Genomic DNA, 115,080 nt, shown 5'->3' on the forward strand with positions numbered 1-115,080 from the left:
CGTTTGCTGTATCGTGAAATCCATTGATAAAGTCAAAAGCTAAAGCGCAAATGACTACTAAAACGGTCAGTATCAAGAGTGTATCCATGATCAAACTCCTTACGCGTTCTTCATAATAATTGTTTCTAATACGTTTGCAACGCTTTGACAGCTATCAGCTACTTCTTCAAGCTCTTCGTAAATCTCTTTAAATTGAATAATCTTAATCGGATCTTTTTCACGAGAGAATAAGTGCTTAATCGCATGACGGCGAATATCATCACATTGTGACTCGTAATCCTTAATCTTAATTGCATTTGTGCGAATGTCGACTAATTTTTTGTTAGACAGAAGTTCAACAGAGTTTGCAATTTCGATTGCACATTGATTAATTGCTTCAACAAATTTAATCATGTATTCATCAGCTTCTGTAATAGAATACATTTCGAATAGACCAGCACTGTGATCTAATCCGTCTAATACATCATCCATACTCATTGCAAGTTGTAGGATGTCCTCACGTTCAATAGGAGTAATAAACGCTTTGTTTAGCTCCATAATGATTTCGTGAATAAATGAGTCGCCTTTTGACTCATACTCTTTCATGCGCATAGAAAATTCTTTTAAATCGCTAGCATTTTTAATTTTATACTCCACGAAAAACTGCGCGCCTTCTTTTAAATTTTCGGAAACATTCATTAGCATTTCAGAAAATTTATCTTTTTTTGATTTAAAGACCATTATTGTTACCCCCACAAAAGTAATATATGTAAAATATATTGGCTAGTCAATTCTAACAAAAAACTGTCGTTTTTTAAAACATTTTATCGAAAAGTTTACAAAAACTTAACATAACTCGCGTTGTTCTATTAATAATATTAATAATCAACAAGGAATATCTTACTTGTAGAATGTCCTTTTTGGGCAAAAAGTATGAATGTGAAAGAAAAGCTTTACACTATAGGAACGACTACGTTATTATAATAAATTCAAAAGGAGGTATATTATTCCTTTTGAAAAGAAGAGTGTAAACAAACGAAGGAAGTGAACGAATGAAATTGAAGAACACTCACTTAAAAAAAATGCTTGAGTGGTTCAATAAGAGGAAGAAACTTCGTAATTCATTAATTGTATTGGGGAGTTTGCTCGTTATTCTATTTGTTGCTATAAATATAATAATTTCCATTCAAGACATATCTGAATTAAAACAAGCTGTTCCGCAACCGACTTTAATTTATGATGCAAATAATGAAGTCGCGACTAAATTAGCTTCTTCGAAAACAGAAGGCGTTAAAAGAAAAGATATTCCTGACATTATGGTTCAGGCAATTGTTGCAGTAGAAGATAAGGGGTTTTTTAATCATCATGGCATTTATTATAGTGGAATTATAAGTGCGGTTTTTAAAAATATTACAGCAGGAGAAGTTGTAGCAGGGGGAAGTACAATTACACAACAACTTGCGAAAAATGTATTTTTGACACAAGACCGCACATTCTCTCGTAAAATAAAGGAATACTTTTTAACAAAAAAGATAGAACGTACTTATTCAAAAGATGAAATTATTGAAATGTATATGAATCAAATTTATTTTGGAGAAGGTGCTTGGGGAATAAAAAGGGCAGCTAAATCTTATTTTGATAAAGATGTAAAGGATTTATCAATTTCAGAAGCTGCAACGATTGCAGGCTTGATTAAAGCGCCGTCTGCGTATTCGCCCTATAAAAACTTTAATAAATCAATTGAACGGCGTAATGTCGTATTAAGTTTAATGAAAGAACAAGGATATATTTCTGAAGAACAATACAATAAAGAAAAAGAGGACGGCCTTGTATTAAAACGTGGTGTTGATGATAAATACAAAGGTAAATATTCTCAATATGTAGACTATATTGTTAGAGAAGCAATGGATAAGTACGAATTAACACAAAATGAAATTTTAGCAGGTGGTTATCGTATCTATACAGAACTTGATCCGAAAAAACAACAGGCTGTAGAGGATGTTGTGAATAACGATAGTTATTTCAAAGATAGTGGATCAGACCAACTTATGCAAACTGGTGTCGTCCTTATAAATCCAAAAACAGGTGGTGTTCCAGCTTTAATTGGGGGCAGAGGGCCATATCAGTTTTTACAATTTAACCATGCGACTCAATTAAAAAGACAACCTGGTTCAACGTTAAAGCCTCTTGCTGTATATGTACCAGCGTTAGAACAAGGGTATGAAGTATACGATATATTAAAAGATGAACCATTTAGTATTAAAGAATATGAACCGCAAAATAGTGATCATACCTTTCATGGTAATGTAACAATGTATGAAGCGGTGGCAAAGTCGTATAATGTTTCAGCTGTTTGGCTGTTAGAACAAATAGGATTAGATAAAGGATTGAAATCTTTAGAGCGATTTGGTATTCCGTTAGTGCCGGAAGATCGTACGTATCCAATCGCTTTAGGTGGGATGCATGTAGGTACATCTCCATTTGTAATGGCCCAAGCATATAGTACATTTGCAAATGATGGTGTTCAAGTGGAAGCTCATGCAATTAGAGAAATTCAAAATGCTGAAGGGGAAACAATTGGGAAATGGTATAAGAAAGAGACGCGTGTGACGAGTGAGAAAATTGCTCAAAAGATGACATATTTATTAAAAGGTGTTGTTGAAAAGGGAACGGGTGAAAAAGCGAAGGTTAATCAAGTTGATACAGCAGGAAAGACAGGGACTACTCAACTTGTAAATGGTCCAAGCAATGGTGCAAAGGATTCGTGGTTTGTTGGATACACACCAGATTTAGTAGGTGCGATTTGGGTAGGATATGATAAAACCGATAGTGAGCATTATATCCCAGGGGGTAGTCAAATTACGACGACGATGTTCCGGGATATCATGAAAAAAGCAAATGCAAACCCAGCTCAAAAAGCATTTCAATTATCGCTAATATCTGAGGCTGACTACAAAAAACAATTGAAAACAATTGAAGAAGAAAAACGAAGAAAAGAAGAAGAGAAGAGAAAGAAAGAAGAGGAACAACAAAGAAAAAAAGATCAGCAAGAGTGGTTGGATAAAGTGAAAGAATGGATTCCATCATTTTGGTAAAAGAAAGAGGCGAATAACCAAATTCGCCTCTTTTTTACGTGAAAAATAAAGTGAAACTTTAATCGGGTCCCATCCCTGCTGATTATCAACTCACATCAATTGGGCTTTTATGAGATACCCGCAAGTAGCGGGATAATGATATCATTCGTTAAGTATAAGGTTTGTACTGCCAAAGGATTGAGAATTGTATGTGATACTTATCTTTCCTTTACTAATAGGTTCATACGGCAATTCTTCTTCATAACTACCATTATTTTCATTATGGATAGAAAGCGTAATTTCATCAATTCCTTTATTTGTATACTGATCTTTAATCGCTTCAGCAATTTGAAGTAGAGTTTCGTAACTAGAAGTTTTCGTAATAAGCATTCCTTTTATTACTTTTTTTTCATTATTTGTGGAATTGGAATAAGGGATGTTGTTTTGTTTCGTATACAAAAGTTTATATGGAACTGTTTTTCTCTCTGCTTTTGATATAGTGGAATATTTTAGAGTTAAAAAGAATCCTACACATAAAATAATGCATACCATAAGAGCAATCCAAATACGTATTAGTGACATGACTCTCATTTTCATCCCTCTTTCATGTTATTGGCTTCATTATTTATCATACAAAATGAGGATTAAGATAGAGTAAATTTGAGGTAAAGAAACGTAAAAAAGGAGCATTTATCCTCCCAAATAAGTGCTCCTTTTTATTAAAAGAGAGATTTAATAGACAATCAAGATCATACCTATTATTTATAAATGTGCTTGGTCATTCCAAAATATTATTGAAAATTGTGGTTAGTAAATTCGGAAGACAGAAAGTATAGCGGTTGTTTCGCCTGTGTTAGGAATGGAAATTTTGTTTGCTGTGGGTTGTACGGAAATTGTTGTGCCAGCTGTTAAAGTAATAATTGTTGAGAAAGAAAACGCACTACCGATAACGTTAGTTGAAAAATTAGGACTAGGTGGTTGGCTGTTAAATGAAAGACCGAAACCAAATGGTGAAGAACCTGGGAAGGTTGTAGATGCGGAGAAACTAATATCGTATATACCAGTTTCTAAAACAGTTAGAGTATCAGAAACGTTAAAGGAGATGTTTGTTAATTCGAATGTTTCATTGAATTGTATATTGCTTCCCGGTGATACTGTTTGTGCATTCGTATTTCCTAATGTCACTTTACCTATAAGTTGGCCAGAAAACACTTATTTTTGCAGATAATTGTCTAATTATTCAACAGAATGGGAAGCATAAATTGGCCGTAAGTTAATTATTAATCCATAAGCTGACCGTAAGAGGAGGCATAAAGTTGTAGCCTAATGATTTAAAGACTTAGTTTATTTTAATATCCATAAAATCTACTTAATTAAGAAAAAGGTACATCACACGGGGACTTAAATTTTTAAAAGGGATGGCTGAAAAGAAATGAATCTGTACGATACTACATATATTTCCTTTAACAACTATCCCTATTATATTTAAAATTTACTTATAGATCCTTTTTTGCATATATCTTTAGAGATATAATCATTGAGACAAGACTAATGATTAGTGAAATGAAACAAGGCATCCATTCTTGAATAATTTGTGGAAATGGAAATGTGATTGTAAAATCAATGTGAATCGATTGAACTCCCTTTATAAGAGTAGGAGCGACAAAAGGTATTAAAAAGACAGTGAAAAATGATATAATTTTTGTTTTGTCATAACCGAATTTAAATTGAACAGGAAGTAGAATACCAAATAAAATACTAAAAATTAAAAATGTTATTCCAAGAGCGTTAACGCTGAGTTTTTCTATACCTGATGGTATGATAATTGATGTAATAATACGGATGAGGGAGACACAAATGAAAATTACAAAGAGAAAGAGATACTTTGCTTTTACAAATGCATTTCGTGTGTACGGAGTTGCACAAAGTAAAGCGGCTCCCTTGTACTGATCCTCAAATTTGGATATCGTACCAAACAAAATATGCTCCATCAAAAGCACAGTTAAAAGAAAGCCAACAAGACCGCCATCGTTTAACTGTATTTGTGTAGAAACATAAATAGGAGCGATAGCTGCAAAAACGAGTAGAATTAAGAAATATTTTTTAACTAGCATAAAGTCTTTCATTACAAGGTTAATTAACATGATTATTACCTCCAATATATGAAAGCATAATATTCTCTATAGTTGGTCTTTCCATCAATACATCAGGCATGAGTCGACGCACATCATCTTTTTTATGAGTAATCCCCTCAAATCCGTATTGAGATTGATACAAATTTAAAAAAAGTTTTTTTGTTTGTTCATTAATTAATTGATTGTCTCCTTTTACCAATGCATGTGTGTCCACTAACACATCTTTTTCCTCATTAACTAAAATTTTTCCATCGTCGATTAAAATAAGCATATCCGCAACTTTATCTAAATCAGAGGTAATATGAGTGGAAAAAAAGACACTTTTCCCTGGTTCCTTCATAAAATCCAGAAGAATGTTCATCAATTCACTCCGTACCAATGGATCCAAACCACTTGTTGGTTCATCCATTATTAATAGGTCTGCGTGGTGGGATAGAGCTAATGCAACTGCAAATTTCATCCGCATACCTTTGGATAGGGTAGAAATTTTCTGTTTTAGATTTAATTTAAACTGTTTAATATAAGCTAAGAAAACCGGTTCATCCCAATCAGTATAGGAAAGGGCAATCACATTTTTCATTTCTTTCAATGTTAATTCATCATAGAAATATCCCTCATCCAGCACGATGCCAATTTTATTTTTGAACTTTCTTTCATTTTTATCTATATCTTTTCCTAAAAAATTAATTTTTCCGGAATCTTTTAAGATGAGGCCAAGGATTGCTTTAATTGTAGTGGTTTTCCCCGAGCCATTAGTACCAATAAAACCTGTTATACAGTCTTTGTTAAGTGAAAAAGTAACATCTTTTAATGAAAAATTGTCGTAAGTTTTATTTAGATTATTCACTTCTAATACAGCATTCATTTTTCATTCTCCTCCTCTAAAATTAAGTCCAGTATCGAATGGAGATCATCTGCATGAATTCCTATACTTCGAGCCATTTGACAAACTTCAGCGAGCTTGACTTCCACCATGCGGCGCTTAGATTCTAGTAATAGCTCTAGGTTTGTAGGTGCTACATAGGTACCTTTGCCAATCCTAGTAACAATAAAACCTTCTGCTTCTAGTTCTGCATAGACTCTTTTGGTGGTAAGTACACTTACATGTAAGTCGTTAGCTAATAAGCGGATTGATGGCAATTGTTCTCCTTCTTTCAACTCATTGTTAAATATTGATTCTTTAATCTGTTCCTTTATCTGCTGATATAAAGGCTGATTTGATACATTACTTAAGATTATTTTCATTAAACAACCTCTCAATCGATGAGTGTTATGTTATATGATATACAATATACACACCATACACAGTGAATATTATAAGTTATAAAAAATGGATTAACAAGATATATTGTTACAAAAATCACCTAAATTTTAATTTTAGGGATATCCTTAACGAAGGTTTTATAGGGGGCTCGTCACATGGCTATCAAGCTCAGATAAATTTATATCCATAAAACGAAAAAAACGCTTATTTTTTTACGGGGTTAATGGGTATTTGTATGTGATGAAATCTTTATTAAAAATATCCTGTACTAATTGAATAGTTTCATGGTCATAAAAACTATCATATGTTGGAAGGTGCGGGAATGGAGGGTAGGTAATATCAGCATCTGCATAGTTACCTTTAAAAACGGCTTTGTCTTTTTGATGGGGCCATGATTTAGTCATATGTGTAAAGGGGAGGTTTTTAATTGATATGCTTTTTCGAGATTTTTAATTTCAGTAGAGAAATGTTCAAGAGAAACATTTATATCATTTAAAGAAGCATAGGTTAGAATAAAAAACTGCACACCAAGTGTTATATATTTTGTAACACTTGGTGTGCAGTTCGTGGAACAGTCCATTATTTGTATTGATTCATTCTTTCTTTCATGGTTTTTTGGGGGGGATTGGAATAGAAACAGTGAAAGTTGTACCGTCTTGATTACTAGTCATTTTTAATGTGCCGTTATGATTTTGAATAATTTTCTTCGTTACTGACAAGCCCAGTCCTGTTCCTGAATCTTTTGTTGAGAAGAACGGATCAAAGATATACTCTTGAATAGCTGGAGGAATACCGGTTCCGTTATCCTTGAAAGTAATCCGAACAAAGTTATCTAGGCGATAACTAGTGATTTGAATAGAAAGAGGTTTTTCACCTCGAGCATCGACAGCGTTTTGAAATAAGTTCAAAAAAACTTGTACGAGTTCATGACGATCAATATTGACAAGTACACCTTCTAATTCGGTAGAAAAATTATAATCAATTGAAATGTTATGCAAGAACACTTCACTAGCTAATAACTGTTGAATATACTCACGTAAAAAGGTATTAATGGGAAACGGTTCTCTTGTAAATTCGCGTGTTTTTGAAATAGCTAAAAATTTTGTAATGATACTATTTGCCCGATCTAATTCAGGAATAAGTAAGTTTTTAAATAATTCTTTATTTGACGGTGAGACACTCTCTTGTAAAAATTGTAAGTATCCCCGTACTGTTGTAAGAGGATTTCGTACTTCGTGTGCAATCCCGGCTGCAATTCGTCCTGCTAAAGAAAATTTCTCTGCATCACGTTCTGTGTTTAAATAATGGAAGACACTAATAACTCTAAAAATCTCTCCATTATAATCACGAATAATTCGGTTATTTATAATACCGTAGTTTTTGTCTAAAACTTCTTCATTATATATTTCTGTTCCCGTCTTTAATGTTTCAATAGCTTTAATTTTTTCTTCTGGTAAGTTCAGTAATTGTTGAATCGGTTTTCCGATTAGATCATTTCGTATTACACCAAAATCATCTGCAGCAGCTTGATTACATAAAGTAATATTCCCTTTACTATCAATAAAGGTTACATGATGTGAAAAAGCATCAAAAATATGAACAAAGTGTTTTTCAATTTGTTCAAATAAAAATAATGAATCGCAAGTAAGTTGAAAATCAGCCTCTTTATTCTCTTTTCGTATGTTTTGAATGGAATGGGTTGTTCTTGTCTTCTTTATTTGTAAACCAATATGTGGATTTTTATATGTGAAATGATGTGATAATTGATTCACAAGTTCTTCATAAAAACGTAATTTATTTTCTAGTTCTTCTATTCGTTTTTCATGAGATACAATAACATCGTTTGGAAGCATAAATAAATAACCCCTCAATTTAAAAATTCTTCCATATAGTATATCATATTTTTATACGGATACTCTTAAAGAAAGGGCTACTTAATGAAATTGATTAGCCGAAGTGTTTGGGGAGTAAGTAGAATGAATAAAAGATGAAGTTAGAAAGGGAGGAATATGTTTGCTTTTCATTGGAGTGACAGGGTGGGGAGATCATAATTCTTTATATATAGATCCCTATGAAAATAGAAATAAATTACGAACATATAGTGAATATTTTCCTATTGTGGAAGTGGATAGTTCATTTTATGCGATGCAACCTGCACGAAATTATACAAAATGGGCGATGGAAACACCGACCGATTTTTCTTTTATCGTAAAAGCATATCAAGGAATGACAGGACATATGAAAGGGGAAATTCCTTTTTCTACATTCGATGAGATGTGTGATGTGTATAAACAATCAGTTCTTCCTTTAATAGAAGCGAATAAATTAAAAATGATTTTATTTCAATATCCACCATGGTTTGATTGCAAAAAGAAAAATGTAGATTTCCTTCGATATACGAAAGAAAAGATGGAAGATCTACCGTGTGCAATAGAGTTTCGAAATCAAACATGGTTTTATCCAGAAGTGAGAGATAAGACGCTACAATTTTTAGAACAGGAAAAATGGATTCATACAATTTGTGATGAGCCACAGGCGGGAATAGGCTCAGTACCACTCGTGTTAGAAGGAACGAATTCAGACATGACGTTAATACGTTTTCATGGTCGGAATGTTCATGGGTGGCTGGAAAAAGGAGAAAATTGGAGGGCGGTTCGCTGTTTATATCGCTACAACAATAAAGAATTGGAAGAATGGATAGAACGACTAGAGCAATTAAAAAAGAAGACAAAGGACATATACGTACTATTTAACAATAATTCAGGTGGGGATGCAGCGGATAATGCGAAACAGCTTATGAAAATGATGAACATTACATATGGTGAGCCGAAGCCCGAGCAATTAAATTTATTTGAATGATAAACAAGAAAGGCACTGTACAAACAGGGGGAATGTACAGTGCCTTTCTATATGAAAAAGAGGGGTAACAATGTTACTGAGCGTTTGGTTGATTCATCAATTGTTGGCTTCGTAATAAATGATAATGGTTATCATTATCATTGTCAATGGTTTTTCGAAAAATAAGTAAAAAACTTTTTATATTTTGAGTAGAAATATAAAAAGAACAGCATTAATGCTGTTCTTTTCCGTTGATGAATTGTTGTAAATCAAAAGGAGTTATCGCTTGGATAAATTCTTTTGAGATAAGTGTTTGAACAAGGGTGCTTTCAGAAATGGTAGCACCTGTTTTCTTTTCGTAAGCTTGCTTTAATAAATCAAGTTTTTCAGCCGTTTCTTGTGGTAATTCAATAGTAAGTGTGTTCATAATTTCTCCCCCTTATTATTAGAGTACCACTACAATATAAGAGAGACAAGAAAAGAGAATATGAAACATAAAAAAGGTTACCAAATTTTTTAATGGTAACCTTTTTTATGTATAAGAGGTATTAAGCAATACCGATATACTTTAAAGTTTTTGATGGAGTACTATGATCAAAGAAGTGTTGTAAAAATGCAATATCAACACCTGATTTGTATGCACAATAGCCCCAAGTTTTTCGAAGTGTATGTGAGCTAATCCCTTCTAATCCAACTTCTTTTGCAGCTTTGTTTAAAATGTACCATGCATGTTGTCTCGTAATAGATTTTGTTCCCTTTTGAGACTTTAATAATGGTTCATTACGTTTCCAAGTTTTACGTTCTTTCATGTAGTCTTCGATTGCGTGCTGTAAGTCTTCATTTACAGCAAACCATTTATGTTTCTTTACTTTTTCGTTGTAAAATAAAATGGAATGGCGAACATTTTCATTTTCATCGATTACATCACTAACTTTTAATTGTAAGATTTCACTTACTTTTAAGCCAGAATTTACAGCTAATACGAATAATAAGCCATCACGTTTCGAAGATTCTAAAAGTATATTTTTGATAGTTTCTAATTGTTTTTCATTTTGAATAGGTTGTCCTGCTTGTTTCATTTCACGCACTCTCCTCTTTTATATGTGTAAAGGAAAGGATTAACTTGTTTCTTACTATAAAGGGAGAGTGTGAATTTCATGTGAACTCCTAGTGAAATTAAGACAAATTATTTGACTTCTTTTACTTTTTGTAAATTGAAATAGAATACAACGCTATTAGTCGTATTATATACACCGTACTCGGCATGATGGAGATCTAAAATGTTTTTTACAATAGATAATCCGAGACCGGTACCTCCAGTATGACGACTACGTGATGCATCTAAACGATAGAAGCGATCCCAAATTTTTTCAAGACTTTCTTCTGGGATAGGATTTCCTGTATTCTCGATTTCGACTTTTACTGTATCTTCCGTTTCTACAACAGAGACTTGTATTTTTTCTCCATCTGGCGTATAGCGAATTGCATTGCTCAATAAGTTCACAACTACTTGCTCAATACGACTACGATTCGCTTTAACAAATATAGCAGAGTCTGCATCGACGTCCACTTGTAAATGCTTTTCCTCCATGCTAAATAATAACTTTGTATGGATTTGTTGAATTAATTCACCGATGGAGAATGTCGTCATTTCTAGTTTATACGTACCAGATTCTAGTTTTGCTAATTCTAACATTTCAACAATAAGCCTGTTCATATTTTCTGTTTCTTCTAAAATAACATCTGTATAATACGTTGTATCTTTACTAACACCATCTTGAATTCCTTCTGCAAAACTCCTAATTACACTGAGTGGTGTTTTTAATTCATGGGATACACCAGAAATGAATTCTTTCCTCGTTTTTTCTAATTGACGTTCACGTTCAATATCTTGTTGTAATTTTGTATTGGCAACATTTAATCGATCGATTCGGTCTTTTAAGTTTACAGATAATGTATTAATACTACTGGAAAGTCCGCCAATTTCATCGTCTGCTGCAACAGGTAATTTCTCGCTAAAATCAAAATTAGCCATTTTTTTTGTAACGCGATTAATCTTAATTAATGGTTTCACAATGATCTTTGAGTAGTAGAAGGATAATAAAATAATCACGAGAAACACGATGATTAAGGCATAAACATAATAATCTTTTAAAACGAGCATCGCTTCATTCACAGGCTGTAAAGATGCTATTGCAAAAGCGTATTCTGTAATCTTTCCGTCTTCCATAATAGGTTTTACAAAGACGCTATTTTTTATATTCTCTCCGCCATCTAATATAAAAGAGTTTAATTGCTGCGAGTTAGAAGTGCCATCTCTAATAATATCTGCAAAATATTGAACGGCTTGTAATGTTTCAATATCATTTGCAAGACGAACCTCAGCTTTCGATGGGAGCTGTAACTTAGATATAACACCTGTAAAAACGATCCGAGTTGTAGATTTGTATCGGCTTGTAGGTCTATTTTTAGAAGAGTTACCATTAATTGACTGGAAATCTGAATAGAAATATTCGTTCTGCCATTGATTATAATTCGTTCCTAATTTTTGTGGTGTTATTATATTCCCTTGTACGATTCCATCGACATTGATTATTACATCTTTTTTTAAACCTAAATTTTCGAATTTATTATATTCTTCGGGTGTTAAAATATTATTGAGTGGAATGGAATACGTTTTATTATTGTTAGGATTAATTACATCAATGTAGAAATTGTTTTCACTTTTAATAATGCCATTAGAATCTAAAAATTGCATGTCAGCATTTGTTTTATCATGAAATTCTTGTTTTAGTTTTCTAATTTCCTCATAGCTTTTATCGCTTTTTTCGTAATTATTTACGAATTTTTCAAAAGCAGTTTGAACGGTTTTCACTTTTTTATTAATATAAAACTTCTCTAAAAATAGAGATTGTCCTAGGAAAAAGAGGAGGAATATGATTGTAAATAATGTTGATGTTAATAAAAATAGTTTAAAGACGATACTTCTGTTTTTCATTGCTTCACCTCTTATGAGAAATACTGTAAATGATTTCTTTATTATAACAAACGTTACAAGAAAGTAGAGGGAGAAATCTGTCTCTTTCTAAAGTAGTTTTTTATAAAAAGTCACATAAAAAAAGAACTCGACAGACGTATGACGAGTTCTTTAATGTGTTATTGCTGAATTGCTGCATCTAAAGCGATTTCAATCATCTCGTTAAATGTAGTTTGACGCTCTTCAGATGTTGTTTCTTCGCCAGTGAAGATGTGATCGCTTACTGTTAATACAGATAATGCATTTACACCATATTTTGCTGCTAATGTGTAAAGGGCAGTTGTTTCCATCTCTACTGCTAATACGCCGTAATCTCCAAGTTTTTTAACCATCTCCATGCTTTCACGATAAAATACATCTGCTGTTAAAACGTTACCAACACGAACGTGTAACCCTTTTTCAGTTCCTGCATCGTAAGCTTTCTTTAAAAGGTCAAAGTTTGCAGCTGGTGCAAAATCAAAACCTGGGAATGTTAAACGGTTCATATTAGAATCGGTACAAGCTGTCATTGCAATAATAACGTCACGTACTTTTACGTCTTTTTGAATTGCACCACAAGTTCCAACGCGAATTAAATTTTTAACTCCGTAGCTTTGGATTAATTCGTTTACATAAATAGAAATAGAAGGAACACCCATACCTGTACCTTGAACAGATACACGTTTTCCTTTATAAGTTCCAGTGAACCCTAACATACCACGCACGTTATTATAGCAAGTAACGTCCTCTAGAAATGTTTCAGCGATATATTTTGCACGTAATGGATCACCAGGTAATAGAATAGATTCAGCGATTTCGCCTTGTTTTGCTTCAATATGTACACTCATGAAAAGTCCTCCTTATAATGTATCGATAGAAATCAATATCATTTGAATTATACACTACGAATCCGTTCAATTAAAATCTTTTTATTATTTATAATATGTGTAAAACAGGAGGATTTCATAAATCATAATCTAGAATATATATGTAAGAAGTTTTGTATGAACAGAGACAATAAAAATGGTAGGTGATGTTTTGAAAAATCTTGTCATTGGACTTGTTGCCTTGTTGTTTATTGTGGCGGGAGGATTTTACATAAAAAAATATCAAGAAACCGTAGAGACGGTAGGAGATGTTCAGGAAGTAAAATGGGATGTATCAAATGGAAAGGGAAATGAGAAAGTAGATATTTTGTTTCAACTACTAAATAAAAAGAATAATGAAGTTCGTGGTGTAAATGATCAAATTCGGGCTGTGATTGTAGATGGACAGTTAAAACATGTACAACAAATGAAACCTACATTTGCAGGGAATGGATCATATAAGCTATCTTCCAAAATAGCGAAAGATGAAGGGTATACAATCTTTTTATATGAAGACAAAGATAAGTCAGTGGAATCATTCGCTAAGAAAGATTTTGGGAGAGAAAAAGAAGAGAAAAATAAGAAAAAAGTGAAATTTCCAATTGATAACGTACTTACAAAAAAAATAGGAGAGTATGAAGTTTCTCTCTTATTTGGTGCATTACATCCGAATGAGCCAGCGACTTTAACATTTCAGTTTCAAGCGAAAAAGGGTGAAAAATTGAAATTACATTCAGAGAGAGGAGAAGTGGAAGCTCTCTATATCGTGGATGAAACGAGGGAAAACTTTTTATACGCCATGCCTGTTGATACGGATGAGCAATTACAATATCGTATTACATTTCCTGTCGAAGGTACGTATAAAATGTGGGGAACTTTTTATATAAATGGTAAGAAGTATGAGAAGGAGTTTATCGTACAAGTTCAAAAAAGAAAAAACAGCTAAGAGTTTAGCTGTTTTTTCTTTTTCCTATTAGTTTTGTTACAGAGAGCATTGTTATTGGTAAAGAGTGATTCTTCCTAAATGCTAAATATTTACCGCTCCATGCTGGTTTATATTTTTCTTTAAAATGTCGTAATCCGCTGAAACTATACGTATAACGAACGTTATTAAAGATTGCAGCCGCAACTCGTTCAGACCAGAAAGATTGTGTCGATAAACCTACATTTGAAAGTGGTGCCATACCAATATTAAAGGAGTGGTATTCATTTTCTTTTGCCCATTGGAATAAGTGGATGAAAATTGCGTCCATAATTCCGCTTGGCGCGTCTGGATAATATCGCATTAAATCAACAGACAATGATCCGTTTTGATATACGGGCATAAAGGTTGTGAATGCAATAATTTTTCCATCTGCATCAGATAATGTAGCGATAGGAGCACGGCTAATATACTCACGATCGAAGTATCCGAGTGAAAAACCTTTCTCTTTTTTTCCGCCGAGCCACGCATCGGAAACTTTTCTCAACTCTTCATATAATTCGTCTGAGAACGGTGGCTGGTGAATAGAGAATGTATAGCCTTCTCTTTCAAAACGGTTGAAAGTCGCTCGCATACCAGCGCGTTTCTTTCCTGTTATTGTAAATGTATTTAAATCAACGACAGCTTCTTCACCAAGCTTAAAGAAGTTATAACCAAAATCATGGTATAAACTCATCCACTTACTTTCAATTTGGTAGAATACACAAATATATCCAAATCGATCAGCCTCAGCTAAAAACTCTTGCAACACAGTACGGTAGGAGGAAGGATCACCAATTGGATCACCTAGTACCACAAGACGTTTCCCAGTTATGGAGAAGAGAAGGAGCGCTTTCCCATCACTACTGAAGAAGAATTGTTTATCTCCTAAAAAACCTAAATGACTAAGTACATTTCCGCCGTGTTCATCTAAAAAGTTTTGCAACCTTTTATCATTTGCTGGTTGCCCGGGAAATTCATTTCGATAACGATTGGCAATAAGTGAGCCAATCAGTAAAAAAGTAGGAACGAAAAAGGCAGCTGCTAATGCACTTCGTTCCACTTGTGTAATATTACGAACGACAAAATCTGGTTTAAAAGCTTCTTTTGCACCTGCAAATAAAATACCTAAGTTTTTATATAAATATAACGTTACAAGTAAGAATATAAAAACTTTTACGATATCAGAAAGTGAGACTTCCATTTTCTCGCGTACAAATCTTTTTCGAAGCATATATAATACAGCGAGTACGATTAATAAAATAAATGTTTCTTCGATATCAATTCCTTTTAGCGTATTAAAGATAGCCGCTCCAATTAAAGAAACAATCGTCATATAATAAGAACGTTTTGTTCCGTAATATATCCCCCGTGAAAGAATGAGGAGGAGAATACCGAACGTTAACGATAAGCTAAAAGAGAATTGAATCAGATGCTTTGGAGCTAGAATATGTAAGGCATGTGCCCGGTTTATACTTGTTGGTAGAATGGTCGATAAAATAACCATTAAGCCAGTAAATACTGTTAAAGCAGCAGATGCCCATGAACCTAGCTTTCCTAAAAAATCACGCTGCAAAGTCCATATAACACCAGTTGTTTCTAATGCAGGCGCAATAAAAGGTTTATCTTCAAACTTTTTAATTGCCACTCCTGTCATTTCAAAAGCCGCAAAAATGAGACCAAGGCAGAACGGTAAGATATAATAGACGAGACGATATAATAACATAGCAGGCAGTAATACACCTGTATCGACGCCATATTGTCCTAGCCCAGTTAAGAAGACAAGATCAAATGAACCAAGTCCACCAGGTACAAGACTAACGACGCCAGCTAAAGCAGCAATTACATACACACCTAAAAACTTTTGAAAGTCAATTTCGATTCCAAATAGTATTAAAATGACGTACATAACGATACCGGCAGATACCCATTCAACTAATGAAACTAATGAGTATAAAACAGTTGGATTTTTTTCTTCCTCCTCTTGCCCTTCGATTAGCGTTGTTTTTCTATTTTTAAGTTTAGAAAAGCCAATGTATATAGGGACGAAAAGAGCAAAGAAGATCAGAACAGGCCATAGCCACGGTTTTTCATGTAAAATAAATCTCGTGTCTAATATTCCGATAAGACCAAGGAATGAAAGAATGGCTAATCCGTTAATAAAGGCGGTTGTCATCCAGGCGATACTTTTAATAAGTTTTCCATTTTCTTTTATGTATGGACGATAAAGCATTGTACGTACACCAGCTCCAACGAGACCACCAAATCCAATAAATCCATTTAAAGTATTAGCAATCCATGAAATACGGAAAATCTTTTGGACAGGTATATCAGCTTTTAAGTAACGAAGCATAACATAGTCATAAAAGAACATTGTTGATACAGCAAATGCACCAAGTGTAATTGCTAAAAAGACTCCTCCAGTTGGAATGTTTTTAATTGTATCAATCGCTTCTAAAAAAGAAATGCCTGCTAATTCTTTTTTTGCCTGAAAGAATACAATTGTTAATACAACAAATGGGAAGATGATTTTCCCAATTTGTAAGAAACGTTTCCATGAAAACGACATAAATACAACTCTCCTTGTATAAGAAAACTGAGACAATAATATTATTATGACAAACTTCAAGAAAAATAAAAAGGTAAATTCCTGTATAGGGAAGCTATTTTTTATATAGGTATATTTAAAAGAATATTTTGTTTGTCAGAAAATTAAGTTAAAATAAGGTAGAAGAAGGAAGAGAGGGGAAGTATATGATTATAATAGGTTATGCGGGGTATGAGTTAGAGAAAGCAAAACCTAATACATCAGAAGATTTTTTTAACAGATCTGAAGTGACATATATATTAAATGATAAAGAGAAAACTTTTTCGGTTTTATACGTTCGATATTTTGAAGAAGTTTTACAAGAAGTTCCTCCTTTTGAAGGAAATCCGGTATGTAAAGTAGAAGAACAAGACATATATTTGCGGGATATTGTAGCGATATGTTGTTTAGTGAAAAATAAGGAACTTTGTGCGCGAAAACGTTTGTATCTAAATAATATAGAAGAATTTAAACAATATTTTGATAAGGGAACAGTGTTGAAAGTACAAGAAATAATGGCTGAATTACATAAAAATAAAAGAGTAGAAATAGCGTGAAATGGCAAAGGAGAGAGAAGAAATGTCTAATTTGATGGTTGAAAATCAAACAGAACAAGTTTCTATATTTTTAGAAGGTGCTATTACTTTGATAACCAATTATGTAAATTATCATACGTTGCCTTCTTTATTAGAAGAGACACCAACTGGGAACGAGCAATATTATAAAGGGTTATTAGCATCAATGAGACGTCTTCTCGTTTTTTGCGAAGAAGGACATGATGCATGTTTCGTTTTGTTGAATAGCCAGCCATTTCGAAAAACTGCAGCTGAAAAAATTTTATATAAGATTTATCATCAAGTAATTGCAGAGTTTTTTTCACCGAAAAGTGATCATTGGTATGAAAATAGTCGGTCTGCATATACAGGAAAAAATTCTATCGTTTTTCAACAAACACCACCTGCATCTATAGAGCAAGTGATGAAGAATTTAGAAGGTAAATTTCAAGTGATGCGTGAAGAATTAGAATATTATGAGACAGATTACCAAACGAAGATGTTACACAAATATTGATTGAGGAAAAGAAGCTAAGGGGACTTAGCTTCTTTTCCTTTTGTACAGTTATATAAGGGATTTTCATTGAATATAGTTAAGTGGATAGCATTAGGGAGGTGTAACATGAATCAGCAAGGTGTATTTACAAATTACTTTCATGAAGTAGAAAGTTGGTGTGAAAGTGTTCTTCACGTATTAGATAGTCGCGCAATGGAAGTGTATGATGTCCATATGCTTGCTTATAAAATTCAAACGTTATTAGAGCGTATGAAAGAGCATGAGTACGAAACAGATGCGGAGTTTATGTATGAAATAAGCGATGATGTAGAACATATTCAGCATCATTTACAGGAAGTGTTTATGCAGGAAGAAGAGGAATATGAACTATATGAAAGAGGGGATGGTGAACGAGCAGTTCCAATTGGAGGGCATACACTTCCTCCATTACCTTATCCGTATAATGCGTTAGAACCGTATATTTCTAGAGAAATTATGATGTTACACCATGATAAACATCATCGCAGTTACGTAGAAGGATTAAATAAAGCAGAGAAGATGATGGAAGAAGCGAGAAAAACAAATCAATTTGATTTAATTAAGCATTGGGAAAGAGAAGCGGCTTTTCATGGATCAGGTCATTACTTACACACGATATTTTGGAATAATATGAAAAAAGCTGGTGGTGGAAGTCCAAGAGGTGCTCTTTCACAACGAATCGAACAAGATTTTGGGAGTTTTTTACGTTTTCAAAAACATTTCACAGAAGCAGCTTCTAAAGTGGAAGGTTCAGGCTGGGCGATTCTCGTTTGGGTCCCCCGATCTGGAAGGTTAGAAATTTTACAGAGTACACTTCATCAATTATTTACACAATGGGATACGATACCCCTCCTTGTACTAGATGTATGGGAACATGCGTATTATTTACAATACCAAAATCGAAAAGATGAATATATTAAAAACTGGTGGAATGTTGTAAATTGGCCTGATGTAGAAAAAAGATTTGAAAGTGCGAAACAAATTGAATGGACCCCGTATTAGACGCATATTCTCTGCGTCTTTTTTATTGGAAAGAGAAGGGAGATTTCGTTCATATTTTAAAAGGCCAAGCATACACTTGTACAAAAAGTGCCAAAAGGACGTGGGGAGAAATATGAGACGAATTTGTTTAATCATAACGCTTCTTATTATGTATGCAAGCGTTATGCCGATTCCTACATACGCAAAGATGAGCGGCAATGTCAGTGCTCGAAATGCTGTATTAATGGAGCAACATTCTGGCCGTGTATTATACGGGAAATCAGAACATGAGCCGCAAAAAATTGCTAGTATAACAAAAATTATGACAGCCCTGTTAGCTGCTGAATCAGGAAAAATGAAAGAAATGGTATCGGTTAGTAATGAAGCAGTGAGGGTGGAAGGATCAGCAATTTATTTAAAACCTGGACAAAAAGTGAAGTTAGAGGATTTAGTATATGGACTTATGCTTAGGTCTGGTAATGACGCAGCGCAAGTGATTGCTGAAAATGTGGGAGGGAGTATAGAAGGGTTCGTATATTTAATGAATGAAAAGGCGAAAGAAATTGGAATGAAAGATACTCACTTCTCAAATCCTCATGGCTTGGATGGAGATGGATCACATTATTCGTCGGCTTATGATATGGCACTATTAACGAAATATGCAATGGGGAACGAGACCTTTAAGAAAATTTTTGGGACAAAAACGTATAAATCAGATTCTTGGGATTATCCGTGGAAAAATAAACATAAGTTGGTGACGTCTTATTATGAATTTGCAACAGGAGGAAAAACAGGATTTACGAAAAAAGCAGGACGGACGCTTGTTACAACAGCCTCAAAAGATGGACTAGATTTAATCGTTGTAACTTTGAGTGCTTCTAGTGATTGGGATGATCATATGAATTTGTTTGATAAAGGTTTTGAACGTTTTCAGCAAACAAAAGTTTTAGGACAAGGAGCACTTGCTGAAATAAATGAAAAGAAGTATGCCAATCATGTTTATACGAAAAATAGTTTTTCGGTACCGTTAACTGAAGAGGAAAGAAAGAACGTGGTATTAAAAGTTGAACTCGATAAAAGTGCAAAGCTAACGGACGGAGTTAAAGTGGGGAAGACAGAAGTTTATGTTGGCAATGAGAAAGTTGGAGAACGTAACTTATTTTATAGCAAACGGAAGTTAGTAGCCACAACGGGAATGTACTGGAATAATGTGAAAGAAATTTTTTCCTATATGATAGGTGTTGGGACCGATGGTTAATCTCGTATGGGTAGCGATGGCGGTCATAGGGATTGTGTATGCCATGATAAATGGAACGATGGAAGAAGTAAATAAAGCTGTATTTGAAGGGTCAAAAGATGCGGTAACAATCTGCATTGGGCTTATTAGCGTTTTAGTATTTTGGCTTGGTTTAATGAAAATTGCAGAGGAAGCAGGGTTGTTAAAAAAGCTAGTTTCACTTTTTATGCCAATAGTAAAAAGGTTGTTTCCGGAAATACCAAAGGATCATCCGTCAATGGGATTTATATTATCAAATATGATGGCGAACTTTTTTGGTTTAGGTAATGCAGCAACCCCCCTTGGTATTAAAGCGATGGAACAACTGAAAGAGTTAAATGGAGGGAAGGATTCAGCAAGTCGGTCTATGGTGACGTTTCTGGCATTAAATACATCAGCCATTACATTAATTCCTACTACCGTTATTTCAATTCGAATGACTTATGAATCAGCGAATCCTACAGAAATTGTTGGGGTAACATTCGTTGCACAAGTACTTTCTATGATTGGAGCAATTTGGATTGACCGCTATTTTTACCGGAGAAGGAGTAGAAAGGGGCGGAAAAAATGAGTATTGTAAATACAATTTCATTATGGGTAATCCCTTGTGTAATCGGTTTTATCCTTTTATATGGCACGATAAAGAAAGTTCCGACGTATGAATCGTTCGTTGAAGGAGGAAAAGAAGGGATTCAAATTGCAGTTTCCATTTTACCTTTTATGGTTGGAATGCTTGTATCTATTTCTATATTTCGAGCTTCGGGCGCGTTAGATGCAATGATATCAGTAATGAAGCCGATGTTAGATTTGATTCATGTTCCAGCAGAAATCGTTCCACTAGCACTTATACGCCCGATTTCAGGCTCTGCTGGTTTAAGTATTACGACCGATTTAATTGCTACGTATGGACCAGATTCGTTTATTGGGAGATTGGCTTCTACGATGCAAGGAAGCACAGATACGACTTTTTATATTTTAACAGTATACTTCGGAGCTGTTGGGATTAGAAAAATGGGAGATGCATTAAAAGTAGGACTTTTTGCCGATTTAATCGGGATTATTTGTTCAATTGTGTTTGTTTCTTTAATGTTTAAGTAAGGCTATTCATTTTTTAGGCTATTTCGCTTATAATACGTATACGACCACTATTAAGGTGTAGCTTAATGGTGGTTTTTTTATGTGGTATTTTTGACAAAATGATGAACTTTTATTGTGAGAAATATGAAAAATATGGACAATAATAAAGGAAAAAACATGATTTGACCTTTATATGTTTATTATCATCGCTATGTTGTTTAAGTGAGATGAAGCGAATAGCCGTAAAGCGTATGCGGTTGCCAAGTCTTTCTAATGTAAGGTAAGATAAATTCGAGGTGAAAAAAAGAAATGGAACGATTACAAAAAGTGATTGCGCAAGCAGGTATTGCATCAAGAAGAAAGGCTGAGGAATTAATTCAGCAAGGAAAAGTGAAAGTTAATGGAAAAATAGTGAAGGAGTTAGGAACAAAAGTAACTCCTCAAGATAAAGTAGAAGTAAATAACATCCCTCTTGAAAAAGAAGAACCTGTTTATTTTTTACTATATAAACCAACTGGTGTAATTTCGAGTGTATCAGATGATAAAGGAAGAAGTGTTGTAACAGACTTTTTCCCTGAAATTACACAACGTTTATTCCCAATCGGACGCTTAGATTATGATACATCGGGCGTATTATTAATGACAAACGATGGGGACTTTGCAAATGTATTAATGCATCCGAGATATAAAGTTGAAAAAACATATGTTGCAAAAGTGAAAGGCCCGTTAACAGGTGAAAAAATTCGCATGTTAGAACGAGGTGTTGCACTAGAAGACGGAAAAACAGCACCAGCGCGTGTGAAAATTATTTCTTGGGACAAGCGTAAAGAGATGGCGATTGTACAATTAACAATTCACGAAGGACGTAACCGTCAAGTACGTCGTATGTTTGAAGCGTTAGACTGTAAAGTAGTGAAATTAAAGCGTGAACGTTATGCTTTCTTAGAAGTAGGAAGTTTACGACCTGGTGATGCGAGAGAATTGACACCACATGAGGTGAAACAATTACGCGCGCTTGCTTCTACAAAGCCAAGATAAGCTATAGAGTTAAATTTTCACCAGTGGAGTGCTCTGCTGGTGATTTATTCAATACAACATTTACAGAAGAGAATACATACATTTATCGAGGAGAGGAGAGACAATATGAAAAAAAATCGCTTATTATTTCGCGTTATCATTCTGCTCATTTTAAGCGGTGCTGTAGGATTTACACTCTATCAAGGATTTTTCGCTGATAAAGAGAAAATGCAAATTGGAAAAGCAGCACCTAATTTTGTCGTGACGGATTTGGAAGGAAAGAAAATTGAACTAAAAGACTTAAAGGGAAAAGGTGTATTTTTAAACTTTTGGGGAACTTGGTGTAAACCTTGTGAAAAAGAAATGCCTTATATGAATGAGCTATATCCAAAGTATAAAGAAAAAGGCGTTGAAATTATCGCGTTAGATGCGGATGAGACAGAAATAGCTGTAAAAAACTTTGTGAAGCAATATGATCTTAAGTTCCCAGTCGCAATCGATAAAGATGGAGAAATTATAAAAACGTATGGAGTAGTACCATTACCAACAAGCTTCTTGATTGATAAAGATGGTAAGGTAATTCAAGAGATTAAAGGTGAACAAACGAAGGAACAACTGGAAGAGTACTTAAAGAAAATTACTCCGTAATAAAGAAAGCCTTTACATACGAGGTGCTAACGTGTAGCGCCTTCGGTTTAAAAATTCTGAGTATTGCGGTAACTCTAGGTTGGAAGATACAATAGTACATATAGTTACGAGGCGGTGAGAATGGTGAAAGAAATTAAGTGTGAATGTGGACATGTTAATCCGATAGGAACCGTTTTTTGTGAAGCTTGCGGGAAACCGTTTGAAAGCAATGAAAATGTGAAACTACTAGATATGAGATATGAGGGAAGTGCCCGGAGATCCCTCACACATACAAAAACGATAGTAGATAAAATTTGGAGTTTCTTCTCTTCTGTAAAAGTAGGTGTATGGCTCATTGTAATTACTTTAGCTGCATCGGCAATTGGAACTATTTTTCCGCAGGAGATGTACATAACTCCAGGGATTGCACCAGCTGAATATTATAAGCAGGAGTACGGATTTTTAGGGCAATTATACTATCAATTAGGATTTAATAATTTATATGGTTCATGGTGGTACATGATTTTAATCGCTTCTATCGGTATTTCACTTGTGATATGTAGTTTAGACCGTGTAATTCCGCTTTACAAAGCTTTAAAAAAGCAAGGTGTGAAAAGACACCCTAGCTTTTTAAAGAGACAAAGGTTATACGGTACTGGTACACCACAAGATGGTGACTTGGAAAGAGTGCAAATGAATTTAAAGAAAACGAATTATAATGTGAAAGTGGAAGATGGGAATGTTTTAGCAGAAAAGGGACGTTTTTCACGTTGGGGTCCATATGTAAATCATATCGGTCTTATTATCTTTTTATTCGGTGCAATGCTTCGTTTTTTACCGAGTATGTACGTAGACGAAGCGCTTTGGTTACGTGATGGTGAAACGAAAGAAATACCAGGGACGGATGGGCAATACTACTTAAAAAACGAGAAGTTTATAAAAGAAGTTTATGATAAAAGCAAGGACAAGGAAGTTTTTGATGAAGCGATAGACCGTGTAGGCGATAAAATGATTGCGAAAAATTTCCAAACAAATGCTGTGTTATATAGAGCGGTAGGCGAAAATATAGCAGGGCAAAAACCAAAACTGGAAAAAGTAAAAGAAGCGAAAATTCGAGTGAATGAACCGCTGAAATTTGATCAATTCGCTGTTTATCAAGTCGATTATAAAGAAAGTGAATTTAAAAGCATGTCTTTTAACTTGCAAAATAAAGAAAATAATCAAAAGTGGGGACCAATTAAAGTCGATTTAGCGAATCCTACAGAAAAATACGATTTAGGGAATGGGTATTCTCTAGAACTATTAAGCTATTTCCCTGATTTTTATTTTGATGAGAATGGAAAACCGAATACAAAAACGAAATTACCAAACAATCCTGCATTTGTATTTAAAATGTTTACGCCTGAGACACCAGATGGTGAAGTAAGTTTTGTTGGTATTCAGCAAAATATAGAACCTGATGGGAACAATAAATATAAAATGTCATTTGCAGGTGTGGAAATGCAAAATGCAACAGCACTTACTGTAAGAAAAGACTTAACACTTTGGATTCTCGGTATTGGAGGATTTATATTTATGGTTGGTGTGATTCAAGGTATGTATTGGAATCATCGCCGTATTTGGATACAACGTGTTAATGATGAATGGTGGATTGCAGGACATACGAATAAAAATTGGTTCGGTTTAAAGAAAGATATTGAAAGAGTACTAGAAGGTACAACCATTCCACAACCAAATGATAAAGTGGCTGATAAAAAAACTAGTTAAGGTGGGGAAACGATATGGTGCAAATAAGTAGTAACTTTCTCTTTACCGCATTTATTCTATATTTAATTGCAACTCTATTTTTTGGGGGGGCAATTAAAGAAAAGGGACATAAATGGGCAAATGTAGGAATAACAATCACAATTTTAGGATTTATTGCACAAACAGTATATTTTGTTACAAGATGGATTGCATCAGGTCATGCACCAGTTAGTAACTTTTTTGAATTTGGTACATTTTTCGGCATGATGCTTGTCGGAGCATTTATTGTGATGTATTTTATGTACCGTGTAAGTATAATCGGATTATTTGCGTTACCAGTTGCGCTTTTATTAATTGCTTATGCAAGTATGTTTCCGAGAGAAATATCTCCGCTTATTCCATCTTTAAAAAGTAACTGGTTACATATTCACGTGACGACTGCAGCAGCAGGACAAGCGATTTTAGCAATTAGTTTTATTACGGGTGTTATGTATTTATTGAAAAACGTAGATCAATCAACGAGAAGTAAACGTACATTTTGGTTAGAAACGGTAGTGTTCACACTTGTTTGTACAGTTGGATTTATTGCGGTAACGACGGTATTCTCTAGTATGAAATATGAAGCTAAGTTTCAATGGATTGATAAAAATGAACAACAAGTTGAGATGAAGTACAATCTTCCAGCCTTAGTTGGACCGCATGAAGGGAAGTTACTGACAGAAAATAAATTAGAACCATCAGTTGAAGTTCCAGCGATTGTAAATGCGAAAAAATTAAATACTGTTATTTGGTCAGTGTTAGTCGGAACGGTGCTCTATATCGTATTAAGGCTTACTTTACGTAAACGAGTATCAGCAGCACTTCAGCCGTTAGTAAAGAATACGAATAGTGATTTATTAGATGAAATTGGATACCGGTCTATTGCAATTGGATTCCCAGTTTTCACTTTAGGTGCGTTAATTTTTGCAATGATTTGGGCTCAAATAGCGTGGACGCGCTTTTGGGGATGGGATCCGAAAGAGGTTTGGGCACTTATAACATGGCTCTTTTATGCTGCGGTATTACATTTACGATTATCTAAAGGATGGCATGGAGAGAAATCGGCGTGGCTTGCGGTTATCGGTTTTGCAATTATTATGTTTAATTTTATTGTAGTAAACTTAATTATTGCGGGTTTACATTCATATGCATAGAGAAATAAAATAGGAGAGTGTATGTCACTTTCCTATTTTATTTTTGTCAACTTTTCTTCTTTTTTGAGAAAAACATGACAAAGTAGCGGTTGATTTTGTAAAATGATGTCGAGGACATAATATACTGTTCAAAAAAAATACATAGTTTTGGAAAAAAATTGAACAAACTTTATTATTCTTGTGAAGCATAATAGTGGGAAGTGAAATGTTTAGAGGATTGCTTAAATAAACGAGAATAGCGCAACATAATAGTGTAGAAGGGCAGGTGTGAACCGCTGAGGTGAAAGTACCCAGCGGGTAGAAATGGAAAATGAATCAAGAATTTTAATTGTAGACGATGAGGATCGCATTCGTCGTTTGTTGAAAATGTATTTAGAAAGAGAACAATACACAATTGAAGAAGCAGATAATGGTGATACAGCTTTAGAAATGGCGTTACAAAATGATTATGATTTAATCCTATTAGACATTATGATGCCTGGTAAAGATGGTATTGAAGTGTGTAAAGGAATTCGTGAGAAGAAAGCAACACCAATTATTATGCTGACAGCAAAAGGTGAAGAAGTAAATAGGGTACAAGGATTTGAAGTTGGAACAGATGATTATATTGTAAAGCCATTTAGCCCACGTGAAGTAGTGCTTCGTGTGAAAGCGGTATTACGCCGTGCTGTACCAACAACATTCTTTACACAAGATACAACGACGAAAGATGTTACTGTGTTCCCTCATTTAACGATTGATAACGATGCACACCGCGTTACAGCAGATGGCAATGAAGTGAACTTAACACCGAAAGAATATGAATTACTATTATTCTTAGCGAAAGCTCCTGACAAGGTATTCGATCGTGAGCAATTGTTAAAAGAAGTATGGCAATATGAATTCTTCGGAGATTTACGTACAGTTGATACGCATGTAAAGCGTTTACGTGAGAAGTTAAGTAAAAAATCACCAGATGCAGCGAAAATGATTGTTACCGTTTGGGGCGTAGGTTACAAGTTTGAGGTTGTGAACGACTGATGCTTTGGAGAAGTGTAGTAGGGAAGTTATGGATGACCATATTACTTCTCGTCTCGTTTGTTCTTGGATTTGTTGCGATTTTACTTTCGCAGTTTTTTAGAACGTATTATGTTGATATGAGTGAAACTAGGCTTCAGAAAGTTGCAGAAAGTGTTTCAGGGTTAATTGAAGAGGGTGCCGATGTAAAGACGATTGAGAATATCGCGTACAAATTTTCTGATCCCCTTTCAAGGATCATTATTGTAGAAGATGGTAAAGAAATATCTTCTTCGCCGAAACAAGAAGGGTTAGTCACTCTTACAATGGATGATTTGAAAGAAGATAAAGAATTAGCGGCTGTTTTTACTGACAAAAAAGAAATTAAAAATAACATTAGAAAAGCTTCTAATAGTAGGAAGAATAAAAACACTGAAAATGATATTATGATCGTTGGGAAACCGGTGCAATCAAAAAATCAAAGTGCTGTGTTCGTATATGAATCTTTACAAGTTCCGATACAAGGTATGGAGAGAACGACTGATTTTATTTTCTTATCAGCAGGGATTGCGATTATTTTAACAACTTTCTTTGCATTCTTCTTATCTACTCGAATTACAGCTCCACTCCGAAAAATGCGTGAGGTTGCTTTTGAGGTGGCTCGTGGGAAGTTTGATGCGAAAGCTCCTATGGTATCTCAGGACGAAATTGGTGAGCTTGCAACGGCCTTAAATCAAATGGGAAAACAGTTGAAGTTTAATATGAATGCTTTGCAGCAAGAAAAAGAGCAGTTAGCTAGTATTTTGAGTAGTATGGCAGATGGGGTTATTACGTTAAATCAAGAAGGTGAAGTCGTTGTGATCAATCCACCGGCTGAACATTTCTTACAAGTTTGGCAAGAAGAAAAAGAAGTAGAGCTAAGTAAAAAATTGCCTTCTGAACTTGTTGAACTATTCCATCTCGTTGTAGAAAGCGAGCAACAACAAGTTGTTGAAATTAATTTACAAAAAGGTAACTACGTAGTTCTTATGACGCCACTTTACAATCAAACGAAAATTCGTGGGGCTGTAGCAGTGTTGCGTGATATGACGGAAGAACGTCGTCTTGAGAAGATGCGTCAAGACTTTATTGCGAATGTATCACATGAACTTCGTACACCGATGGTCATGCTTCAAGGGTATAGTGAAGCGATTTTAGATGATATTGTGCAAACGAAAGAGGAAATTAATGAGTTTGTTCAAATCATTTATGATGAATCTGTTCGTTTAGGTAAACTTGTAAATGAATTATTAGATTTAGCGCGTATGGAAAGTGGCCATGTAGAGTTGCATATAGGTGAAGTTGATATTCATCCTTTCGTTGAAAAGATTGGTCGTAAATTCCAAGGGATTGCAAAGGATAAAGAAGTCGCACTAACGGTTGATTTCCAAAATCCAATTGAACAATATTCATTTGATGCAGATCGTATGGAACAAGTGTTGACGAATTTAATTGATAACGCAATTCGTCATACGAATGCAGGTGGACATGTAACGCTTGTAATTGACACGAAAAATAATGGTCTTATTTTTGAAGTACAAGATTCGGGCGCTGGTATTCCAGAAGAGGATATTCCATTTTTATTTGATCGTTTCTACAAAGCTGATAAAGCAAGAACACGTGGAAAAAAAGGTGGAACGGGACTCGGGCTTGCGATTGCTAAAAATATTGTTCAAGGCCATGATGGAAAGATTTCAGTTTCAAGTGTTGTTGGCGAAGGAACTACATTCTCTGTATATTTGCCGAATCGTATAATTTAGATATACGTTTTTTAAGTTGATAATGAATAAAGTTCTACTGTTTTTATTTTGTTGTAAAATCAAATAAATAATAGTAGGGCTTTTTTCTTTTTAAGTCGAATTAAAAAGAAAGGTGCTGTAAAGAGATGAAATTATACACAAAAACAGGAGATAAAGGAAAAACAAGTGTAATAGGTGGCAGGGTGGATAAAGATAATATTCGTGTAGAAGCATATGGCACGATAGATGAAGCGAATTCTCATATTGGATATGCGATGACTAAGCTACAAGGTCAATCTTTTGAATATATTTACAATGAACTTGAAAATATTCAACATGAACTATTTGATTGTGGAGGAGACTTGGCGATAGTAGAGCAAAAAATTCCTTATAAAGTAACGATCGAAATGGTCGAAAGCTTAGAAAGAAGGATTGATTCGTATATAGAAGAAGCGCCACCGTTAGAGCGTTTTATTTTACCAGGTGGTAGCGAGGCGGCAGCTGTTATTCATATTGCACGTACTGTTGTAAGAAGAGCAGAGCGCTCTATAGTATCATTGCAAAAAGAAGGGGAAATAAATGAAGTCGTCCTAAAGTATGTAAATAGATTATCTGATTATTTGTTTGCGGTAGCTAGAGTAATAAATACTCGATTACAAGTAAAAGATGTAGAGTATAACCGCAGTGCATTAGTTTTTCGTGATAAAAAAGAGAAGGGAGTGGAGTAATTCACTTTCTTTTTTTGTATACTTTTTTCTGTAATATACCAAAATAGAGAAGGTATGGTGGTAATTAGAAAACGGAGGATGTATATGAAAGTGTTAAAATGTGGCGTCATGTTATTGACTGTATTGTTGTTATCTCAATTACATGTTTACGCAGAAGAAAATCGATGGACATGGCCCGTTGAAGGTCAGATAAGTGATTATTTTGGGACGAGGCATGGAAAACACTACGGTATTGATATAGCGGCACCGATCGGAGCGCCTGTGGCAGCTATTCAAGATGGTAAGGTGACAAAATCTTATTATTCAAATAGTTATGGAAACGTTGTATTTATTAAGCATGGAGAATATGAGGCTGTGTATGCGCATTTAAATAAGAGATATGTAGTTCAAGGGGACTATATTTCAAAAGGAGAAAAAATTGGAGAAGTAGGAAACACAGGAGAATCGCGAGGTGCACATTTACATTTAGAACTTCATCAAGGAAGATGGACGATGGCGAAAAAGAACGCGATGAATCCATTGCTTGTTTTAAATGAACAAAGAAATGAAGTTGTTTCTTCATCATTATATGTCGTACAAAAAGGGGATACTTTAGTTAGTATTGCACGGAAATTTAGTATGACACTTAAGGAAATTAAAGAAAAAAATGGATTGCAGCAAGAGCGCATTTATCCAAATCAACAATTATACGTTAAGTAAAGGAACCGCCCCAAAAGTATAACCTTTGAATAAATTTATTTTCTTCCTAGTAAAGATTGCAATAGTAAATGAAATTGTATCGATACAAATTGAGATATATCGATATAACAAGAGCGATCTATACCTAACAGAAAACCGTCCCAAAATTTATTTTGGGACGGTTTCTTTTACCAAAAAATAAAGACACATATAAATCCAGAAATAGCTAAGTAGCTATATAAGTAAAAGACTTTTGTTCTTGTTTTCTCCTTTGTACGAAACAGTACAATAGTCGGTTCAATTAAACCAATTGTCAGACAAAGTAAGCCAAGAAGCATACATCCAATTGAAATAGAGTACAGGGCAATTTGTGGTGCTTGAAATGGAATCATCCATTTTAATAAAAATGCAATAAGTGCAGTGTAGCAAATGCTACCGATGTATTTATTCAACGGTGTATTAGAACGGAAACCAGGAAGTTTGTTTAAGAAAGAACGGGAAACAACTTCTGTTTGTAAAGATGTATGCTCTTCGATAATTTTTTGAGCTTCCTTTCCTTTTTGGAAAAGGGATAATATCCAGTTTCGCTCACCTTGAAAAATAAATTGAGAAGTTGTCAAATAGTGATCAACCTTTACTTTATTCCAACTCTTCCATGGATGACGCTCACACAATTTTAATTTACTTTCTGTTTTTTTATCATACTGATAAATACTGATGCCATCTTCATCGAAAACGGCATAGTATGTCTCGCTTGAGAATGTGCCTAAATCGATTGGACAGTAGAAAAGTAATTCTTTTTTTAAGTAAAAGTATTCTTTTCTTAAGTTTTTTTTCATTGCTTCTCGAATAGAGTGTCTTTTATCTTTCTTCATGACATTTCCTCCATAACTCAGAAAATGTTCTTATCTTAACAATTCAACATCTTATCATTTTTAGTTATATATGGCTAGGGAATTCATAAGAGAAATACCGAATAATAAAAATATGGATTGTATTGTAAAATTTTTCGGTTTAATTGATTACTGAAAATAAATAACTAATTTTTAATAAGTTACAATTTTTTAGTTCACAATGTTATTAGGTTGTTGTATAATGAAGGGGAAAATAGAATATCGGTCTATCTTCGGGGCAGGGTGAAAATCCCGACCGGCGGTGATGAACTATTTATGATTTCGTTCTAAGCCCGCGAGCCGTTAAGGCAGGATTTGGTGTGATTCCAAAGCCGACAGTATAGTCTGGATGGGAGAAGATGGAGGTTCAAGCGTTCAAAAAAGATATGAATTTGAATGTCTGTTTGGTGTGCCTTAAATTCTCCCTTTGTGTAAAACACAAAGGGTTTTTTCGTTCTATGAAAAAATAGGCATAGCAGAACCTTTCCACTTTCCATGAGATGATCGATGGAAAAGGAGAGAGAAGGATGAAACAAAAAAACAGTGTAGTGCAGATGGTGAGTGTAGCGATGCTAAGTAGTATTGCATATTTACTGATGATGTTGGATTTCCCGTTCCCAGGGCTTCCGCCATTTTTAAAAATTGATTTTAGTGATGTGCCAGCTCTAATTGCTGCAATTATTTTCGGACCAATGGCGGGGGTAATTGTAGAGGGGATAAAGAATATTTTATATTACGGGATTCAAGGAAGTTTAACAGGAGTGCCAGTTGGAGAAATTGCAAACTTTATTGCAGGATGTTTATTTATTGGACCAGCAGCTTTCTTATTTAGAAAGTATCGTACTGTAAAGAGTTTAACGACAGGATTAATGCTAGGGACAATTACAATGGCGCTAATTATGAGTGTATTAAACTACATCATCATATTCCCAGCTTACACTTGGTTTTTAAATTCACCAGCTATGTCTAGTGAGGCTATAAAAACGACTGTTATAACGGCAATCTTACCGTTTAATTTGATTAAAGGAATTGTAGTAACAATTGTATTTGTAGCGTTATTCTCACGCCTGAAAGTATGGGTGTTTGCAAAAATGAAAAATGCATAAAATATAAAATAAAACCATTAGTAGTATGGAACTACTAATGGTTTTATTTAGTAGATTGAAAATAGAAAACAAAAAACGCCCCTCATTAATATGAGGGGCGTTTTTTGAAGTTAATAAAAGACTATTCGAATTTTAAAGCATCGCCGTCAAATGATTCGTCAGCAACTTTAATTGAGTCAGTTGGACAACCTTCGAATGCATCCATCATATCTTCAATTAATACATCTGGAATTTCAACGATACCTTGGTTATCGTCTAATGTTACAAATGCAATACCCTCATCATCATAGTCATAAATGTCTGGGGCAGCAGCGCCACAAGCACCACATGCAATACAAGTATCTTTATCAACGATTGTATATTTTGCCATCTTTTTTCCCTCCTGATAATATGTATGTGAAAAGCTCGCCATAAAAATTATAACCTTATTGTAAAACGGTTTTTAAAACTTTTCAACATAAAATTATAATGATAATCCTTATCAATTAGAGTGTCAACTTATTTTTTAATTATGTCATAAGATTTTCAAAATACGTAAATGTTATTTCGTTTGGTACAATAGAATATATACAAGCATATGGTGCGAATATGATAAGTTTAATGAGTAACAGTAGACGGTGTAATCATACTGAAAAAGGAATGAAGTTAAATTGGAAGGTGGAAGCGGTAATGCAAATACAATATACTTTATTGTATTGTTTAAAACAATTGAATGGTGAAAGGACCGTTTCTTCTATTTATTATTTATTAAAAGGAAAACGTTCTTCGCAAACGTTACAAGATGGAAATATGTTCCGGATTTCTTTTTTATTCGGAATATATAAATCGTTAAATAGAACGGACTATGATCGTGAAGTTGCAAAGTTGTTGCAAGTAGATTTTATTCAAGAAATACATGAAAATACATATGTGTTAACACATGTAGGTAAAACGCAGTTACATAAATGGGAGGAAGTTTATGCTTTTCCAACGCATTTACATGGTTTGCACTATGGTGAATTAGGTGAAACATTTTGGAGAAGATTAGCATTAATTATTCAAACTATATCTAATTTACAACAGAATAATACGAAATTTATCCCCATTCAACAAGATACAGAAATAATGGTGTGGGTGAAACATTTTCTCACGGGAGTTCCGTATAGGAGAAGTGAATTGGCGAGAAGGTTATGGAGAGAAATACATAATCTTTTAGAAAAAAGTAATTCAATAGAAGCAACGATTGTAACATATCGACTAACGGGTTATGAACGTATCGGTTGTACATTGCAACAATTAGCAGAAATTACGAAACAAGATATATTTCGAGTGTATTTTTTGTTTTGGGGGACAATTCACTTCTTTATACAAGAAGTTCGCGATAAAGAAAATGAATTTCCACTATTAGCTGAAATTATATCTTATCCAAATGAGAGAGCTGAATTGTTTAGTTTATCAACGAAAAAAACATATAATTTTTGGAGACAAGGGCGTTCTTTAGAAGAAATAGCGACAATTAGAAATTTAAAGGTTGCAACGATAGAAGATCATTTTGTTGAAATTGCTTTACGAGAAAAAGAGTTTTCTATCGAGATGTTTATGGAAAAGGAAAAAATAGAAAACGTAACAAAAGTAATTGAAGCATTACAAACACGTAAGTTGCGTGTGTTGAAACAAGCGGTAGGAGAAGATATCTCTTATTTTGAAGTCCGTCTTGTATTAGCACGGATGGAGGGTATAAATGAAACTTGAGGAATATTTGTATAAGTGGTTTGGATATTCTGAATTTCGTCTAGGTCAAAAAGGGGTTATTACAGATTTATTGGAAGGAAAAGATGTTATAGCGATGCTACCGACTGGAAGAGGGAAATCTATGTGCTATCAACTTCCAGGTTTAATGCAAGAAGGGACAGTGCTTGTTGTATCACCATTATTATCTTTGATGGAAGACCAGGTGACACAACTAAAGTATGTTGTGAAAAACCGAGTGATAGCATTTAATAGTTTTCGGACATTAAATGAAAAAAGAGAAGCAATGAAAAAATTAGCTTCATATAAATTTATTTTTGTTTCACCCGAGATGTTGCAGTCGGAATTGTTAATAAGAGAATTGAAGAAAATTCATATTTCATTATTTGTTGTGGATGAGGCTCATTGTATTTCGCAATGGGGTTATGATTTTAGACCAGATTATAAAAAACTAAATGTAGTCATTGAGAATATCGGATCTCCTACAGTACTGGCGTTAACGGCTACGGCGACAAAAAGTGTACTGCGAGATATAGCAGAGAGTTTAAATTTAAAGAATGCTACGGAGCATGTATACTCTATTGATCGTCCAAATATTGCAATGGAAGTACAATTTGTAGAGACGATAGAAGAGAAGAAAGAGGCGCTTTTGGAACATGTAATGTATTTACAAGGGCCAGGGATTATCTATTGTTCAAGTAGAGCATGGACAGAGCGTTTAACGGAATATTTAAGAGGAAAAGGCGTTACTGGTGTAGCTTTTTACCATGGTGGTATGGAACATGAAGAGCGTATGTTAATTCAACAGCAATTTATGAATGATCAGTTGCAGCTTGTAATATGTACAAGTGCTTTTGGTATGGGAGTAAATAAGTCGAATACGAGATATATTATTCATTTCCACTACCCGACTAATATAGCTTCCTATTTACAAGAAATCGGAAGAGCAGGAAGAGATGGTGAACCGAGTATAGCCATTTTATTGTGTAGTCCGTTAGACCACGATTTACCAATTTCAATAATTGAGGATGAATTGCCAAGTAAGTTGCAAATACAATTTTTATTTTCTTTACTAGAAGAAAGAATGTTTCAAACGAAAGAATTATCAATAGAAGATGTAGAAGAAATTTGTTATAATGCAGCAAGATTTAATGAACAATATTGGCGTTTCATCCGCTATCATCTCGAACAACTTGGAATCATACAGCAGCGAAAATTAATATTAGAGAGCTTGTCAGATGAAATCATGAACAGATTAATAGCCGAAGTAGAAATAAGGCTACGTAATAAATATAGTGAGCTAGAAAACATGAGGTCATGGATACAAGTTAAAGGATGTAGACGTGAATATGTACTGCAACAGTTCGGTTATAGAAAAGAGCAAGAGTTAAAAAATTGCTGTGATCATTGTAGTATTACAAAAACAGATTATAAAAAAAGACGAGCGCAACAATCCGATTTCGACTATAATTGGGAAACAGAGTTACAAAAGCTTTTCGGCCTAGAAAAGATGGAGGAATGATGAACATTCAAAGGCATAATGTTGAAGATATGAGCCCGAAAGAAATAAGGCTGAATTTATATATAACACAGCTAATTATTATTGGTATTGGTTGTTTACTAGCATATATATTATTTCGAGATACAAAAGAAGTGTTTAGTCTGTGGAAATGGGAACCCGTACCTATACTTATAATAGGTGGTTTGTTAGCGATTGGTATTGTGTTATTAGATTATGTTGCAATGCGAGTGTTTCCAGAGTCTTGGTTTGATGATGGTGGTATTAACGATAAGATGTTTCAAGGAATGTCAGTTATGCATTTACTCGTTATTACGTTCGTGATCGGCTTTGCAGAAGAATTTTTATTTAGAGGTGTAGTGCAGACACATTTCGGAATTGTAATAGCGAGTTTAGTATTTGCAGTGTTACATATTCGTTATATAACAAAGCCATTTTTGTTTTGTTTCGTCTGTTTCATTAGTTTTGTCTTTGGTTATGTATTTGAATGGACAGGAAATTTGTTTATAACAATCTTTGCACACTTTCTTGTTGATTTTATAATGGGACTCCAATTAAGAAAATAAATGGAAGGTGGTGGTGAACAACATGAGGAAACGAATTCCTGATTTTGTAGAGGAATTAGAAGTTGAGCGAGTGGAAGAAAATGAAAGTTTACCGCCGCGTAGTGAACTTCATAGAAATAAAGAGAAAAAACAAAAGTTTAAAATGAATCACATTTTCGTCCGAGTTTTAACATTTCTATTCATTCTACTGCCAATTAGTATCTTATGGTATACAGATAAGTATATTCAGGTGAAAGGCGATAGTAATAACGCTGCAAAAAGTGCGTTTGAAGTGATTTTCTTTGATTCAGCTAAATCTGAGTCGCAGAAACAGTCTGAGAAGGTGGTAACGCATACTGTGAAAGAGGGAGAAACTTTAGAAAGTATAGCGAAGCAATATTTTTCAGATAAAAATGGTATTGAAGTGATTAAAAAATATAATAATTTACAAGAAGATGAAGTGAGTGAAGGTCAAGAACTGAAAATTCCGATAAAAGATAAATCCACAAAGCAAGAGAGTTAGTAAGATAAGCGATTCACAGCTTGTTATAAAAACGAAGGAATATCTTTATGAGGAGGGGAGTAAAAAATATATGATATGGATTATATTATTAAGTACTCTCATATGTATTGGTATTCTATTTCTTCTTGTAATGTATAAAGAAGCAATGCGTAATACTGTTTTAGAACAAACTTTAGTATTTGAAGAATTTCCGAAAAGTTTTCAAAAAGTAAATGTGTTTTTTATTTCTGATATTCATAGAAGAGTCGTTTCCAGTTCATTAATTGAACAAGTAAAAGGAAAAGTAGATTTCGTAATTATTGGTGGTGATTTAGCAGAAAAAGGTGTCCACTTATCGAAAATCTCTGCAAACATTCAAAGGTTAAGAGCGATAGCTCCTGTATATTTTGTATGGGGAAATAATGATTATGAGATTGAATACCATGAATTAGATGCTTTGCTATTAGAAAATAATGTGAAAGTTTTAGATAATACAAGAGTTGTATTTGAGTCTGAATTAGGAGAGAAAATTAGCTTGCTCGGTGTAGATGATGTTGGAATGGGCCGTGATCGTTTAGATTTAGCGTTGGCTGATTGTAAAGAAGATGGTTTTCGCATTTTAATTAGCCACAACCCTGATATAATAAAAAAAATGTCTGGAAAAGAACAAATTTCACTTGTGTTAAGTGGACATACACATGGAGGACAGATTCGATTATTCCCATCTAAAAAATATTTAAAAGGTGGCGTATATAATCATTCAAATATGACTCTTTTTGTTAGTAATGGGTATGGAACAACATTGATCCCACTTCGCTTTCGAGCCCCTGCTCAAACACATATCATTACGTTATGCGGAGGGAAATGATGCCAACTCTAGATGGAAAATATAATATAAAAGCTGTTTCGAATATAATTGGAGTTCAGCCGAGTACGCTTCGTGCATGGGAAAGACGCTATCAAATTATTGCTCCAAAGCGGAATCATGCAGGGCATCGTTTATATACAGAAGAGCATATTCAAATTTTGAAATGGTTAATGGAAAAGGTTTCTTCTGGCATGATGATCGGACAAGCAGTTCAGTTATTAGAAGGGAATCGTTTGCAGAATACTGTTCAAAAAGAAATACATTACGATAAAGAAGTTGTTTTAGTGGACGATTTACTACAAGCTTTGTTAAAATTTGATGAAATTACAACTTCTGCATTATTAAACGAAGCTTTTAGTATATATTCAACAGAAAAGGTTGTTGCAAGTCTCGTTCTTCAAGTGACAAACAAATTGTTAACGTTAAAAAATAATAATGAGATTTCAATGGCGCAATTCCGATATGTATTATCATTTTTACAAACGCGTTTAGGAATGGTGTATCATAATGCCTCAATGTATTCTTCCCTACACAAAGTTATTGTGTTAGAAAAGAATACGTTGAAAGGATTTGTTTTCTCAACGTATTTACGCTTAAAAGGATATGAGGCGATATATATTAGGACAAGCTTAGATGAAGAGGGTATTTTGTTAGCAGTTGAGCAAATACAGCCTAAATATTTATTTGTATCTTTTGACGACGGACGAGAGCTAAAAAAGGCGATGAACTTGGTTACTTTGTTGCAAGAAAAAAGTGAGTATCTTTCTGTTGGATTTATAGGGAAAATAGGTGTTGAAGGTCAGGTGGACACTCAAATGATCCTAATCGGTGATACGAAAGAAGAGTGGGATGAATGGTTAAAAATGTCAGAATAGTTGTTCGAAAAGAACCATCTATTTTCTATTTCATATAATAAAAATTAGATTCATTGGTTACGTAGGGAGGGTATGAGATGAGGCTGGAACGATTAAATTACAATAAGATAAAAATTTTTCTAACATTTGATGATTTATCTGAACGAGGATTAACGAAAGAGGATTTGTGGAGAAATGCGCCGAAAGTACAGCAACTATTTCGTGATATGATGCAAGAAGCAAATAAAGAATTAGGATTTGAAGCGGATGGTCCGATCGCAGTTGAAGTATTTTCTCTACAAGCACAAGGAATGGTTGTAATTGTAACGAAAGAAAATCAAGAAATGGATACAGATGATGAGTTCCGTGACGAGTTTATTGAAATGCAAGTGACTCTAGATGAAAGCGAGCATATATTGTATGAGTTTGCTACACTTGAAGACGTAATTAACCTGTCGAATCGCTTATATAACCTTGGTGTAACTGGCGGAAAGCTGTATACGTGGGATGAGCGTTTCTATCTTTGGATGGAAGAAGAGGAGCAAATTCAATTACTGAAGGCGGATTTTATAGCTATTTTAGCGGAATACGGTAATCCGTCTACAGCAACCATTTATCGTATCATGGAGTATGGTAAAGAATTAATGGATTTTCAAGCGATTGAACAAATACACAATTACTTTGTGAAAAAACAAAACCTCAGCTAGTATAACATAGCTGAGGTTTTGTTTGGATAAGGGGAGTAAGTTTAGAGTTGATTGTAAACACTTGAACATACTTTTTAATTAAATATACAGTTTCATGGTGTTGTATTTGAGTAAAATAAAAAATATTTAAATATTTAAGTATTTTACTTTTCTAAAAGTAATAAAAGGACTATAATAATAGTGAAAACGCTTGCAATAATAAATAGTTTGTATATATTTGTTAGCGTTTTCTATTGCATTCCAAATTTAACGGTGTATACTAGGCAATGAAGGTTTACTAAACAAGTGAAATTACAGGGGGTTTACTTACTATGGTAGCCGAAAAGGGAACTCAAACGAAAACACAACAACAAAGGGAACAACATTTTGAACTATTGAATTCAACACAAATTGTTATTAGTGAAGCATTAGAAAAATTGGGTTATCCAAACGAAGTATATGAATTATTAAAAGAACCAATTCGTATGATGACAGTGAAAATACCAGTTCGTATGGATGACGGGACTGTTAAAATATTTACAGGATATCGTGCACAACATAATGATGCTGTTGGTCCAACGAAAGGTGGAATTCGCTTCCATCCGAATGTAACAGAAAATGAAGTGAAAGCACTTTCAATCTGGATGAGTTTAAAATGTGGTATTGTTGATTTACCATATGGCGGAGGTAAAGGTGGAATTATCTGTGATCCACGTGAAATGTCATTCCGTGAGTTAGAAAGATTAAGCCGCGGTTATGTACGAGCAATTAGCCAAATCGTAGGTCCGACGAAAGATATTCCAGCTCCAGATGTATTCACAAACTCTCAAATTATGGCTTGGATGATGGATGAGTATAGCCGTATTGATGAATTTAATTCACCAGGATTTATTACAGGTAAACCGCTTGTATTGGGTGGATCACATGGACGTGAAACAGCAACAGCGAAAGGTGTAACAATTTGTATTCGCGAAGCTGCAAAAAAACGTGGCATTGATATTAAAGGCGCGCGCGTCGTTGTTCAAGGGTTCGGTAATGCTGGTAGCTTCTTAGCTAAATTTATGCATGATGCAGGTGCGAAAGTTATTGCAATCTCAGATGCTTACGGAGCATTACATGATCCGAACGGATTAGATATTGATTATTTATTAGACCGTCGTGATAGCTTCGGTACAGTAACAAAACTATTCAATAATACAATTTCAAACAAAGAATTGTTAGAACTTGATTGTGACATTTTAGTTCCAGCTGCAATTGAAAACCAAATTACAGAAGAAAATGCTAATGATATTAAAGCGAAAATCGTTGTTGAAGCTGCAAATGGTCCAACAACACTAGAAGCAACTAAAATTTTAACAGATCGCGGAATTTTACTTGTTCCAGACGTATTAGCAAGTGCTGGTGGTGTAACAGTATCATACTTTGAGTGGGTACAAAATAACCAAGGTTACTACTGGACTGAAGAAGAAGTAGAACAACGCTTAGAAAAAGTAATGGTAAGATCATTTGATTCTATTTATGAAACAGCCCAAGTTCGTAAAGTGAACATGCGTTTAGCTGCGTACATGGTTGGTGTTCGTAAAATGGCTGAAGCTAGTCGCTTCAGAGGCTGGGTATAAGTATAAAGTTTCTAATGAAAACGTGATTCCTTTCGAGGGAATCACGTTTTTTTGTTGAAGTATTAGGTGAGGTGTTGCATATGGGGAAAGAAATGATGGAACGAATAGAACAATTAGAAGAAAAAGTGAAAGGGTTAGAGGGGGAACTTGCAAAAGATAAGAGAGCACGAAAAACAAGTATCGTTCGGATGTTCGGAGAAGGTTTATTGTTTTTAATATTTGGTGTGGTTGTAGTAGGACCAATTATCGCTTTTATATTCACAATTATTACTTGGCTTGTTGAAAAATAAAATAAAAAACAAAAGAACGCTTGTTCTATGCGAACAAATGTGCTATACTTTCCTTAGATAAACAAAACGGAAATGATTTTAAGGAGAGATAAATGATGAAAATGACAGTAGACCAAAGATTTATGATGCCAGCAGATGTTGTAGAACGAGTGGAAGTATTGCGAAACAAACAAAGTAAGCGTGGCACATTATTACAATCGGTAAATAAATTTTTCGGTTTAGATACGAAAGAAGATTGTGTTTGGTTTTACGGTTTTTATGGAGTGGCTGTAAGTATTTTGTTATTTATGGTGTTCACATCAAATATTTTCGATTTTCTCTTCGCGTAAGAAATATGCTATAAGGACATTACTACCGAATACATATATAAAGAAGTAAGGTAATTTTCTAGAGCGGGAGTTGGTAGCAATGGCGATGTTTCCTATAGAGCGTAACTATATTGGATATGGAAGTTCACGACCGGGGATTCCTCTTTCTAAAGTAAGGTTTATTGTAAGCCATGATACAGGGAATCCTGGTAGCAATGCGATAGGAAATCGAGATTACTTTAATGAAATACAACCGAAAGCTTCGGCGCATACATTTATAGATGATAAAACAATATTAGAAATTATCCCTATAAATGAAGTTGCGTATCATGTTCGATATAGTGTGCCGACGGATAATGACTTATACGGTTATGATGCGAATAAGGCTGCCATTGGGGTGGAACTTTGTTATGGCGGTGATGTTAACTTTTGGGAAGCATATAATCGTTTTACGTGGTATCATGCGTATTTATGCCAAAACTTCGGCTTGAATCCGAAAAAAGATATCGTATCACATAAAAAACTTGATCCAGCTAGAAAGATTGATCCTGAAAATGTATTAGGGCAACAAGGTATTAAATTTCAGCAGTTTTTAGCAGATGTCTATCGGATGTACGTTTCGTTTAGATGACAAATATATGAAAAATGAATACAATAAAGATAGGTGCCTACTGCTGTAAGTAGGTTTTTTCTTGTTTTTATAATTAGTGCAGAGGTAGAAGACTAGGAGTGAACCGAGTATGCAAAAAGAAACAGCTATCATAATTGGAGGCGGTCCGTGCGGATTAGCAGCAGCAATTTCGTTGCAAAAAGTAGGGATTAATCCGTTAGTAATTGAAAAAGGAAACATTGTAAATGCGATTTATAATTATCCAACTCATCAAACATTTTTCTCCTCTAGTGAAAAATTAGAAATTGGTGAAGTGGCTTTTATTACAGAAAACCGTAAGCCAGTTCGAAATCAAGCACTTGCGTATTATCGTGAAGTAGTAAAGCGTAAATCTGTACGTGTAAATGCTTTTGAACGAGTGGAGAAAGTTCAAAAAGATGGAGAGATTTTTCAGGTTGAGACGACAAAACGTGACGGAAATAAAGAAATATATACGGCGAAATACATTGTTGTAGCAACTGGATATTATGACAATCCAAATTATATGAATGTTCCAGGCGAGGAACTGAAGAAAGTAGCTCACTATTTTAAAGAAGGACATCCTTATTTTGATCGAGATGTTGTAGTTATTGGCGGTAAAAATTCAAGTGTAGATGCTGCGTTAGAACTTGTTAAAGCAGGAGCGCGTGTAACAGTGCTATATCGTGGAAGCGAGTATTCGCCAAGCATTAAGCCATGGATTTTGCCGGAATTTGAGGCGTTAGTGCGAAATGAGACAATTCAAATGCATTTCCAAGCTCATGTGAAAGAAATTACTGAACATACACTAACGTATGTAGTTGATGGTGAATCATTTACTATCCAAAATGATTTTGTATTTGCGATGACTGGTTACCATCCTGATCATAGTTTCTTAACGAAGATGGGTGTTCGGATTGATGAAGAAACAGGGCGTCCGATTTATACAGAGGATAGAATGGAAACGAACGCTGAAAATATTTTCATTGCCGGTGTAATTGCTGCTGGGAACAACGCAAATGAAATATTTATAGAAAACGGTAGATTTCATGGGGATGCGATTGCGCAAACCATTGCATCAAGAGAAAAATAAAAAGAAGCTGTCGAAAACTTCGACAGCTTCTTTTTTATTCGTGCATAAACATATTTTGGATCGTTTCATGTGAAGTTGTATTCTCTAATGCGACTAGTAATTTAATACGTGCTTTTTGAGCATTTAAACCGTATGTGAATATAACGCCCATATCTTTTAATTGTTTGCCGCCACCTTCATACGAATATACATCTTGAACGATACCGTTGAAACAGCGAGAAACTAATACGACAGGAATTCCTTTGTTTATTAATCGTTCTAGACTAGGGAGTGTTCTTGGTGGTAAATTACCTTGTCCAAGTGCCTCAATAACAATCCCGTCTACAGGAAGGTTCTCGATTGCTGCTAACAATGTATCATCCATGCCAGCATATGCTTTTAGAACAACTACGTTTTTAGAGACTTTATTTACCGAATATGTTTCGTGATGTACTAAAGCGTGATGGAAGACAACACCACGTTTTGTTACCATGCCAATTGGTCCATACTGTGGGCTTTGGAATGTTGCAACATTACTTGTATGTGTTTTCGTTACATTTGTAGCACAATGAATTTCGTCGTTTAATACGACTAGAACACCTTTTTCTGCAGCTTCATTACTGCCAGCAACTTTTACAGCCGATAAGAAGTTATACAGACCATCAGCACCTAATTCATTACTAGAACGCATTGCGCCTGTTACAACGATTGGAATAGTTGCTTGTACTGTTAAATCTAAGAAATATGCTGTTTCTTCTAATGTATCCGTACCATGCGTAATGACTACGCCATGAATGTTGTCTTGTTTTACTCTTTCATCAATGATGACTTGTAATTGTAACATTTCGCTCGGTGTCATATGAGGAGATGGTAGATGGAACACATCTTCGACGATTAAATCAACATCGCCTTCTAAATCAGGAATGAATTTTAAAAGAGGGTTTTTGTCACCTGGTTGTACGACTCCGGTTTCTTTATCTTCCTCCATTGCAATTGTTCCACCTGTGTGTAAAACTAGGATTCTTTTCAATGCTTATACCCCTTTCAAGTTGAAAAATACATTTAGAACATAACATGTTTTGAGTAATTTCGACAATGAAAATGTATAAAAGTATGCTTGGAATATGACAATAAATTTAATTGTTTTATGTACGTTGTATAAAATTATGAAATAAAATGTGTGAGTATAGGGTGGAAAGGAGTGAAAAACTTGAAAAAGGTGGAGGGAATTATTATTCGTATATTAATAATTCAATTTATCTGTCTTTGTGTTGTGCAATCGTTATTTATACATAAGTCATCAATAAAATATTTATCTAAAATTGTTTATTATGAAGGTGTCGTCGCGGAAAATAAAGTAGAAATCTTACAGGTGAGTAGGTAGTTTTCGTTTTCTTCCGGGAAGGATTATGCTACAATAATTGAGGATTTAATGACGTGAAGCAAATGAGAAGAAGCAGGGATGAATACCTGCTTTTCGTTTTGTTTTATAAGTGAAAAAATGAGGTGTTACAATGGATAAACGAATTTCAATTGCTATAGATGGTCCAGCAGCTGCTGGAAAAAGTACAGTTGCAAAAGTTGTTGCAAAGAAACTTTCATATGTTTACATTGATACAGGCGCGATGTACCGTACTATTACATATGCAGCCCTTGAACAAAAAGTGGATATTGAAAATGAAGAGAAGTTAATGGAAGTTGTAAAAAATGTGGATATTGAATTTCAGCAAGGGGAAAATACACAGCTTGTATTTTTAAATGGACAAGATGTTTCAGAAGTTATTCGTACGCCTGATGTGACGAATCGAGTGTCAATTGTGGCGAAGCACCGTCTTGTTCGTGAAGAAATGGTACGCCGTCAACAAGAATTAGCGAAAAAAGGCGGCGTAGTAATGGATGGTCGTGACATTGGTACACATGTGTTACCAGATGCTGAAGTGAAAATCTTTATGCTTGCTTCTGTAGAAGAAAGAGCTGAAAGAAGACATTTAGAAAATATGAATAAAGGTTTCGATTCTAATTTAGAGCAGTTAAAAGAAGAAATTGCTAAGCGTGATAAATTAGATTCAGAACGTGAAGTTTCTCCTCTAAAAAAGGCTGATGATGCATTGGAATTAGATACAACTTCTTTATCAATTGAAGAGGTTGTCCAAAAAATTATGGGTATTGTTTCAGGAGTATTTGCGAAATAAAGAAAGGGGGATCATCCTCTTTCTTTTTTGTTTGTATAGAAATGTAAAGGATACGTGAATTGTGAGTCTCTTTCCTTGACAAATGAGCTAATTTATAAGAAGTTAGTTAAAGAGGAATAAAACTGTCAGAATATATTCGCTATTATATTTCAAAACATACTTTTTTCAAGATGATTTTGCTGTATACTATTTATATAGGTTTAATATATTTTCTTGTGAACTGTATTGAAACAGAGTATGTGATGATAAATTCTTAAACATGCAAATGAAAACATTTGTTTTCATTTCGTATATACATAAAAATGCTTTGTCAATTCTGTAGGGAGGTATTTCCATGGTAGAGAAAATGAATGAAGAAGTTATGGATTCAAAAGAATTACAAGTTGGTGACGTTGTTACAGGTTCTGTAACCAAGGTTGAAGAAAAACAAGTGCTTGTAAATGTTGGATACAAAACAGATGGCGTAATTCCGATTAGTGAATTAGCTAACGTTCATATTGAAAAAGCAAGCGATGTTGTAGAATTAGATCAAACACTAGAATTGAAAATTATTAAATTAGAAGAAGATGATCTTGTTTTATCTAAGCGTGCTGTTGATGCAGAAAAAGCATGGGTAGAATTACAAGAGAAATTTACTTCTGGTCATGTATTTGATGTTACTGTAAAAGATATCGTGAATGGTGGATTGGTTGTGGACCTTGGTGTTCGTGGTTTTATCCCAGCTTCACTTGTAGAAGTACATTATGTAGAAGACTTTACTGACTATAAAGGAAAAACATTAGCGGTAAAAATTGTTGAATTAGACCGCGAAAAAAATCGTGTAATCCTTTCGCATAAAGCGGTAGTAGAACTGGAACTAGATTCTAAGAAAAAAGAAGCGATCTCTTCGTTAAAAGAAGGAGACGTTGTTGAAGGAACAGTACAACGATTAACGAATTTTGGTGCTTTTGTTAATGTGGGTGGTGTGGACGGTTTAGTTCACATTTCACAAATTTCACATGAGCGTGTAGAGCAACCTTCTGAAGTATTAGAACAAGGTCAAAAGGTAAAGGTAAAGGTGTTATCTGTTGATGCAGATACACAACGTATTTCTTTATCAATTAAAGCAGCTCAGCCGGGACCTTGGGAAAATGTTGCTGGCGAAGTAAAAGCTGGAGATATTCGTGAGGGAGTAGTAAAACGTCTTGTTACATTCGGTGCATTCGTTGAAATTTTGCCTGGCGTTGAAGGACTTGTACACGTATCTCAAATTGCAAATCGTCACGTGAAAAATCCAAATGAAGTATTGGAAATGGGACAAGAAGTAAAAGTGAAAGTGCTTGAAGTTCATGTAGCAGAGAAACGTATTTCTTTAAGTATAAAAGAAGCACTTGAAGAAAATAATGTAACAGAAGATTATAGCCAATATGAGCCAAATGCTGATTCTGCTACTTTCCAATTAAGTGATATTATTGGTGAACAACTGAAAAAATTAAAGAAATAAAGAGGGGTACAAGTGGTAAGGGCAAAACGTAAATTAGATCATATTGAATACGCTCTTTCTACTGGTCAGTCTCGTACGCATGGCTTTCATGATATTGATTTTGTGCATCAAAGCTTGCCAAATTCAAGTTATGACACTGTAACATGTGAAACAAAAATCGGCGAACTTTCACTAAGTTCGCCGATTTTTATCAATGCGATGACTGGCGGTGGAGGAGAGCAAACGTTACATATTAATGAACAATTAGCATATGTAGCGAAACATCATAAACTTGCTATGGCTGTAGGTTCGCAAATGGCAGCGTTAAAAGATGAAAGTGAAGTGGCTTCTTATAAAATCGTCAGGAAGGTAAACCCAAATGGTATTTTCTTTGCTAATTTGGGTAGTGAGGCAACTGTCGAACAGGCAGAGCGGGCCGTTGATATGATTGAAGCGAATGCGCTACAAATTCATTTAAATGTCATACAAGAGTTAACGATGCCAGAAGGAGACCGTGATTTTACCGGCGTACTTCAGCGAATTGAGCAAATTGTTTTAAAGAGTAAAGTGCCTGTCATTGTAAAAGAAGTTGGATTTGGGATGGGTAAGGAAACAGTGCAACAGTTAGCGAGTATAGGTGTAACAGCGATTGATATTGGTGGACAAGGTGGTACGAATTTTGCTGCTGTTGAAAATGAAAGAAGACAGCGAATGCTTTCTTATTTTAATAACTGGGGCATACAAACAGCTACCTCGATTATTGAAGTAACCTCTACAAATAATAACCTCTCTTTTATTGCATCTGGGGGCATACAAACAGCGCTTGACGTAGCGAAGGCGATCGCATTAGGGGCGAATACAACTGCGTTTGCTGGATATTTTTTACGCATTTTAATGCAAGATGGTGTCGAGAAGTTAGTGGATGAAATCGATCTTTTACATACAGATTTGAAATTTATTATGACAGCTCTTGGGGCAAAGACGATAGAAGAGTTACAATCTGTACCTCTTGTTGTAAAAGGCGAAACGTATCATTGGTTAATGCAGCGTGGTATAGATACTGCTCGTTATAGTAGGAGATAAAAAATCAACCGTTCGGTTGATTTTTTTGTTTTCTTTTCTTTTTTCGTAATATAAAGTGGGGAAGGGAATCTATATTACGTATAATCCCATAACTGGGGAAAATAGAGATTTTATATTACGCTCTAAATACATATTGATTGTAGAAGTTGTGATTGAAAAAGGGGGTATAAAAATGAAAAAAATGTGCTGCTGAATTATTAGAGGGAACTTATTTTTTCTATGTTTGTGGAGAGAAATTTAGCGAAAATATGAATAGAAATTATTAAAATAATTATGTGAAAGACGGTTTCGTACAATATCGAAACCGTCTTTTTGTATGTTTAGTGCTGATTCTGCTTTCGAGCTTGCTCCGGTGTATCAAGTCCAGTTGCCCCTGGATATTGTAGTGATTGGTCGCGGTCGGATTCAACGCGGCGTGATTCTCTTAGTTTTCGTTCTTGGCGATCTTTACCCATAATGAATAGCACCTCCTTGTTAAAAGTGTTGCTGTTATAAGAAAAAACTATACGTAAAGAAAGTGGATTAACTTTCATAAAAAGTTCCCATAATGGAAAACATAGGAGGTGAAATGATGGATGGGAGTGCTTTTTATTTTGTAGCTTGGATAGGATGGGTTATCGTAACTTTTTTTATGAAAAAGGACTCTACTCGATGGAAGTTAGGCGCTTGTATACTGATCTTTATAATTTTCTCTCCGTTACATGTGACGATTGCTTCATTCACGGTATCAGTAAATGCTCTTTTACTTTGTATTATTTCTTTTATAGGAATCACGCTATATTCTATTTGGAAAAAATTATATAGCTTACTTTCGGCACTTATTATTGCAATGTTATATACAAGTTTTCATTTGTTAGAGGTATATGATCCGATTTGGATTGTAGTGGACAGGTTGTTTCTGTTAAGTAGTGCCCTTGTGTATGCATCAGTGTTATTACATGGGGACCGCATATTACGATTATGTTCCCTATATGTAGGAATGTTACAAGGGGAGTTGTTAGTGACACTTATTTTTCGGAAATTACATTTTCCGTATGATTACGGTAGCTTAGCATTTTTTGATATCGTCGCCGTTTCTACGTTATTTATTGCAATTTTGTTTTGGATTGCAAAAGCATCAGTATACATGGAACAGTTTAAGCGGAAAACACGTAAAAGAAAGGCGAGGGTAATACATGACTGAATATACACCAGCCATTTTATGCGGCGTAATAGCAGGAACAGTAACGAGGATTTTGATGCTTCGGACAGATACGCGACAATATCCGACGAGGCTTCATGGGAAAATTATTCATATTGCGATGGGATTAATTGCAGCTGCCTTAGGAGCGATTGCAATCCCGTCTATTTTGAAAAAAGATTTTTCTGCAATTACATTTCTTACGTTAGCAGCGACGCAATTTCGTGATGTGCGTAATATGGAAAGAAATACGCTTCAACAATTAGATGGATACGAGCTCGTACCGCGTGGAAATACATACATTGAAGGAATTGCATTAGTTTTTGAAAGTCGCAACTATTTGGCGATGTTAACGTCGTTTGCAACAACGTTTGCGTATATAGGGTTCCATTCGTGGATTGCTGGAGTAATTATGGCTATAATAGCATTTTTTATTGCGAAAACATTAATGTCAGGCAAAAGGCTTCATGATCTAGTAGATATTGAACATGTTCCGCTTCACTTTGAAGGAGCAGGACTTTATATTGATAATATTTATATTATGAATATTGGATTGCCGGCAAGACAAGAAGAAATTATGAAATATGGCATGGGATTTATTTTAAAGCCAAAATCAATTGATGCGATGGTGACAATCTCAAACTTAGGGCAACGGCAAGCTATTTTGCACGATGTTTCGGTCGCGTTAGGAATTTATAGAGATTCTGGTACACCAGCGCTTGTACCGTTAGCAAAGCGTGATTTAGAGGATGGCAGGGTTGGAATTTTTGTCTTGCCGCAAGATCAAGATGCAGAGAAAGCGATAGGCGTCATAGGGAATGTGCCGACGTTAGAAAGTGCCGTTCATATGTCATCGGAAGCCCCGAAAGGAAGGGGAGATAAGAGATGATGTTAGAAAGTGTTATTCTAGCGGTTATTACAACGACACCGGAAAAATTTGCAGGTGGTGCCCCTTTGTTTACTTGTGAGTCAAAAGAGGAACTAGAATTTGTTGCAAATAATTTAGAGGCGATTCTAGATGGTATTGCGCATCGCTTACAAGAGAATGTATATATTATTGTGAAACATTAGCAACGTGTGTTATAATGTGAGGTGTTTTGATACGTTGAGAAATATTCTGGAATGCAAATCCCTTCTTGCACAAAGAAGGGTTTTTTACATAATAAACAGAAGCAAGTTGAAAGGATGAAAGTATATGCCGAAACCAGTAATAGCGATAGTAGGACGCCCGAACGTAGGGAAATCTACTATTTTCAATAGAATTGTTGGAGAGAGAGTTTCAATTGTAGAAGATATTCCGGGTGTAACGCGCGACCGTATTTATAGCGCTGGAGAATGGTTAAATCATGAATTTAACATTATTGATACAGGTGGAATTGATATTGGAGACGAGCCATTTTTGACACAAATTCGTCAACAAGCTGAAGTAGCGATTGATGAAGCAGATGTTATCATTTTTATGACAAACGGTCGTGACGGTGTAACAGCAGCTGATGAAGAAGTTGCAAAAATTTTATATCGCTCAAATAAGCCGGTTGTACTTGCCGTAAATAAAGTAGACAATCCAGAAATGCGCAGTGATATTTATGATTTTTATGCGCTAGGATTTGGTGAGCCATTCCCAATCTCAGGTACACATGGACTAGGGCTAGGTGACTTATTAGACGAAGCTGCACAGCATTTTCCAAAGATTGAAGAAGATGGATATGATGAAGAAACAATTCGTTTCTCTTTAATTGGACGTCCAAACGTAGGGAAATCTTCACTTGTAAATGCTCTTCTTGGTCAAGAGCGTGTAATTGTTAGTAATGTAGCAGGAACGACACGCGATGCTGTAGATACACCATATAGTAAAGATGGGCAAGATTATGTAATCATCGATACAGCTGGTATGCGTAAAAAAGGAAAAGTATATGAAAGTACAGAAAAATATAGTGTACTTCGTGCATTAAGAGCGATTGAACGTTCTGACGTTGTTTTAGTCGTTTTAGACGGTGAAGAAGGAATTATTGAACAAGATAAAAAAATCGCAGGATATGCTCATGATTCAGGACGAGCGGTTATTATCGTTGTAAACAAATGGGACGCAGTGAAAAAAGATGAGAAAACAATGAAAGCATTTGAAGAAAATATTCGTGCTCATTTCCAATTCTTGGATTACGCGCCGATTGTATTCTTATCTGCGAAAACGAAAAAACGTACACAAACGTTATTACCTGTTATCAATGAGGTAAATGAAAGTCATAGCATCCGTGTACAAACGAACGTATTAAATGATGTGATTATGGATGCGGTAGCGATGAATCCGACGCCGACGCATAATGGTAGCCGTCTGAAAATCTTCTATGCAACACAAGTTGCGGTAAAACCACCAACATTTGTTGTGTTTGTAAACGATACAGAATTAATGCACTTTTCATATGAGCGCTTCTTAAAGAATCGCTTACGTGAAGCATTCGGCTTTGTAGGAACGCCGATTCACATTATCGCTAGAGCAAGAGACTAATGGAGAGGATGTGATTTTATGACAAAAATCACAGTAATAGGAGCAGGTAGCTGGGGAACAGCGTTAGCGATGGTATTAGCTGACAATGGGCATGATGTACGCATTTGGGGAAACCGTCCTGAGCTCATGGATGAAATTAATACGAAGCATGAGAACAGTAGATATCTTCCAGGGATTACATTGCCAAGCACAATCGTAGCCTATTCTTCTTTAGAAGAAGCATTAGTAGATGTAAATACAGTACTGCTAGTAGTACCGACGAAAGCGTACCGAGATGTATTGCAAGATATGAAAGAAATTGTTACAGAACCAATTACTTGGATTCATGCAAGTAAAGGAATCGAACCAGGTACGTCAAAACGTATTTCTGAAATGATTGAGGAAGAAATTCCGGAGAACTTGATTAAAGATGTTGTTGTATTGTCTGGACCGAGTCATGCTGAAGAAGTCGGTTTACGTCAAGCGACAACTGTCACGTCAGCTGCGAAACGCATGGAAGCAGCTGAGGAAGTACAAGATTTATTTATGAATAGTTATTTCCGTGTATATACAAATCCAGATATCGTTGGAGTTGAACTTGGTGGTGCATTAAAAAATATTATTGCATTAGCCGCTGGGATAACGGACGGGCTTGGATTAGGAGATAATGCAAAAGCAGCATTAATGACACGCGGGTTAACGGAAATTGCTCGTCTAGGAAGAAAGATGGGCGGTAATCCACTGACATTTGCTGGTCTAACTGGTATGGGGGACTTAATTGTAACTTGTACAAGTGTGCATAGCCGAAATTGGCGTGCAGGAAATATGCTTGGAAAAGGGCACTCCTTAGAAGAAGTGTTAGAAAGCATGGGTATGGTTGTGGAAGGTGTAAGAACGACGAAAGCTGCTCATGAATTAGCAGAGAAGATGGAAGTTGAAATGCCGATTACAGCTGCTTTATATGATGTGCTGTTCAATGGGAATGATGTGAAAGATGCAGTAGGTTCATTGATGGGACGTGTGAAAAAGCATGAAGTGGAAGCTATACCTGATTTACTTTAAATAAAAGCGACAGCGGTACAATTTGTACTGCTGTCGCTTTTTATTTTTTGGGTCTTTTCACCATTTTTTTATTTTTGCATAGGATGAAGAGTAACTTGAGGAGAGGGTGAAAAGAATGGATAATAACATTTTTAATAATATTGAGAAGGAAGCGAAAGTGAACAAAGAGGATATTTTTAAATTAGCATCATCTGTACAAAATGCAAATTTGCGTGATGAAACGGTGCTGCGCCAACTGATTCATCAAGTTGCTCTATTAGCAGGACGGGAAGTGCCGAAAGAGCAAGAGGATCAAATTGTAAAAGCAATTATTAACAATAATATGCCAACGGATTTTGGCTCGTTAAGTAAAATGTTTAAAAAATAAAATATGAGAAACAAAGAGTTTGTAGATTGCATATGATAGCCATGAAAGTATGGGAATAGAGCTGTTTTGGGCATATTTGGTCAACCGAAGCGAGAGGTACAGTCGCTTCGGTTTTGTTTTTTATCAAGATTGGTGGAGGATGAGCAAAAAAATCACTGATTAAAGTGTTACTTCATTAATTCGTAGTAAAATGTTCTTTTTGTATTTGTTTAAAGATTTTAATTTGTTAAAATAGTATAAAAATAGATTGATAATAAAGGGGTGTGTATATGTCGGAAGGGCTTATTAAAATGTGGTTTTCCTTAGGGGCAATGGGATTTATGTTTGTTGCAGTAAGTTTTATTTTATTAAGTAGACATAAAATAAAGAATAAATTTTTGAAAGGGATTACAGCGTTAGTAGCGTACACCCTTATGATAGTATCGGGAATTGTTATTTTTCTTGTTGTATTTAGTGGCCCTGTGGAGCAATAAAGGAAGTGCACTTCGAAAATGTTACATAAGCAGCAAGTTATATTAGTATGAAAAGGTGATTGTTAGTGAAAAAATTCCATATTATTTTAATATTTTGTTGTATGAGCATGTTAACAGGATGTTTGTATCCGAAGGAAAATATGAAACAAAATGCTGTTCCTTATGAAGATCAGTTACAAGTTGTTCAAAAAGCCATTACGACATTTAAGGAACAAAATGACGGGATATTGCCAATTAAGACGCGTGATATGAGTACGCCTATTTATCAGAAGTATCCAATTGACTTTCAAAAGATTGCTCCGCGCTACATACAAGAAGCGCCGGGTAATGCGTATGAAAGTGGAGGAGTATACCAGTATGTATTAATTGATGTTGAAACAAACCCAACAGTAAAGTTAATCGATGTTAGGATGGCTGAACAAATTCAGGAATTATCATTGAAGCTTAGGATGTATCGTGATGAACATCGATATCCACCTTTTAAAAAAGTAATTTCAGATGGTGTATATGAATTAGATTTCAAAAAACTGGGATATAAAGATATACCGCAAGTGACAAGTCCGTATTCTGGTAAAGGACTTCCTTTTGTAATTAATGAAAAAGGAGAAGTTTTTGTTGACTATAGAATCGACTTATATGAAGCTTTGAAAAAAAACGAAGGGCAATTTAAGGAGGGAGAAGATATTCGGAATATACTTTCGAAAGATTCCCCGTTTGTACCTGCTTATTCTTTACCGTACACGGTAAAGGATGGAGAACCAATTTTTTTAAAATCATAAGTCATGAACCTTTCTTTTAGTGAATAAGTTCTAGAAGAAAGGTTTTTTATGTTATACAACTTGCGATGCAAACAAAAGGTATTTTTTTAATAGTCATATGAAATTGGACAAAATTATATGATATATTGTCCGAACTTCTAGAATACCATTATATTATATCAGATATTATAGACAACGTTAGAGAAGGTATTAGTTGACTATAAACGCGGAATTATTCCCAAAAATTTTGAGGGAGGGAATCACTTGGAAAAGGTAGATATTTTTAAAGATATTGCAGAACGAACAGGTGGTGATATTTATTTTGGAGTTGTAGGAGCTGTTCGAACAGGGAAATCAACATTTATTAAAAAATTTATGGAACTTGTGGTTATTCCAAATATTGAGAATGAGTCTGATCGTCAAAGAGCGCAGGATGAGCTGCCTCAAAGTGCTGCTGGTCGTACAATCATGACGACGGAACCGAAGTTTGTTCCAAACCAAGCGGTTTCTATCGAAGTAGATGAAGGTCTTGAAGTGAATATTCGATTAGTAGATTGTGTCGGATATACGGTTCCAGGAGCGAAAGGCTATGAAGATGAGAATGGCCCGCGCATGATTAATACTCCTTGGTATGAAGAGCCTATTCCATTCCATGAAGCTGCAGAAATCGGCACGCGTAAAGTAATTCAAGAACATTCAACAATTGGCGTTGTAATTACAACAGATGGAACAATTGGTGAAATTCCAAGAAGGGATTATATAGAGGCAGAAGAACGTGTTGTAAATGAGTTGAAAGAAGTAGGGAAACCTTTCATTATGATTATTAATACGGTACAGCCGTATCATCCAGATACAGAGCAATTACGCCAAAGTTTATCTGAAGAATATGATATCCCAGTCATTGCGATGAGTGTGGAGAGTTTAAGAGAAACAGATGTATATAATGTACTTCGTGAAGCGTTATTTGAGTTCCCTGTATTAGAAGTGAATGTGAACCTTCCAAGCTGGGTAATGGTGTTAAATGAAGGACATTGGTTACGTCAAAGTTATCAAGAAGCAGTTCAAGAAACAGTGAAGGATATAAAACGTCTGCGTGATGTGGACCGTGTCGTTTGGCAGTTTAGTCAATATGAATTTATTGATCGAGCAAGCCTAGCTGGCATTGATATGGGGCAAGGTGTGGCGGAGATTGATTTATATGCGCCAGATGAATTATATGATCAAATTTTAAAAGAAGTAGTAGGAGTAGAAATTCGAGGGAAAGATCATTTATTGAAGCTTATGCTCGACTTATCTCATGCGAAAATAGAATATGATCAAGTGGCGGATGCTTTGCGTATGGTAAAGCAAACAGGATATGGGGTAGCAGCACCTGCATTAGCTGATATGAGCTTAGATGAGCCGGAAATTATTCGTCACGGTTCAAGGTTTGGCGTGAAGTTAAAAGCTGTGGCTCCATCGATTCATATGATTAAAGTAGATGTGGAGTCAACGTTTGAACCGATCATTGGTACGGAAAAACAAAGTGAAGAATTAGTTCGTTATTTAATGCAAGATTTTGAAGATGATCCGTTGTCAATTTGGAATTCTGATATATTCGGACGTTCGCTTAGCTCGATTGTTCGTGAAGGAATTCAAGCGAAACTATCTTTAATGCCAGAAAATGCTAGATATAAATTAAAAGAAACATTAGAAAGAATTATTAATGAAGGATCTGGCGGATTAATTGCGATTATATTATAAGAAAAAATCCCTCTCATTGTAGAGGGATTTTTTGTCTTTTGGCGTATGAAATAGCAAAACAAACAGTCATTATCTAATACATTGTTGTAAATTGTCAAGTTTCATCAGATTTTCACATTTTAAGAGTAACAATTTCCTTAAAAATATTGAATTATAAAGGAGAATCGTATAATATAGGCGTTGATAATGATTTATCTACATCTTTGTAGTATAGAATTTGCAAAAATTGCCTACAAATGAAAGTAAGACTCATTTTATGATCATTATACAGTCTTATCTTTGGGAGGAGGTGAATGGCATGAACAAGACAGATTTAATCAATGCTGTTGCAGAAGCAAGTTCCCTTTCTAAAAAGGACGCAACAAAAGCAGTAGACGCTGTTTTTGATTCTATCTTAGAAGCTTTAAAACAAGGTGATAAAGTACAACTGATCGGATTCGGTAACTTCGAAGTTCGTGAGCGTGCGGCTCGTAAAGGTCGTAACCCACAAACAGGTGAGGAGATTGAAATCGCTGCAAGTAAAGTACCTGCATTCAAACCTGGTAAAGCGTTAAAAGATGCGGTTAAATAATCCTTACATATTAACAGGGAAGAAGAGTTTCCTTTTTGGGAACTCTTCTTTTTGCTTTTAAAAACATAAATATGCTAGAATGTGTTCGTATCACTTTTAGGTTTTCGGGAGGGCTAGCGGATGGCAAAAGTTAATTTAGAGCAAATTGAACATGCAGTACGCCTTATTTTAGAGGCAATCGGAGATGACCCAAATCGTGAGGGAGTACTTGATACACCAAAGCGTGTTGCGAAAATGTACGCAGAAGTGTTTTCAGGTATGCATGAAGATCCGAAAGAGCATTTGCATAAAGTATTCGGAGAAGATCACGAAGAGCTTGTACTAGTAAAAGATATACCATTCTATTCGATGTGTGAGCATCATCTAGTTCCATTCTATGGAGTTGCTCACGTTGCATATATTCCGCAAGGCGGAAAGGTAACAGGGTTAAGTAAATTAGCTCGTACTGTAGATACAATTGCACGTCGACCACAACTGCAAGAACGTATTACATCAACAGTAGCTAACTCTATTATGGAAGTACTAGAGCCGCATGGTGTAATGGTAGTAGTAGAAGCAGAACATATGTGTATGACGATGCGTGGTGTGAAAAAGCCAGGTGCGAAAACAGTAACGACGGCAGTACGTGGTGTGCTAGAAAATGATGCTGCAGCACGTAGTGAAATTTTATCTTTTATTAAAGCGAAGTAAAGAAAAGCGGGAAACTGCTTTTCTTTTTTTTTTTAGTGAATAAATGATATAGTTTTAGTTGGACAGAGTGAGAATAGAAAGATTGCTTAAATGAGTGGAAGGTGTAGCCAAGTTTTGGTTATAGAAAATAGAATGTATGTGTTATAATAAGTTTTATGAATTAGAAAACAAGGGTGATTTTTTGTGTGTGACATCTACGGAGGGTATGCGGGTATAAAAGAGAAATTGATGGAGAAATTACGCCATCCTTATTTTATAAACTATATTGAAGAACCATTTATTGATGAAGAAAAAATAGCATTGTTATACGGTGCTTTAAAAAGTGAAAAGTTACATATAGAACAAATTGAGCATTATGTAGTAACAATTATGCTTGTACAAATTGCGCTTGATACGCATGAAAGAGTATCAAATAAAGCAGGTGAAGAAGCGATTGAATCACATAAACGTCGCCAATTAACAGTACTTGCAGGTGATTACTATAGTGGGCTATATTATTATTTGTTATCTATGAATCGTGATATCGTCTTAATTCGTGCGCTTGCTGAAGGAATCAAAGAGATTAATGAACATAAAATTATGTTATACCAAAAAGCGCATGAAACGATGGATGACATAATGAAAAGCGTAGTAACGATTGAGTCTGCACTTCTGCAAAAAACATGTGATCATTTTCATTTATCGCATTGGAAGCCATTTATAACATATGTATTAGGAAAAAATCGTCTCCAAAAAGAAAGTCAATTGTATGCTGACAAACAACATGCACCTGTGTTTCAAGCTGTTCAAGAGGTTTCCGGGAACGAAGCAGATGCAGAAACAGTTATTAATGGCTGGATGATGGAATTGAGAAAGAAAGAAAAACAATTTTTAGAAGATCATACAGACATAAATGAAATAAATTCTGTATTAAGAGATAAATCGAAGACATAAGCAATTTTACATTGGAAGAAGGTACGAGCATGCAACAATCAAAAGAAGAAAGAGTACATGATGTATTTGAGAAAATCTCTGATAAATACGATGTGATGAATTCTGTAATTAGTTTTCAAAGACATAAAGCATGGCGTAAAGAGACGATGGGCATTATGGATGTAAAACCAGGTAGTAAAGCGCTTGATGTGTGCTGCGGAACGGCGGATTGGACAATAGCGCTAGCTGGAGCGGTAGGTGAGCATGGGAAGGTTGTTGGTCTAGACTTCAGTGAAAACATGTTATCTGTCGGTAAGCAAAAGGTAGAGGCGTTACAATTAAAACAAGTAGAACTTCTGCATGGGAATGCAATGGAACTTCCATTTGAAGATAATACATTTGATTATGTAACGATTGGATTTGGTTTACGAAACGTACCGGATTATATGCACGTATTAAAAGAAATGACGCGTGTAGTAAAACCAGGTGGAAAAGTAATCTGTTTAGAAACCTCTCAACCAACAATGATTGGTTTTCGACAAGGATATATTTTATACTTTAAATATATCATGCCGTTATTTGGAAAGATATTTGCGAAAAGTTATAAAGAATATTCATGGCTTCAAGAATCTGCTAGTACATTCCCAGGGATGAAAGAATTGGCTAATATGTTTGAAAAGGCTGGACTTGAACGTGTCAAAGTGAAACCATTTACTTTTGGGGTAGCAGCGATGCATTTAGGTATTAAACCAGAATCAAAATAGAAAAAAGAAGTTTTAGGTTAAGGTGAACAATATGAAGTTACAACTTATGTACTCTTTTTTACGATCGGATATTAATGTGATAGAAAAAGAATTAAAAAAGACAGTTGCTTCTGAACAACCATTAGTAGAAGAGGCGGCATTACAACTTATTGAAGCTGGTGGGAAGCGAATTCGTCCTGTATTTGTGTTGCTTGCAGGGAAATTTGGAGATTATAAGTTAGACGCAATTAAGCATGTCGCTGTTGCGCTAGAACTTATTCATATGGCTTCTCTTGTTCACGATGATGTTATTGATGCTGCATTTTTACGACGCGGTAGTGCGACTGTGAATGCGAAATGGGGAGATCGTATTGCAATGTATACAGGAGACTATCTGTTCGCTAAGTCTCTTGAATGTGTAACAAATATCGAAATTCCGGAGGCGCATCAGGCGTTGTCACATACCATTTTAGAAGTCTGTAAAGGTGAAATTGAACAAATTAAAGATAAATATAACTATGACCAAAATTTAAGAACGTATTTAAGAAGAATAAAGCGAAAAACCGCATTATTAATTGCTGCGAGTTGCCAATTGGGAGCGATTGCTGCTGGTGCTAATCGTGATACGGTAAATCGTCTATTTTGGTATGGATATTTTGTAGGGATGTCTTATCAAATTATTGATGACATTCTAGATTTCGTTTCAACAGAAGAGAAACTTGGAAAACCTGCTGGTGGTGATTTGCTACAAGGAAATATTACACTTCCTGCTTTATATGCGATGGAAGATCCAATACTCCGCAAGAAAATCACATCGGTACATGAAAATACAACGACGAGTGAAATGAAAGAAATTATTGATGCTGTGAAAAATAGCGCAGCGATTGATCAAGCATTTGCGTTTAGCGAACGTTATTTACATAAAGCATTGGAAATAATAAAACCACTCCCACGTGGACAAGCAAAGTATGCATTGCAAAATGTAGCAAAGTATATTGGGAAACGAAAATTTTAGTGTTTTTTCTAAATAATAAAATAATCTCTCTATTTCAAAACTATTGCACAATTGTGATAAGGGTGTTAATATGTGTGTGGGGATATACAATTACATACATAATTCAGAAGTGGAGAGATTTTTTATGGAAAAAACATTTCTAATGGTAAAACCAGACGGTGTACAACGTGCCTTCATTGGGGAAATTGTAGCTCGTTTTGAGAAAAAGGGCTTTCAATTAGTTGGTGCAAAATTAATGCAAGTCACTCCGGAAATTGCTGGACAACACTACGGTGAGCATAAAGAAAAACCTTTCTTTGGTGAACTAGTAGACTTTATTACATCTGGTCCTGTATTCGCGATGGTATGGCAAGGTGAAGGTGTAGTAGATACAGCTCGTAACATGATGGGTAAAACAAGACCACATGAAGCTGCTCCTGGAACAATTCGTGGAGATTTCGGTGTAACTGTTGCGAAAAACATTATCCATGGTTCTGATTCTTTAGAAAGTGCAGAGCGCGAGATTGCTATTTTCTTTAAGGAAGAAGAATTGGTAGACTACTCAAAATTAATGAATGAATGGATTTACTAATTATTTTGAAATAATTTGTAAACGCTTTAATCACTGTGATAATAGTAAAAAGTGCAAGGAGAATAGGGGTATTCTTCTTGCACTTTTTTTATTTCAATTAGTTACGAAGTTTGAGCTCTTATGATATATTGATATGTAAAGTAAAAGGCCTATTGGAAGTATAGAACGAGAATAAGCAAATGGTCGATTTACTATATAATTTCTTTAATACTTTTAAAGTGATGAAAGATAATATCGTTGCTTAATATAGCGAGATAAATACATATACGAAAAGAGGAATAACGTATGCGATATATTACAGCTGGTGAATCTCATGGTCCACAACTTACAACGATTATAGAAGGTGTTCCAGCAGGACTGCCTTTAGTAGCGGATGATATAAACGAAGAGTTAGCTAGAAGGCAAAAGGGATATGGGCGTGGTAGACGCATGCAAATTGAAACAGATCAAGCGCAAATTGTAAGTGGTGTTAGACATGGAGAAACATTAGGATCTCCCATTGCACTTGTTGTTGAAAATCGTGACTTTGCACATTGGACAAAAATTATGGGCGCTGAGCCTTTAACTGAGCAAGAAGAAAAAGAAATGAAAAGGAAAGTGACAAAGCCAAGGCCTGGGCATGCGGATTTAAATGGTGCGATTAAATATGGTCATAGAGATATGAGAAATGTACTTGAACGTTCTTCGGCACGCGAAACGACAGTGCGTGTTGCTGCTGGTGCGGTTGCTAAAAAAATTTTGGGAGAACTTGGTATTAAAGTGGCGGGCCATGTGATTGAGATTGGTGGTGTACAAACTAAGGAGATTACGTATAGTTCAATTGAAGAATTAAAAAGTATTACAGAAGCATCACCTGTACGCTGCTTAGATGACGAAGCTGGTAAACAAATGATGAAAGCGATTGATGATGCAAAGGCAAATGGTGATTCAATTGGTGGGATCGTTGAAGTAGTTGTGGAAGGAATGCCAATTGGAGTAGGTAGCTATGTGCATTATGACCGAAAACTAGATGCAAAATTAGCAGCTGCAATTATGAGTATTAACGCCTTTAAAGGTGTGGAGATTGGAATTGGTTTTGAAGCAGCACATAGACCGGGAAGTGAAGTGCATGATGAAATTCTGTGGAATGAGGAACATGGATATACAAGAAAAACGAACAATGCAGGTGGATTAGAAGGTGGCATGACGACTGGAATGCCGATTGTTGTGCGCGGTGTGATGAAACCGATACCTACACTATATAAACCGCTTCAAAGTGTGGATATTGATACGAAAGAACCTTTTACAGCAAGCATTGAACGTTCAGATAGTTGTGCTGTACCGGCAGCTAGTGTCGTTGCAGAAGCGGTTGTGGCTTGGGAATTAGCGACTGCTTTAATCGAACAATTTGGGTTAGACCGTATGGACCTTATCCGTGAAAATATTGGGAAACATAATGAATATGCGAGGGGATTTTAATGGGAAACATACATATTCAAACGAAATCAAAAGAATATGATGTACATGTTGGGAAAGAGGCATTGTCATATTTGGCAACGATCGTTCAAAATATGCAGCCGGCTGTGTCTAACGTAATGATCATTTCAGATGAAGCCGTTGCAGCTTTACATTTACAGACAGTTGTTAATGCATTGCAAGTAGAACAGAAAGTATTTTCATTCGTTGTGCCGAGCGGTGAAAAAGAGAAGTCTTTTGAAAATTTCTATGCGGCTCATACGTCAGCTCTTGAAAATAAATTAGATAGAAACTCTTTAATTATCGCACTTGGAGGCGGAATGATTGGGGACTTGGCTGGTTTTGTTGCCGCGTCGTTTATGCGTGGTATTCGCTTTGTTCAGGTTCCAACGACTTTATTAGCTCACGATAGCGCAGTAGGCGGGAAAGTAGCAATTAACCATCCGTTAGGGAAAAATATGATCGGTGCATTCCATCAGCCAGAAGCGGTTGTATATCACACACCATTTTTACATTCTCTTCCTGAAAAAGAGTGGCGTTCAGGTTTTGCAGAAGTGATAAAGCATGCTCTTATTGGTGATGTAAATCTATATCATTGGTTAAAAGAAGAAGTGCAAACATTAGCGGATCTTCGTGACGAGAAGTTAATTCATATATTAACGAAGGCAATTCCGGTAAAAGCAAAGATTGTATCGCAAGATGAAACAGAAAAAGGTGTACGTGCCCATTTGAACTTTGGACATACGTTAGGACATGCTCTTGAAAAAGAGCTTGGGTATGGAAGTATTACGCACGGTGACGGAGTAGCGGTTGGGATGTTATTCGCCATATTTTTAAGTGAGCAAGTGTACAAGGTTGATCTTGCTTATGAAGAGATGAAGCAGTGGTTCTTGAAATATGGCTATCCAAAAATGCCAAGCGATTTGAATGTAGAGCGCCTTGTTCAATTGATGAAACAAGATAAGAAAGCAAATGCAGGAACAATTCATATGGTGCTTATGCAGGAATATGGGGTAGTGAATGTCGTATCTATTTCAGATGAGACTGTTCATATTGCGTTAGAGGCATTTCAAAAGGATATGGTTTAAAGATGTAGAGAAGAGGTATGAAGTGCTGATTTAGAGGTATTCTCGTAATAGTGACGGTTATGATAAAAGATTGCAGTGAGGAGCTATAATTATACTGTAATCGAATTAAATAAAATGACTGGGGGAAGCGAAATGAGAGTGAAAGAGCAATTGTTAACTTTGAGAGCATATGTACCTGGGAAAAATATTGAAGAAGTAAAAAGGGAATATGGATTATCAAAAATTGTGAAATTAGCATCAAACGAAAATCCATTCGGTTGCTCTACACGTGTGACAGAAGCGTTAACTTCGTTAGCGAGTCAATACGCCCTTTATCCGGACGGATATGCCTTTGAACTTCGGACGAAAGTAGCAGAGCATTTAGGTGTAAAAGCAGAACAACTGTTATTTGGTAGTGGGTTAGATGAAGTCATTCAAATGATTAGCCGTGCATTACTACATGAAGGAACAAATGTTGTAATGGCAAATCCTACGTTCTCTCAATATTATCACCATGCTGTGATTGAAGGAGCAGAAGTTCGTGAAGTACCACTTAAAGATGGAATTCATGATTTAGACGCAATGTTACAGCAAGTAGATGACAAAACGAAGATTGTATGGATTTGTAATCCGAATAATCCAACAGGTACATATGTAGAGAAACAAAAATTACTTTCATTTTTAGAATCAGTACCTAAGTCAGCGCTCGTTATTATGGACGAAGCATATTATGAATATGCGGGAGCAGAAGACTATCCGCAAACATTACCACTTCTTGAAAAATACGAAAATCTTATGGTTTTACGCACGTTTTCAAAAGCATATGGTTTAGCTGCTTTTCGTATCGGATATGCGGTTGGTAATGCGAAGTTAATCGGGCAGCTAGAAGTAGCAAGGTTGCCATTCAATACATCGACTGTAGCCCAAGCTGTGGCACTCGCTGCATTAGAAGATCAAGCGTTTTTACAAGAATGTGTGAAAAAGAATGAAGAAGGATTAAATCAATATTATGCATTTTGTAAGGAATATAATGTATTCTATTATCCATCTCAAACAAATTTCATTTTCTTAAAACTTGGTATTCCTGGTAATGAAGCTTTCGAACGTTTAATGAAAAAAGGATATATTGTTCGTTCTGGTGCCGCATTTGGTATAAATGATGGCATTCGTATTACTGTTGGTTTGAAAGAAGAAAATGATGAAATTATAGAATTATTGAAAGAGCTTGTAAATGAGCAAGTACAGAAAGAAGAAACATATTCTTAAGAAATTGTGAAGGCTCCTATTATAGGAGCCTTTTTTATCCCGTTATTTATATGCGGTCAGACTCCCAGTTTAAAAAGAGAAGCTGACCTGTACAGCACGATTTGTGGGACTTAATAATTGATGAGGGAAGTTATTTGCGCGGTCATGAAAGAAAACGTTACAATAGAAAGTAGTGATGCGGTATCGGTGTCATATTCGAATCGTTATCAGTGAAAGTACAAGAAGAAGTATGCTCATTCTAAAGGTTGCGTTCTTACACCTAGTTGCTTATGATAAATAAACAGAAGAGAATATTTTTTAGAATTAAAGGAGACGTTTATGCAAAAGTTTGAACAAGCTGTTTCATATATTGAAAATGGTGAAGCGGAAAAGGGATTACAATTATTAAAAGAACAATTACAAATTGCGAATGATGAAGAGAAGTATGATATCGCTCGCTACTATCATACACTTGGATTTACGGATGAGGCGCTAGCCATTACAGAAGACTTACGATTGCTATATCCGGAAGAAAGTGAATTTACGGTATTTTTAGCAGAATTATATATTGATCTAGACAAAGAAGATGAAGCAATTGAAGTACTTCATGATATTCCAGAAAATGATGATTTATATGTTCAATCGTTATTACTTGTTGCGGACTTATTCCAAATGCAAGGTTTTGATGATGTAGCAGAGCAAAAACTATTAAAGGCGAAAGAAATGATGCCTGACGAACCTGTTATTACGTTTGGATTAGCAGAATTATATAGTAGTAAAGGTGAAGAACAAAAGGCAATTACTCATTACGAGTCGCTATTAGCAGAACATAAAGTAATGGGTGGTGTTGTCATTGCGCTTCGTCTCGCAGAAACGTTAAGTGCGATTGGAAACTGGGAAGAGGCAATCTCTTATTATGAAGCAGGCTTAGAGGAGCAAAAAGATATTCACTCATTATTTGGATATGCTTTCACATTATATCAAGGAGAAGAATATCAAAGAGCAATTGGTGCTTGGCAAGAATTAAAAGAATTAGATCCTGAATACGCATCGCTGTACATGTATTTAGCGAAAAGCTATGAAAAAGAAGGAATGCTTCAAGAAAGCTATGAAACACTTCATGAAGGTATTAAAGTAGATGAACTTTCTGTTCCGTTTTATGTAGAATTAGCGAACATTGCGGCGAAATTAGGAAAAATAGCGGAATCAGAGGAAGTGCTTCAAAAAGCACTTGAGTTAGATCCAGGACATTTAGGTGCAACATTAAAATATGCGTACATCTTAAAAGAACAAGAAAAGTATGAAGAGTTAATTACAGTTGTAGAGCGTGCGATTGATAGCGGAGAGCCAGATACACAATTACTTTGGGATCTTGCGTATGCAAAAAAACAATTAGAAATGTATTCGGATGCATTAAAACACTATGAAAGTGCATATACTTCTTTTAAGAATCATCCAGACTTCTTGGAAGAGTACGGTTATTTCTTATTGGAAGAAGGAAAACGAAAAGAGGCAAAAGAAGTATTTACCCAGTTATTACAACTAGACCCAACACAAATTCATATCGAAGAGTTGTTATATAATTTAGAGGATTTTTCATAAGTTGGAAGGAAACTGAATGCCGCTTCTTGAATCTAAAAAGAAAAGAGAAAGACAGAGGAGGGACTTAATTGCTATGAATACCCCTGTTTCTGTAAACGAGAAGAAGGATTTTGTAAAATGGTTTTTGAATAATTACCAACTGAAACAGCGTGAATGTGTATGGATTTTGAATTATTTAATGAGTCACGACCAATTAATGCATAAAGTCCACTTCGTAGAGCATGCAAAATATTGTCCGCGTGGCTTAGTGATGTCAGCGAATTGTGTGAAAGACACACCGTTTCACTTTTTTAAACAAAATGTTATGACAACAGATGCTGAAAAATCGTTTCATGATATTCGTTTAAATCGAGATGAGGATATTTATATTCAACTCAACTTTAAATCATCGTTTCAAAATGCAAATTATGTAGCAGTATTAGAAGAAAACCCATATTTACCAAAGCATATTGAAGTAAATGAAAAAGACCGTTTACTGGCAGAGAGATTTTTAGAAGAGAGTGTATTTTCATTTAGAAGGGAACGTCTTTTGAAACAAATTGATGAAGCGTTGGATAAGCAAGATAAGGAAGCGTTTCATAGGTTAACGGTGGAGTTAAAGACTTTATAGAATTTATTTGGATTATTATTTTTTTACAAATTTCAGAATTTTTTCAAGAAAAACTACCTATATTAGGTAGTTTTTCTTTTTTTACCTCTTTTAGTATGGTTTAATATATATAAAGTGAAAGTTCTGTCATTTCTGATAAGGGAGGGAAGAAATGTGAAATGGATTGTAAAAGATGTAGAACAATTTGAGCAAGCAAGAGAGTATGTAGATACAGGAGTTATACCGCTTTTATCAATTTCGGCAGCGAAAGAAATGAAAATGGTTGTAGAACAAGGTGAATTTATCGAATTGTTGAGTATGGAATTGGAAAGAGAGTATAAAGGGAGAGTGCTTTTACTGCCTGCGTTTACGTATTTAGTAGAAAGCCAAAAGAAGGAAAAAGGTCGTTTGCAAGAATGGGCAGATCATTTACAAATCCAAGGTTTTAAGCATATTACCTATGTTACAAGTGATTTTTCATGGAAAGAAGATATGCAAGAGTTACAAGGAGATTTATTTTGGTTTCCTTCATTAGCGTTAGAGCAATTTAGTGATCAAGCGAAAAGAGAAGTCATTCATGCACATATAAAAAATATAATGGTTATGTTAGAAGAGAAATGGGGAAACTCGCAATAAACAGAAAGTTCTTATTATTATGAGTAGTATGATATTGACCTGTGCATGAGCGTATTATATCATGATAGTGTCCTAGTATTTATTTTTTATATAATTTATCACGAGGGGACAATTTCTGATAGAGGGGGGAAATTTTCGTGAGCGAGAAAGAACATCGTGTGTCAAGAAGACAGTTTTTAAATTACACACTTACAGGGGTAGGAGGCTTTATGGCTGCGGGTATTTTAATGCCGATGACGCGATTTGCGCTTGATCCGGTGTTAAGAAAAGAAGCGGGAACGGATATGGTGGCTGTTGCACAAGTAAAAGATATTACAACAGAGCCGAAGCGTTTTGACTTTAAGGTGAAGCAGGTTGACGGTTGGTACAAGTCCGAAGAACCAAAATCAGCTTGGGTTCATAAAGATGAAAGCGGAGACATTGTTGCGTTCTCTCCAGTATGTAAACATTTAGGGTGTACAGTTAACTGGAATTCGGACAAAGCACATCCGAATCAATTCTTTTGCCCATGTCACGGGGGACGTTACACAAAAGATGGGATTAATATTAAAGGTACGCCGCCCCTTGCTCCGCTTGATGTGTACGAGTCTAAAGTAAAAGATGGGACGCTGTATTTAGGAAAAGCGAAGCCAAGAGGGGGTGCAAAGTAGATGCTAAATAAAATTTATGATTGGGTAGACGAGCGATTAGATATTACACCGATCTGGCGCGATATCGCTGATCATGAAGTACCTGAGCATGTAAACCCAGCACATCACTTTTCTGCATTCGTCTATTGCTTTGGAGGACTTACTTTTTTCGTTACTGTAATTCAAATTTTGTCTGGAATGTTTTTGACGATGTATTATGTGCCAGATATTAAAAATGCTTGGGAATCGGTTTATTATTTACAAAATGAAGTTGCTTACGGACAAATTGTCCGTGGTATGCACCACTGGGGTGCTAGTCTCGTAATTGTAATGATGTTTTTACATACACTCAGAGTTTTCTTCCAAGGTGCGTATAAAAAACCTCGTGAACTAAACTGGATTGTTGGTGTTCTTATTTTCTTTGTTATGTTAGGTCTTGGTTTTACCGGATATTTATTACCGTGGGATATGAAAGCGTTATTTGCTACGAAAGTAGGGATTCAAATTGCAGAGCAAACGCCGCTCATTGGTCCTTATATTAAAACATTACTCGCTGGTCATTCCGAAATTGTTGGCGCTCAAACATTAACTCGCTTCTTTGCTATTCACGTCTTCTTCTTACCAGCAGCACTTCTAGGTTTAATGGCCTTCCACTTCATCATGATTCGCAAACAAGGTATTTCCGGTCCACTATAAGAGATTGCTAAATTAAAGGGGAAAAGAACTAAAGGAGGGAGATTATGCATCGCGGCAAAGGGATGAAGTTTGTAGGAGATTCTCGGGTACCAGTAGCTCGGAAACCAAATATTCCAAAAGACTATTCTGAATACCCAGGAAAAACAGAAGCATTTTGGCCGAACTTCTTGTTAAAAGAATGGATGGTTGGTGCAGTTTTTTTAATCGGTTATTTATGTTTAACAGTGGCGCATCCGTCACCGCTTGAGAGAATGGCGGATCCGACAGATGCAGGATATATACCACTTCCAGATTGGTATTTCTTATTCTTGTATCAGTTATTAAAGTATTCTTATGCTTCAGGTTCATTTACTGTAATTGGAGCATTTATTATGCCAGGGATTGCGTTTGGAGCATTAATGTTAGCTCCATTTCTTGACCGAGGCCCAGAAAGACGCCCATTAAAGCGTCCTGTAGCAACTGGATTTATGCTTTTAGCAATTGCATCGATTATCTTTTTAACTTGGGAATCTGTAGCACACCACGACTGGGAAGCTGCAAAAAAACAAGGAGCAATTGTAAAAACAGCACCAGTTGATAAAAATGATGACGGCTATAAATTAATGCAAAAAAATACTTGTTTAACATGTCATGGTGACAATTTACAAGGTGGCGCGGCAGCACCAGCGCTACAAAACTTAACTTTAAAACCAGAAGAAATCGCTAAAATTGCGAAAGAGGGAAAAGGTGCAATGCCTAAAGGTGTATTTAAAGGTACGGATGAAGAAGTGAAAAAACTTTCAGAATTTATTGCGAAGTATAATAAGAAGTAATAGAGAGCTGACTACAAAAAAATTGTAGTCAGCTTTTTATTTTGATGATAGCAAGTTTACTATATAATAAGAGTAGAGTTTGATGAAAGAATGATTTTGTTTGAAAGGTGTTGGAAATACAGATTGGCTTACTTGTATGCAATGTTAAGACAACGCTCCGTATTAATATTTTTATTGGTTGTTAACATATTAGGTACAATTTACGGTTTTATATGGTATGGAAATCAATTAAAAGAAACGTCACCTATATTTTGGCCGTTTGTACCAGATAGCCCTATGGCAAGTCTCTTTTTTGTCTTTGTTTTAATCGCTTTCTTGATAAAGAGAAACTGGGGATTGATAGAGGCGCTAGCGATAGTTACTTTAGTAAAATATGGTATATGGGCTGTTGTTGTAAACGCAATTATGATTTATGTAAAAGGCCCTATTGGTCTTATGGGCTACATGCTAATGCTTTCGCATCTTGCGATGGCGGTGCAGGGCGTGCTATATGCTCCGTTTTACCGTATAAAAAAATGGCATTTTGCGGTAGCGGGTATATGGACATTACATAATGATGTAATTGATTATTTGTTTTGGCAAATGCCGAGATACGGAATTCTGCATTTGTTTGTAGAGAAAATTGGTTATTTTACGTTTTGGTTAAGTATTGCTGTACTGTGTATCACATATTATTATTGCTTACGTGAGCACCGAAAACAGTTTTCTTTATGATGGTGAGAACATTTAGGGGGAGAAAATGAAGAAAAATAAGAGTGGCACAAAAATATTGGATCGATTGATTACTTTAGTTGTTTCATATAGCATAGCATTTTCTATTTTTGCACTCGCAATAATGGCAGTTGTATACGGAAAATGGCTATATTATTTTGAAATTGATTTTTTAAACATTCCAGATTTAGCAGATATGACGAAGGATGAAATTAAGCGGAATTATGATGTGCTGATTACATATTTATCTCCGTTTTATGACGGAGCATTACAGTTACCAACATTAGATATGTCTACAAATGGCCGTATTCATTTTGTAGATGTTAAAAATATTTTAGTGAAGATTCAATATGTGATGTATGCGACAATTACCATTACAGTAATAGGCGGCTTATATTTATTAAAAAAGAAAAATGAAAAGTTTTTACTGCACGGATCGATTTTAACAATCATATTTCCGATAGCACTGATGTTACCAATTGCTATTAATTTTGAAAAAAGTTTTGTATTATTCCATAAGCTTTTATTTAGTAATGATTATTGGATGTTTGATATTGAAACGGATCCGATTATATTAATGCTACCAGAAGAATTCTTTATGCATGCTGCATGTGTTATTTTATTATTCATTTTAAGTGGTAGTATACTTTGTTACAGTTTGTATAGATATTTCGTAAAAAAGAAAAGGGTTTCAAAAGAAAAATTCTCTGCTTAAAGAGAATTTTTTTCTTTGAAAATGATAATATATTTTTCGGTCCAGTTCTGTTCTATTCTTGTCCAAATTAACATATTTTGTACTAGTAGTTATAGGGGGGACCGGGATGAAGAGAACATTAATTGGATTGATAGCATTTCTAATTATAATGTTTCCATTACGTATATATGCTGAAGAGTGGAGTGAACTAACAGGGTTGTTAGATGACTCGTTACAGCTAGTGAAGCGTAATGAAGATGAAAAAGCAGTACAAGTATTACAACGTTTCTCTGAGCAGTTTGTAATAAAGGGGAATGAAAAGAAAGACGAAGTAACGCCAGATCAATTTAGAGTCATTTCTTTAGCTTACGACAAGGCAAAACAATCTCTCTCAGAAGAAGATTTAGGCAAGCAAGTTAAAATTGATAATGTGCTAGCATTACAACTCGCTGTTGATGCGCAAGTATCGAAATATCAACCACTTTGGATGGAAAGAGAAAGAAAAGTAATGGGCGCCTTTTCTCAAATGGAAAAAGCGATGGAAAAAGAAGATGCTGGACAGTTTCAACAAACATTAAATACATTTTTAAATGAATTTAATATTATTTATCCAAGCTTAATGATTGCTCTGCCAGAAAATGAAGTGCAACGTGTAAATGCTCACTTATCTTATTTGGATGAATTTCGTAGCGTTATGTTAAAAACGAAAGGTGGCCAAATGCAATTAGGAATCATTAAAGGAGATTTGCAAAAGATATTTCACACAGTAAAAAAGGATGAAATTGCTCCCTCTCTCATTTGGTTTATGACAATTACTGGAGGACTTATTTTATTCACATTAACTTATGTTGGATGGAGAAAGTATAAAGGAGAGCGAGAGAAAAGAAAAAGTAATGTACATTCTAAAAATAGATAATGCAATAAAGTGAAACTTTAATCAGTGGGGGGCATCCCCCACTGATTATTAGTTGAACCAATCGGGCGTTTACGGGCAGTTGATCTCCCACCTAACTTCTTTGCTCCAGCCGCATTTTGAGTTGGGAGTTTTACTGCCCGTTAATGCGGGATAAATAAAGATGCGGATTGTAAGGTTTATTCATTGACAATGATGGCAGAAGAAAATAGAATGAGAAGTACTATAATTAAAACTTCAATGGAGGTTCATGATGTTTTATTTAATTTACTTCGCGATCATAATGATCATACCGTTGTATGCACAGTCAAAAGTACGTAGTGCCTATAGCAAGTATTCACAAGTTTATTCAACATCAGGTATGACAGGAGCAGAAGTGGCTCGGAAAATTTTAGATGAAAATGGATTATACAACGTAGCTGTAGAAGAAACACCAGGTCATTTATCAGACCATTATGATCCAACTGCTAAGACGGTGCGATTATCAACAGATAATTATTACGGTCATTCAGTTGCTGGAACAGCAGTAGCGGCACACGAAGTAGGACACGCAATTCAAGATGCAAAAGATTATAACTTTATGCGTATCCGTCATTCATTAGTGCCAGTTGCAAACTTTGGCTCGAATATGTCTTGGATTTTCGTCCTAATCGGTATATTTGCACAAATGTCTGGTTTAATGTTATTAGGAATTATTTTAATGGCAGCAGGTGTTGTTTTCCAACTTGTTACATTACCAGTTGAGTTTGATGCATCAAAGCGTGCGATGCAACAAATTGAAGCGTTAGGTATCGTATCAACAGATGAATATGGCCAAGCTCGTAAAGTATTAAATGCGGCAGCATTAACATATGTAGCAGCTGCAGCAGTAGCGGTATTTGAATTATTACGTCTCGTATTAATATATACTGGTATGCAGCGTAGCGACGACTAAAGACTATCAATTTTGATAGTCTTTTTTTATTATCTGTAATAAATGGACAGGATAAAATGAAAGAAACGTTGTAAGAAAGTCATAATACATATAAGTAGCGTATGATGAAGGCAGGTGGAGATAATGGAATATCCAAACCATTTAATAAAACAAGTGAAAGAGCGTAGCGCTCCTTATCAACTAGAAGGTTTTTTAAGTGGACAAGGTCCTGAAAATCCAACATTTATGCTCGTTGGAGAAGCGCCTGGTGAAACAGAAATTCATAATGGGATTCCGTTTAGCGGGAGAGCGGGAAAATATTTAATGGAGTTTTTAGAACGTATTCACGTTACAAGGGAAGAAGTATATATTACGAGTACAGTCCGGAGCAGGCCTTATAAATGGAGAGAGAAAAGAGAACGAAGTGGCGAGATCATACAGAAAAAGTATAATAGAACGCCAAATCAAGGAGAAATACTTGCCCATGCACCTTTGTTAGATTATGAGCTGGAACATATAGATCCTAAGCTTATTGTCACGCTTGGTAATATTGGGCTCCAACGTTTAACTGGAAAAAATAAAAAGATTACGGGTGTACACGGACAATTATTAAAACAGCCAATTCAAAAATTAAAGGATATGCAAAGTACAGAGTTTATATGGACAGAAAAAGAATATTATATTTTTCCGACCTTTCATCCTGCTTCGATTTTTTATAATCGTGGTTTGTTGGAATTCATTCGTGAGGATTTTGCAAAGGTGAAGCAATTTTTAAATGAAAAGGGACCGTCTTAAAATTATTTTTGGACGGCCTCTTCTCGTTAATAAGTTACTGCTATTTGAAGTATTTTGTTGTTAAATGGATATTCCTTGTCGAAATGTCGATATATTTAGAGTCATGTTCGATATAAGTTCATTTACTATAGCCTTTTAATTATGTAACGGATTTTTATTTTCATCTAGCGTAAATCCTTCACCGACTACATCGTGTACATCACTTACAGCGACAAAGGCATGTGGGTCTACAGAAGTAATGATGTTCTTTAATTTCACGATTTCATTTTTAGCAACAACGCAATACAATACATTACGTTCCACTTTTGTATAGGATCCAACGGCTTTTAAGAAGGTTGCTCCGCGCTCCATGTCGGATAAAATTTTGGCAGCGATTTCTTCGTTTTTATCCGAAATAATAGTTGCTCCTTTAGCAGCATAGGCTCCTTCTTGCATAAAATCAATGACTTTCGCCCCGATAAAAACAGCAACTAACGTATACATGCCTTCACGATATGATAAATATGTAAGAATAGAAACGATAATGACGACGGCATCAAACATAAACATCGTTTTCCCCATACTCCAGCCAACATATTTGTGAGCTAACCTTGCGATAATATCAACACCGCCAGTAGTACCACCATATTTGAATATAATTCCGAGCCCGATACCGATAAATGCCCCAGCGAATAAAGCAGCGAGTGTCATATCATTTTGTAAATTTAAATGTAAGTTGAGTGCGTCATAGCGCTGAAACACCCATAGGAATAAAGAGACGCTAAATGTACCGATTAATGTATATAAAAATGTAGTTCGTCCGAGTAACTTCCAGCCGATGAAAAATATAGGGATATTTAAAAGTAAGTTTGTATAGGAAGGGTCAAACGAAAATAGGAAATATAATAATAGCGTAATACCAGTAAATCCACCCTCTGCAAGATGATTTTCAATATTGATATTCACAATGCCAAAAGAAAAAATAGCGGAACCGATTAAAATAAAAATGATATTTCGAATCTTCAAATTTGATGTCATATAGAAATCCTCCTAATTATGTAATGATTGCATTGCTCCGCTGAAACGGTAAAACATAATGATAAGTAATTTCTAGTTGTTAGTAAAAATTGTAAGAACTCGATTGGTTCGGGCTAATCTTTTGCAAAAAACCGCAAAAGAAAGTTTCACTTTACCCCGTTCTAACGGCTGGTAGGGGATAAAGCAAAGAAGCAAGGCGAACCAGCCGTAAGACCCCGATTGGTTCAACTAATCTTTTGCAAAAAAACGCAAAAGAAAGTTTCACTTTACCCCGTTCTAACGGCTGGTAGGGGATAAAGCGAAGAAGCAAGGCGAACCAGCCGTAAGACCCCGATTGGTTCAACTAATCTTTTGCAAAAAACCGCAAAAGAAAGTTTCACTTTATTATAGTCTATCCAAAAAAGGGTCGCAAATAGGTGATTAGCGGGGAATAATATTTGTCAAATCGCGATGAATTGGCTAACATGAAAGAGGAAGGATTAGAGGTGAATTGTATGGAAGCAAAAACGATGAAAGATATGCAGAAAGAAGTAGATGCATATATTAGTCAGTTTAAAGAAGGTTATTTCAGTCCGCTTGCAATGATGGCTCGTTTGACAGAAGAGATGGGAGAGCTTGCAAGAGAGGTAAATCATTATTATGGTGAGAAACCGAAGAAAACAACTGAAAAAGAAAGAAGTATTGAAGAAGAGCTTGGAGATGTATTATTTGTTATGATTTGTATGGCAAATAGTTTAAATATTGATTTAGAAACAGCACATAACATTGTAATGAATAAATTTAATACACGTGATAAAGATCGCTGGACACGTATCGATGAGGGAGAGAAATAATAATGAAAGAAATTAAAGTAATTATCGCTGGACCAAGAGGACGTATGGGACATGAAGCAGTCCTTCTTATGGAAAGAACGGAACATTTTAATTTAGTAGCAGCAGTGGATTATAAGCATGGTGGAGAAAAAATTTCTGATTTACCTGGAATGCCAGCGTTACATGCGCCGATTTACGCGGATTTACATACTTGTTTAGATGAAGTCGAAGCAGATGTGTTGTTAGATTTAACAACGCCAGAAGTTGGGAAACAACACGTTACACTTGCAGTTGAACGTGGACTTCGTTCTGTTATTGGTACAACTGGATTTACAGAAGAAGAATTGAAACGTTTAACAGAGACTGCAAAAGAAAAAGAAGTAGGAACCATTATCGCTCCAAACTTTGCAATTGGTGCAGTTCTTATGATGAAATTCTCACAAATGGCAGCGAAGTACTTCCAAGATGTTGAAGTAATTGAATTACATCATGATCAAAAATTAGATGCACCATCTGGTACAGCTGTAAAAACAGTAGAATTAATTCGTCAAAACCGTGAATCAAAAGAGCAAGGCCATCCAAATGAAGTAGAGCAACTAGAAGGTGCTCGTGGTGCGAATGTAGACGGTATTCACATTCATAGCGTACGTTTACCAGGACTTATTGCACACCAAGAAGTAATGTTTGGTGGAGATGGACAAATGCTAACAGTTCGTCATGATTCATTCAATCGTGCATCCTTTATGTCAGGTGTAAAACTATCGATTGAGACAGTAATGAACCTGGATCATCTTGTGTACGGTTTAGAAAATATTATCGAGTAAAGGGGAGACAACGGATGAAAATTGCCTTAATCGCACATGACAAAAAGAAAAATGATATGGTTTCGTTTGCATACGCATATAAACCAATTTTTGAACGGCATGAATTATTTGCAACAGGGACGACAGGACTTCGTATTATGGAAGCGACTGGTTTAGTTGTAACAAGATATCAATCTGGTCCTCTTGGTGGCGATCAAGAAATTGGTGCAATGATTGCAAAAAATGATTTAGATATGGTGATTTTCTTCCGCGATCCATTAACAGCACAGCCGCATGAACCAGATGTGAATGCGTTGCTTCGTTTATGTGATGTATATGCGATTCCACTTGCAACGAATATGGCAAGTGCTGAAATGTTAATGCACGCATTAGAGCGAGGAGATTTAGATTACCGCAAGTTAAGAAAATGAGGGGAACAATTATGAGTGGATTACATATATTAGCGTTTGGTGCTCATGCCGATGATGTTGAAATTGGCATGGCTGGTACCATTGCTAAATATACGAAGCAAGGGTATGAAGTAGGTATTTGTGATTTAACAGAAGCTGATCTTTCTTCAAATGGAACGATAGAGTTGAGAAAAGAAGAAGCAAAGGCCGCAGCTCGTATAATGGGAGTAAAAACGAGACTGAATTTAGCGATGCCAGACCGTGGTTTGTATATGAAAGAAGAGTTTATACGTGAAATTGTAAAGGTGATCCGTACATATAAACCAAAACTAGTTTTTGCACCATATTATGAAGATCGTCATCCAGATCATGCAAATTGTGCAAGACTTGTGGAAGAAGCTATTTTTTCAGCAGGAATCCGTAAATATATGCCAGAACTTCCACCGCATCGTGTAGAGTCATTTTATAATTATATGATTAATGGTTTTCATAAACCGAATTTTTGTATAGATATTAGTGAGTACCTTTCTAAAAAAGTGGAAGCGCTAGAAGCGTATGAAAGCCAGTTTTCAATAGGGAGTGATGGTGTTAAGACGCCGTTAACAGAAGGATACGTTGAAACTGTGGTCGCTCGTGAGAAGATGTTTGGAAAAGAAGTTGGAGTCTTGTATGCCGAAGGATTTATGAGTAAGAAACCGGTTTTATTACATGCTGATTTAATAGGGGGATGTAAATGAAATTAAAAATAGGTATTACATGTTATCCTTCTGTAGGTGGTTCTGGAGTTGTTGGAACGGAATTAGGAAAGCAATTGGCGGAACGCGGGCATGAAATTCATTTTATTACATCGGGTTTACCATTTCGGTTAAATAAAGTGTATCCAAACATTTATTTTCATGAAGTGACGGTAAATCAATACTCTGTATTTCAATATCCACCATACGATTTAGCGTTAGCGAGTAAAATGGCAGAGGTTGCACAAAGAGAAAACCTAGATATTTTACACGTGCATTACGCAATACCACATGCAATTTGTGCTTATTTAGCAAAACAAATGATTGGAGAGCGTATTAAAATTGTTACAACCTTGCATGGAACAGATATTACTGTGTTAGGTTCCGACCCTTCGTTAAATAATTTAATTCGTTTTGGTATTGAGCAGTCTGATGTTGTTACTGCTGTCTCGCATTCATTAATTAACGAAACGCATGAGCTTATAAAACCAAATAAAGAAATTCAAACGGTATATAACTTTATAGACGAACGTGTATATTTCAAACGTGATATGTCTCAATTAAAGAAAGAATACGGTATAAGTGAGAGTGAAAAGGTACTTATTCATATTTCAAATTTCCGTAAAGTGAAACGTGTGCAGGATGTTGTTCAAGCATTTGCTAAAATTGTTAAAGAGGTAGATGCGAAGTTGCTTCTTGTTGGGGATGGACCAGAATTTTGTACGATTTTACAGTTAGTGAAAAATTTACATATTGAAGATCGCGTCTTATTCCTAGGGAAGCAAGATAATGTTGCAGAGTTACTTGCGATGAGTGATTTAATGTTGCTTCTATCAGAGAAGGAAAGTTTTGGTCTTGTTTTATTAGAAGCGATGGCGTGTGGTGTACCTTGTATCGGAACAAGGGTTGGAGGTATTCCAGAGGTCATTCAACATGGTGAAACAGGATATTTATGTGAAGTTGGCGATACAACAGGAGTGGCAAATCAAGCCATTCAGCTATTAAAGGATGAGGAACTTCACCGTAATATAGGAGAACGAGCGAGAGAAAGTGTTTACGAGCAATTCCGCTCAGAAAAAATCGTCTCACAATATGAAACGATTTATTATGACGTACTAAGGGATGACAAAAATGGAAAGATTTAAAAAAGCTAGTTCTATTATTGAGACATTAAAGCAAAAAGGACATGAGGCTTACTTTGTTGGTGGGAGCGTACGAGATCTTATTATCGATAGGCCGATTGGAGATATTGATATTGCGACATCTGCTTTACCAGAAGAAGTAATGGCTATATTCCCAAGACATGTCCCGGTTGGTCTTGAACATGGAACAGTAGTTGTTGTAGAAGATGGTGAACCTTATGAGGTAACCACTTTTCGAACAGAGAGCGAATATGAAGATTTTCGCAGACCTAGTAGCGTTCAATTTGTCCGTTCGTTAGAAGAGGATTTACAAAGACGTGATTTTACAATGAATGCAATTGCTATGACAGAAGACGGCGAAATGATTGATTTATTTGCTGGACAGGAAGCAATTCGTAAGAGAGAAATTGCGACAGTAGGAAATGCAGCGGATCGTTTTCAAGAAGATGCATTAAGAATGATGCGAGGTATTCGTTTTGTTAGTACGCTAGGATTCTCTTTGGAAACAAAGACGGAGGAAGCGATTGAAACATACGGTCATTTACTAGAGCATATAGCGATTGAGCGAATTACAGTAGAGTTTGAAAAATTATTGACGGGTGCATATTGTGCGAAGGGACTTCAAGAACTAGTAAAAACGAAGTTGTTTACACATTTACCATATTTACAAATGTCAGAAGAGAAGCTTTTAAAAGCCTCGCAGTATAAATGGGATTCTTTCGAAACAGACGTTGAGGCGTGGGCATTTTTCTTATATTGCATTGGAGAAGAACATCCATCCGTTTTTTTACGTCAATGGAAGTTTTCGAATAAAAAAATTAAAGATATTGTAGCGATTTTGTTAGTCATTCGCTCTAGAAAGAAAGCGGATTGGAACGAGTTCCTTCTATACAAAACGGGAATTCGTATCGCGGTAATGGCGGAGAGAGTATACGAAGCGATTATAGAAAGTTATAATTGTACCTCCGTTAAAAAAGTAGAAGATTTATTTGAGTCATTACCTATAAAGAGTCGTCAAGAAATGAATGTGACTGGGAATGATCTACTAAACTGGGCAAACCAAAAACCTGGTCCGTGGGTTGCTGAAATGCTTCAAAAAATCGAAGAAGCAATCGTACAAGGAAATATAGTTAATGAGAAAGAAAGTATAAGGGAGTGGCTGCAAAGATGCAATCTACTATAAGAAAGCAGTTATTGCAAGTTTTTTCTGAAGCGGATGGAGAGTTTGTATCTGGCCAAACGATTAGTGATAAACTCGGATGCTCAAGAACAGCTGTATGGAAACATATGGAGGACCTTCGAAGTGAAGGTTATGAACTTGAAGCTGTGCGTCGATTGGGCTATCGAATTGCAAGTAAGCCAGACAAAGTGACTGCGAATGAAATTCAGTTAGGGCTACAAACGAAGCGAATTGGTAGAACTGTGTATTTTGAAGAATCTGTTGAATCTACGCAGCATATTGCGGCAAAACTTGCTTATGAAGGTGCAGAAGAAGGAACAATTGTTGTAGCGGAAGAACAAACAGCGGGGAGAGGTCGTTTAAGCAGGAAATGGCACTCACCAAAAGGAACAGGAATTTGGATGAGTATTATTTTACGTCCATCAATCCCGGTTCATCATGCACCACAACTTACTTTGCTAGCGGCTGTTAGCGTTGCACAAGCAATTGAAAAATGTACAGGTGTAAATGTAGGGATAAAATGGCCGAATGATATTTTAATTCAAGGTAAAAAGGCTGTAGGTATATTAACAGAAATGCAAGCTGATCCTGATAAAATCAATGCTGTCATTATGGGTATTGGTATTAATGCGAATCAAAAGCAAGAACATTTTGATGAGGAAATTCAGCACATTGCTACTTCGTTAGCGATTGAATCAGGTAAGCCGATTGTTCGTGCGGAACTTATGCAACAAATCTTTTTACAACTAGAAAAACTATATGAAGAGTATTTACAAAATGGTTTCTCTGTGACTAAAATTCTTTGGGAAAGTTACGCTGTAAGCATCGGGAAAGAAATTACAGCTAGAATGATGAGACAGACGATTACGGGGTTAGCGAAAGGGATTACAGAGGATGGTGTGTTGCTTCTTGAGGATCATGAAGGGAAAGTACATCACATTCATTCTGCGGATATCGAAATTAAGTAAAAGAAGTTCCTCTTTTGGAACTTCTTTTTTATTTCAATATTTTTGAGTAGATTTTGTAATATGACAGTAAAGTTTTTATAACCTAAGTTGTATTTAAAGTAACGCTCGATTAGCCCTACTCATTATTTGATTATTACTTTTCCCTCCATTCCTTTAAGGAGATGGTATCGACATATTAATTCATATGTACCAGTATTTTTAGGTTTTACGGTAATGTTTTTTTCTTTTCCAGACTCAACTACGACGTCAATTCCGAGTTTTTTCACTGTAAAGGTGTGCTCATTCTTACCCTTATTTTTCAATAGCAATGTTGTTGTTTCTTCAACTGGAATAGTGATGACATTCGGATTAAAGTAATCATCGTTCAGCTCGACCTCAATCACTTTCGTTGACTCAATAGGTTGTGTTACGACGCTGGATTCGGCAAATACATTGAAGGAGCCTAAAGTTATCACACCCACACTCATCACAAGCAAACCGATTAATCGAAATAACCACTTGTTCATAGACATTCGCGATTCTCCTTTTCTAAGTGCTTTTCTTCAATTAACCTGCATCATTAGTTTAAGGTTTATACTTTACAGTCAAATAAAATATCATTATGTTTAAATCGATTTTCTACATTTAAACTCATTACAAAAGAAATTATCTTGGATTTTTTAAGGCATGCATTGAAAACAAAGCGACTTATCTTTCCATGATTGAATTCTCTATAAAAACTTTATAGCATATACACTCTCAAGTTAAATTTCACATACCGTAATAGAAATAAAAATTATTTTTTCAAAAAAATGTAGTCATTTCTTTTTGTAGTTTGCTATAATTAGTTCGAATGTGGGCAGTATCAGAGTGAACTGCACCATGATTCGAAGCAGTATGAAAAATAATAACTTGGATTCTGCCTTGATCCAATAACGGACTGGGACAGAGGGATGAATAATGCCGACTAACACACAACCCTTCTGCCCTTTTATGGCCAGAGGGGTTTTTTATATGATTTCGGCCATCTCCTCTCTCCTGCATAAAGGAGGAGTAGTTTTTGAAAACAAAAACAGATTTTTTGAAGATGAAAGAGCAAGGTGAGCCGATTACTATGCTAACGGCGTATGATTATCCTTCTGCTAAATTAGCAGAAGAAGCGGAAGTTGATATGATTTTAGTTGGAGATTCTCTTGGGATGGTTGTACTCGGATACGATTCAACAGTACCTGTAACAGTAGAGGATATGATTCATCATACGAAAGCTGTACGCCGCGGAGCGAAAGAGACATTTATTGTAACTGATATGCCGTTTATGTCTTATCACGTATCATTACAAGAAACGATGGTGAATGCACGCCGCATCGTTCAAGAGAGTGGGGCACATGCACTTAAGGTAGAAGGTGCTGGAGAAGTTATATCAACTATCCACTATTTAACGAACGCAGGAATTCCTGTCGTTGCGCATTTAGGTTTAACCCCTCAATCTGTAGGAGTGTTGGGTGGATATAAAGTACAAGGAAAAGATGCTGAAAGTGCAAAAAAATTAATAGAAGATGCAAAGAAATGTGAGGAAGCTGGCGCGATAGCACTTGTATTAGAGTGTGTACCAATGCAGCTAGCAGAATTAATTTCAAAACAATTAACAATTCCGACAATCGGCATTGGTGCTGGGCAAAAAGTAGATGGGCAAGTTCTTGTATATCATGATCTCATCTCATATGGCGTAAATCGTGTTCCGAAGTTTGTAAAACAGTATACGTCTGTTCAAGAAGAAATTGTACGTGGGATTTCTCAATATGTTGCTGAAGTAAAGACAGGACAATTTCCTGAAGAGAAACATTCGTTCACGATGAAAGAGGAAGAATGCTTAGCGTTATATGGAGGAAAACAATAATGAACATCATAACTACAGTGCAAGAGATGCAGCAGATTACGAGCGAACTTCGTGCAAGTGGAAAAAGTATTGGTTTTGTTCCAACGATGGGTTATTTACATGAGGGGCATGCTACGTTACTACGAAAGGCCAGAGAAGAAAATGAAATTGTAGTTTTAAGTGTATTTGTAAATCCACTACAGTTTGGACCGAATGAAGATTTAGATCGATACCCTCGTGATATTGAGAGAGATGAAAGTGTCGCGAAAGAAAACGGTGTTGATTATTTATTTTATCCGAGTGTAGAAGAGATGTATCCAGCAGAACAAACGACAACAGTAGAAGTCGTGAAACGTACTGACGTATTATGCGGCAAACAAAGATCTGGTCATTTCGCAGGAGTTGCGACAGTTCTTATGAAACTATTTAATATTGTATTGCCAAAACGTGCTTATTTCGGTATGAAAGATGCACAACAAGTTGCTGTAATTGAAGGATTTGTTGCTGATTTTAATATTCCAGTTACAATTGTACCAGTTGACATTGTGAGGGAAGAGGACGGATTAGCGAAAAGTTCCCGCAATGTATATTTATCAAAGGAAGATCGTGAAGAAGCACTTCATTTATATAAAAGTTTATGTATAGCGAAAACACAAATAGAAGCAGGTGAACGTAATCCAGAAATCATTACGGAACTTGTGAAGGAACATATTGCACAGTATACGAAAGGCACTGTAGATTATGCAGATGTATATGCATATCCTTCATTAACGGTAGTAGAAAAAATTGAAGGACGAATCATTTTAGCTATTGCAGTTAAGTTTGAAAATGTAAGATTAATTGACAATATAACATTAACGGTTAAATAAGGGGGAGCATCTATGTTTCGCACAATGATGAGAGCAAAGTTACATCGCGCAACTGTAACGGAAGCGAATTTAAATTATGTAGGTAGTATTACAATTGATGAAGATTTAATGGATGCAGTAAATATTGTAGAAAACGAAAAAGTTCAAATTGTAAATAATAATAATGGCGCTCGTTTAGAGACATACGTTATTAAAGGAGAACGTGGTAGCGGTGTTGTCTGCTTAAACGGTGCTGCGGCAAGGCTTGTACAACCGGGAGATAAAGTAATTATTATTTGTTATGGCCTAGTTACAGAAGAAGAGGTTCATAAACAAGAACCCAAAATTGCAGTATTAGACGACCAGAATCAAATTATTGAAATGTTAGGCGCTGAAAAGGCCGGCACAATATTATAAAATAGGAAAGCTATCTCTATGTCAGGAGATAGCTTTTTTGTGCATCTTTTCATTAAGATGAGATAAAACGTGGTATAGTAACATTATATGAATTTTTGTTGTTTGAAAGGTAAGAAATTGAGGTGTTACATATATGAGCAAGCGTTATGTCGTTGTTGATTTAGAGACGACAGGGAACTCCTGGAAAGATGGGAAAGATAAAATTACCCAAATTGCAGCTGTTGTAGTAGAAGATGGAGAGATATTGGAGATTTTTTCGTCTTTTGTTAACCCGAAGAGAGAGATCCCACCATTTATTACAGAATTAACAGGGATTGATGAAAGTCTTGTAAAACAAGCCCCATTATTTCAAGATGTAGCCCCGATGATTGTTGAGCTAATACAAGGTGCAGCTTTCGTTGCACATAATGTTCACTTTGATTGGAATTTTTTAAATGAAGAATTAAGGCAGGCTGGATATACAGAAATACATTGCCCTAAAATTGATACGGTTGAATTGGCACAAATTCTTTTGCCGACAGCTGATAGTTATAAATTACGTGATTTAGCTAAGAAACATGAACTGGAGCACGATCAACCACATCGTGCGGACAGCGATGCCCTTGCAACAGCAGAGTTGTTTTTACAATTTTTAAATGAAATTGAAAAATTACCACTAGTTACATTGCAATCGCTTTATGAATTAAGTGATGTTTTCCAAAGTGATATAGCTGATGTACTTTCTGAAAATATTTTAAAGAAAGTAATGCATGGTAAAGAAGTGAAAGCGGAGTATGAAGTGTATCGAAATATTGCACTGAAAAAGCGGAACTATTCCTTAAGCCTTGGAGAAACATGTTCATTAAAATTCGATGCTTTCTTGAATAAAACGATGGATAAGCTGGAATTACATATGCCAAAGTTTGAAAGAAGAGAAAGTCAACAAATGATGATGAAAGAGATATACACGGCGTTAAGAGATTCTCGTTTTTCTCTTATTGAAGCAGGTACAGGGACGGGAAAGACTCTTGCTTATTTACTTCCTAGTCTTTATTTCGCTAAGAAAAAAGAAGAACCTGTCGTTATTAGTACACAAACGGTACAACTTCAACAACAAATATTGGAAAAAGAAATCCCGTTATTGCAAAAAATAATGCCATTTTCATTTGAGGCAGCTCTTCTAAAAGGGAGAAAGCATTATCTTTGTTTACATAAATTTGAGTATGCTTTGCAAGAGGAAGAGAAAAATTATGATATGGCACTTACGAAGGCAAAGATTTTAGTTTGGCTATTGCAAACTGAAACGGGTGATCGTGATGAGTTAAATATTCCAGAGGGCGGAAAATTACTTTGGAATCGTATTTGTAGTGATGCGTATAGTCCAGGCGGTATGCAAAGTAATTGGTTTAGTCGTTGTTTTTACCAGCGAGCGAAAAATAAAGCTTTATTTGCAGATATCGTTATTACAAATCATGCATTATTATTTCAAGATTTTTCAAGTGAGGAACCGCTGTTTTCTTCATGCGAACATATTATATTTGATGAAGCTCATCATATCGAAGAAGCTGCGAGTAGAACATTAGGCGAACAATTTTCCTGTATGTATTTTCAATTGGTGTTATCTCGCCTTGGTACACTAGAAACAGATGATGTGCTGTCTAAAGTATATAAAATGATGAAAAAATCAGAGCAAGCCTCTCGCTCGACTTTCCGTATGATTAGTCATAGTTTGAAGGAATTGAAATTTGATGCGGATGAACTATTCCAAATGTTACGCACTTTTATATTTAAACAAACAAAGCAAGAACAAGGAACGAACAATATGCCGCTCATTTATCGATATAACACGGAAGTAGAGAAAGGTAAGTTGTGGGATAGTATTGTTGAGTTAACAAATCGTTTTGTATATGAATTAAGAAGAGTAGTGACTATGCTTGAGAAGCAAGTAGATATATTACAAAGTAGATTAGAGTGGGAGATGCATGTTGTTACGGGTGAATTTACGCATTTAATTGAGTTGCTAAGAAAGATGGCAGAATCGTTACAATTACTCATATTAGAAAAAAATTCATATGTAACTTGGATGGAGACAGAAACGAAAGGGACAATTCATTCAACAGTTTTATATGCGCAGCCTGTTCATATTGCCGAAAGATTTGCTGATGAGTTTTTAACAGAAAAAAAGAGTGTTATTTTTACATCTGCGACACTAACAGTTAATGATACATTTGACTATATAAAAGAGGAGCTCGGCTTACATGATTTTGCTCCCAATACTTTAAAGGTTCCATCACCATTTCGTTATGATGAACAAATGAAATTAATGGTTTCTACAGATGTACCTTTTATTAAGCAAGTAAGTAATGAGGAATATATTGAATCTGTATCGGAACATATTGCAAAGATAGCGAAGGTTACAAAAGGGAGAATGCTCGTTTTATTCACTTCGTATGAAATGTTGAAAGAAGCGTATGCGAATTTGAAAAGTGATGATGAATTAGAAGGCTATGTATTATTAACACAAAGTGTGAACAATAGAAGTCGCAGCCGCTTAATTCGAAAATTTCAAGAGTTCGACAAGTCGATTTTGTTAGGAACAAGTAGTTTTTGGGAAGGGATCGATATTCCAGGAGATGCCTTAAGTTGTCTTGTCATTGTCCGTCTTCCGTTTACACCTCCTCATCAGCCAATGATGGAAGCGAAAGGTGAGTGGTTAAAACATCAAGGTGAGGACGTATTCGCTAAATTAGCGCTCCCGCAAGCAATATTACGTTTCAAACAAGGGTTTGGGCGTTTAATTCGAACAAATACAGATACGGGGACGGTAGTAGTGTTAGACCGTCGATTGACGAGTTCTTCCTATGGAAAAAGATTTTTACAATCAATTCCTAATGTACCTCTTTATGAAGGACCGTTAGAAGAGTTGCTAGTGCAATTAGAAGAACCGTCAAATGAATAAAAATTGGAAGAAAAATACGCCTGAAGTACCTAAACACTTCAGGCGTAAAAAATGTGGGTAGGAGGAATTTTATTTTTCTTACTTCTTGTATACAAAATGTATTGGTTTTCGACTTGAAACCTTTTTTTGCTGTACATGTCCTGCTATAATAGATGGGTGATGAAGCAGGGGTTGTAAAGAATGTACTCTTATTGTAACCGCATTGCGTTCTTCTATAATTAGAAATTTTTGTGTAACGGAGGAGTTTTTTCATGGAGAAGAAAATCGAAGTACTATCAACGACGCGTATTAAATATTCGTCTGATTTGTATAAAATCGTTGATAGTTTGAATCGTACGTTAAAAGAGCAGGACCTCATGTTCGGATTAGCATTAGACGAAAAAGACAAAGAAACAGCTGTATTTACGATTTACAGAACGTAGTGATACAATGAAAAAGTGGATCTTTGCAATCATTATCGTTATCGTTGCTAGTGGAATATATGGGGCGTATGTTTATAATAAAGCGATGGACAAGAAAATTCCAAAAGAATCAAAATCTGTAGAAATTGCAAAAGAAAAAGCAAAGCTTACAAAAGTAAAATCTGTTGATTATTACAACGGAAAAGATGCATATACAGTCGTACAAGGTACAGATGAAAAGGGAGAACAACTTATCGTTTGGGTGCCTGAGAAAAAAGGGGATACCGTAGTAAGGAAAAAGAGTGAAGGTATTTCCGAAAAAGAGGCTATACAAAGAACAATAGAACAAGCCGGTAAAGAATCAAAAAGAAAGCCGAAAGAAATTCTGAAAGTGAAATTAGGCTTTGAAAAAGGTCTTAGAGATGGTAAACCAGTAGATGTACCATTATGGGAAGTTACATATATTGATTATGACAATCGTTATATTTACTACTATCTTGAATTTAAAGATGGGTCGTTTTTAAGACTATATAGCGCTCAAAAATAGATGTAGGGGGAACTACAAATGAAATTAGCAAAGCGAGTAGCTGCTTTAACACCGTCTTCAACTTTAGAAATTACAGCAAAGGCACAAGCATTAAAAGCAGAAGGCCATGATGTAATTGGATTAGGAGCAGGAGAACCTGACTTTAATACGCCAGATCATATTATGGAAGCTGCGCATAAAGCGATGTTAGAAGGGCATACGAAATATACACCAACAGGTGGATTACAATCGTTAAAACAAGAAATTGTGAAGAAATTTACGCGCGATCAAGGCATTCAGTATGATCCATCTGAAATTATTGTATGTAATGGCGCAAAACATGCATTATATACATTATTCCAAGTGTTACTTGATGAAGGAGATGAAGTTATTATCCCAACTCCTTACTGGGTAAGCTATCCAGAACAAGTAAAGCTTGCTGGCGGTAAGCCGGTTTATGTAGAAGGTTTAGAAGACAATGAGTACAAAATTACAGCAAAGCAGCTGCGTGAGGCAATTACAGAGAAAACGAAAGCAGTTATTATTAATTCACCGAGCAATCCAACAGGAATGATTTACAGCAAAGAAGAATTACAACAGCTTGGAGAAGTATGTTTAGAGCATGATATTTTAATCGTTTCTGATGAAATTTATGAAAAATTAATTTATGGTGGAGCAGAATATACTTCAATTGCCCAGCTTTCTAATGCATTAAAAGAACAAACACTTATCATTAATGGTGTATCTAAATCTCATTCGATGACAGGCTGGCGTATTGGATATGCAGCTGGAAATAAGCAGCTTATTAAAGCGATGACGAACTTAGCGAGCCATAGTACGTCAAACCCTACTTCAATCGCTCAATACGGCGCAATTGCTGCGTATGCAGGCTCACAAGAACCCGTAGAAACAATGCGTCAAGCGTTTGAAGAGAGATTAAACATTATTTATGATAAATTAATTCAAATCCCTGGCTTTACTTGTATTAAACCACAAGGTGCATTTTACTTATTCCCTAACGTAAAAGAAGCTGTCGCTTTATCAGGATATGACACAGTTGATGAGTGGGCAAAAGCTTTATTAGAAGAGGAAAAAGTGGCTCTTGTGCCAGGTACAGGATTTGGGGCTCCAAATAACGTTCGTTTATCATATGCGACATCTCTTGAACAAGTAGAGAAAGCATTAGAACGCATTCATACGTTCATGAAAAGTAAAGTGAAAGCTTAATTATATATTTCATTGACGCAATACAAAAAACCTCCCTACATAATAGGGAGGTTTTTTTGACGAATTGTGGCAAAAAGAAATAGCGAAAGGTGTGTTATACTAGAGAGCGAGGTGTTTGGTGATGAAAAAGAAAATGATGTTACAGTGGTTTGAGCAGGGAAGCATTGCAGTTCCAAAATTGCTTATGATGCATTATAAAAAATTAGGGTTAAATGAAACGGAATTTATGGTTGTACTTCATGTGCACACATTTTTAGAATCGGGCAATTCGTTTCCGACTCCTTCAGAGATTTCAGAGCGGATGACAATAACGGAAATGAAATGTATGGAAGTAATTCAGACATTGATTCAAAAAGGTTTTTTATCATTAGAAGGTGGACAAAGATCAGAAGCGATGATGTGTGAAAGTTATTCTTTACAACCGCTATGGGAAAAAATATTACATTTCTTAATGAATGAATCAATAGAAGATGAACAAAAAGAAAAAAAACAACTGCAAGTAAATTTATATACAGTATTTGAAAAAGAATTTGGAAGACCGCTTTCGCCATTTGAATGTGAAACGTTAGGGATGTGGGAGGATCAAGATCAACATCATCCGAATTTAATTCAAGCGGCTCTTCGAGAAGCTGTGATGAGTGGTAAGCTGAACTTCCGATATATTGATCGTATTTTATTTGAGTGGAAAAAGAATGGAATTAAAACAGTTGATCAAGCCCAAAATCAAGGACGGAAATTTAGAGCAAATCAGCAACGAGCGCAACAAACAACAACACAAGAGACGAAATTTACTGGGAAAGTGCCTTTTTATAATTGGTTGGAGCAGTAATGTAGGAGGAAGTATATGTTAAATAAAACGCAAATTCGTTATTGTTTAGACACAATGGCGGATATGTATCCAGAAGCACATTGTGAGTTAATTCATGATAATCCGTTTGAACTTGTAATCGCGGTGGCATTATCTGCACAATGTACAGATGTACTTGTAAATAAGGTGACGAAAAATTTATTTCAAAAATATAAAACACCAGAAGATTATTTAAGTGTTTCTCTAGAAGAATTACAACAAGATATACGCTCCATTGGATTGTATAGAAATAAAGCAAAAAATATTCAAAAGTTATGTCGAATGTTATTAGACGATTATAATGGGGAAGTACCGAGAGATCGAGATGAGCTTACGAAATTACCAGGTGTAGGAAGGAAGACAGCAAACGTTGTAGTATCGGTAGCGTTTGGAATTCCGGCAATTGCTGTTGATACGCATGTGGAACGAGTGAGTAAACGATTAGCAATTTGTAGATGGAAAGACTCTGTATTAGAAGTGGAAAAAACGTTAATGAAGAAAGTTCCGATGGATGAGTGGGGAGTAACACATCATCGCATGATTTTCTTTGGACGTTATCACTGTAAAGCACAGCGACCACAATGTGAAGAGTGCCGATTGCTAGAAGTATGTCGTGAAGGAAAGAAGCGAATGAAGGGGAAATAAAGGATGGAGCGAGTGATAGAAATACCGAAAGAATTTCGATACTTACCATTTTTTAAAGAAGGCGTAAATTCGATTGAGTATCATACAGAACAATCTTTTGAAGAAATAATACAAAATACTTACTTTATATTTGATATTGAAAGACACTACGAACCGTGGAATGAAATTGAAAAAAGTATTCCTGTGATGTTGAATGTATGGAAAAGCAAGCATGAAGAAATTGCTACGCTATTCCGAGAAAGAAAAAAACAAGAAGCTGAGAGTCCAATGATTCTTTTGGCAGCGCATTTGCTATCGATTCTATATTGGCTAAATGAGCAACCTGTTCATAGTTTGAATGAAATGGAAGGTCATACGAATAAATTGGAAGTACAACCTGTTAATTTTATGGAGAGATATTCATTTATTATAAAAAAAATGAGTAATTATCATTCTTATATTCAATTAGCACAGTTGTATATCGAAATAGAAAAGCTATATGTAAAGAAAATGATAACAAAAAAGAAGTCCGTTTCTCGTTAAGAGAAAGGACTTCTTTTTGTTTATTATGACTCTGTTGTAACAACATTTCCGTCTGCGTGAGGTGTATCTCCTCCGGTATTTTGTTGCTGTTCTTGTTGTTTGTGCTGTTCTTCTTCAGCTTTTTTCCTAGCTTCTTCTTCAGCTTTTTTCCTAGCTTCTTCTTCAGCTTTTTTCTTAGCTTCTTCTTCAGCCTTTTTTCTAGCCTCTTCTTCAGCTTTCTTTTGAGCTTCTTCTTGCTGCTTACGTTGTTGTTCTTGTTGCTCTTTTTGTTTACGCTGATCGTCTTCAGCTTTTTTCTTAGCTTCTTCTTGTTTTAGCTTATCTTCATTGGCCTTTTTCTGATCGTCTTCAGCTTTCTTCTTAGCTTCTTCTTCAGCCTTCTTCTTAGCCTCATCCTCAGCTTTCTTAGCATCTGGAGTTCCTCCAGGTGCAGTGAAGGATGCACCAACTGCAGGGCTTGTTCCAGTACCTTTTTTCGCTACTACGGAGAAGCTGTAAGTAACACCTGGCTTAATACCACCAAGAGTAGCTGTCGTACCACTTATTGATAGGCTACCACTTGAACCGTCAGTGGCTTTATAGCTTGCCGCATATGCATCAACTTCTGCTGGACCAGACCAGTTTAGTGTAACTGTGCTAGCACCATCGAAAGTGACATTAAGGCCACTAGGTGAATCTACTTTAATTTCTTTAATTGCATCTTTTTTCGCACCTTTTACGTATAACTCGCCGTTTATTTCTTGTACGGAAGAAGGACGTTCGAAACGAGATTTATCTGTAGCGAATTTGCTCATCATTACTTGGAACATTTGTTGCGCAATTCTAGTAGAACGATCGCCGATGTAATTTTCTGAGCTATCCTTTTCGTAACCAGTCCAAACAGCCATTGTATATTGTGGTGTATATCCTGCGAACCAACTATCTCGGTTGGCGTCAGGTGGAATATCGTATTTTTTAATAACAGATTTATCAAAGTTTTGTGTTCCTGTTTTACCAGCAACATCAAAACCGGGAACATAAGCCGTTGGACCCGTACCGCCAGAACCAGGTTTTACTACGTCACGAAGAACGTCAGTAACCATGTAAGCTGTAGAGTCATGCATTGCACGTTGTTCTTTCGGTTTAAAGCTTTTCTTTTTCCCATCTGGGAAAATAACTTCTTTAACGAAATGAGGCTTATTGTACATACCGTCATTTCCAAATGCTGCATAAGCTCCAGCGACATCTAACGGAGAGCTTTCATTACTACCGATTGCAGTTGATTCAAAAACAGCATCATCTTTAAATGTCATGCCTAGACCTTTGGCGAATTCTTTTGACTTATCAAGCCCGACCGCTTGAGCTGTTTTTAAAGCAGGAATATTTAAAGATTTTTTTAGTGCGTCACGTAGGGACACATCTCCTTTATAACTGTTTGTAGCATTTTTAATTTTTGTACCATCAGAGTATGTGTACTCTGAGTCATTTAATTGATGGTACGTAGACCATTGTAGGTTTTCAATTGCTGGACCATAATCAAAAATTGGTTTCATTGTTGAACCAACTTGGCGTTTTAAATCAACTGCCATATTATGACCTTTGAAAGTAGACTTACTTTCTTTACGCCCAGCCCCAATTGCTCGAACTTCTCCAGACTGTGTATCCATAAATACAAATGACCCTTGGAATTGATCGTTTGGATACTTAATAAGATTGCCATCCATAATTTCGTCAGCGTAATCTTGAGCACTTTGATCAAGTGTTGTTTGGATCGTTAAACCATCTGAACCGATATTTACATCAGGATATTCTTTTTCAACTTCCTTTACAACAGCATCTAAAAATGCTTGATACTTCATTTCAGTTAGTTCTGGTTTTTTAAGACCCTCAGTTACAGGGATTTTCATTGCGTTATTCATTTCTTCTTTTGTTATATAACCATGTCGATTCATTAATGATAATACGACATTACGGCGATTTGTTGCTCGTTCAACATTTTCCGGTTTTGTTGGATCATAAATGTTAGGACCTTGGGGTAAACCAGCGAGCATTGCAGCTTCATGTAACTGTAATTGTTTTAAATCTTTGCCATAATATTTTTGTGCTGCTGATGCAATACCGTAAGAGCGGTTACCTAGATTAATCTTATTTAAGTACATTTCTAAAATCTCATGTTTAGAGTATTGTTGCTCTAATTTATAAGATAAGTACCATTCTTGCACTTTTCGTTTTGCGGTTTTTTCCATCGTTAGAAAATAGTTTTTAACTACTTGCTGTGTAATCGTACTACCACCTTGGGAACCGAAACCACCAGTGACATTCTCCATAACTGCTTTTGTAGTACGTTTAAAATCAATTCCATTATGCTCATAGAAGCGTGAATCCTCGGTTGCAAGGAATGCATTTTCAACTACTTTTGGAATTTGATCGTAAGTAACATGGGTTCGTTTTTCCGCACCGTATTCATAGAAGAAATCTCCGTCCTTATCAAGAAACTTTGTTGATAAAGGATTGACAAGTTTTGATTTGTCTAATTTTGGAGCGTCCTTTACCATAACAAAGAAAGCGGAAACGCCAGCTACGAGACCAACGATACCAAGAAGTAGACAACCTATAAGGAATTTCTTGAAAAAGGAGCCTTTTTTCTTTGGTTTTTTTTCTTTATTTGTTTCTTCCGTTTGATTTTTTGCATGATTTCGTTCTGTACGAGAACGATAATTATCTGACATTATACTTTCTCCTACCTTTCATTCTCTCCCCAAAAAGTCGAAAAAAGAGCCTTAGTGATGACTCTATCACGAAAAATAAACCGTGTCTAGTACACGGATATAATCAATCCGAGGGTGATAACCGCATGATAATAAAGATCCATGCTCTTCTATTTCTTCTTTCGTAATCGATTTACGTCCACCAGTATTTTGACGATTCCAAAATGCAATAATATGTTTGGCATCTAATAAATAAAGTTCATCAAAAAGTGTAAATTTAATAATAACAAATGCAATTCCATTATGAGCAATTATTTGCTTCATATGCTCAATTTGATGAAGGTGGAAGTTTTGAAGTGGAAAACTAGTTTTATTTTTTGTTTCTTTCGCTTCAAAATCGATGTATTTCCCTTTGTATACACCGTTGTAATCTGTTGTAGAAGGTTGTTTAAAATACGCTTCCTTTACCACTGCAGCACTTCGAGCAGGGTAATCTACTTTTACAATTTGAAGAGGTGTAGGCTTCTTATGTACACATGCAATATTATGGGTTAAGTAATATTGATTTGTTTCATTTAATTCCTCTTCAAGGGACATACCTCTATTACTGTAAGTATGTTTTTTAATTGGTGTTTTTTGAGGGGGTGAAGCTTGATTGTACCTTTTTCCATTTGGGTAACGAATGGTCATAGTGTGTCCACTCCCAACTTGTTAAGAATTACTTACAAAGGTGATTATATCAAAAAATGAAAAAAGATGTGACCTTTTTGAAGAAAGGTATGATGACTTATTCATGTTTACATGGAATGATTACGAAAAAATTAAACAATATCGTAAAAATATGGTTTGTACAGGAGGAGAAAAAGAAATTGTTCACAATATTAAAAAGAAAACAAAAATAGCTAATGTGGACAACATTTCTCGGACACAATCGTATCAAGAGTTTTATTTAAGAAATAGTGAAATCAGGTGGTCTTTTTTAGCGAGTATGGTCTCGAGAAATGCGGGGTGGAATATGACCGATTTAGAAGGAAGATATTATGCTACTGTTTTACCTCAATCAGTAAAAAAATATTTGTTTCTTATGTATGAACAGGCTAATTGGATTATTTTTTTAGATGCATTTCCTCAGCTATTGCTATATGAAGAAAGTAAGAGAAGATGTATGCCTCTCTTTCACTTGTTACAATTTTTCAACGTATCAATTTTCATGGAAAAAGAATGGATATTTTTCTGGGAGAAAAAAGATATAAATAGGCTTATGACAGCTCTTATTATAAATGAGCAAAATAAAATTCAAAAACCAATCATTGAGAATGCATATTTTAAAACACATGTATTTCATACTGCACTTTTTAAAGTGCAAGAAATACTTCATATTAGTGCAGTTATTTTTCCAACGATTGAAGGGAACGTGTATGGGTTTTCAGTTTATCAATTTGAAACGTTACAAAAGCGTATAGAACTTGGGAAGAAATTGGCGTGGCTATTGTTTCACGAGAAATATAAAAATTTGTTTTGTCAGTTTGCATTGCAAACTACACATACTGGGTCTAGAGAGGATTATGAATTTTACTTAAGGGAAACTAGAAAATCCTGTACGCCAGCACTTAGAGATGTTTATTCTGTTGTTGTACATGAGGAAATAAGCATGAAGGATTGGTTTTGTGAAGATACGAAAATGAATCTGTTGTTTTTACTTGAAGAACCTAAGGGTGAAGTTAATATAACAGAATGGTATAGAAGAAAGAGGGAACAAATCTATGCTGTATCTATCGTAAATCGTTTTGTTAAAAGGATAGATGAGTTCATGATATAATAAAAAAGAAGTCCCGTCTTCATTTATGAAGACGGGACTTCTTAATGTGAAGTGATCCTGCTAAGTGTGTTAAGACTTTAATCTCAAAACTTAATGAAAGTAGAAGATTAAGGGGGATTTAGAAATTAGTAGTTTGGAAAAGCCCCATTAATTAAAGTCTCACTTTATGTAGCAGGGAAGTTTGGACCATCTAGCTTTGGATTGCCAGTCTCGGGTTTATTTTGTTGTTTGTTTTGTTTTTTCTTTTTTTCATTTTTGTTCTTTGTCATTGTCATACACCTCCTTTTTGTATTGTTACCATTTCTATAAATGGCATACAAAATGATTTCTTTGACGAATAACAACTAGTTTTGTCATGTGGGCAGGAGTGATAAATCATTCGGCGAAATTACATGACAAAGGAAAAGCAAAGAAGGAGGCGTTTTGTATATGGCGATGGTTCAGAAGGAAGATGTAATGAAAAAAATGGATCAAATGTTAAGTTCTCTCGATTTGCTGGAAATGAATATAGGGATTAGAATGAATCATGCATTAAAGGATGAGAGTGAAAAAATATGCAATAAGATCGAAATAACAGAAATGCATATTGAGCATATGGAAAATAAATTAATGCATCACGAAGAAAAAGGGAATTGGGTGAAGACATTTCAAAACGTCGTAGTGAGTGCATAATAAGGTGGGAAAGAAATGAAGAATGAAGCATTAATACAGTCTTCAGAAAAACTCATGCAGTATAATAATGAAGCGAATGTAAAAAAAAGAGAAATGATCGAATACGATTTTTATAAGGATATGAAGCCGTTTGTAGACATGGTAGATGAGGAATTAAAGATGTGGAAAGAATTAGCTTATACGTGGATTAAGGAAGAAAAACCGAAGTATATACATGTACAGCAAATTGATCAAGTATACGATAATTTACAAACGAATGTGTTACAATGCTTTGTAAATAAAGGTAAAGGTAAACGATTCTTTGAAACACACCAAGCCATTTCGTATACTTTGCAAAATATAGTTGAGCAATGTAAGTAACAAGAGGGGAAACCCTCTTGTTTTTTTATCTCGCTATTTGCGGACAGTAAGACTCACACCTCGAAACTTGGCTGAAACAAAGAAGTTAGGTGGGAGTTGGGCTGCCCGTAAAAGCCCGATTGGTGAAGACTAATAATCAGTGGGGATGAACAAAACCCCACTGATTAAAGTTTCATTTTAAGCTTCTGTCATTGATGTAGGTTTTGTTGCGCCGTTTATTTCTAATTCTTTTATTAATGTTCGGTAATCTGATATACATATTTTCCCTTCGAGATACCAATGTCTCGCAAAGTCTAATAATTCATTTACATTCTCTGTGTAATACCCCTTTTTTTGAGAAAATGCTTGTTTTAAATCCCCTAATACCATGTTGATTCCTCCCCCATGAGAATCTTCTTCTTAATTATCATAGCATGGAAGGGTTTTCTTTTTTAATTTTTTAAAAATTTAAACTTCCGACAAAAATAGACAGATACTCCGTCACACATATTATTTTATAGGTACATATTATATATGTAGAAACTTATGTGAAGGAGGAGAGAATGCATGTTTCAACAACCTAACGTATATCAGCAAACGAATCCATATGCACAGCAAAATATGTACCAATATAATAAGGATACATATTTACGGTATAATATGTATCCTTTCGAGCCTTATTATGGAAATCAAAATTATTATCAGCCATTTGAAGTGTCATTTATGAATCAACCTGAACAACAGCAACAACCCTATATGAATCAACCTGAACAACAGCAGCAACTCTATATGAATCAGTCTCAACAACAGCAGCAACCCTATATGAATCAACCCAAACAACAGCAGCAACCTTATATGAATCAACCTCAACAACAACAGCAACCCTATATGAATTCACAATATTATATGCCGCCACCATCTCCCTATGCCAATCAACAAGCTATGTTTTATCCACCAAAGCAACCGTATCCGACGATGAATAAACAAAAGCAACAGCAGCAACCAAGTCAGTTTTCTAGCTTTGTTTCCCAATTTAAAACATCAGATGGAAACTACGATGTGAATAAAATGATGAATACAGCTGGACAAATGATGAATGCGATGAATCAAGTGACAGGCATTGTGAAGCAAGTTGGGGGATTTTTTGGTAAATAATATTGGATTGTTGTCCATTATGTATACTATGAATGAAACTCAGCTCTAGACAAATTTCCCTGAAAGAAATGGGTGTATATAACAAGCGGCTTTATCTCTTTTCTCATATTGTAAAGTGTAATCAGATTTTTTTATGAGAGAGGAGAGAAAAAACTATGCATCATTGTCATCCTTACTTTGGAGGGCATAAGCCTACAGGACCTATTTGTACGACTGCTCCTGTCATTCATCCGACGAAACAATGCGTAACACATTCTTTTTCAACAACGGTGGTGCCTCACATTTTCCCAACGCATACAACACATGTACACCATCAACAAATTAAAAATCAAGGCTTCTTCCCACAAACAAACTCGAACGTAAACGTTGTAGATCCTGGTGATCCAGGATTTGTTGGTGGATTTGGCGGCGGATGTGGACCATGTGGTCATGGTCATCATCACCATGGTCATCACATATCTCCATTTGGACCAGGACCGAATGTATCTCCATACGGGCCAAACATGGGACCAAATGTATCTCCATTTGGACCAAATATGGGACCAAACGTTGGTGGAATGTTTAAAAAGTAAATGATATGTTAGAACTAGCGAAATGCTAGTTCTTTTTTTGTAATTGGAGTGTTGATATGAAAGTTGTTGCTGTAACAGGATATAAGCCATTTGAGCTTGGTATCTTTAAAAATGATCATCCAGGGGTAGCGTGTATAAAAAAGGCATTGCACCGTAAATTAATTACTTTTGTAGAAGAAGGTTTGGAGTGGGTCATAATAAGCGGTCAGTTAGGAGTCGAATTGTGGGCTGCTGAAGTTGTTTTTGGAATTCAAGAAGAATATCCGGATTTAAAATTAGCGGTATTTACTCCGTTTTTAGAACAAGAGGAAAGCTGGAAGGAAGATAACCGCGAATACTACGAATTTATTCTCTCTCAAGCAGACCATATTGATAGTATTACGAAACGGAAGTATGAGAGTCCAGAGCAGTTTAAATTGAAAAATCAATTTTTTATTGAAAAAAGTGATGCCCTTTTAGCTGTATACGATGAAGAAAAACCAGGAAGTCCCAAATATATTGTAGAAGCAGCAAAGAAAAAAGGAGAAATAGAAAATTATCATAGTTATTTCATTCTTTTTTCCGATTTACAAGATATAATAGAAGAGGAGCAGTGGAATAATACAGAGTGATATGTAATATAGTACTCGTATATATGATTGACAAAAGGCACTGTTTCTGAAAAAATTTAGTTAATGAAAGTTTTGGCAAAAATTTGAGGTGAAGAAAATGATTTCGGATAAAATTAAATTAACGGCGAAAGATATTTTGGAAAAAGAATTTAAAACAGGTATGAGAGGTTATCAACAAGAAGAAGTAGACAAGTTTCTTGATATGATCATTAAAGATTATGAAGCTTTCCACAAGGAATTTGAGCAATTAAAGCAGCAAAATTCTCGTTTAAAACGAGAATTAGAAGAACAAAAACTAGCTGCAACACAAGTTCCGCAACAACCTGTTCAAACACCAGTTGCACAACCGGTGTATAACAACACGAATACAGATATTCTTAAACGTTTATCAAACTTAGAAAAAGCTGTATTTGGAAGTAAGTTATACGAATAATTTCTGGTGATAAAAAGGTTAAAGCATTTTACATAGAAAAAAACATTGCAAAATCTTTTTGTTTCCACTATACTAATGGATGTCATAACGTTTGGGTAATCGCTGCAACGCCAACGTTGTAGAGGAAAGTCCATGCTCGCACGGCCTGAGATGGCTGTAGTGTTCGTGCCTAGCCAATTCATAAGCTAGGGTATTCTGGCTGTAAAGCTGGTTTAACGGCAGGGAAAAAACCTAAGTCCTTTCGGATATGGTTTGACTACCTTTAAAGTGCCACAGTGACGAAGTCCTTGAAGAAATGATAGGAGTGGAACGAGGTAAACCCCACGAGCGAGAAACCCAAATAATGGTAGGGGAATCTTTTCCAAGGAAATGAACGATGGGAAAGGACAGGTTTTCATAACCTGTAGATAGATGATTGCCACCGGAGTACGAGGCGTGGGCCGTTTGTAGTACAAAGGAACAGAACATGGCTTACAGAACGTTATGAACCAACTATGAAATAACTCAGCTCTCCTTTGTTAGAGGAGGGCTTTTTATTTGTATGAAGTTATAAATTGTGAGTTAAAATGGTTAATAAGAAAATCTTTCGTAAAATGTAATAGTTAATAGGAACAAATGCTATTAATTATTGTTTGATTATACATAAGAGGTGAATGCAAATGGGAAAAGTTACTTTAATTGCAACAGCTGCAATGGGGATTGAAGCATTAGTTGCCCGAGAAGTTCGTGATCTTGGTTATGAATGCCAAGTGGAAAACAGCAAAGTAACATTTGAAGCAGATGAAAAGGCGATTTGTCGCACGAACTTATGGTTACGTACTGCGGATCGTGTGAAAATTAAAGTTGGCGAATTCAAAGCAACAACATTTGATGAGCTGTTTGAAAAAACGAAAGCATTAAACTGGGGAGATTATATTCCAGAGAACGGAGAGTTCCCTGTAATCGGTAAATCTTTAAAATCTGAGCTATTCAGTGTTTCGGATTGCCAACGTATCGTTAAAAAAGCTGTCGTTGAAAAATTAAAAACAACATATAAACGTACAACTTGGTTTGAAGAAGATGGTCCGTTATTCCGTATTGAGATTGCCATGTTGAAAGATATTGCAACATTAACGATCGATGCGAGTGGCGTTGGTCTTCATAAGCGTGGATACCGCATGGATCAAGGGGAAGCTCCTTTAAAAGAAACATTAGCTGCATCTTTAATTAAATTAACAAATTGGAAGCCAGACCGTCCATTTGTCGATCCGTTCTGTGGATCAGGTACAATTCCAATTGAAGCAGCATTAATTGGACAAAACATCGCACCAGGATTTAACCGTAGCTTCGCATCAGATGAGTGGGGCTGGGTAGGTAAGCAAAACTGGCGTGAAGCTCGTCAAGAGGTTGAAGATTTAGCGAATTATAATCAGCCGTTACAAATCATTGGTTCTGATATTGATCATCGTATGATCCGAGTTGCTCAAGATAACGCAGAAGAAGTAGGTTTAGGTGATTTAATCACATTTAAACAAATGCAAGTAAAAGATTTCACAACAAAAGAGGATTATGGCTACGTTGTAACGAATCCTCCATACGGAGAACGTTTAAGTGAAAAAGCACTTGTTGAACAACTGTATAAAGAAATGGGACAAGTATTCCGCCCATTAGATACATGGTCAGCGTATGTATTAACAAGTTACGAAGCATTTGAGAAGTGTTACGGAAAAGATGCGTCGAAGAAGCGTAAACTATTTAACGGATTTATCCGTACAGATTACTACCAATACTTCGGAAAACGTCCACCGCGTAATTCATAGTATAAAACTCCTCCAGCGCGCATATACTGGCTATTATGTAATGCGTAAAGGAGGCAGTGACATGGATAGTTTTCAATTATCAATGATTCAAAAAGCTATTCACCGTACGTATGATGAGCTCGGAAAAGAAATGGATAGTCATGGTGTAATTGTAGATGAAATTCAAAAAGCGCAAGAAGAGTATTTATCAGCTCTTTCACATGAAACAGCAATTGATAAACGGTATTTAAAGTCATTAATATAGAAAAAAATTTTCCTTTTCCGAAAGGAAAATTTTTTTTCGTGTATTTCTATGTATTGCAACAGGGGAAAGCAATTGCATGCATATGAGTGGCAGTTGTTATATCTTTTTATAGAAAAACTTTTTGGTTGGAGGCTAAGGATGTTTACTGAGAAGAGATTACCATTTGAAGTAGGAAAACAAGATAATTTTTATGATAAGTTGAATGAGTGGATTGGAGATGTGTTTTACGACATCCTTCCGGAAAAAGGCTTTGAAGAGCGTGATGAACAAATTTTTATGGCGTTTCAGTTAGAGCGTGCTTTCCAAGAGAAGAAAGTTATGTTCGCAGAAGCGGGTGTAGGAACAGGGAAAACGATTGTATATCTTTTATATGCAATTTGTTATGCACGTTATACAGGAAAACCTGCTATTATCGCTTGTGCAGACGAGACATTAATTGAGCAGCTTGTGAAAGAAGAAGGAGACATTGCTAAATTATCTGAAGCGTTAGGACTATCTGTTGATGTTAGGCTTGCGAAATCAATGGATAACTATTTATGTTTACGTAAACTAGAAGACGTTATGAGTGGACGAGCTCCAGAAGTAATTGAAGATGTATATTATGAATTACCACAGTTCGTATTTGATCATGGTACGATGCAAAACTTTACTCACTATGGTGACAGAAAAGAATTTCCACTTTTAAATGACGAGGAATGGTCAAAAGTAAACTGGGATTACTTCCAAGATTGCTTTACTTGTGATTCACGTCATCGTTGTGGACAAACTCTTTCTCGCGAACATTATCGTAAAGCAGCAGATTTAATTATTTGCTCGCAAGATTTCTATATGGATCATATTTGGACGTACGATGCTCGTAAGCGTGAAGGACAAATTCCATTATTGCCAGAAAGTAGCTGTGTTGTATTCGATGAAGGACATCTGGTAGAGTATGCAGCTCAAAAAGCCTTAACATACCGTTTAAAGCAAACGATGATGGAGCAACTTTTAACGAGATTATTACAAAATGACATTCGTGAAGAGTTTGCACATTTAGTAGAAGAAACAATTTGGCAAACTGAACGATTCTTTGATGTGTTACAAGAGAATAAAAAGGAAATTGCCGGTTCTGATCGTTTAGAAATTACTGTGACAGAAAAAGTAACAGCTGAAGCGAAGCGACTTTACGCAAAAATCGGTGAAGTCGGTGATGCATTAGTATTTGAAAGTGAAATGTATACAGTAAACACATATGATTTAAATATCGTTGATGAACATTTAGATGTGTTAGAACATTCGCTTCGTCTTTTCATGCACGAGAAAAATGTAATTACTTGGGGGGAAGAAGGTGATGGTGCCTTCACTTTAGTTATTATGCCGCGTGCAGTTGAAGAAGTGTTACAAGAGAAAGTATTTTCGAAAAAGATTCCGTATATTTTCTCTTCCGCAACATTATCAAATAACGATTCATTCGCATTTACAGCAAATAGTTTAGGGGTAAAAGATTATTTATCATTCTCTGTTGCTTCACCGTTTAATTATGAAGAGCAAATGGCAGTAAACTTACTATCGCACACGAAAGAAAATGAATGGGAAAGAAAGTGTCAATATGCACTTGAAAATATCCAGAAAACAAATGGACGTACGCTTGTATTGTTCCGTACAACGCAAGAACTTGCAGCGTTTAAGGAGTATGTAAGTAAAGAGCAAATGTCGATTCCATTCTTATATGAAGGGGACCAAGAAATTAGTCAACTTGTTTCTCGTTTCCAAAATGAAGAAGAGACTGTACTTTGTGCGGTTCATTTATGGGAAGGTTTAGATATTCCTGGTTCATCATTATCACATGTTATTATTTGGTCATTACCATTCCCTCCAAACGATCCAGTGTTTGAAGCGAAGCGTAAGCACGTAAATGATCCATTCTGGGATGTAGATGTACCATATATGATTTTACGTCTGCGTCAAGGAATTGGACGTTTAATTCGTACAAGTGAAGATAAAGGTGCTATATCAATCTTCTTATCTGATACGGAAGATGAGAAAGTGATTGAAGCAGTGAAAAATGTACTACCAGTAGAAGGTAAAAAATTGTAAGGAAAAAGCTTGGCGTTTGCCAAGCTTTTTTTCTATTATAAAAGGAATTTATACTTCCGTGTCGAATTAAGTTTGAGGTAGAAAAAGGAGGTTTTATATACTATGACAGTTACTACATATGAAGTAGAAAAACAATTTTTAACATATGTGAAGAAGATAGAGAATTACGGAGAAGCACTAAGCCTAATGTTTTGGGATTTAAGAACGGGTGCACCAAAAAAAGGTGTTGACCAGCGTTCAGAAGTAATCGGCATGCTTTCGTCAGAAGTGTTTGCTATGTCGACTTCAGATGAGATGGGAAAATATTTAACAGAGTTAGAAGCTTTAATTACTGAAGATAAACTTTCTGAAACGACGAAGAAAATGGTGGAAGAGTGTCGTAAAGAATACGATAGAAATAAGAAAATTCCACAAGCTGAATACGAAGCGTACGTGAAATTAGAAGCGAAAGCGGAAAGCGTGTGGGAAGAAGCGCGCGAGAAATCTGATTTCGAAATGTTTCGTCCGTATTTAGAAAAAATTGTTGAATTCAAGAAGAAATTCATTACATATTGGGGTTACGAAACATACAAATATAATACACTTTTAGACATGTACGAGCCTGGTATTACAGTAGAAGTATTAGATCACGTATTTGGTCAACTTCGTGAGCGGATCGTACCGCTTGTAAAAGAAATTTCTGAGTCTAAAAAAGAATTAAAGACAAATGCTCTCTCTGAACATTTTTCAAAAGAAAAACAAAAGAATTTTACATTAGAGCTATTAAAGCAATTAAATTATGATTTTGAAGCAGGTCGTCTTGATGAAACAGTACATCCTTTTGAAATTACATTAAATAGAGGGGATGTTCGTATTACGACACGCTATGATGAAAAAGATTTCCGTATGGCCGTTTTTGGAACAATTCATGAATGTGGTCATGCTGTATATGAACAAAATATTGCGGAAAAACTTGAAGGTACACCGCTTTGTAGTGGCACTTCTATGGGTATTCATGAATCACAATCACTATTCTTTGAAAACTTTATCGGTCGTAATAAATCATTTTGGAAGAAAAATTATGATTTGTTAAAAGGGTATAGCGATGGTCAATTTGACGATATATCAGTCGATGAGTTTTATGATGCGATTAATGAATCGAAGCCGTCATTCATTCGTATAGAAGCAGATGAGCTTACATACCCGCTTCATGTTATGGTTCGTTATGAACTTGAGAAAGAATTATTTGATGGCACATTGCAAGTAAAGGACTTACCGGCAGCGTGGAATAATAAGATGGAAACGTATTTAGGAATTCGTCCAGAGGATGATGCACAAGGTGTATTGCAAGATGTGCACTGGGCTGGCGGTTCATTTGGCTATTTCCCATCTTATGCGCTTGGTTATATGTATGCAGCGCAATTTAAAAATAAGATGTTAAAGGATATTCCAAACTTTGATGCATTATTAGAAGAAGGAAACGTCACGCCGATTTGTGGATGGTTAACAGAAAATATTCACCAATATGGCAAGACGAAAAAGCCACTTGAAATTTTAGAAGATGTAACAGGTGAAGGGCTAAATGCAAACTACTTAGCTGATTATTTAGAAGCGAAGTATAAAGAAATTTATGAATTGTAAAAAGAGAGCTGCTGATTTGCAGCTCCTTTTTTTTAGGGGATGGGAGAATGAATTATACATATACAGTAATGACGCAAGAAGAAGCAGAGGAAATTGCATACAACTGGCATTATGAAGGGGAATATTCTTTTTATGATATAGAGGCAGATCAAGAAGATTTAGCTGAGTTTTTACATGATGAGAATAGAGGAGACGATACATTTGCTGTGAAAGAAAATGGTACTCTCATTGGTTTTTTTAGCTTTTGTAAAATAAATAATCGAACGGTTGATATAGGGCTTGGAATGAGACCTGATAGAACTGGAAATGGATTCGGTTTAAAGTTCGTAAAAGCTGGACTAGATTTTAGTAAAGAAAAATATGGTTGCGATTATATAACACTATCAGTAGCGATATTTAATGAAAGAGCAATTAAAGTATATAAAAGAGCAGGATTTGAAGCAGTTGGAACGTTTATACAGAAAACAAATGGCAGTTGTTTTGAGTTTTTAAGAATGAATTATATATGTAAAAATGATTAAAAAACAGAGGGGCTCTGCTGTTTTTTATTTTGATGTAGAAATATAGGATACCTGTTTTTGTACTTGTTGTAATTTGAAGTTTTGAAATTTTGATAGAGGATGTGTATGATTGAACTTTAGTAGCACATAGCAAGGAGAGATAGTATGATTACAATCAAAACGAAAAATGAAATAGATTTGATGCATGAATCTGGGAAATTACTTGCTTCATGTCATAGAGAAATTGCGAAAATGATGAAACCGGGTATTACTACACAAGAAATCGATACGTTTGTTGAAATGTATTTAAAAGAGCATGGTGCAATATCTGAACAGAAAGGTTACAACGGGTATCCATACGCGATATGTGCATCTGTAAACGATGAAATGTGTCACGGATTTCCTAGTAATGTACCTTTACAGGAAGGCGATATTGTGAAAATTGACATGGTAGTAAACCTAAATGGTGCGCTTTCAGATTCTGCATGGACGTATATAGTAGGGGATTCAACTGATGAAGCAAAAAAGTTATTGTTAGTAGCCGAGAGTGCTTTGTATAAAGGGATTGATCAGGCGGTAATCGGTAATCATGTAGGAGATATTGGCTATGCAATTGAAAGGTATGTAGCTGCTGAGGGCTTTTCTGTTGCAAGAGACTTTACAGGGCATGGGATTGGTAAAGAAATTCATGAAGAACCAGCAATTTTTCATTTTGGGAAACAAGGGCAAGGGCCAGAATTACAAGAAGGAATGGTAATTACGATTGAACCGATTGTAAATGCTGGCATGAGATATTCTAAAGTAGATTTAAACGGATGGACAGCACGGACGATGGACGGGAAATTAGCAGCACAATATGAGCATACAATTGCGATTACAAAAGATGGGCCAGTCATTTTAACGACGCTTTGAGATGGAATGTAAGAGTTTGCGAAACTCGAACGAAAATGGTGTTTTTATGAAATTTGTACGTGTTTTTTTCATAAATACTTTTCAAAGTATAAAAAGTGCGTTATAATCCTTCTATAAAATAAATAGTTAGCTACACTCATATAATCGCGGGGATATGGCCTGCAAGTTTCTACCGAAGTACCGTAAATACTTTGACTATGAGTGAGGACGAATATATTTGCTTGTTTAGCATTCTTTTTTTTTGCGAAACTCCAAAAGCACGTCTCTCACTTGTAACGAGTGGTGGCGGCTTTTGGAGTTTTTTTATTGCATAAGAGGAGGAACAAACATGAAAGTATTACAAGAAAAGATTTTGAACGAAGGAAAGGTTTTATCTGGTGATGTATTAAAAGTAGATGCATTTTTAAATCACCAAATTGATCCAGTACTTATGCAAGAAATCGGAAAAGAATTTGCTAAACGTTTTAAAGAAGATAACATTACAAAAATCGTGACGATTGAATCTTCAGGCATTGCACCAGCGGTTATGGCTGCATTAGAACTTGGTGTAAAAGTAATCTTTGCAAGAAAACGTAAATCGTTAACGTTACAAGATAATATGTACGTTGCAAAAGTATATTCATTTACAAAACAAGAAACAAATGAAATCTCATTATCTCGAAATCATATCGATGAAAATGATCGCGTGTTAATCATTGATGACTTTTTAGCAAACGGTCAGGCTGCTTTAGGTTTAATGAGTTTAGTAGAGCAAGCAGGAGCAAGTATTGCAGGAATTGGGATTGTTATTGAAAAAGCATTTCAAGATGGAGGAAAGAAGCTTCGTGAACAAGGCGTTCGTGTTGAGTCACTAGCAGAAATTGCATCACTTGATAACGGCACAGTTACATTTGTACAGCAAGAAACTGCGGAGGTGAAATAACGATGAAGCAGCATCCATTTAAAATTGCATCGCTTGGTATGCAGCATATGCTTGCAATGTATGCGGGTGCAATTATCGTTCCGCTCATTGTGGGCGGCGGACTTGGTTTAAATCAAAAAGAGTTAACATATTTAGTCTCAATTGATTTATTAATGTGCGGCGTTGCGACAATTTTACAAGCATTATCAAATCGCTTTTTCGGGATTGGACTTCCAGTTGTACTTGGCTGTACATTTACAGCGGTTGGACCGATGATTGCAATCGGAAAACAATACGGTGTGTCTTCCATATATGGAGCAATTATTGCCGCCGGTTTATTCGTTGTTATTTTTGCAAAGCTATTCGGAAAACTTGTAAAGCTTTTCCCGCCTGTTGTAACAGGGTCTGTTGTTACGGTAATTGGAGTTACTCTTGTTCCAGCGGCTATTAATGATATGGCTGGAGGAGTAGGCAGTAAAGATTTCGGAAGTCTTGAAAACTTAGCATTAGCATTTGGTGTTTTATTATTTATCATCATTATGTATCGTTTCTTTGATGGTTTTATCCGTTCTATTTCTATATTACTTGGTCTGTTGTTCGGTACAATTGTTGCAGCTTTTATGGGGAAAGTAAGTTTGCAAGCGGTTGGAGAAGCGGATTGGTTCCACGGTATTCAGCCGTTTTACTTCGGTACTCCAACATTTGAATTAACGCCAATGATTACGATGATTCTCGTTGCGTGTGTAGGGATTGTAGAAGCAACAGGTGTATACTTTGCATTATCTGATATTTGTAATAAAAAGATCGGTGAAAAAGAATTAACAAAAGGCTATCGCGCAGAAGGATTAGCGATGGTGTTAGGTGGTATTTTCAACGCGTTTCCATATACAACATACTCTCAAAACGTAGGGCTTGTTCAATTAACAGGAGTAAGAAATCGCGTTATTATTTATACTTGCGGCGGTATGTTAATTGTTCTTGGATTTATTCCTAAAATTGCAGCTATTACAACAATTATTCCGAAATCAGTACTTGGCGGTGCGATGTTAGCAATGTTCGGTATGGTTATGGCATATGGTATTAAAATGTTAAGTAGCGTTGATTTTGGAAAACAAGAGAACTTATTAATTGTAGCATGTTCTGTCGGAATTGGACTTGGGGTTACAGTCGTTCCTACATTATTCTCACAACTTCCTGAGAGCGTTCGTATTTTAACAGATAACGGAATTGTACTTGGAAGTGCATCAGCAGTACTTTTAAATATGGTGTTTAATATGGTGCCGCAGCGCAAAGTGAAAGTAAAAGAAGAACCTGTTTCGATGCAAAGTGAAGTAAGAGAAGCATAAAAAGCAAGGTCTCATTATGAGACCTTGCTTTTCTTTTTAAGTGGCATCATCTTTCCATATGTACCAAGGCGCCATATATATTCAAGTGGCCCGTATTGGTAACGAGAAAGCCACCAGCGGCTAATAAAGATTTGTAACGTGTAGAAACTGATACAAAATAGTGGTCCAATCCATAATGGAGCAGGGTAATAATTTTTTAACACTAGACCAAATACAAGTAACGTAACAATTGTATGCGAGATGTAATTGGTTAGGGCCATTCGTCCAACGTATTGGAATGGACGTAATAATGTTTGCCATTTTTCTTTTTGTAATAAGCGCATCAGCGTGAAAATGTAGAATATGAATAATGTTTTTCCGCTAAACATTGTAAAGGCACTCATGTAAATAGGGTCATAAGGTTGTTTTGACAAGAAATAACGAACCATAAAGAACCACATTGGTAATGTTAAAACGAACATAATAATTTGCCATTTTTTTAGTTTTGGATCTAACTCTTTTGAGCGGCGGAAAATATCCTTTTTTCCGGCATATAAACCAAGTAAAAATAATCCAACTGTTTCTGGAAGCATGAATGCATTTAGCCTAATTGCTTCAGAATAAAACGCGTGGAAACGATCTTGTATTTGTAATATCCAGTCCTCTAATGGCACGAGTGGTAAGGAGAGTCCTAGCTCATCTCTTGGCATTAAGGCAATTCCAATGCTAGTAATTAGCATTAAAAATTGAAAAATACTTAGTAAAACTAATGCCCATATTAAAATAGTACGAGGCTTTCTTTTATAAAATAACAATAAGAAAAATCCAGCGATTGCATAACTATGTAAAATGTCCCCGTCCCATAAAAGAACGTAATGCAAAAAACCAAATAATAATAAAATGAGCAAGCGGCGAACAAATAAAGTTTTCGGATGATCTGTTTTCGCCTCAGCACGACTCATAAAGATGTAAAAACCTAATCCGAATAAAAACGAAAAAATTGTATAAAATTTCGTTTGAATAAACATATCGTAAAATAGGCGGATATAGCTGTCTAATCCCTCATAAACGCCTGAAATGTCTCGAGAGTCAACCCCGGCGATAACTGGCCAGTTAACAAGAAAAATACCAAGTACAGCTATTCCTCTAATAATATCGATGGAGTGTATCCTCTCGCCTTGTGAAGGATTTTGTGTCATTATCTTCCTCCTTGTTAAGTAATTCCTTTTATTATACAAAATGTAAGATGGAGAGGATAGGGTAGATTTCCATTTTTTTAAACTGTTAAGATATGTAGGATGAGATATAATAAGAGTGCACAACAAGTTTTAAACTTCTTTAAAACAGGCAGTAAAGCTCCTTCTTATAAGGGGCTTTCTTTATGAAAAGTGTTGATAATGATTCTCTTTAATGATAAAATATATTCAAAAGTGATAATCATTATCAAAAAAAGGTTGGTGCGTGAGTATGGTATATGCATTAGTAGCAGGTACGGTCGCTGTATATGCGGTTATTACGAAGTATGTAATAAATGGAGTAGGAACAACAAAATGAATGATATAACGTAAAATCCCTTTCATCTGTAAAAAGAATGAAAGGGATTTTTTATTTTTAATGAGAATATGCTGAAAATTTAGTATGATAGTAAAGTGAAACTGTAATCAGTTTGGATGTTGAGCCCATACTGATTATTAGTCCGCGAATAGCGGGCTAAAGTATATACATCTTGGATAAAGGGGAACAAGGGGATGACAAACATAGTACAGACAAACGGTATGAAAAAACTTGTTTGTTTTTATGAAGAGTGGCAAAAACATGGAGATGCAGAGAATAGCTTAAAGTTGTTTGAAGTGATTCAAAAATATAAACAAGAGCAACTTATGATAGCGTTCTGTGGTCACTTCTCTGCAGGAAAATCAACGATGATGAATCATCTATATAAAGCGCAGCTATTACCAACCAGTCCAATTCCGACAAGCGCTAACGTCGTTAAAATTGAAAAAGGATTAGACCGTGTAGTTGTAACGATTAAATCTGGAGAACAGTATGAATATGATGGTGCATATTCAGCAGAAGAATTAAAACAAATTTGTAAAGATGGCGATGAGGTAATTGGTGTTCATATTTATCGAAATGATGCACCAATTCCAGAAGGGGTAATGTTAGTTGATACACCAGGGATTGATTCTACAGACGATGCCCACCAATTAGCGACAGAATCAACGCTTCATTTAGCGGACGTTATTTTTTATATGATGGATTATAACCACGTTCAATCAGAAGTGAATTTACAATTTGTTAAAGAATTGAAACAACGTAATAAAACGGTTTATCTCGTTGTAAACCAAATAGATAAACATAAGGAAAATGAATTATCATTTGAAAGTTATAGGGATAGTGTAAAACAATCGTTCTCTAACTGGGATATTGAAGTAGATGGTGTTTATTATACTTCATTACGAATGATGAACCATCCACATAATGAAATTGGAAACTTAGAAGCACTAATTACTTCTATTATGGAAGAAAAAGAACAGTATGTAAGAAATGGAATGGAACGAGAAACAGAATATTTATTGGGGGAACATTTCTCGTTTATTCTTTCTGAAAATGAAAAGTATCTTATGAAATATGAAGAAGAGTTAGCATCCCCACTTTCCATTTCAGAGATAGTTGAAAAGAAAGAAGAGTTAACTGAAAGTAAAAATCGTACGGCTAGTAAAGAATCTGATATAAGAAATGAATTTATAAAAGATTTACAAGCTATATTAGATAACGCGTATTTAATGCCATTTGAAATGAGAGAATTGGCGAATGCGTATTTAGAAACGAAATTAACGAAATTTAAAGTTGGTTTGTTATTTGCGAAGGGAAAGACGGAACAAGAAAAACAAAGACGTGTAGATGCTTTTTATTCTGCTTTGCAAAAGACTGTTGAAACGCAACTTGATTTTCATGTGAAAGAATTTATTGTGGCATTCTTAAAAGAAGAAGGATTGTTCACGGAGGAAATTGGGAAAGACATATATGCTTTAGAGATTGCTTTCGGACCAGAATTGTTGTCCGAAGTAATTAAACAAGGTGCGGGTTTCACAGGTGATTACTTACTTCTTTATACAGCGGATGTAGCGAATGAACTGAAGAAACGTTATTTTATAACAGCACAGCAAATTTTCGATAAGAGTGCATTTATTTTAAAGCACAAGGTGAAGGAAGCAGTTGTTCGTATTGAAGAAGAAATTGAAACATATACGATGTTGCAAATGGCGAAAGAAACGCAATTACAATACAGTAACAATTTTGAGGAATATGAGGGTTATTTACAAAATATTTGGCACGACCATGTTGCTACACCAGAAGGATTGCAAATAGATGAGATATTGCAAAATAAAAAACAAACTGTTAGCGAGAAATTTACACTACAAGAGCAAGAAATTGTAATCGATAACGTAATGGCTCGTGAGGAAGAGATGAAAGGAACGGCAGTATTAAATATTCAGCGTATACTAGAAAAAGTGAAAAAAGCTGAAATGATATTAGAACCATTGCCTACGCTGAAGCATGTACAGCAAGAAGTAATAGAAAAAAGACGTCGTGTGGAAACGAAACAATTTACAGTAGCGTTATTCGGAGCTTTTAGTGCTGGGAAATCATCATTTGCCAATGCATTGCTTGGTGAGAAGGTACTTCCTGTATCACCAAATCCGACGACGGCGACGATTAATCAAATTTTACCGGTTACAGAGGAAAAGCCACACGGAACAGTAATTGTTCAGTTTAAATCGAAGCAAGCGCTATTAGAAGATATGAAAGCTGTTTATAAGCTGTTTCATTATGAGATTACTACGTTAGATGAAGCGTTAGCGCAAATTGATAAAGTTATGAAATATCCTTCACCAAGCGGGAAACAAAAAACAACCTTTAGCTTTTTACGAGCGGTACAAAAAGGATATGGTGCAGTTTCTGCTCATTTAGGGGAACAAGTTCAAGTTACGTTAGACGAGTTCTCTGATTATGTAGCGAATGAAGAAAAATCATGTTTTGTTGAGTATATGGAACTTTACTATGATTGTGCTTTAACAAGGCAGGGAGTAGCACTTGTAGACACGCCTGGAGCGGATTCTATTAACGCCCGCCATACGGACGTTGCATTCCAATATATTAAAAATGCAGACGCTATTTTATTTGTAACATATTATAACCATGTGTTCTCTCGTGCTGACCGTGAGTTTTTAATTCAGCTTGGTCGTGTAAAGGATACTTTTGCTCTTGATAAAATGTTCTTCTTAATTAATGCGGCTGATTTAGCAGAGTCTGAAGAAGAGCTTGAAATGGTAAAAGGTTATATCGCAGACCAACTACTGCAATATGGTATTAGAAATCCGCGTTTGTTTGCCATTTCAAGTTTATGTGCACTTGAAGAGAAACAAGGAAAGAATATTGAAAAAGAGAAGTACGGTATTTTACAAAACTCTGGGATTGCTAAGTTTGAAGAATCATTTACGTCCTTTATGATGAGAGATTTAATGCTTGTATCTGTGCATGCTTTATATGGTGCATTGCAAGGAGCAGATCAACTTTTAGTAAACATGATAAACGGTGCAAAACAGGGGAATGAAGAGAAAGAGAAGCAAACAAAAAAATATGAAGCAGAGCGTGATCAACTACTTCATATTATTTCATCATATAGTGTGCTTGCTGAGGAGCAAGCTATGCAAAATGAAGTGAAAGAATTGCTTTATTACGTGCAACAGCGTTTATTCTTATGCTATAACGATGTGTTTACTGAATTTATTAATCCAGCGTCACTTCGAACGGATGGAAATGTAAAAACGCAGCTGCAACAGTGCGTTATGGAATTAGTAGCATTTATTCAGCATGATTTATTACAAGAAATGCGTGCGACATCATTACGTCTTGAAAAATGGATAGATGAAGCGATGAAGCGTGCAAAGAATGAAATTGTAGAGAACTGTAAAGTAGAAAATGAATCAATTTCTATGAGTGGAACAGTGGAGTATGATTATAAAGATATTACACATAAAGAACCGTTCCCTTCAGTTGAAATAAAAGATTTCAAAAAAGCACTGGCACATTTTAAAAACGAGAAAAGCTTTTTTGAAAAAAATGATAAAGCTTTCATGCAAGAAGATGCTAAAGCTGTGCTAGAGCCGTTCGTATCAAACTATGTAGCTGATGAAAAAGATTTATTTGTTCATCATTATAAACAAGAGTGGGATATGAAATGGAACTTATTCCAAAAGGTGATGCAACAAGATGTGATGAACTATTATGAAAGTATATTATTTGCATTAGCGGAAACAATTGATGTATCACTATATGAACAAAGTAAAGAACAACTACAAAAGCAGTTAGTAGAGATTGAAAAAGAAATTTATGCTATATAGTCGTTATGAAAAAAAGATTCGTTCGATCTTCTTTTGTAGCACAGTATCTAAAGATTTTACAAATCCTGCAAATTCATCAGTAGAAATCATATGAGTAAGAACGAGTCGTCTACCGTCTGGTGTTTCACCGCATAAGACGAATGAAGAAAATTCATATGTTTTGTTTTCTACTACTAATTTTGGATAGGAATACGTGTCGCTTTTCTTCTTCTTTCCATCAATAGAGATGACGTTGCATTTTTTCTCATTGTTGTCCATGGTGAATCCCTCCTTTCTATTACTTATGGTAGACAAGGAGGGTTTAGAACAATAGAGAAGGGGGAATTTTTTATGTCTGTTGTAATAGAGCTTATTTCGAAAGAAGCTCTACCAAAATCGTTATTGCTACTCGCTGATCCAAGCGAACGGCAAATTGATGCATATGTAGAAAGAGGTTTAACATATGTAGCTATACAAGAGGACGAAGTTATAGGTGTATATGTTCTTTTGGAGACAAGACCGAAGACGATGGAAATTATGAATATCTCGGTTGTAGAGCATATGCAAGGAAAAGGTATTGGAAAGAAGCTATTGAAGCATGCGGTAGAAACTGCTAAAAAGTATGGTATGTCCAAACTTGAAGTTGGTACAGGTAATTCAAGTGTTTCACAGCTTGCGTTATATCAAAAATGTGGATTTCGTATTTTTTCTATTGATTTTGATTACTTTTCGAAGCATTATGAAGAAGAGATTGTTGAAAATGGGATTGTATGCCGTGATATGATTCGGCTTGCAATGGAATTAAATAAAAAAGTATAACTTATCTAGGGGGAAGAAAAGATGGAAGTACATAAAGCAATTACAGCACATTCTCGTAAACAAAATGAAATTGTAAAAACATTTTTGCAATTAGATGCGCAACGTGAAGCAGCTATTGAAGCGGCGATATCACTTGCATCAAATGGGAAAGAATTTTCAGTTGATGTTATTAACGTGGTAACAAAGCAAATTAATGATCTTGCGAAACGAGGGGTTGCACCGCAGCGTAAACTTGTTACAGAAGATATGGTAATGGAATATGTAGGTCGCGTGCGCGAGAAAGAAGGTCGTTAAAGATGATTGTTACAGTCGAATGGTTACGTGAGCATATGGAAGATGAGAATGTCCGTATAATCGATTGTCGTTTTGATTTAGCGAATCCTAATTGGGGTAGAGAAAAGTATGAAGAAGAACATATTCCTCATGCGTTATATTTTGATTTAAATTTAGATTTATCAAGTCCTGTAACGGAACATGGTGGTCGCCATCCATTGCCACATATTGAAGAGTTTGCAGACAAGCTTTCAAAAGCTGGTATTGATGAATCTGCGATAGTAATTGCGTATGACAGTCAAGCTGGTGCAAATGCTTCTCGGTTATGGTGGTTATTAAACTATGTAGGACATGAGAAAGTATATATATTAGATGGCGGATTTCCGGCTTGGAAAGAGAATGGATTACATACAACAACGGAAATTCCTGCTGTTGCACGAAAAACATTTAAAGCAAATATACAAGATCATATGCTTGTCACGATGGAAATGGTCAGAGAGAATATTCATACAGGTGCAGATGTTACGTTAATTGATTCTAGAGAGCCAAAACGTTATACTGGTGTAGAGGAACTTGTTGATCCGAAGGCAGGACATATTCCTACAGCAGTAAACCATTTTTGGAAGGATGGAATTCTAGAATCAGGACAATTTAAAAATGAAGCCCAGCAACAAGAACGATTCCAAAATCTTTCGAAAGATAAGGAAACAATTGTATATTGTGGTTCTGGTGTTACAGCATGTCCAAACGTCATTGCATTAAAATTAGCAGGATTCCAAAATGTTAAATTGTATGCAGGTAGCTGGAGTGATTGGATTTCTTATTCAGAAAATCAAATTGCAAAAGAAGAAGATTAATCACTTGCATGCAAAAATAATTTGTATTAAAATAAGGTCACAAGCAAGAGATTGCTCGAAAAAGATTGTATTTTACACATTGAAAACAATGTGATAATATAACGACAAGTCAATAATACATCCTGCGGTGTGCGTAACTTATTTATGTCTAAAACCGATGTTAGTTATACGGAAGCTCAATATTTAGCGACCATCATCA

The 115,080-nt window shown here is 35.5% G+C and carries 122 protein-coding genes, 2 other RNA genes, 3 pseudogenes and 2 riboswitches (2 of these 129 cut by a window edge); of the genes and pseudogenes, 101 read left to right on the plus strand and 26 right to left on the minus strand.

Annotated elements, in window-relative coordinates; genetic code table 11:
- Together ACQKNR_RS10820 and ACQKNR_RS10825 are read right to left on the minus strand one after the other, a co-directional pair.
- Positions 1–88, minus strand: the beginning of a protein-coding gene (locus tag ACQKNR_RS10820; protein ID WP_427317694.1) for an inorganic phosphate transporter. Its footprint begins 911 nt before the window's first position; 88 of the gene's 999 nt are visible here — the first part of the coding sequence; its start codon is at positions 86–88; its stop codon lies beyond the left edge, outside the window.
- 11 nt (positions 89–99) lie between these two features.
- Positions 100–720 carry a DUF47 domain-containing protein gene (locus tag ACQKNR_RS10825; RefSeq protein ID WP_025147269.1) on the minus strand — a complete coding sequence of 207 codons (621 nt, stop codon included), beginning with the start codon at positions 718–720 and terminating at the stop codon, positions 100–102.
- 311 nt (positions 721–1,031) lie between these two features.
- On the opposite strand from ACQKNR_RS10825, the gene ACQKNR_RS10830 reads away from it, so the two are divergent.
- The gene (locus ACQKNR_RS10830; RefSeq protein ID WP_427317696.1) at positions 1,032–3,074 is read left to right on the plus strand and encodes a transglycosylase domain-containing protein; all 2,043 of its coding nucleotides are present in this window, start codon (positions 1,032–1,034) and stop codon (positions 3,072–3,074) included.
- Positions 3,075–3,215: 141 nt separating this feature from the next.
- Here ACQKNR_RS10830 and ACQKNR_RS10835 read toward each other — a convergent pair whose 3' ends face one another.
- The 7 genes and pseudogenes from ACQKNR_RS10835 to ACQKNR_RS10865 all read right to left on the minus strand — a co-directional run bounded on the left by ACQKNR_RS10835 (position 3,216) and on the right by ACQKNR_RS10865 (position 8,305).
- On the minus strand, positions 3,216–3,644 hold the full coding sequence (locus ACQKNR_RS10835) for a hypothetical protein (RefSeq protein WP_427317698.1): 429 nt from the start codon (positions 3,642–3,644) through the stop codon (positions 3,216–3,218).
- A gap of 216 nt (positions 3,645–3,860) precedes the next feature.
- Positions 3,861–4,232, minus strand: a pseudogene (locus ACQKNR_RS10840) (Gly-Xaa-Xaa repeat protein); the annotation flags it as partial.
- Between the two features lie 317 nt (positions 4,233–4,549).
- The gene (locus ACQKNR_RS10845; protein WP_427317700.1) at positions 4,550–5,197 is read right to left on the minus strand and encodes an ABC-2 transporter permease; all 648 of its coding nucleotides are present in this window, start codon (positions 5,195–5,197) and stop codon (positions 4,550–4,552) included.
- A complete protein-coding gene (locus ACQKNR_RS10850) occupies positions 5,187–6,053 on the minus strand; it encodes an ABC transporter ATP-binding protein (RefSeq protein WP_427317702.1) in 867 nt (288 codons plus the stop codon). The genes ACQKNR_RS10845 and ACQKNR_RS10850 overlap by 11 nt, the downstream gene beginning before the upstream one ends.
- Entirely contained in the window at positions 6,050–6,433 is a 384-nt protein-coding gene (locus tag ACQKNR_RS10855; RefSeq protein ID WP_193411407.1) for a GntR family transcriptional regulator, read from the minus strand. The genes ACQKNR_RS10850 and ACQKNR_RS10855 overlap by 4 nt, the downstream gene beginning before the upstream one ends.
- A gap of 231 nt (positions 6,434–6,664) precedes the next feature.
- Positions 6,665–6,933: pseudogene (locus tag ACQKNR_RS10860) on the minus strand (sulfotransferase family 2 domain-containing protein); the annotation flags it as partial.
- Positions 6,934–7,031: 98 nt separating this feature from the next.
- A pseudogene (locus ACQKNR_RS10865) lies at positions 7,032–8,305 on the minus strand (ATP-binding protein).
- Between the two features lie 160 nt (positions 8,306–8,465).
- Between ACQKNR_RS10865 and ACQKNR_RS10870 the strand changes: the two are divergent.
- Complete coding sequence (locus tag ACQKNR_RS10870; protein ID WP_427317704.1) at positions 8,466–9,311, plus strand: DUF72 domain-containing protein; 846 nt, start codon at positions 8,466–8,468, stop codon at positions 9,309–9,311.
- A 211-nt stretch (positions 9,312–9,522) separates the two neighbouring features.
- On the opposite strand, the gene ACQKNR_RS10875 is transcribed toward ACQKNR_RS10870, so the two are convergent.
- From ACQKNR_RS10875 to deoD, 4 genes are all read right to left on the minus strand, one after another.
- Entirely contained in the window at positions 9,523–9,717 is a 195-nt protein-coding gene (locus ACQKNR_RS10875) for a DUF3924 domain-containing protein (protein ID WP_001094864.1), read from the minus strand.
- A 121-nt stretch (positions 9,718–9,838) separates the two neighbouring features.
- Positions 9,839–10,369 carry a tyrosine-type recombinase/integrase gene (locus tag ACQKNR_RS10880; protein ID WP_193411403.1) on the minus strand — a complete coding sequence of 177 codons (531 nt, stop codon included), beginning with the start codon at positions 10,367–10,369 and terminating at the stop codon, positions 9,839–9,841.
- A 107-nt stretch (positions 10,370–10,476) separates the two neighbouring features.
- Positions 10,477–12,288: an ATP-binding protein gene (locus ACQKNR_RS10885; protein WP_427317707.1), complete on the minus strand. Its 1,812-nt coding sequence runs from the start codon at positions 12,286–12,288 to the stop codon at positions 10,477–10,479.
- Positions 12,289–12,446: 158 nt separating this feature from the next.
- Entirely contained in the window at positions 12,447–13,154 is a 708-nt protein-coding gene (gene deoD, locus ACQKNR_RS10890; protein ID WP_427317709.1) for a purine-nucleoside phosphorylase, read from the minus strand.
- A 175-nt stretch (positions 13,155–13,329) separates the two neighbouring features.
- Here deoD and ACQKNR_RS10895 point away from each other — a divergent pair, with 175 nt between their 5' ends.
- The gene (locus ACQKNR_RS10895) at positions 13,330–14,118 is read left to right on the plus strand and encodes a hypothetical protein (protein ID WP_427317711.1); all 789 of its coding nucleotides are present in this window, start codon (positions 13,330–13,332) and stop codon (positions 14,116–14,118) included.
- Between the two features lie 4 nt (positions 14,119–14,122).
- On the opposite strand, the gene mprF is transcribed toward ACQKNR_RS10895, so the two are convergent.
- Positions 14,123–16,702: a bifunctional lysylphosphatidylglycerol flippase/synthetase MprF gene (gene mprF / locus ACQKNR_RS10900; RefSeq protein ID WP_427317712.1), complete on the minus strand. Its 2,580-nt coding sequence runs from the start codon at positions 16,700–16,702 to the stop codon at positions 14,123–14,125.
- Positions 16,703–16,887: 185 nt separating this feature from the next.
- Here mprF and ACQKNR_RS10905 point away from each other — a divergent pair, with 185 nt between their 5' ends.
- The 14 genes from ACQKNR_RS10905 to ACQKNR_RS10970 all read left to right on the plus strand — a co-directional run bounded on the left by ACQKNR_RS10905 (position 16,888) and on the right by ACQKNR_RS10970 (position 29,927).
- Complete coding sequence (locus tag ACQKNR_RS10905) at positions 16,888–17,277, plus strand: hypothetical protein (RefSeq protein WP_427317714.1); 390 nt, start codon at positions 16,888–16,890, stop codon at positions 17,275–17,277.
- Positions 17,278–17,299: 22 nt separating this feature from the next.
- Positions 17,300–17,791, plus strand: coding sequence for a YpuI family protein (locus ACQKNR_RS10910; RefSeq protein WP_427317715.1), 492 nt, complete (start codon positions 17,300–17,302; stop codon positions 17,789–17,791).
- A gap of 105 nt (positions 17,792–17,896) precedes the next feature.
- Positions 17,897–18,811, plus strand: coding sequence for a superoxide dismutase (locus ACQKNR_RS10915; RefSeq protein ID WP_427317717.1), 915 nt, complete (start codon positions 17,897–17,899; stop codon positions 18,809–18,811).
- A gap of 112 nt (positions 18,812–18,923) precedes the next feature.
- Positions 18,924–20,048: a D-alanyl-D-alanine carboxypeptidase DacB gene (gene dacB / locus ACQKNR_RS10920; protein ID WP_427317719.1), complete on the plus strand. Its 1,125-nt coding sequence runs from the start codon at positions 18,924–18,926 to the stop codon at positions 20,046–20,048.
- A complete protein-coding gene (gene spmA / locus ACQKNR_RS10925) occupies positions 20,041–20,637 on the plus strand; it encodes a spore maturation protein SpmA (RefSeq protein ID WP_427317720.1) in 597 nt (198 codons plus the stop codon). The genes dacB and spmA overlap by 8 nt, the downstream gene beginning before the upstream one ends.
- A complete protein-coding gene (gene spmB, locus ACQKNR_RS10930; protein ID WP_016088671.1) occupies positions 20,634–21,164 on the plus strand; it encodes a spore maturation protein SpmB in 531 nt (176 codons plus the stop codon). The genes spmA and spmB overlap by 4 nt, the downstream gene beginning before the upstream one ends.
- Positions 21,165–21,452: 288 nt before the next feature.
- A complete protein-coding gene (gene rluB, locus ACQKNR_RS10935; protein WP_193411394.1) occupies positions 21,453–22,181 on the plus strand; it encodes a 23S rRNA pseudouridine(2605) synthase RluB in 729 nt (242 codons plus the stop codon).
- A gap of 105 nt (positions 22,182–22,286) precedes the next feature.
- The gene (gene resA, locus ACQKNR_RS10940; RefSeq protein WP_427317723.1) at positions 22,287–22,808 is read left to right on the plus strand and encodes a thiol-disulfide oxidoreductase ResA; all 522 of its coding nucleotides are present in this window, start codon (positions 22,287–22,289) and stop codon (positions 22,806–22,808) included.
- A gap of 120 nt (positions 22,809–22,928) precedes the next feature.
- Positions 22,929–24,554, plus strand: coding sequence for a cytochrome c biogenesis protein ResB (gene resB, locus ACQKNR_RS10945; protein WP_427317725.1), 1,626 nt, complete (start codon positions 22,929–22,931; stop codon positions 24,552–24,554).
- A 14-nt stretch (positions 24,555–24,568) separates the two neighbouring features.
- Positions 24,569–25,726, plus strand: a complete 1,158-nt coding sequence (gene resC / locus ACQKNR_RS10950) for a cytochrome c biogenesis protein ResC (RefSeq protein ID WP_427317727.1) — start codon at positions 24,569–24,571, stop codon at positions 25,724–25,726.
- Between the two features lie 303 nt (positions 25,727–26,029).
- Positions 26,030–26,746 carry a DNA-binding response regulator ResD gene (resD, locus tag ACQKNR_RS10955; RefSeq protein ID WP_002171123.1) on the plus strand — a complete coding sequence of 239 codons (717 nt, stop codon included), beginning with the start codon at positions 26,030–26,032 and terminating at the stop codon, positions 26,744–26,746.
- Positions 26,746–28,521 (plus strand): sensor histidine kinase ResE, encoded by a 1,776-nt coding sequence (gene resE / locus ACQKNR_RS10960; protein ID WP_427317729.1) that lies wholly within the window; start codon positions 26,746–26,748, stop codon positions 28,519–28,521. The genes resD and resE overlap by 1 nt, the downstream gene beginning before the upstream one ends.
- Positions 28,522–28,646: 125 nt before the next feature.
- Entirely contained in the window at positions 28,647–29,228 is a 582-nt protein-coding gene (locus ACQKNR_RS10965; RefSeq protein ID WP_427317731.1) for a cob(I)yrinic acid a,c-diamide adenosyltransferase, read from the plus strand.
- Between the two features lie 84 nt (positions 29,229–29,312).
- Positions 29,313–29,927, plus strand: coding sequence for a peptidoglycan DD-metalloendopeptidase family protein (locus ACQKNR_RS10970; protein WP_427317733.1), 615 nt, complete (start codon positions 29,313–29,315; stop codon positions 29,925–29,927).
- 167 nt (positions 29,928–30,094) lie between these two features.
- Here ACQKNR_RS10970 and ACQKNR_RS10975 read toward each other — a convergent pair whose 3' ends face one another.
- Positions 30,095–30,781: a hypothetical protein gene (locus ACQKNR_RS10975; RefSeq protein ID WP_427317735.1), complete on the minus strand. Its 687-nt coding sequence runs from the start codon at positions 30,779–30,781 to the stop codon at positions 30,095–30,097.
- 243 nt (positions 30,782–31,024) lie between these two features.
- A riboswitch (FMN riboswitch) is annotated at positions 31,025–31,164 on the plus strand.
- A 162-nt stretch (positions 31,165–31,326) separates the two neighbouring features.
- On the opposite strand from ACQKNR_RS10975, the gene ACQKNR_RS10980 reads away from it, so the two are divergent.
- Positions 31,327–31,905 (plus strand): ECF transporter S component, encoded by a 579-nt coding sequence (locus tag ACQKNR_RS10980; protein ID WP_427317737.1) that lies wholly within the window; start codon positions 31,327–31,329, stop codon positions 31,903–31,905.
- 121 nt (positions 31,906–32,026) lie between these two features.
- On the opposite strand, the gene ACQKNR_RS10985 is transcribed toward ACQKNR_RS10980, so the two are convergent.
- Complete coding sequence (locus ACQKNR_RS10985; protein WP_001151993.1) at positions 32,027–32,275, minus strand: ferredoxin; 249 nt, start codon at positions 32,273–32,275, stop codon at positions 32,027–32,029.
- A gap of 299 nt (positions 32,276–32,574) precedes the next feature.
- On the opposite strand from ACQKNR_RS10985, the gene ACQKNR_RS10990 reads away from it, so the two are divergent.
- From ACQKNR_RS10990 to ACQKNR_RS11045, 12 genes are all read left to right on the plus strand, one after another.
- Positions 32,575–33,636: a helix-turn-helix domain-containing protein gene (locus tag ACQKNR_RS10990; RefSeq protein ID WP_427317739.1), complete on the plus strand. Its 1,062-nt coding sequence runs from the start codon at positions 32,575–32,577 to the stop codon at positions 33,634–33,636.
- Positions 33,626–35,155 carry an ATP-dependent DNA helicase RecQ gene (gene recQ, locus ACQKNR_RS10995; protein WP_427317740.1) on the plus strand — a complete coding sequence of 510 codons (1,530 nt, stop codon included), beginning with the start codon at positions 33,626–33,628 and terminating at the stop codon, positions 35,153–35,155. Before ACQKNR_RS10990 ends, recQ begins: the two co-directional genes overlap by 11 nt.
- The gene (locus ACQKNR_RS11000) at positions 35,155–35,718 is read left to right on the plus strand and encodes a CPBP family intramembrane glutamic endopeptidase (RefSeq protein ID WP_427317742.1); all 564 of its coding nucleotides are present in this window, start codon (positions 35,155–35,157) and stop codon (positions 35,716–35,718) included. Before recQ ends, ACQKNR_RS11000 begins: the two co-directional genes overlap by 1 nt.
- A gap of 22 nt (positions 35,719–35,740) precedes the next feature.
- The gene (locus tag ACQKNR_RS11005; RefSeq protein ID WP_427317744.1) at positions 35,741–36,220 is read left to right on the plus strand and encodes a LysM peptidoglycan-binding domain-containing protein; all 480 of its coding nucleotides are present in this window, start codon (positions 35,741–35,743) and stop codon (positions 36,218–36,220) included.
- A gap of 70 nt (positions 36,221–36,290) precedes the next feature.
- The gene (locus ACQKNR_RS11010; protein ID WP_427317746.1) at positions 36,291–37,067 is read left to right on the plus strand and encodes a metallophosphoesterase; all 777 of its coding nucleotides are present in this window, start codon (positions 36,291–36,293) and stop codon (positions 37,065–37,067) included.
- Entirely contained in the window at positions 37,067–37,942 is an 876-nt protein-coding gene (locus ACQKNR_RS11015; RefSeq protein ID WP_427317748.1) for a MerR family transcriptional regulator, read from the plus strand. The genes ACQKNR_RS11010 and ACQKNR_RS11015 overlap by 1 nt, the downstream gene beginning before the upstream one ends.
- Positions 37,943–38,019: 77 nt before the next feature.
- On the plus strand, positions 38,020–38,628 hold the full coding sequence (locus ACQKNR_RS11020) for a genetic competence negative regulator (RefSeq protein ID WP_427317750.1): 609 nt from the start codon (positions 38,020–38,022) through the stop codon (positions 38,626–38,628).
- A gap of 311 nt (positions 38,629–38,939) precedes the next feature.
- Entirely contained in the window at positions 38,940–40,226 is a 1,287-nt protein-coding gene (gudB, locus tag ACQKNR_RS11025; protein ID WP_000225173.1) for an NAD-specific glutamate dehydrogenase, read from the plus strand.
- Positions 40,227–40,306: 80 nt separating this feature from the next.
- Positions 40,307–40,516, plus strand: coding sequence for a hypothetical protein (locus ACQKNR_RS11030; RefSeq protein ID WP_427317753.1), 210 nt, complete (start codon positions 40,307–40,309; stop codon positions 40,514–40,516).
- 92 nt (positions 40,517–40,608) lie between these two features.
- Complete coding sequence (locus ACQKNR_RS11035; protein WP_001983018.1) at positions 40,609–40,845, plus strand: DUF3961 domain-containing protein; 237 nt, start codon at positions 40,609–40,611, stop codon at positions 40,843–40,845.
- Positions 40,846–40,924: 79 nt separating this feature from the next.
- The gene (locus ACQKNR_RS11040; RefSeq protein WP_427317755.1) at positions 40,925–41,455 is read left to right on the plus strand and encodes a peptidoglycan recognition protein family protein; all 531 of its coding nucleotides are present in this window, start codon (positions 40,925–40,927) and stop codon (positions 41,453–41,455) included.
- A gap of 109 nt (positions 41,456–41,564) precedes the next feature.
- A complete protein-coding gene (locus tag ACQKNR_RS11045) occupies positions 41,565–42,545 on the plus strand; it encodes a YpdA family putative bacillithiol disulfide reductase (protein ID WP_427317757.1) in 981 nt (326 codons plus the stop codon).
- 34 nt (positions 42,546–42,579) lie between these two features.
- On the opposite strand, the gene ansA is transcribed toward ACQKNR_RS11045, so the two are convergent.
- Complete coding sequence (ansA, locus tag ACQKNR_RS11050) at positions 42,580–43,554, minus strand: asparaginase (protein WP_427317759.1); 975 nt, start codon at positions 43,552–43,554, stop codon at positions 42,580–42,582.
- Positions 43,555–43,734: 180 nt separating this feature from the next.
- Here ansA and ACQKNR_RS11055 point away from each other — a divergent pair, with 180 nt between their 5' ends.
- The 4 genes from ACQKNR_RS11055 to fni all read left to right on the plus strand — a co-directional run bounded on the left by ACQKNR_RS11055 (position 43,735) and on the right by fni (position 47,261).
- Positions 43,735–43,908 carry a DUF5359 family protein gene (locus ACQKNR_RS11055; RefSeq protein ID WP_427317761.1) on the plus strand — a complete coding sequence of 58 codons (174 nt, stop codon included), beginning with the start codon at positions 43,735–43,737 and terminating at the stop codon, positions 43,906–43,908.
- A 130-nt stretch (positions 43,909–44,038) separates the two neighbouring features.
- Entirely contained in the window at positions 44,039–44,716 is a 678-nt protein-coding gene (cmk, locus tag ACQKNR_RS11060) for a (d)CMP kinase (protein ID WP_427317763.1), read from the plus strand.
- A gap of 334 nt (positions 44,717–45,050) precedes the next feature.
- Positions 45,051–46,199: a 30S ribosomal protein S1 gene (rpsA, locus tag ACQKNR_RS11065; RefSeq protein ID WP_427317765.1), complete on the plus strand. Its 1,149-nt coding sequence runs from the start codon at positions 45,051–45,053 to the stop codon at positions 46,197–46,199.
- 12 nt (positions 46,200–46,211) lie between these two features.
- A complete protein-coding gene (gene fni / locus ACQKNR_RS11070; RefSeq protein ID WP_427317767.1) occupies positions 46,212–47,261 on the plus strand; it encodes a type 2 isopentenyl-diphosphate Delta-isomerase in 1,050 nt (349 codons plus the stop codon).
- 320 nt (positions 47,262–47,581) lie between these two features.
- Here fni and ACQKNR_RS11075 read toward each other — a convergent pair whose 3' ends face one another.
- Entirely contained in the window at positions 47,582–47,716 is a 135-nt protein-coding gene (locus tag ACQKNR_RS11075) for a YpzI family protein (RefSeq protein WP_000513900.1), read from the minus strand.
- A 116-nt stretch (positions 47,717–47,832) separates the two neighbouring features.
- On the opposite strand from ACQKNR_RS11075, the gene ACQKNR_RS11080 reads away from it, so the two are divergent.
- The 29 genes from ACQKNR_RS11080 (at position 47,833) to ACQKNR_RS11220 (ending at position 72,588) form a co-directional block, all read left to right on the plus strand.
- Positions 47,833–48,444 (plus strand): YphA family membrane protein, encoded by a 612-nt coding sequence (locus ACQKNR_RS11080; protein WP_427317769.1) that lies wholly within the window; start codon positions 47,833–47,835, stop codon positions 48,442–48,444.
- A complete protein-coding gene (locus ACQKNR_RS11085) occupies positions 48,437–49,330 on the plus strand; it encodes a YIEGIA family protein (protein ID WP_427317771.1) in 894 nt (297 codons plus the stop codon). The genes ACQKNR_RS11080 and ACQKNR_RS11085 overlap by 8 nt, the downstream gene beginning before the upstream one ends.
- Positions 49,327–49,512: a capping complex subunit for YIEGIA gene (locus tag ACQKNR_RS11090; protein WP_000979051.1), complete on the plus strand. Its 186-nt coding sequence runs from the start codon at positions 49,327–49,329 to the stop codon at positions 49,510–49,512. Before ACQKNR_RS11085 ends, ACQKNR_RS11090 begins: the two co-directional genes overlap by 4 nt.
- A gap of 124 nt (positions 49,513–49,636) precedes the next feature.
- Complete coding sequence (gene der / locus ACQKNR_RS11095; RefSeq protein ID WP_427317773.1) at positions 49,637–50,947, plus strand: ribosome biogenesis GTPase Der; 1,311 nt, start codon at positions 49,637–49,639, stop codon at positions 50,945–50,947.
- A gap of 18 nt (positions 50,948–50,965) precedes the next feature.
- Positions 50,966–51,988 carry an NAD(P)H-dependent glycerol-3-phosphate dehydrogenase gene (locus tag ACQKNR_RS11100; protein ID WP_427317775.1) on the plus strand — a complete coding sequence of 341 codons (1,023 nt, stop codon included), beginning with the start codon at positions 50,966–50,968 and terminating at the stop codon, positions 51,986–51,988.
- A 115-nt stretch (positions 51,989–52,103) separates the two neighbouring features.
- Complete coding sequence (locus ACQKNR_RS11105) at positions 52,104–52,355, plus strand: stage VI sporulation protein F (protein ID WP_193411367.1); 252 nt, start codon at positions 52,104–52,106, stop codon at positions 52,353–52,355.
- Between the two features lie 269 nt (positions 52,356–52,624).
- Positions 52,625–52,828, plus strand: a complete 204-nt coding sequence (locus tag ACQKNR_RS11110; RefSeq protein WP_098545748.1) for a DUF2768 domain-containing protein — start codon at positions 52,625–52,627, stop codon at positions 52,826–52,828.
- Between the two features lie 65 nt (positions 52,829–52,893).
- Positions 52,894–53,607, plus strand: coding sequence for a hypothetical protein (locus ACQKNR_RS11115; protein ID WP_427317777.1), 714 nt, complete (start codon positions 52,894–52,896; stop codon positions 53,605–53,607).
- Between the two features lie 243 nt (positions 53,608–53,850).
- Positions 53,851–55,329 carry a stage IV sporulation protein A gene (gene spoIVA / locus ACQKNR_RS11120; protein ID WP_000416519.1) on the plus strand — a complete coding sequence of 493 codons (1,479 nt, stop codon included), beginning with the start codon at positions 53,851–53,853 and terminating at the stop codon, positions 55,327–55,329.
- Positions 55,330–55,627: 298 nt separating this feature from the next.
- Positions 55,628–55,900 (plus strand): HU family DNA-binding protein, encoded by a 273-nt coding sequence (locus tag ACQKNR_RS11125; protein ID WP_001043860.1) that lies wholly within the window; start codon positions 55,628–55,630, stop codon positions 55,898–55,900.
- 120 nt (positions 55,901–56,020) lie between these two features.
- Positions 56,021–56,590 carry a GTP cyclohydrolase I FolE gene (gene folE / locus ACQKNR_RS11130; protein WP_001151481.1) on the plus strand — a complete coding sequence of 190 codons (570 nt, stop codon included), beginning with the start codon at positions 56,021–56,023 and terminating at the stop codon, positions 56,588–56,590.
- A gap of 183 nt (positions 56,591–56,773) precedes the next feature.
- The gene (locus ACQKNR_RS11135) at positions 56,774–57,523 is read left to right on the plus strand and encodes a heptaprenyl diphosphate synthase component 1 (protein ID WP_427317779.1); all 750 of its coding nucleotides are present in this window, start codon (positions 56,774–56,776) and stop codon (positions 57,521–57,523) included.
- Between the two features lie 29 nt (positions 57,524–57,552).
- Positions 57,553–58,266 (plus strand): 2-heptaprenyl-1,4-naphthoquinone methyltransferase, encoded by a 714-nt coding sequence (gene menG, locus ACQKNR_RS11140; RefSeq protein WP_427317781.1) that lies wholly within the window; start codon positions 57,553–57,555, stop codon positions 58,264–58,266.
- A 31-nt stretch (positions 58,267–58,297) separates the two neighbouring features.
- Entirely contained in the window at positions 58,298–59,260 is a 963-nt protein-coding gene (hepT, locus tag ACQKNR_RS11145; RefSeq protein WP_427317783.1) for a heptaprenyl diphosphate synthase component II, read from the plus strand.
- 124 nt (positions 59,261–59,384) lie between these two features.
- Positions 59,385–59,831 (plus strand): nucleoside-diphosphate kinase, encoded by a 447-nt coding sequence (gene ndk, locus ACQKNR_RS11150; protein WP_000415890.1) that lies wholly within the window; start codon positions 59,385–59,387, stop codon positions 59,829–59,831.
- A 285-nt stretch (positions 59,832–60,116) separates the two neighbouring features.
- Positions 60,117–61,289, plus strand: coding sequence for a chorismate synthase (gene aroC, locus ACQKNR_RS11155; protein ID WP_427317785.1), 1,173 nt, complete (start codon positions 60,117–60,119; stop codon positions 61,287–61,289).
- Positions 61,289–62,374, plus strand: coding sequence for a 3-dehydroquinate synthase (gene aroB / locus ACQKNR_RS11160; RefSeq protein WP_427317787.1), 1,086 nt, complete (start codon positions 61,289–61,291; stop codon positions 62,372–62,374). The genes aroC and aroB overlap by 1 nt, the downstream gene beginning before the upstream one ends.
- Before the next feature lie 132 nt (positions 62,375–62,506).
- Positions 62,507–63,619 carry a histidinol-phosphate transaminase gene (gene hisC / locus ACQKNR_RS11165; RefSeq protein WP_427317789.1) on the plus strand — a complete coding sequence of 371 codons (1,113 nt, stop codon included), beginning with the start codon at positions 62,507–62,509 and terminating at the stop codon, positions 63,617–63,619.
- 318 nt (positions 63,620–63,937) lie between these two features.
- Entirely contained in the window at positions 63,938–65,200 is a 1,263-nt protein-coding gene (locus tag ACQKNR_RS11170; RefSeq protein ID WP_427317791.1) for a tetratricopeptide repeat protein, read from the plus strand.
- Positions 65,201–65,273: 73 nt separating this feature from the next.
- Positions 65,274–65,810, plus strand: coding sequence for a ReoY family proteolytic degradation factor (locus tag ACQKNR_RS11175; RefSeq protein ID WP_427317793.1), 537 nt, complete (start codon positions 65,274–65,276; stop codon positions 65,808–65,810).
- Positions 65,811–65,945: 135 nt separating this feature from the next.
- Positions 65,946–66,425 carry a YpiF family protein gene (locus tag ACQKNR_RS11180; protein WP_427318002.1) on the plus strand — a complete coding sequence of 160 codons (480 nt, stop codon included), beginning with the start codon at positions 65,946–65,948 and terminating at the stop codon, positions 66,423–66,425.
- 137 nt (positions 66,426–66,562) lie between these two features.
- Complete coding sequence (qcrA, locus tag ACQKNR_RS11185; RefSeq protein ID WP_001290418.1) at positions 66,563–67,075, plus strand: menaquinol-cytochrome c reductase iron-sulfur subunit; 513 nt, start codon at positions 66,563–66,565, stop codon at positions 67,073–67,075.
- Positions 67,076–67,750, plus strand: a complete 675-nt coding sequence (gene qcrB, locus ACQKNR_RS11190) for a menaquinol-cytochrome c reductase cytochrome b subunit (protein ID WP_000932700.1) — start codon at positions 67,076–67,078, stop codon at positions 67,748–67,750.
- A gap of 44 nt (positions 67,751–67,794) precedes the next feature.
- Positions 67,795–68,562: a menaquinol-cytochrome c reductase cytochrome b/c subunit gene (gene qcrC / locus ACQKNR_RS11195; protein ID WP_427317796.1), complete on the plus strand. Its 768-nt coding sequence runs from the start codon at positions 67,795–67,797 to the stop codon at positions 68,560–68,562.
- 123 nt (positions 68,563–68,685) lie between these two features.
- Positions 68,686–69,276 (plus strand): DUF1405 domain-containing protein, encoded by a 591-nt coding sequence (locus tag ACQKNR_RS11200; RefSeq protein WP_427317797.1) that lies wholly within the window; start codon positions 68,686–68,688, stop codon positions 69,274–69,276.
- Between the two features lie 25 nt (positions 69,277–69,301).
- Positions 69,302–69,988: a TIGR01906 family membrane protein gene (locus ACQKNR_RS11205; RefSeq protein ID WP_427317799.1), complete on the plus strand. Its 687-nt coding sequence runs from the start codon at positions 69,302–69,304 to the stop codon at positions 69,986–69,988.
- Positions 69,989–70,094: 106 nt separating this feature from the next.
- Complete coding sequence (gene ypjB / locus ACQKNR_RS11210; protein WP_427317801.1) at positions 70,095–70,883, plus strand: sporulation protein YpjB; 789 nt, start codon at positions 70,095–70,097, stop codon at positions 70,881–70,883.
- Positions 70,884–71,133: 250 nt separating this feature from the next.
- Complete coding sequence (locus ACQKNR_RS11215; protein WP_193411353.1) at positions 71,134–71,814, plus strand: zinc metallopeptidase; 681 nt, start codon at positions 71,134–71,136, stop codon at positions 71,812–71,814.
- Between the two features lie 123 nt (positions 71,815–71,937).
- Positions 71,938–72,588, plus strand: a complete 651-nt coding sequence (locus ACQKNR_RS11220; protein WP_427317804.1) for a uracil-DNA glycosylase — start codon at positions 71,938–71,940, stop codon at positions 72,586–72,588.
- A gap of 135 nt (positions 72,589–72,723) precedes the next feature.
- On the opposite strand, the gene ACQKNR_RS11225 is transcribed toward ACQKNR_RS11220, so the two are convergent.
- Complete coding sequence (locus ACQKNR_RS11225; protein ID WP_427317806.1) at positions 72,724–73,605, minus strand: YitT family protein; 882 nt, start codon at positions 73,603–73,605, stop codon at positions 72,724–72,726.
- 494 nt (positions 73,606–74,099) lie between these two features.
- Between ACQKNR_RS11225 and ACQKNR_RS11230 the strand changes: the two genes are divergently transcribed.
- The 7 genes from ACQKNR_RS11230 to ACQKNR_RS11260 are packed head-to-tail and all read left to right on the plus strand — an operon-like array spanning position 74,100 to position 79,654.
- A complete protein-coding gene (locus ACQKNR_RS11230) occupies positions 74,100–74,438 on the plus strand; it encodes a nucleotide pyrophosphohydrolase (RefSeq protein ID WP_427318004.1) in 339 nt (112 codons plus the stop codon).
- A 2-nt stretch (positions 74,439–74,440) separates the two neighbouring features.
- Positions 74,441–75,241: a dihydrodipicolinate reductase gene (gene dapB / locus ACQKNR_RS11235; RefSeq protein ID WP_427317808.1), complete on the plus strand. Its 801-nt coding sequence runs from the start codon at positions 74,441–74,443 to the stop codon at positions 75,239–75,241.
- Between the two features lie 14 nt (positions 75,242–75,255).
- Positions 75,256–75,651: a methylglyoxal synthase gene (gene mgsA, locus ACQKNR_RS11240; protein WP_060630193.1), complete on the plus strand. Its 396-nt coding sequence runs from the start codon at positions 75,256–75,258 to the stop codon at positions 75,649–75,651.
- Positions 75,652–75,662: 11 nt separating this feature from the next.
- Positions 75,663–76,367, plus strand: coding sequence for a bacillithiol biosynthesis deacetylase BshB1 (gene bshB1 / locus ACQKNR_RS11245; RefSeq protein WP_427317810.1), 705 nt, complete (start codon positions 75,663–75,665; stop codon positions 76,365–76,367).
- On the plus strand, positions 76,364–77,509 hold the full coding sequence (gene bshA, locus ACQKNR_RS11250; protein ID WP_427317811.1) for an N-acetyl-alpha-D-glucosaminyl L-malate synthase BshA: 1,146 nt from the start codon (positions 76,364–76,366) through the stop codon (positions 77,507–77,509). The genes bshB1 and bshA overlap by 4 nt, the downstream gene beginning before the upstream one ends.
- Complete coding sequence (locus tag ACQKNR_RS11255) at positions 77,496–78,689, plus strand: CCA tRNA nucleotidyltransferase (protein ID WP_427317813.1); 1,194 nt, start codon at positions 77,496–77,498, stop codon at positions 78,687–78,689. Before bshA ends, ACQKNR_RS11255 begins: the two co-directional genes overlap by 14 nt.
- Complete coding sequence (locus ACQKNR_RS11260) at positions 78,674–79,654, plus strand: biotin--[acetyl-CoA-carboxylase] ligase (RefSeq protein WP_427317815.1); 981 nt, start codon at positions 78,674–78,676, stop codon at positions 79,652–79,654. The genes ACQKNR_RS11255 and ACQKNR_RS11260 overlap by 16 nt, the downstream gene beginning before the upstream one ends.
- Positions 79,655–79,776: 122 nt before the next feature.
- Here the strand turns inward: ACQKNR_RS11260 and ACQKNR_RS11265 are convergent, their stop codons facing one another.
- Positions 79,777–80,166 carry a cupredoxin domain-containing protein gene (locus ACQKNR_RS11265; RefSeq protein WP_427317817.1) on the minus strand — a complete coding sequence of 130 codons (390 nt, stop codon included), beginning with the start codon at positions 80,164–80,166 and terminating at the stop codon, positions 79,777–79,779.
- Between the two features lie 527 nt (positions 80,167–80,693).
- Here ACQKNR_RS11265 and panB point away from each other — a divergent pair.
- From panB to ACQKNR_RS11315, 10 genes are all read left to right on the plus strand, one after another.
- Positions 80,694–81,530, plus strand: coding sequence for a 3-methyl-2-oxobutanoate hydroxymethyltransferase (gene panB / locus ACQKNR_RS11270; protein ID WP_427317819.1), 837 nt, complete (start codon positions 80,694–80,696; stop codon positions 81,528–81,530).
- On the plus strand, positions 81,530–82,378 hold the full coding sequence (panC, locus tag ACQKNR_RS11275) for a pantoate--beta-alanine ligase (protein WP_427317821.1): 849 nt from the start codon (positions 81,530–81,532) through the stop codon (positions 82,376–82,378). Before panB ends, panC begins: the two co-directional genes overlap by 1 nt.
- A gap of 12 nt (positions 82,379–82,390) precedes the next feature.
- On the plus strand, positions 82,391–82,774 hold the full coding sequence (panD, locus tag ACQKNR_RS11280; protein WP_000490187.1) for an aspartate 1-decarboxylase: 384 nt from the start codon (positions 82,391–82,393) through the stop codon (positions 82,772–82,774).
- Positions 82,775–82,907: 133 nt separating this feature from the next.
- Positions 82,908–85,712 (plus strand): ATP-dependent DNA helicase DinG, encoded by a 2,805-nt coding sequence (dinG, locus tag ACQKNR_RS11285; RefSeq protein WP_427317823.1) that lies wholly within the window; start codon positions 82,908–82,910, stop codon positions 85,710–85,712.
- A 251-nt stretch (positions 85,713–85,963) separates the two neighbouring features.
- Positions 85,964–86,134 (plus strand): YpmA family protein, encoded by a 171-nt coding sequence (locus ACQKNR_RS11290; protein ID WP_000412179.1) that lies wholly within the window; start codon positions 85,964–85,966, stop codon positions 86,132–86,134.
- Between the two features lie 7 nt (positions 86,135–86,141).
- Positions 86,142–86,660, plus strand: a complete 519-nt coding sequence (locus ACQKNR_RS11295) for a DUF5590 domain-containing protein (protein WP_427317825.1) — start codon at positions 86,142–86,144, stop codon at positions 86,658–86,660.
- 18 nt (positions 86,661–86,678) lie between these two features.
- On the plus strand, positions 86,679–87,866 hold the full coding sequence (gene aspB, locus ACQKNR_RS11300) for an aspartate transaminase AspB (protein WP_427317827.1): 1,188 nt from the start codon (positions 86,679–86,681) through the stop codon (positions 87,864–87,866).
- Between the two features lie 121 nt (positions 87,867–87,987).
- Entirely contained in the window at positions 87,988–88,695 is a 708-nt protein-coding gene (gene dnaD, locus ACQKNR_RS11305; RefSeq protein WP_427317829.1) for a DNA replication protein DnaD, read from the plus strand.
- Between the two features lie 15 nt (positions 88,696–88,710).
- The gene (gene nth, locus ACQKNR_RS11310; RefSeq protein ID WP_427317831.1) at positions 88,711–89,358 is read left to right on the plus strand and encodes an endonuclease III; all 648 of its coding nucleotides are present in this window, start codon (positions 88,711–88,713) and stop codon (positions 89,356–89,358) included.
- A gap of 3 nt (positions 89,359–89,361) precedes the next feature.
- Entirely contained in the window at positions 89,362–89,880 is a 519-nt protein-coding gene (locus ACQKNR_RS11315) for a YpoC family protein (RefSeq protein ID WP_427317833.1), read from the plus strand.
- Between the two features lie 23 nt (positions 89,881–89,903).
- Here the strand turns inward: ACQKNR_RS11315 and ACQKNR_RS11320 are convergent, their stop codons facing one another.
- Both ACQKNR_RS11320 and recU read right to left on the minus strand, forming a co-directional pair.
- Complete coding sequence (locus ACQKNR_RS11320; RefSeq protein ID WP_427317835.1) at positions 89,904–92,588, minus strand: PBP1A family penicillin-binding protein; 2,685 nt, start codon at positions 92,586–92,588, stop codon at positions 89,904–89,906.
- Between the two features lie 66 nt (positions 92,589–92,654).
- Positions 92,655–93,257, minus strand: coding sequence for a Holliday junction resolvase RecU (recU, locus tag ACQKNR_RS11325; RefSeq protein WP_427317837.1), 603 nt, complete (start codon positions 93,255–93,257; stop codon positions 92,655–92,657).
- Between the two features lie 103 nt (positions 93,258–93,360).
- Between recU and ACQKNR_RS11330 the strand changes: the two genes are divergently transcribed.
- A complete protein-coding gene (locus ACQKNR_RS11330; RefSeq protein WP_427317839.1) occupies positions 93,361–94,386 on the plus strand; it encodes a DUF2515 domain-containing protein in 1,026 nt (341 codons plus the stop codon).
- Between the two features lie 164 nt (positions 94,387–94,550).
- On the opposite strand, the gene ACQKNR_RS11335 is transcribed toward ACQKNR_RS11330, so the two are convergent.
- Complete coding sequence (locus ACQKNR_RS11335) at positions 94,551–94,730, minus strand: phage portal protein (protein WP_427317841.1); 180 nt, start codon at positions 94,728–94,730, stop codon at positions 94,551–94,553.
- 85 nt (positions 94,731–94,815) lie between these two features.
- Between ACQKNR_RS11335 and ACQKNR_RS11340 the strand changes: the two genes are divergently transcribed.
- Positions 94,816–95,058: a hypothetical protein gene (locus ACQKNR_RS11340; protein WP_427317843.1), complete on the plus strand. Its 243-nt coding sequence runs from the start codon at positions 94,816–94,818 to the stop codon at positions 95,056–95,058.
- Positions 95,059–95,073: 15 nt separating this feature from the next.
- Complete coding sequence (locus ACQKNR_RS11345) at positions 95,074–95,418, plus strand: YppE family protein (RefSeq protein ID WP_427317845.1); 345 nt, start codon at positions 95,074–95,076, stop codon at positions 95,416–95,418.
- A 177-nt stretch (positions 95,419–95,595) separates the two neighbouring features.
- Here ACQKNR_RS11345 and ACQKNR_RS11350 read toward each other — a convergent pair whose 3' ends face one another.
- On the minus strand, positions 95,596–95,787 hold the full coding sequence (locus ACQKNR_RS11350) for a YppF family protein (RefSeq protein WP_427317847.1): 192 nt from the start codon (positions 95,785–95,787) through the stop codon (positions 95,596–95,598).
- A 177-nt stretch (positions 95,788–95,964) separates the two neighbouring features.
- On the opposite strand from ACQKNR_RS11350, the gene ACQKNR_RS11355 reads away from it, so the two are divergent.
- The 13 genes from ACQKNR_RS11355 to pbuX all read left to right on the plus strand — a co-directional run bounded on the left by ACQKNR_RS11355 (position 95,965) and on the right by pbuX (position 107,566).
- A complete protein-coding gene (locus ACQKNR_RS11355) occupies positions 95,965–96,552 on the plus strand; it encodes a YppG family protein (protein WP_427317848.1) in 588 nt (195 codons plus the stop codon).
- A gap of 155 nt (positions 96,553–96,707) precedes the next feature.
- Positions 96,708–97,124 carry a CotD family spore coat protein gene (locus tag ACQKNR_RS11360; RefSeq protein ID WP_427317850.1) on the plus strand — a complete coding sequence of 139 codons (417 nt, stop codon included), beginning with the start codon at positions 96,708–96,710 and terminating at the stop codon, positions 97,122–97,124.
- A 56-nt stretch (positions 97,125–97,180) separates the two neighbouring features.
- On the plus strand, positions 97,181–97,735 hold the full coding sequence (locus ACQKNR_RS11365) for a DUF1273 domain-containing protein (protein WP_427317851.1): 555 nt from the start codon (positions 97,181–97,183) through the stop codon (positions 97,733–97,735).
- A 97-nt stretch (positions 97,736–97,832) separates the two neighbouring features.
- A complete protein-coding gene (gene gpsB / locus ACQKNR_RS11370; RefSeq protein WP_427317853.1) occupies positions 97,833–98,168 on the plus strand; it encodes a cell division regulator GpsB in 336 nt (111 codons plus the stop codon).
- Between the two features lie 87 nt (positions 98,169–98,255).
- An RNA gene (gene rnpB / locus ACQKNR_RS11375) (RNase P RNA component class B) lies at positions 98,256–98,647 on the plus strand.
- Positions 98,648–98,827: 180 nt separating this feature from the next.
- Positions 98,828–99,967 carry a THUMP domain-containing class I SAM-dependent RNA methyltransferase gene (locus ACQKNR_RS11380; protein ID WP_427317854.1) on the plus strand — a complete coding sequence of 380 codons (1,140 nt, stop codon included), beginning with the start codon at positions 98,828–98,830 and terminating at the stop codon, positions 99,965–99,967.
- Positions 99,968–100,028: 61 nt separating this feature from the next.
- On the plus strand, positions 100,029–100,211 hold the full coding sequence (locus ACQKNR_RS11385; RefSeq protein WP_427317856.1) for a DUF3921 family protein: 183 nt from the start codon (positions 100,029–100,031) through the stop codon (positions 100,209–100,211).
- Between the two features lie 138 nt (positions 100,212–100,349).
- Positions 100,350–102,287 carry an ATP-dependent DNA helicase gene (locus ACQKNR_RS11390; protein WP_427317858.1) on the plus strand — a complete coding sequence of 646 codons (1,938 nt, stop codon included), beginning with the start codon at positions 100,350–100,352 and terminating at the stop codon, positions 102,285–102,287.
- 102 nt (positions 102,288–102,389) lie between these two features.
- Positions 102,390–103,907 (plus strand): carboxypeptidase, encoded by a 1,518-nt coding sequence (gene ypwA, locus ACQKNR_RS11395; protein ID WP_427317860.1) that lies wholly within the window; start codon positions 102,390–102,392, stop codon positions 103,905–103,907.
- Positions 103,908–103,954: 47 nt separating this feature from the next.
- Positions 103,955–104,428, plus strand: a complete 474-nt coding sequence (locus ACQKNR_RS11400; RefSeq protein ID WP_427317861.1) for a GNAT family N-acetyltransferase — start codon at positions 103,955–103,957, stop codon at positions 104,426–104,428.
- A gap of 144 nt (positions 104,429–104,572) precedes the next feature.
- Complete coding sequence (locus ACQKNR_RS11405; protein WP_427317863.1) at positions 104,573–105,319, plus strand: type I methionyl aminopeptidase; 747 nt, start codon at positions 104,573–104,575, stop codon at positions 105,317–105,319.
- Between the two features lie 116 nt (positions 105,320–105,435).
- Positions 105,436–105,537, plus strand: a riboswitch (purine riboswitch).
- Between the two features lie 110 nt (positions 105,538–105,647).
- Positions 105,648–106,241, plus strand: a complete 594-nt coding sequence (locus ACQKNR_RS11410) for a xanthine phosphoribosyltransferase (protein WP_427317865.1) — start codon at positions 105,648–105,650, stop codon at positions 106,239–106,241.
- A gap of 2 nt (positions 106,242–106,243) precedes the next feature.
- Entirely contained in the window at positions 106,244–107,566 is a 1,323-nt protein-coding gene (gene pbuX / locus ACQKNR_RS11415) for a xanthine permease PbuX (RefSeq protein WP_427317867.1), read from the plus strand.
- A gap of 14 nt (positions 107,567–107,580) precedes the next feature.
- On the opposite strand, the gene ACQKNR_RS11420 is transcribed toward pbuX, so the two are convergent.
- On the minus strand, positions 107,581–108,744 hold the full coding sequence (locus ACQKNR_RS11420; RefSeq protein ID WP_427317868.1) for a DUF418 domain-containing protein: 1,164 nt from the start codon (positions 108,742–108,744) through the stop codon (positions 107,581–107,583).
- A 549-nt stretch (positions 108,745–109,293) separates the two neighbouring features.
- On the opposite strand from ACQKNR_RS11420, the gene ACQKNR_RS11425 reads away from it, so the two are divergent.
- The gene (locus ACQKNR_RS11425; protein WP_427317870.1) at positions 109,294–112,953 is read left to right on the plus strand and encodes a dynamin family protein; all 3,660 of its coding nucleotides are present in this window, start codon (positions 109,294–109,296) and stop codon (positions 112,951–112,953) included.
- Between the two features lie 3 nt (positions 112,954–112,956).
- On the opposite strand, the gene ACQKNR_RS11430 is transcribed toward ACQKNR_RS11425, so the two are convergent.
- A complete protein-coding gene (locus ACQKNR_RS11430; RefSeq protein WP_000369740.1) occupies positions 112,957–113,211 on the minus strand; it encodes a DUF3931 domain-containing protein in 255 nt (84 codons plus the stop codon).
- A 72-nt stretch (positions 113,212–113,283) separates the two neighbouring features.
- On the opposite strand from ACQKNR_RS11430, the gene ACQKNR_RS11435 reads away from it, so the two are divergent.
- The 4 genes from ACQKNR_RS11435 to ssrS form a co-directional block, all read left to right on the plus strand.
- A complete protein-coding gene (locus ACQKNR_RS11435) occupies positions 113,284–113,751 on the plus strand; it encodes a GNAT family N-acetyltransferase (RefSeq protein WP_427317872.1) in 468 nt (155 codons plus the stop codon).
- 21 nt (positions 113,752–113,772) lie between these two features.
- A complete protein-coding gene (locus tag ACQKNR_RS11440) occupies positions 113,773–114,045 on the plus strand; it encodes a YpbS family protein (RefSeq protein ID WP_427317874.1) in 273 nt (90 codons plus the stop codon).
- 2 nt (positions 114,046–114,047) lie between these two features.
- Complete coding sequence (locus tag ACQKNR_RS11445) at positions 114,048–114,881, plus strand: sulfurtransferase (protein WP_427317876.1); 834 nt, start codon at positions 114,048–114,050, stop codon at positions 114,879–114,881.
- A 116-nt stretch (positions 114,882–114,997) separates the two neighbouring features.
- Positions 114,998–115,080, plus strand: a non-coding RNA gene (gene ssrS, locus ACQKNR_RS11450) — 6S RNA; it runs 101 nt beyond the window's last position.

It is taken from the genome of Bacillus sp. NPDC094077, assembly GCF_050279465.1.
Classification (GTDB): Bacteria; Bacillota; Bacilli; order Bacillales; family Bacillaceae_G; genus Bacillus_A.

What these genes read in the sequence shown, in the direction of transcription:
- ACQKNR_RS10910 (WP_427317715.1), top strand. Translation starts at nt 17,300, where the DNA reads ATGTCTAATTTGATGGTTGAAAATCAAACAGAACAAGTTTCTATATTT.
- spmA (WP_427317720.1), top strand. Translation starts at nt 20,041, where the DNA reads ATGGTTAATCTCGTATGGGTAGCGATGGCGGTCATAGGGATTGTGTAT.
- resA (WP_427317723.1), top strand. Translation starts at nt 22,287, where the DNA reads ATGAAAAAAAATCGCTTATTATTTCGCGTTATCATTCTGCTCATTTTA.
- resD (WP_002171123.1), top strand. Translation starts at nt 26,030, where the DNA reads ATGGAAAATGAATCAAGAATTTTAATTGTAGACGATGAGGATCGCATT.
- ACQKNR_RS11215 (WP_193411353.1), top strand. Translation starts at nt 71,134, where the DNA reads ATGTTTTATTTAATTTACTTCGCGATCATAATGATCATACCGTTGTAT.
- ACQKNR_RS11315 (WP_427317833.1), top strand. Translation starts at nt 89,362, where the DNA reads ATGGAGCGAGTGATAGAAATACCGAAAGAATTTCGATACTTACCATTT.
- ACQKNR_RS11365 (WP_427317851.1), top strand. Translation starts at nt 97,181, where the DNA reads ATGAAAGTTGTTGCTGTAACAGGATATAAGCCATTTGAGCTTGGTATC.
- ypjB (WP_427317801.1), top strand. Translation starts at nt 70,095, where the DNA reads ATGAAGAGAACATTAATTGGATTGATAGCATTTCTAATTATAATGTTT.
- qcrB (WP_000932700.1), top strand. Translation starts at nt 67,076, where the DNA reads ATGCTAAATAAAATTTATGATTGGGTAGACGAGCGATTAGATATTACA.
- ACQKNR_RS10905 (WP_427317714.1), top strand. Translation starts at nt 16,888, where the DNA reads ATGATTATAATAGGTTATGCGGGGTATGAGTTAGAGAAAGCAAAACCT.
- dapB (WP_427317808.1), top strand. Translation starts at nt 74,441, where the DNA reads ATGAAAGAAATTAAAGTAATTATCGCTGGACCAAGAGGACGTATGGGA.
- aroC (WP_427317785.1), top strand. Translation starts at nt 60,117, where the DNA reads ATGCGATATATTACAGCTGGTGAATCTCATGGTCCACAACTTACAACG.
- ACQKNR_RS10880 (WP_193411403.1), bottom strand. Translation starts at nt 10,369, where the DNA reads ATGAAACAAGCAGGACAACCTATTCAAAATGAAAAACAATTAGAAACT.
- bshA (WP_427317811.1), top strand. Translation starts at nt 76,364, where the DNA reads ATGAAATTAAAAATAGGTATTACATGTTATCCTTCTGTAGGTGGTTCT.
- hepT (WP_427317783.1), top strand. Translation starts at nt 58,298, where the DNA reads ATGAAGTTACAACTTATGTACTCTTTTTTACGATCGGATATTAATGTG.
- ACQKNR_RS11320 (WP_427317835.1), bottom strand. Translation starts at nt 92,588, where the DNA reads ATGTCAGATAATTATCGTTCTCGTACAGAACGAAATCATGCAAAAAAT.
- ACQKNR_RS11090 (WP_000979051.1), top strand. Translation starts at nt 49,327, where the DNA reads ATGATGTTAGAAAGTGTTATTCTAGCGGTTATTACAACGACACCGGAA.
- ACQKNR_RS11075 (WP_000513900.1), bottom strand. Translation starts at nt 47,716, where the DNA reads ATGGGTAAAGATCGCCAAGAACGAAAACTAAGAGAATCACGCCGCGTT.
- ACQKNR_RS11445 (WP_427317876.1), top strand. Translation starts at nt 114,048, where the DNA reads ATGATTGTTACAGTCGAATGGTTACGTGAGCATATGGAAGATGAGAAT.
- ACQKNR_RS11205 (WP_427317799.1), top strand. Translation starts at nt 69,302, where the DNA reads ATGAAGAAAAATAAGAGTGGCACAAAAATATTGGATCGATTGATTACT.
- ACQKNR_RS11410 (WP_427317865.1), top strand. Translation starts at nt 105,648, where the DNA reads ATGAAAGTATTACAAGAAAAGATTTTGAACGAAGGAAAGGTTTTATCT.
- ACQKNR_RS11400 (WP_427317861.1), top strand. Translation starts at nt 103,955, where the DNA reads ATGAATTATACATATACAGTAATGACGCAAGAAGAAGCAGAGGAAATT.
- ACQKNR_RS10825 (WP_025147269.1), bottom strand. Translation starts at nt 720, where the DNA reads ATGGTCTTTAAATCAAAAAAAGATAAATTTTCTGAAATGCTAATGAAT.
- ACQKNR_RS10875 (WP_001094864.1), bottom strand. Translation starts at nt 9,717, where the DNA reads ATGAACACACTTACTATTGAATTACCACAAGAAACGGCTGAAAAACTT.
- ACQKNR_RS10830 (WP_427317696.1), top strand. Translation starts at nt 1,032, where the DNA reads ATGAAATTGAAGAACACTCACTTAAAAAAAATGCTTGAGTGGTTCAAT.
- rpsA (WP_427317765.1), top strand. Translation starts at nt 45,051, where the DNA reads ATGGTAGAGAAAATGAATGAAGAAGTTATGGATTCAAAAGAATTACAA.
- hisC (WP_427317789.1), top strand. Translation starts at nt 62,507, where the DNA reads ATGAGAGTGAAAGAGCAATTGTTAACTTTGAGAGCATATGTACCTGGG.
- ACQKNR_RS11405 (WP_427317863.1), top strand. Translation starts at nt 104,573, where the DNA reads ATGATTACAATCAAAACGAAAAATGAAATAGATTTGATGCATGAATCT.
- ACQKNR_RS11435 (WP_427317872.1), top strand. Translation starts at nt 113,284, where the DNA reads ATGTCTGTTGTAATAGAGCTTATTTCGAAAGAAGCTCTACCAAAATCG.
- ACQKNR_RS11350 (WP_427317847.1), bottom strand. Translation starts at nt 95,787, where the DNA reads ATGGTATTAGGGGATTTAAAACAAGCATTTTCTCAAAAAAAGGGGTAT.
- aspB (WP_427317827.1), top strand. Translation starts at nt 86,679, where the DNA reads ATGAAATTAGCAAAGCGAGTAGCTGCTTTAACACCGTCTTCAACTTTA.
- ACQKNR_RS11230 (WP_427318004.1), top strand. Translation starts at nt 74,100, where the DNA reads ATGGAAGCAAAAACGATGAAAGATATGCAGAAAGAAGTAGATGCATAT.
- ACQKNR_RS11355 (WP_427317848.1), top strand. Translation starts at nt 95,965, where the DNA reads ATGTTTCAACAACCTAACGTATATCAGCAAACGAATCCATATGCACAG.
- panC (WP_427317821.1), top strand. Translation starts at nt 81,530, where the DNA reads ATGAACATCATAACTACAGTGCAAGAGATGCAGCAGATTACGAGCGAA.
- ACQKNR_RS11030 (WP_427317753.1), top strand. Translation starts at nt 40,307, where the DNA reads ATGGGGAAAGAAATGATGGAACGAATAGAACAATTAGAAGAAAAAGTG.
- resC (WP_427317727.1), top strand. Translation starts at nt 24,569, where the DNA reads ATGGTGCAAATAAGTAGTAACTTTCTCTTTACCGCATTTATTCTATAT.
- cmk (WP_427317763.1), top strand. Translation starts at nt 44,039, where the DNA reads ATGGATAAACGAATTTCAATTGCTATAGATGGTCCAGCAGCTGCTGGA.
- ACQKNR_RS11330 (WP_427317839.1), top strand. Translation starts at nt 93,361, where the DNA reads ATGTTTACATGGAATGATTACGAAAAAATTAAACAATATCGTAAAAAT.
- ACQKNR_RS11005 (WP_427317744.1), top strand. Translation starts at nt 35,741, where the DNA reads ATGAGGAAACGAATTCCTGATTTTGTAGAGGAATTAGAAGTTGAGCGA.
- ACQKNR_RS11000 (WP_427317742.1), top strand. Translation starts at nt 35,155, where the DNA reads ATGAACATTCAAAGGCATAATGTTGAAGATATGAGCCCGAAAGAAATA.
- ACQKNR_RS10855 (WP_193411407.1), bottom strand. Translation starts at nt 6,433, where the DNA reads ATGAAAATAATCTTAAGTAATGTATCAAATCAGCCTTTATATCAGCAG.
- ACQKNR_RS11220 (WP_427317804.1), top strand. Translation starts at nt 71,938, where the DNA reads ATGGAATATCCAAACCATTTAATAAAACAAGTGAAAGAGCGTAGCGCT.
- ACQKNR_RS11255 (WP_427317813.1), top strand. Translation starts at nt 77,496, where the DNA reads ATGGAAAGATTTAAAAAAGCTAGTTCTATTATTGAGACATTAAAGCAA.
- ACQKNR_RS11345 (WP_427317845.1), top strand. Translation starts at nt 95,074, where the DNA reads ATGAAGAATGAAGCATTAATACAGTCTTCAGAAAAACTCATGCAGTAT.
- resE (WP_427317729.1), top strand. Translation starts at nt 26,746, where the DNA reads ATGCTTTGGAGAAGTGTAGTAGGGAAGTTATGGATGACCATATTACTT.
- ACQKNR_RS10990 (WP_427317739.1), top strand. Translation starts at nt 32,575, where the DNA reads ATGCAAATACAATATACTTTATTGTATTGTTTAAAACAATTGAATGGT.
- nth (WP_427317831.1), top strand. Translation starts at nt 88,711, where the DNA reads ATGTTAAATAAAACGCAAATTCGTTATTGTTTAGACACAATGGCGGAT.
- rluB (WP_193411394.1), top strand. Translation starts at nt 21,453, where the DNA reads ATGGAACGATTACAAAAAGTGATTGCGCAAGCAGGTATTGCATCAAGA.
- gudB (WP_000225173.1), top strand. Translation starts at nt 38,940, where the DNA reads ATGGTAGCCGAAAAGGGAACTCAAACGAAAACACAACAACAAAGGGAA.
- ypwA (WP_427317860.1), top strand. Translation starts at nt 102,390, where the DNA reads ATGACAGTTACTACATATGAAGTAGAAAAACAATTTTTAACATATGTG.
- ACQKNR_RS11380 (WP_427317854.1), top strand. Translation starts at nt 98,828, where the DNA reads ATGGGAAAAGTTACTTTAATTGCAACAGCTGCAATGGGGATTGAAGCA.
- ACQKNR_RS11225 (WP_427317806.1), bottom strand. Translation starts at nt 73,605, where the DNA reads ATGACATCAAATTTGAAGATTCGAAATATCATTTTTATTTTAATCGGT.
- ACQKNR_RS11265 (WP_427317817.1), bottom strand. Translation starts at nt 80,166, where the DNA reads ATGTCTATGAACAAGTGGTTATTTCGATTAATCGGTTTGCTTGTGATG.
- ACQKNR_RS10975 (WP_427317735.1), bottom strand. Translation starts at nt 30,781, where the DNA reads ATGAAGAAAGATAAAAGACACTCTATTCGAGAAGCAATGAAAAAAAAC.
- ndk (WP_000415890.1), top strand. Translation starts at nt 59,385, where the DNA reads ATGGAAAAAACATTTCTAATGGTAAAACCAGACGGTGTACAACGTGCC.
- ACQKNR_RS11390 (WP_427317858.1), top strand. Translation starts at nt 100,350, where the DNA reads ATGTTTACTGAGAAGAGATTACCATTTGAAGTAGGAAAACAAGATAAT.
- deoD (WP_427317709.1), bottom strand. Translation starts at nt 13,154, where the DNA reads ATGAGTGTACATATTGAAGCAAAACAAGGCGAAATCGCTGAATCTATT.
- ACQKNR_RS11420 (WP_427317868.1), bottom strand. Translation starts at nt 108,744, where the DNA reads ATGACACAAAATCCTTCACAAGGCGAGAGGATACACTCCATCGATATT.
- dnaD (WP_427317829.1), top strand. Translation starts at nt 87,988, where the DNA reads ATGAAAAAGAAAATGATGTTACAGTGGTTTGAGCAGGGAAGCATTGCA.
- dacB (WP_427317719.1), top strand. Translation starts at nt 18,924, where the DNA reads ATGAGACGAATTTGTTTAATCATAACGCTTCTTATTATGTATGCAAGC.
- ACQKNR_RS11080 (WP_427317769.1), top strand. Translation starts at nt 47,833, where the DNA reads ATGGATGGGAGTGCTTTTTATTTTGTAGCTTGGATAGGATGGGTTATC.
- resB (WP_427317725.1), top strand. Translation starts at nt 22,929, where the DNA reads ATGGTGAAAGAAATTAAGTGTGAATGTGGACATGTTAATCCGATAGGA.
- ACQKNR_RS10965 (WP_427317731.1), top strand. Translation starts at nt 28,647, where the DNA reads ATGAAATTATACACAAAAACAGGAGATAAAGGAAAAACAAGTGTAATA.
- ACQKNR_RS11170 (WP_427317791.1), top strand. Translation starts at nt 63,938, where the DNA reads ATGCAAAAGTTTGAACAAGCTGTTTCATATATTGAAAATGGTGAAGCG.
- ACQKNR_RS11110 (WP_098545748.1), top strand. Translation starts at nt 52,625, where the DNA reads ATGTCGGAAGGGCTTATTAAAATGTGGTTTTCCTTAGGGGCAATGGGA.
- ACQKNR_RS10970 (WP_427317733.1), top strand. Translation starts at nt 29,313, where the DNA reads ATGAAAGTGTTAAAATGTGGCGTCATGTTATTGACTGTATTGTTGTTA.
- ACQKNR_RS11015 (WP_427317748.1), top strand. Translation starts at nt 37,067, where the DNA reads ATGCCAACTCTAGATGGAAAATATAATATAAAAGCTGTTTCGAATATA.
- ACQKNR_RS11125 (WP_001043860.1), top strand. Translation starts at nt 55,628, where the DNA reads ATGAACAAGACAGATTTAATCAATGCTGTTGCAGAAGCAAGTTCCCTT.
- aroB (WP_427317787.1), top strand. Translation starts at nt 61,289, where the DNA reads ATGGGAAACATACATATTCAAACGAAATCAAAAGAATATGATGTACAT.
- ACQKNR_RS11340 (WP_427317843.1), top strand. Translation starts at nt 94,816, where the DNA reads ATGGCGATGGTTCAGAAGGAAGATGTAATGAAAAAAATGGATCAAATG.
- ACQKNR_RS10845 (WP_427317700.1), bottom strand. Translation starts at nt 5,197, where the DNA reads ATGTTAATTAACCTTGTAATGAAAGACTTTATGCTAGTTAAAAAATAT.
- ACQKNR_RS11290 (WP_000412179.1), top strand. Translation starts at nt 85,964, where the DNA reads ATGGAGAAGAAAATCGAAGTACTATCAACGACGCGTATTAAATATTCG.
- ACQKNR_RS11385 (WP_427317856.1), top strand. Translation starts at nt 100,029, where the DNA reads ATGGATAGTTTTCAATTATCAATGATTCAAAAAGCTATTCACCGTACG.
- ACQKNR_RS10895 (WP_427317711.1), top strand. Translation starts at nt 13,330, where the DNA reads ATGGTAGGTGATGTTTTGAAAAATCTTGTCATTGGACTTGTTGCCTTG.
- der (WP_427317773.1), top strand. Translation starts at nt 49,637, where the DNA reads ATGCCGAAACCAGTAATAGCGATAGTAGGACGCCCGAACGTAGGGAAA.
- ACQKNR_RS11010 (WP_427317746.1), top strand. Translation starts at nt 36,291, where the DNA reads ATGATATGGATTATATTATTAAGTACTCTCATATGTATTGGTATTCTA.
- qcrC (WP_427317796.1), top strand. Translation starts at nt 67,795, where the DNA reads ATGCATCGCGGCAAAGGGATGAAGTTTGTAGGAGATTCTCGGGTACCA.
- mgsA (WP_060630193.1), top strand. Translation starts at nt 75,256, where the DNA reads ATGAAAATTGCCTTAATCGCACATGACAAAAAGAAAAATGATATGGTT.
- ACQKNR_RS10850 (WP_427317702.1), bottom strand. Translation starts at nt 6,053, where the DNA reads ATGAATGCTGTATTAGAAGTGAATAATCTAAATAAAACTTACGACAAT.
- pbuX (WP_427317867.1), top strand. Translation starts at nt 106,244, where the DNA reads ATGAAGCAGCATCCATTTAAAATTGCATCGCTTGGTATGCAGCATATG.
- ACQKNR_RS10915 (WP_427317717.1), top strand. Translation starts at nt 17,897, where the DNA reads ATGAATCAGCAAGGTGTATTTACAAATTACTTTCATGAAGTAGAAAGT.
- ACQKNR_RS11440 (WP_427317874.1), top strand. Translation starts at nt 113,773, where the DNA reads ATGGAAGTACATAAAGCAATTACAGCACATTCTCGTAAACAAAATGAA.
- ACQKNR_RS11100 (WP_427317775.1), top strand. Translation starts at nt 50,966, where the DNA reads ATGACAAAAATCACAGTAATAGGAGCAGGTAGCTGGGGAACAGCGTTA.
- ACQKNR_RS10885 (WP_427317707.1), bottom strand. Translation starts at nt 12,288, where the DNA reads ATGAAAAACAGAAGTATCGTCTTTAAACTATTTTTATTAACATCAACA.
- ACQKNR_RS11035 (WP_001983018.1), top strand. Translation starts at nt 40,609, where the DNA reads ATGATGAAAATGACAGTAGACCAAAGATTTATGATGCCAGCAGATGTT.
- recU (WP_427317837.1), bottom strand. Translation starts at nt 93,257, where the DNA reads ATGACCATTCGTTACCCAAATGGAAAAAGGTACAATCAAGCTTCACCC.
- ACQKNR_RS11105 (WP_193411367.1), top strand. Translation starts at nt 52,104, where the DNA reads ATGGATAATAACATTTTTAATAATATTGAGAAGGAAGCGAAAGTGAAC.
- ACQKNR_RS11020 (WP_427317750.1), top strand. Translation starts at nt 38,020, where the DNA reads ATGAGGCTGGAACGATTAAATTACAATAAGATAAAAATTTTTCTAACA.
- ACQKNR_RS10835 (WP_427317698.1), bottom strand. Translation starts at nt 3,644, where the DNA reads ATGAGAGTCATGTCACTAATACGTATTTGGATTGCTCTTATGGTATGC.
- folE (WP_001151481.1), top strand. Translation starts at nt 56,021, where the DNA reads ATGGCAAAAGTTAATTTAGAGCAAATTGAACATGCAGTACGCCTTATT.
- ACQKNR_RS11175 (WP_427317793.1), top strand. Translation starts at nt 65,274, where the DNA reads ATGAATACCCCTGTTTCTGTAAACGAGAAGAAGGATTTTGTAAAATGG.
- recQ (WP_427317740.1), top strand. Translation starts at nt 33,626, where the DNA reads ATGAAACTTGAGGAATATTTGTATAAGTGGTTTGGATATTCTGAATTT.
- spmB (WP_016088671.1), top strand. Translation starts at nt 20,634, where the DNA reads ATGAGTATTGTAAATACAATTTCATTATGGGTAATCCCTTGTGTAATC.
- ACQKNR_RS11425 (WP_427317870.1), top strand. Translation starts at nt 109,294, where the DNA reads ATGACAAACATAGTACAGACAAACGGTATGAAAAAACTTGTTTGTTTT.
- ACQKNR_RS11045 (WP_427317757.1), top strand. Translation starts at nt 41,565, where the DNA reads ATGCAAAAAGAAACAGCTATCATAATTGGAGGCGGTCCGTGCGGATTA.
- ACQKNR_RS10985 (WP_001151993.1), bottom strand. Translation starts at nt 32,275, where the DNA reads ATGGCAAAATATACAATCGTTGATAAAGATACTTGTATTGCATGTGGT.
- mprF (WP_427317712.1), bottom strand. Translation starts at nt 16,702, where the DNA reads ATGTCGTTTTCATGGAAACGTTTCTTACAAATTGGGAAAATCATCTTC.
- ACQKNR_RS11430 (WP_000369740.1), bottom strand. Translation starts at nt 113,211, where the DNA reads ATGGACAACAATGAGAAAAAATGCAACGTCATCTCTATTGATGGAAAG.
- ACQKNR_RS11085 (WP_427317771.1), top strand. Translation starts at nt 48,437, where the DNA reads ATGACTGAATATACACCAGCCATTTTATGCGGCGTAATAGCAGGAACA.
- ACQKNR_RS11360 (WP_427317850.1), top strand. Translation starts at nt 96,708, where the DNA reads ATGCATCATTGTCATCCTTACTTTGGAGGGCATAAGCCTACAGGACCT.
- bshB1 (WP_427317810.1), top strand. Translation starts at nt 75,663, where the DNA reads ATGAGTGGATTACATATATTAGCGTTTGGTGCTCATGCCGATGATGTT.
- ACQKNR_RS11295 (WP_427317825.1), top strand. Translation starts at nt 86,142, where the DNA reads ATGAAAAAGTGGATCTTTGCAATCATTATCGTTATCGTTGCTAGTGGA.
- gpsB (WP_427317853.1), top strand. Translation starts at nt 97,833, where the DNA reads ATGATTTCGGATAAAATTAAATTAACGGCGAAAGATATTTTGGAAAAA.
- ACQKNR_RS11040 (WP_427317755.1), top strand. Translation starts at nt 40,925, where the DNA reads ATGGCGATGTTTCCTATAGAGCGTAACTATATTGGATATGGAAGTTCA.
- panD (WP_000490187.1), top strand. Translation starts at nt 82,391, where the DNA reads ATGTTTCGCACAATGATGAGAGCAAAGTTACATCGCGCAACTGTAACG.
- ACQKNR_RS10980 (WP_427317737.1), top strand. Translation starts at nt 31,327, where the DNA reads ATGAAACAAAAAAACAGTGTAGTGCAGATGGTGAGTGTAGCGATGCTA.
- ACQKNR_RS11260 (WP_427317815.1), top strand. Translation starts at nt 78,674, where the DNA reads ATGCAATCTACTATAAGAAAGCAGTTATTGCAAGTTTTTTCTGAAGCG.
- menG (WP_427317781.1), top strand. Translation starts at nt 57,553, where the DNA reads ATGCAACAATCAAAAGAAGAAAGAGTACATGATGTATTTGAGAAAATC.
- dinG (WP_427317823.1), top strand. Translation starts at nt 82,908, where the DNA reads ATGAGCAAGCGTTATGTCGTTGTTGATTTAGAGACGACAGGGAACTCC.